Consider the following 86992-nt stretch of genomic DNA (forward strand, 5'->3'; position numbering starts at 1 on the left):
TCAAGAACTTTTTTCTGCCCCGCTCCTGAAGAAGTTTTCAACTCCCTCAGCAGCGTTTATTATCTTACTAAACCTTCCTGCTCTTGTCAAGCTCTTTTGCTTAGTTTCTTTCGCCGCCTTGCTCTCAAGCCTTTCGCTCTCTTGCCCGACGACAGTTATTAATATTACCAACTTGTCTCCTCTTTTGCAAGCTTTTTTTTAAAATTATTAAAATGACTTACTTTTAGTTTCATGTTAAAGTTGTTATATCAACGTTTAGAGGGGAGTTTTTAAAATAAAAAAATTTGACATAGCAATCGTGGGGGCAGGTCCAATTGGTCTCTTTAGCGCGAATTTTGCTCATTTGCATGGACTAAAAACGATAATTTTTGATTCACTAAAGGAGGCTGGCGGGCAACCTAAACTGCTTTATCCGTTTAAAAAAATTTTTGACATTCCTGTTTTTAATGCAATTACAGGTAAAGAATTAGTTGAACGCTTAGCAGAAGAAACCCAAGAAAAAGCAACTTTTATGTTGAACCACCGCGTTAGCGAAATTACTAAAGATGATGATTACTTCATTATTGACAACGAATTTGCCGTTAAAAGTATCATTGTTGCCAGCGGTACCGGTTCGTTTACGCCTAAAAAGTTTCCGCTTAAAGTTGACAACGAAAGTGAAAAACATATTCACTACTATATAAGAGAACCAGAAAAATTTGCTAACAAAGTTGTCGGCGTCTTTGGTGGTGGCGATTCCGCGCTTGATTGGGCACTTGAATTAGCCCAGCAGCCTAACACGCAAGTCAAGCTTGTTCACCGGCGAAATGAATTCCGCGGTTTAGAATCTAGTATTCAGCAGCTTAAAAATTTGAAAAATGTTGAGATTCTGACCCCTTACCTTCCTAAAACCAGTTCTTTAGTTGATAATCAGCTTACAATTGGTCTAAAAGAAATAGGGCAAACAGACATTATTGAGCGAACGTTTGATGAAATCGTCGTTGCCTATGGTTTTCGTGCCAACAATAATTTTGTTAAACAATGGGGCGTTGCTACTAGCGGCGGTCAAATCAAGGTCGGTCAAGAAATGAAAACTAACGTGCCCGGTATCTATGCTGTCGGCGACGCTGCAACATATTCTGGGCGTGTTCCCGTTATCGGACTTGGCTTTGGTGAAGCGCAAATTGCAATTACCTCAATTATGCGGTCACTTTTCCCTGAGAAAACTTTAACCATCCATTCAACCAGTATTTAGGAGGCTTTATGGCGTTAATCAACTTTATTTTACACATTGATCACCACCTAATCGCAATCGTCAACCAGTTTGGCGGTTGGACCTACCTTATCCTATTTGCCATTATTTTTATTGAAACCGGGCTGGTCATCTTTCCGTTTCTACCTGGTGACTCGCTTATTTTTGCTGCCAGCTCAATGGCTGTCAATCCTAAGTATCAACTTAACATTTGGCTAGTTTATTTAACAGTCTTACTAGCGGCGATCCTCGGTGATGCCTGTAATTATGAACTTGGTGCTCGCTCTGTTAATGCCGGTAGCAAGTACGCTTGGTTCAATAAGTTAATTAATCAGAAAAATCGCTTGGCAGCCGAAAAGTTTTTTGAACGACATGGTCCAATCACAATCGTAATTGGTCGCTTCATTCCATTTATTAGAACCTTTGTTCCTTTCATTTCCGGCGGCAGCAAAATGCATTATGGTAAATTTGCAGCATACAACATCTTCGGGGGCATTCTCTGGTGCGGCTTGTTTACCATCATTGGCTTTTTCTTTGGCAATATTCCGTTTGTTAAAGGCCACTTTTCAATTTTAATATTGGCAATTATCTTGATTTCTGTTATTCCAATTTTAATTGTCGCGTTAAAAAAGCGCATCACACGTAAAAAGGAGTTCCATTAAAGGAACTCCTTTTTTAGCGCTGTAATAATTTTGCAGCAAAATATAGCTCATAAATAATTCCGCCGACAGCAAAACATGCGGCAAAAAATCCTTCAGTCAGGACATTAATAACCGGATCAGTGGCCGGATCAAACAGCCAAGTATTGCTCCCAGCAAACAGCAAATGATGAAAGACCACAAAGAAACTATCGAAATTGGTTACCGCGAACGGCAAAATTGCAATTGGCAATAGTAAAAACAGCAACGCCCAAACTTTATTTAGCTTTAGCACGTTACCCTTTTGTCTTCTACTCCAAAGATAAATTACCAAGCAGCACAAAAAGGCCACAATTGCTAAAATGAAGAGTTTTTTTACCGCCGCAAAATGCTGAGCGGCCATTGGCGAGGTTGGCAAATCGCGCATGTGCAACACATGCTTAAAGGGCCAAATCAAATACCACATCAGCTGATTATAATTGTGCATTACCTGCCCAAGCGTCAAATTCACTGTCTTATTTGTCTTTTGGACAACAACAAAAACCAGCAGTAGCGGCCAACTGGCAACAATTGCACCAACCACGCTGCTCGTAATCGCAAAGATAAAATGATAAATAATCGTAAAAATATTATTTTGCTTTTTCATAATTCAAATTGATCCAAACTGGCAACCACGTATGTTGGCTGCCGCTTATCTTTAATATCGTCTAGATGCGTAATCCCAGTGGTCACTAACAACTGGTCAACTTGACTATTAAAGCCAGCCTTAATATCAGTATCGTAATTATCACCAACTAAAATTGCTTGCTCCTTAATGCAGTGCATTTTTGCTAGCGCCATATTCACAATAATTGGTGACGGTTTACCGATATACAATGGCTTTTGACCGCTAGAAACGGCAATCATGGCACACTGCGAGCCATTGCCTGGCAGTAATCCTTCATTGCTGGGCAAGTTAACATCCCCATTAGTCCCGATAAAAGTCGCGCCACTTCTGATCGCATCAGCAGCAACCTGAACTTTACGGTAAGTTAAATCACGGTCCATCCCCACAACTACATAGTCCGGGTGATACGGATCCAATTCAAAATCTGTTTGCTGCAAAAATTCATGCCACAGACCCATTTCACCAATCAAATAGAATTTAAGCGGTGAGAGTTGCGGGCTCTCCTTTTTAAGGTAGCTGACAGTCGCCATACAGGGCGTATAAACGTGATTAATGTCTGTCTTGATCCCGTGACCTGCCAATTTATCTACGACCATCTGCGGCGTTCTTGTCGTGTTATTGGTCAAGAACAAAAAGTCCTTGCCAGCTTTTTCTAGCCGGTGAACAAAATTTACGCCAGCAGCAATTGTTTCTTTACCGCGATAAATCGTACCGTCAAGATCAATCAAAAATAATCGATAATCCTTCACTTAATTGCTGCCCTTTCTTTTTTTAATGACAAAAGAATGATGATTGCTACGTTCTTTTTTAACCGCCACTGCTTCTTTTTTCTTAAAAGTAGTCTTATGCACGCGCCGGCGTTTAAACGCCATATTCTTTTTCGAATGAGCACTAACTCGGCGGTGACCCGACTGGCGATGATTGCCATTCCAAGTTTTTTGATTACTGGAATGATAATGATGAACGGGACTGATCAGCTGCAAAATAAAATAACCTGTCCCCGGATTGCAGTATTCGATTAAATAATCCGCAATCGTCTGCTCCTTACGGTCAATCGCCGTACGCATATTATCCTTATAAAAACCCTTTAGCCGCAAATGTTCACTGGAAACATCCCCGACCAAAAAGTCATATTGGTCAAGGTATGGATCATACTTCTGCCGCAAAACTTCTATATCCAAAGCCTCACGCTTATTAACGATTACCTGATACAGCTGCTGGTTAATCTTAACTTGATCGCCATCCTGACCAACAACAGCTAATGGGTGCCGTAACGGCTGGTCCTTAGTAAACTTATTATCACGCTGCGTCTTTTTTGGATTATCTGCTACAATCTTATCCGTCATTTATTTCACTTCCCGTCAATCGGATATTTTTCAGCTAAATAATTGCCCACCACTTCTCGCAAAAATTGCGGAAATAGGAACTTGTTATCCCCAACAATGGCTAATGTTGGGAAAAATGGTACTAAAACATAATGGTCGAGCACCGCGATTTCATATTCTTTAAGCGGATCAATTTGCTGACCATTAACATAAACAACACGGCTAATTGGGTCAAACTTAATTCCCTTATAGTACATTTGCCCAAAAATCTTCCCCCGAAAGCTCATCCCCTGCAACGGGAAGTGGTCAAGAAAGTGCCGGTTTTTTTCAATTTCCATGACTAGCCGCCACAAATCACTACCCTTTAGAGTTGAACGCACAACATGCATTGAATGGGGCAAGCTCTTTTGCAAGTCATATTTGGTTAAAATACCCTTTTTGAAGGGATCTAAAAACAAACCCGAACTAAGCATTGCTAGATCTGTCCCGGCAAAATCCGCAATGGCATCAAGCGATATTTGAATTGCGGCTTCACGGCTATTAGCAAATTTTTCTGGTAAATCTGCTACTTGTTCCTGCATCAAAATATCTTGCCCACGCTTGTGATAACCTTCAATTACTTCCTCGTCGTTTGGCTTTGCCTTCATTAAGCTTGTTGCTTCAACATGAGGCACGATTTTTTGAACATGATGCTGATCGTCAAGTTCCATGTGAATATTGCCAACATAATTGCCCCATTTACCTGTCTGCGTCAGCCAAACACCGTTGACTTTTTCACCATGCTTTAATAAATCATGACTATGACCACCAATAATTAGGTCAATCTGCGGATAATTCTCCGCTAAAAAACGATCCATGTTTAGACCAACATGAGTTAACAAGATTAAGACATCATACTTGCCCGCAATTGTTGGCAAAACCTCGTCCATTGTTTCTTTCAGCATCTTGACGTGCCAATGATTGGGTTCATAAGATAACGGATAAGCCGCCGTCAAGCCAATCAGAGCAATTCTTGTCCCCTTCTTGGTGGTCAAGATCTGACTTTGCTCGCACCAGTGCGGCATGGACTCATCTTCTTCACGTAAATTAGCCAAAATCACCGGGAATTTTGCCCGGTCAAACAGCCGCTCAACAACCGCGTGAGAATTAGAAATTCCCTCATTATTGCCGATCGTAATGGCATCGTAATTAAACAAGTTCATCAAATCAATATTAGCCTGCCCATACGTCGCATCCGTTAACGGCTGCGAGCGATCCATAAAATCACCGGCATCAAAGGTCAAGACTTGATCGACCGATTGATCCTGCTGGGCGTTTTTTAAATAACGACCAATTTTAGGAAAATGTTCAAAATGTGAGTGTAAATCATTGGTATGTAAAATGCGAAGTGTTTCCATTATGCTGCTCTTCTATCCAATCTGGTTGGATTTCAAAATCATCTGATAGGCATCCAAAACCTTGCCCTTTGGTTTTTCCCATTCAACCCAACTTGGATTTTTCCAATCGTCTTCGTTAGTCAGAGTTTCTAGATGATAATTTTTATTAATATAGTCTTCGTAAGTAATTAGTGCTTTAGTTCTGGGAATGTTTAATTGCAAAATCCGGACATTTTTAATCATGCCATGATCGACAGCTAATTCGGCAATGCCATTTTGATCAATATTTGAAATCTCAAAATACTTACTGCCATCATTTCTAGTAATTTCTTCAATTAAATCTAATTCTTCGTTTTGTTGCTCCATTAACCCTACCTACATGAAATAAAAACTTTTGCTATATAGCAAAAAATGTGCAACCATGCTATTGTATTAAGCGATAGAGGTGTACACATGAAACGTTCTAGCCAGCTACTTTTGGCTCTTTTTTTTAGCTTAATCTTTGTCACGACCAGCGGTTTTACCGTTGTCGGTCACCGAGGCGACCCGAGCAAATACCCTGAAGAAACTATTCAGAGTGACGACTCGGCCTTCAACTCTGGTGCCGATTACGTTGAACTCGACCTGCACCTGTCTTCCGACGGCGTTCTGGTTGTCTCACATGATGATGATTTATTTCGAGTTACTCATACACATGCAATTGTATCACAAAATACTTGGCAAACACTTAGTCAATTAACATATGATAATGGCGAACATGTGCTCAGTTTGGACCAGCTCTTTAGTCATTATCAAAAACGTCCAAGCGCAAAATTCATTTTGGAAACCAAGGTTGATCACTCAATTGACCCGTCTTACCAGTTAGAAGACGAAATTGCGCAGACAATTAAAAAATATCACATGGAAAGTCGGGTCATGATCCATTCATTTTCGGCAGCCAGCCTGTTTCACTTGCGGGCGTTAATGCCTAATGCCTACTTAATCTTGCTTGTCGGCAGCTTGAAGCGCATTAACTTTAGTAATCTGCCGCAAGTTAACGCGGTCAATGTTTCATCTGACGTTATTCAAGACCATCCATGGCTCATTCACTGGCTGCATATCCTTGATAAGCAGGTCTATGTTTGGGCGGAAATGGACGAATCACCAGAATTATGGCACTGGCTGATTAACAAAAATGTTGACGGTGTCGTCACCAATTACCCCGCCACTGGTTTTAAATATAAGTTAGCCAAAGAAGGCACCAGCAAGTACGATATTCATCGCAGCGGCATTTATTTTGGCAAAAGCAAAACGCCAATTATGATGAACCCCTATGTTCGCATCAAGCAGCATAAATATATTTATCCTGGGCAACGGCTCAACGTCATGTATGGCGTGCGCGCTCACAATCAACTTTACTATCAAGTTGCCAATCAGACGTTTATCTCAGCTGAATTTGTCAATCTTGACCTAACTGAACGTGATATTGCACCATACCAAGACAAGCAAATTATTGCTAAACCACAAAAACAGGTGCCAATCTATCGTTTTCCTGATAACCAATCCAAGACTAAACAAAACCTGCCAGCTAATACGCTTTTTAAAATTGCTAACTTTAATGGCAGTCCCAAGAGTATGTGGCTTTACACCAAGTTAGGCTGGGTTAAGGCACAAGATATTCTCTTTTATGGCTTTTTTGATAAAGAAAGCTGGCAGAGCTACCGGCAATTACCGCGGATTAGCCGCTACAATAATCTGGCCCTGACGGCTTATCTGCCGCACACGGCACCGGCAACTAAAACCACGCCAGAATTAATTAAGGCTACAATACAAATAATTAAATAGCATACAAAAAAACGATTCACTACCACGTGAATCGTTTTTTCTTTAAACTTATTGGTTGCTCGTACTTTGCTTCTTAAGTAATTCGTATGGTAACTCAATTTGCGTATCTACTACTTCTTCATTGTTCATCAACTTAGTTAACATTCTCATGGCAACAGCCCCCATATCATACAATGGCTGGCGAATTGCGGTTAAGGCTGGGCGAACAACTGAAGCGATTTGGGTTGCACTTGCAGTAATAATTTCTAAGTCATCAGGCACTTTTTGACCAGCATCAATTGCTGAATTCAAAATGCCAACGGCTGTAATGTCGCGGGTAACAACTACACCATCAACACCATCCTGACGCAAGCGTGAATACAAGTTGTAACCATCAGAATGGTCCTTAATATTCGTGTAGATTTTACCCTCGCCCAAGTTATGCTCTGCCATAAATTCCTTGTAAGCTGGAATACGGCAATCAGCGTTTACGACGGCATCAGCATCCCCAACAACTAAGGCTAAGTTACGCCGACCATCATTGTAGAGTAAATTCAAAGCTTCAATATCAGCCTTGTGATAATCAATTGTAACTGATGGAAATTCCTTGTGATTATCCTTAGTTCCAGCCAAAACTACTGGCGTATCAGTCCGCTTAAAGGCTTCAACTGCTTCTTTTGGCAGGCAGTTTGACATATAAATCACACCATCAACCTGCTTATTTAACAAGCCTTGAATTGCTTGGTCTTCACGCATTAAACGATTTTCAATACTGGTAATAATAATATTGTATTTATATAGCAGAGCAATATCATCAATACCCTTTGATAATTCCGCAAAATAAAGGTTGGTCAAATCTGGCACAATCAAACCAACAGTGGTTGTCCTTTTAGAAGCCAAACCTTGAGCAACGGCATTTGGTTGGTAGTGCAGGCGATTAATTACCTCCATTACCCGTTCGCGTGTGTCCTTACGCACATTTGTATTGCCATTAACCACTCGTGAAACTGTGGCCATTGAAACCTTAGCCTCCCGAGCAACATCATAAATCGTAATATCCTGTTTACGCATCCTTCAATTCCTCCATTTAAAAATCCTTAAGATAGAATTTACCACGAATCGCAATATATTGCAAACGTTTACAACTATTCTTTCATTTTTTCATACTTAGAACATGATATACTTTTCATGATTAAGATTTAATTTGAAAGGAACATAAAGATGAATTTAACCAAATTACAAGAATGGCTGCAAAGTTCTGGTAATGATGTAGCTTACATTTCTAATCCAATTACTATTGCTTACTTTACCGGCTATGAGATGGAACCACACGAGCGAATTTTTGCTCTATTAGCCTTTAAAGACAAGGATCCGTTCGTTTTTGTCCCTGCACTAAATGTTGAAGAAGCTAAAAATTCTGCTTGGAATGGTGATGTTTATGGTTACCTCGATTCAGAAAATCCGTGGGCAATTATTGCTGACAAAATTAAAAGTAGAACTAACGAATATCACAAGTGGGCTTTGGAAAAAAATAATTTATCCGTTGCCCATTATCAATTAATTCATGAACAATTTTCAGATGCCGATTTTAGCGGGGACGTTTCTAACTTCATCGCTAAAATCCGTCTGTACAAGACACCTGACGAAATCAAACAACTGCAAGCAGCTGGTCGTGAAGCTGATTTTGCCTTTGAAATTGGTTTTGATGCTATCAGAACTGGCGTGACTGAACGTTATATTGCTGGTCAAATTGACTATCAATTAAAATTGCAAAAGGGCGTCATGCATGAAAGTTTTGAAACCATCGTGCAGGCTGGTGTTAATGCTGCTAATCCTCACCTTGGTCCATCAATGACTAAAATTAAGCCAAACGAATTAGTCTTATTCGACCTAGGAACCATGCACAACGGCTATGCTTCTGATTCAAGTCGAACTGTTGCCTACGGTGAACCTAGCGCTAAAGAAAGAGAAATTTACGAAATTGATCGTGAAGCTCAACAAGCTGCAATTGACGCCGTTCGTCCCGGAATGACTGCTTCAGAGCTCGATAGTGTTGCCCGTGATATTATTACTAAGGCTGGTTATGGCGAATACTTTATCCATCGACTTGGCCACGGAATTGGTAAGGACGTACACGAATATCCATCAATCGTTCAAGGCAACGATTTAATCATTGAAGAAGGCATGTGCTTCTCAATTGAGCCAGGAATCTACATTCCTGGGGTTGCTGGTGTCCGGATTGAAGACTGCGGTGTGGTTACTAAAAACGGCTTTGAGCCATTTACCCATACTGGTAAAGAATTGAAAGTTTTGCCACTTAAAGATTAATTATTAAACAAAAATGCACCAAACAGAAAAAATTCTGTTTGGTGCATTTTTTATTGCTCTTATTTATTCTTGTGGATAAGTTGGGGTGGCAACATCAGTGTCGTTTTCAGCATGATGCAAATCATCAACTGTCTTTTCCGCGTTATCATTTTCAGCAACATCATCATTAGAATCATCAATGACAATATCATCGAAATCTTTTAATTCAGAATCATCTTCAACATCCTTAGGGAATGATGCCAATTGGTTCTTGACAACTTCGGTACCATTGTCATACTTCTTCTTCAAATCTTGAACAGTATCGTTATTCTTAACCTTAGTCTTGATATCATCAATTTGATCATCGCTAACAAATAGTGAGCCAGCAACAAATCCTACTGCACACCCAACAGCTGTACCAAATAAAAAACTTGCAAATTTTTTCATAAAAGTAACTCCTTTATCCTTTACTTTAATCTTCACCTTTACGACGCTTACGCCGTGCAAACATCGATGTCAACACAGAAGAAACAGCTCCATTACGCTTAAAATGTGTATTACTGAACCGTTTAGCCATTTTTCGCGAAGAAGCGTTAACGTCCGAGACACTTTCACCTAAATCTGCAGCTGCTTGCACAACTGGATCCAAGGTCTTCATCTTGACATTAACATCAGCCAACAGTACGTTGGTCTTATCAAGCAAATCATTTGTTTGGTCAAGTAGACCATTAACATCTTTAGCAACCTGCTCGATTGACTCATTCGCAATCTGAATTGTCTTATCTGCTTCTTTAGTAGCCTTTGCAGCACGAACTAGCACCGGAATAGCGAAAAGTACTAAAATTAGTAATGCAACAGCAGCAATTAATCCTGCTAGTGCACCATAGGAAATTTCCATCTTCTACCTCCAATTTTACTTCTATAAAAAGTCTAGCATGTAAACACTTTAATCTCAACCTATATGTGATATTTTGTTATAGTTAATGTATATATATGAAAGGCAAGCACCATGAATAACTTACTTAAAATATATCCAAAATTTTTAAAATTAAATTGGGATAACATTGGCGAACATTTACTCACGATTATCTGGCAACTAGTCTTATCAACAGCTGTTTTTTATATAATTGATTACTGCGGAAAAAGAATCATTAATCATTACTTAACACACAGAAAAAGACCACAAAACAAGCGAACAAGGACTGTAACCGCCTTAATCAATAGTATTTTTAGCTACACCGTAATTTTCTTTTACTTATTTGGGGTTTTATCCATTTTAGGAATTCCAATTGGTACACTTCTAGCAAGTGCCGGAATTTTCTCTCTAGCTTTAGGGATGGGGGCACAAGGCTTTGTCAGTGATCTAGTCAACGGCTTTTTTATTTTGAGTGAAGATCAATTTGACGTTGGCGATATTGTACAGATTAATAATCAAACTGGTACCGTTGTCCAATTAGGTCTACGAACGACTCGCCTCAAAGGCAGCGATGGCTCAATCATTTATATTCCTAACCGCAACATTTCAATTGTGCAAAATCTCGCTCATGGCGGCATTGGCTTAGATATTAAATTGCAATTAAACGCGCAAAATGATTTCACCAAGGTGCGCGAATTAATTAAGCAGGCTAACAGTCAGATAGTCTTGGCCAAAAAAACTTTGGTGCAAGGACCCAAGATTATCGGCATAACTAATCAAACCGCTAAAACTGTTGACTATATTATTCACTTTCAAGTAAAGCCAGGCAAAGAAAAAGATGTGCAAGACATTTACTTAACAGCTTACCTCAAGATTTTACAAGACAACAATATCACTTTAGCAGGATAGAAAAAGGTTAACTCAAATACGAGTTAACCTTTTTTATTAGTTAATTTGTGCTAGCCATTCTGACCAAGCTGCAAGTAATTTTTCAATTGCCCGCCCGCGATGAGACAGGCTATTCTTTTCATCCAAAGTCATTTGGGCAAAAGTTTTACCCTTTTCTGGCACGTAAAATAACGGATCATAACCAAAGCCATCTTCCCCGCGGGGTACTGCTAAAATCTGCCCAGCACATTGACCACTAACAACTAAATCCTGATCAAATTTCCCGGGTATTGAAGCAACAATGGTTGTATTAAATTTCGCCGTTCGTTTTTCTGGCGGTACACCACCAAGTTCTGCCAACAACTTAGCATTATTGTGGGCATCATCATGAGCAATACCAGCATAACGCGCTGAATGCACGCCAGGAGCGCCATTAAGAGCATCAACCATCAAGCCGGAATCATCCGCAATCGTCATCATCCCACTAAATTCAGCCAGCTCGTGCGCCTTGAGTTTGGCATTTTGTTCAAAGGTTGTTCCGTATTCATTCACAATCGGCGGATTTTTTAAGTCAGCGTTAGTTTTAATCTCTGCTTCAATTCCCGCCTGGGCAAAAGCTTCCTTTAATTCCTTAACTTTGCCCTGGTTAGTTGTCGCAAACAAAATTTCTTTTACCATTATTCTTCCTCACTAATGTGGCGCGCATTAAATTCTGGATCGCCTAAAAAATTGCGTCCTAGTTCATTAACCATCGCCGCATCACCAGTAGTGTAATATTCATGTCTAATTGGTGCACCTGGAGCACTAAACAGATTATCACGTTGCATTACATTATAAGTATATTGTGCAACCTGATCGGCAGGATCGATAATCTGAACCCGTTTATCTAGTACCTGTCTAAATTCATCACGAATAATTGGATAATGGGTACAACCCAGAATTAACGTGTCAAACTCCTGCTCTTGAATCGGCGCTAGAGTTTCTTTCACTGCTTGAAGACAGGTATCATAATCTGCATCTCGTTCAATTAGCGGCACCAATTTAGGAGCCGCTAATTCTGTCACCTTAACTTTAGAATCACGAAACTTAATTTCTTGTTGGTAAGCATGTGAAGCAGCCGTCACTTGCGTGCCGACAACAGCCACATGCTTATTCTTAGTAGTTTTCGCTGCTGCCAAACTTCCAGATTGAATAACCCCAATAATTGGCTGGTCAACTTCTTGTTGAATAGTAGCCATTGCAGCCGCTGTTGCCGTATTGCATGCAAAAATAATCAGCTTAACATTTTTGCTTAATAAAAACTTAACACTTTGCCGAGTCAGTTTGATGATTTCTTCACGTGACTTATCGCCATAAGGAATATGCGCATTATCACCAATAAAAACCGTCGATTCGCGCGGCATCTTTTGCATTACCTTTTTAACAACAGTCAGCCCGCCAACACCGGAATCTAACAAACCAATTGGTCGATTATCCATAATTAAAATTCTCCCTAAAAGTTTTCTACTTCTATCAATTTTACGGTAAAATAGAAAAGAATAAAAGGGATGAATACTGTATGCAAATGAACAATCAACAAAACGAACATGTCTATTTTGTCAACCAGCTGTACCGTGATTTTTTATTACCACAAATTTTAGGTGACGATAACGAAGCCATTCTTTATTGGGTCGGTAAGCGAATTGCGCGCAAGTATGACTTAACTTCATACGATGATGTTAATGACTTTTTTGCAGTTACCGAATTTGGTACGTTAACTAAACTCAAAGAAAAACGCGCGACGATTTTATTTGAATTAACAGGTCAAAACGTGGTCGATAGATTAAACAGCGGCAGTCATGAATTTTCGCTTGAAGCAGGCATTATTGCGGAAGCAATTCAAAAAGAAACTGGTCGGACAACTGAATGCGAATTAACAATTGATGACAAAAAGAAAAAAGTTACATTAACTGCTTGCCTTGACTAATTTTTAAAGCAATTAATTTGTTTTTTCCTATACTTGAACTATGATTAAAGTAAAATAGGAGGGAACAAAATGCTTCAAGAATTCAAAGAATTTATTAAACGCGGGAATGTAATGGATTTGGCCGTCGGTGTAATTATCGGTGGTGCCTTTACCAATATCGTTAATTCACTGGTTAAAAACCTAATTAACCCCCTAATCGGTCTGTTTATTGGGCGAATTGATTTATCTAACCTAGTAGTCAAAGTTGGTGGCGCCACTTTTAAATATGGTGCATTTATTAACACAATTATCAACTTTCTAATTATTGCTTTTGTTGTCTTTTTATTAGTTAAAGCAATCAATAAAATAGTTAAAAAGCCTGACAACAAACCGAAACAACCAACAGCAGAAGATTATCTCAAGCAAATTCGTGATTTACTAAAAGAAAACAGCAATAACGATTAATTTAAAAAATGCCAGTTTGCATCAAGATACCGGCATTTTTTTGCCTAAAATTAATCCACACAAAAAGGACTAGTTATAGCTAAAAAGCGCAACTAGTCCTTTTGAGTTTAACCTGATTAGTCAGTATATTGACTTAAGATTTGGTCAAGCTTTGGCTTGGGTGTATAACCAGTTAGACGGTCGACAATTTTGCCGTCTTTTTTAATAATCATTGTTGGAATCGCCATAATTCCTAAGGCACTTGGCGTTTCTTTATTTTGATCAACGTCCATCTTAGTGAACTTAACGTCTTGACGTTCTTCAGCCAATTGGTCAACAACTGGCGATTGCATCTTACATGGACCACACCAAGTTGCCCAAAAGTCTACCAACACAACACCATCTTTAGTTTCTTCTTCAAAATTTTCATCTGTTAATTCATCAACCATGAAAATACCTCCTGCATAACTGCATAAACCTACGTTATCTCTTAATGAGTTTAGTATAGCAAGCTAACTTACTTTTTACAAGTAGTTTACTTCAAATGAACAATTGTTGCCCCATTTCCGCCTTCATTTGCCGGAGCATAATTATAACTAGCGACATGACTGCTGGAAGCCAGATATTGCCAAACACCTTTGCGAATTGCACCAGTACCAATACCATGAATGATTGTCACAACATCTAGACCTGCTAATAAAACAGAATCAATATAACGATCCAAATTGGTCATAGCTTCATCATAACGTTGCCCGCGCAAGTCCAGTTCACTGCGGGCATTACTGCGGCGATTAGCACTAGTTGCCCGCACCATTTTTTGTGGTTTAGCTTTCACTTCACCAGCAATTTTTTCAACATCACGATCGCTAACTTTGACTTTAATAATTCCCATCTGGACTTCATATTGATGATCACTTAAGCGCTTAGTAACATTACCAACTTGCCCATAAGACAAGACTTTAACACGATCGCCAACAGCAACGTGATGCCGTTTTTTTTCACGCTGCAAGACCTTATTATGCGCCAAGTTTTCTTCCTGTTTAGCCAATTGATTGAATTCGCCTTTGGCGGCAATTACTTCATTTTGTTTAACGTTGCCGTGTTGCTTTTCTAATTTAGCAATGATTTGATCTGCTTTTTTGCGCTTTTTGGCAACAACTTCATTTGCGCGTTCTTGGGCAAATTCAAGTTGCTTTTGCACACGTTGATTGTACCAATCTAATGCCTGCTGCAGTTTTTCCGCTAACTTTTCACTGCGATCAAGACTGCTCTCTAAATGATTACGTGCATCAGTTGCCGCCTTAGTTTGTTTATCTAAACGAATAATCATCGTGTTAATGTCTGAATTTTCATCCGACATTAATTCTTGTGCATTCTTAACAACATCTTCACGCATTCCCAAACGCCGCGCAATTGCAAAGGCATTACTATGACCTGGAATGCCAATTTGCAGCCGATATGTTGGCGACAATGTCTTAATATCAAATTCCATTGACGCATTGGTTGTCCGCTTTCGATTATAGCCATAGAGCTTCAGCTCTGGATAGTGCGTTGTTACCATGATTTTAGCTTTTTTCTTACGCAAAAAGTCCAAAATACTGATTGCCAGACTGGCACCTTCTTCTGGATCAGTTCCCGCGCCAATTTCATCAATTAGCACAAGAGTCTGGTCGTCAACCTTCTTCATAATTTGAATAATATCGTTAATGTGCGATGAAAAAGTACTCAGCGATTGCTCAATTGACTGTTCATCACCAATGTCAGCACAAATATCTTTGAAGACGCTGACTTGACTACCCTCAGCTGCTGGAATAAATAGTCCAGCTTGAGCCATTAATTGTAATAAACCGGCTGTCTTTAACGTAATTGTCTTACCACCAGTGTTGGGACCGGTGATTAATACCGTATCAAATTCGCCGCCCAAACGAATATCATTAGGCACAACCTTTTCTGGAGCAATCAACGGATGCCGCGCTTGCAGTAAATTTAATTCTTGATGTTGATTTAATTTTGGTTCAGTTGCTTTCATCAGCCGTGCTAAATGTGCCTTAGCCTGCAAAAAGTCCAGTTCAGTTAAAGCTGAGGCAATTGCATCAAGCCGTGTCACTTCTTCACGTGCCAAATCTGATAATTGCCGTAAAATTCGGTGAATTTCTTGCCGCTCTTGGGCGAGCAAATTTTGTTGGCGATTATTCAAATTAAGAACCGCGCCTGGTTCCACGAACAAGGTCTGCCCACTTGCACTTTGATCGTGAACTACACCACCAAATTTTGCCCGATATTCTTGCTTAACCGGAATAACGTACCGGTCGTCACGAATGGTCACAATTTGTTCTGACAAATATTTACTGCTGCCACCCTTGGTGTAAGCATCCATTCGCAATTTGATTTCTTCATCGTTACTTTTTAGATCATGACGTAACCGCGCCAAATTACTTGAGGCTGTATCCAGAATTTCACCATCAAAATCAAGTGCACGCTTCAACTCATTCAGTAACATTTCGGGAACTTCCAACTTAGAGGCCAATTCTCCAATTGCCTCTAAGTTTAATTGCTCGCTATCAACATCTGCTAAAAAACTATTAACCTCATTAGCCAACACTAAGACAAGCAATAAGTTACCCAGCTCCTTAGCATTTAAGTTTGCCTTGATTCGCAAACGCTTAGTGCTGGGGCGTACATCTTCAAAGTCCGTCAACGGCAGTTGACCCTTAACACGTAGCAAATTAACTAGCGCCAACGTCTGCTCCAAAGATAATTTAACTTGAGCAAAATTACCACTTGGCTTTAAAGTTGCCGCCCGCTTTTTAGCTGGTGCCGTAATCGCTTGGTCTGCCAAATTTTGTGTAATTTTGGCAAATTCTAACGTTTTTAATATTTTGTTATTCATTGATTATTTTTTCTCTATTAATAAAAAAAGACTGGCTAAGCCAGTCTTTCTTTTTTATTCACCACTTAAACGGTCATCATCCAAGAAAGTGTTGAGCACCCCTTGAACCATGTTCCATTCATCGTCTGATTCAATTTCGTGCAAATCGCTGCTGGTTACATCGCCTGCATCATCAGCATCATAACTAAATGCCTGAACTTCAACTTCTTCATCGTCACCTACTGCAGCTGGATAAAGCAAGATATAGGACTTATCATAGTCATCTGAATGAAATGTAAATAAAACTTCGTATAATTCTTCATTACCCTTGTCGTCAACCAGGGTAATTTGCCGGTCATCACCGTGAACTTCTTGTGTCATATTAATCCTTTCGGTGTAAGTCTAAATAATTTTGTAAAATCAAGACAGCAGCCATTTGGTCAATTACTTCTTTACGTTGGTGGCGATCATGCATGCCAGCTTCTTCCACTAAGACCCGACGTGATTCAATCGTTGTCAGGCGCTCATCGGAATAATAAACAGGCAGCCCGAACTTATCAGCTAATCTTTTTCCATAAGACTTGCTGCGGGCAACTGAATTACCTGATGAGCCATCCATATTTTTGGGCAAGCCTAAAACAAAACCATCCGCGTCATATTGCCGGACAATCTTTTTAAGCGGCCGCATCCCAAAACTAAACTTAGCTTCATCAATTGGAATTGTTTCTACCTTTTGCGCAGTAATTCCTAATTCGTCACTAACCGCAACACCAACTGTCTTGGACCCGACATCTAAACCAATTAATCGCATTACTTGTCTTTTCCAAGATAACTTTTGACAAGTTCTTCAATTATTTCATCACGCTCATGCTTCAAAATCAGATTACGAGCATCATTGTGCCGTGGAATGTATGCTGGATCGCCAGACAATAAGTAACCGACAATCTGATTGATTGGATTATAGCCTTTTTCCTCAAGAGCATCATAAACATCTTGGAGAGTATCATAAACATTCTTGCCTTTATTTTGATTAAAATCAAAATGCATTGTTTTATCTAGCGAACTCATTTTCATTCCTCCTGACATAATTTTACTTGAAAAACCGTTCAAACTCAATCAATTAATTTTTAGCAATTATTTCAACAACAGTCTTAATCGCTTCATCAAGACCTTCTGGCTTCTTACCACCAGCTTGAGCCATATTTGGACGACCACCGCCGCCACCGCCAAAGATTGGCGCAGCCTGCTTGATTAAATCACCAGCCTTCAGACCCTTAGCCAAGGCTTTTTCACCTAAGCTAATAATCATGTTGGCCTTGCCATCATTAGCTGCTGCTAAGACCAAAACGTCAGACTTGTTGCCGTTCTTCCATGTATCAGCAAGTTCACGCAAGTCGTTCATCCCGTTAACGTCAGTCTTCTTAGCAATAACAGTCAAATCACCAGCTTGTTCAACGGCGTTAAAGATTTCACCGGCCTTAGCTTGATTAATCTTCAAGTTCAGATCTTCAACTTGCTTTTGGCTATCGTGCAGTTCTTTTTCAAGACTATCAACTTTATCAATAATATCTTCTGGCTTAGTTGACTTAACTTCTGCTTGAATTTCATCAAGTAATTCTGACCGATCAGCAAGGTAAGCATAAGCCTTCTTAGACATAACAGCTTCAATTCTTCTAACGCCGGCACCGACAGCTGATTCAGAAGTAATCTTGAAAATTCCGATTTGGTTAGTGTTATCACAGTGGGTACCACCACAGAATTCACTAGAGAAGTCACCCATTTGCACAACGCGGACCTTGTCGCCGTATTTACCGTCAAATAAGGCTAAACCACCCATCTTCTTACCAGTTTCTTCATCAGTAACTGTTGTCTTAACGTCTAAGGCTTCCCAAATCTTTTGGTTAACCAATTCTTCAACTGACTTAAGTTCCTTATCAGTTAACGGTTCAATGGCTGTAAAGTCAAAACGCAAATAATCAGGTTCAACTAAACTACCAGCTTGATGAGTATGGTCGCCCAAAATACTGCGCAATGCCGCATGAAGCAAGTGAGTTGCTGAGTGTGAGTGACGTAAGCCTTCACGACGGTCGCGGTCAATCTTCAAGACATATTCTTGACCCTTTACAAGTGGCAAGATTACTTGAACAAAGTGCATGTTTTGGTCATTCGGCGCATGTTGGACATCGGTTACTTCGGCAACCAATTCGCCTTCTTGATCGTAAATTCTACCGTGATCGGCAACTTGACCACCACGTTCTGCGTAAAATGGTGTCTTATCAAAAATCAAAGTAGCAGTTTCGTTATCAGTTTGATCAACTAATTCGTCATTCACAATAATGTCGATTAATTTAGCGTGCTTTTCTTCATAAACACCGTATTCAAACTCAGACTTGTCCTTAATATTCATTAAAGTAACATCTTGAGCACCCATTGATTGCAAGTCGCCACGAGCATTGCGGGCCCGGTCTTTTTGAGCTTGCATTTCAGTGTCAAAGCCTTCTTTATCAACATTCAAGCCCGCATCTTGAGCAGATTCAAACGTTAATTCATAAGGGAAACCGTAAGTATCAAATAATTTGAAAGCATCCTTACCAGAAATTGTCTTATCATCTGAATTTTTAGCCTTAGCAATTAAGTCATCAAGCAAGGTCAAGCCAGATTCAAGTGTTACTTGGAATCTTTCTTCTTCATTCTTAATTACCTTAGCAATGAAGTCCTTTTGGTCAGTCACTTCTGGATAGTGGCTTTGCATGATTTCACCAACAACAGGCACTAACTTGTAAAGAAAAGCTCCCTTAATCCCCAAGCGTTGACCATTCAGGTCGGCACGCCGGATTAGGCGTCGTAAAACATAGCCGCGGCCGGTGTTTGATGGCAAAGCGCCATCAGCAATGGCAAAACTAACCGTCCGAACGTGATCAGCAATAATCTTGAATGCTGGCGTATTTTCGTCATCAATCTCGTACTTCTTACCTGGTGTCATCGTTTCGGTTTCATGGATAATTGGCAAGAATAAGTCTGTTTCAAAGTTAGTTGGTGCATCCTGCAAGATTGACAGAACCCGTTCTAGTCCCATCCCCGTATCAATATTCTTATGCGGTTGGTCAACGTACTTACCATTAGCCAAGTGGTTATATTGTGAGAACACAATGTTCCAGATTTCAAGGTAACGTGCATTTTCACCACCCGGGAAGTTCTCGGGGTCATCTTCTGCGACATCATTATTCTCTTGACCACGGTCATAAAAGATTTCGGAGTCAGGACCACATGGACCTTCACCAATATCCCAGAAGTTTTCTTCTAACTTCACAATATGGTCTTTAGGCATACCAGTCTTTTCCCAAATTTCTTGAGCCTCAGTATCCTTTGGGTAAACCGTGCAGTACAATTTATCCTTATCTAAGTCGAGCCATTCAGAACTAGTTAAAAATTCCCAAGCCCACGGAATTGCTTCCTTCTTAAAGTAATCCCCAACTGAGAAGTTACCCAGCATTTCAAAGAAAGTCTGGTGACGAGCGGTTTTACCCACGTTTTCAATATCGTTAGTTCTAATTGACTTCTGTGAACTAGTGATCCGGTGGTTCTTGGGCACAACTGAACCATCAAAGTACTTCTTCATTGTGGCAACTCCAGAGTTAATCCACAATAATGTTGGATCATCTTGCGGAATCAGTGATTGACTCTGCAAAACCATGTGACCATGCTCTTTAAAGAAGTCTAAGAACATTTGTCTAAATTCAGAACTTGTTAGTTTCTTCATTAATATTCTCCTTTTTAATAAAATAAAAAACACTGTTAACAAATCTGAGGACGCTACTAAACGCGGTACCACCTCAATTGCAACAGTGTTTGTTACCTCTTAATTATTATTATTTAACGCTCAAGGAGCATTTTTTAAGCAGTCATGAACCCTTCTCAGCACTCGGTTTTCTCTTTGAATGACTAACTTAAAAAACATATCTTCAGTTAAAAATAATTGTACTACTTGAACAATCTTTGTCAATCTTTAATGCAACCAAAACTATTATCAACAACTAATCTGAAATTATTTGACATCTCATCTTTTGCCATTTTTGTATTGTTCGCTCAAATTTTTTTGCTTTTTTGGCACCTATACAATTCAACTTGACTGAAACAGAGTAGCCATTTTTTATACTTGCTATTATTGATGCATTTACACAATAATTACCATCAACGCCCACAAATTCTAAGTTATAGGCATTCTTATCTTCCAAAAAAGTTTGCAAATTCTTATTTGTCAAGCAAGAGCTATGCCTCTTCTCAAAAATTAAAGATGAAACTACGTCTAAATTTTCGGCTAATTTTTTAACATGATAGCTACTTTCCCACAAAAAGCGATTAACAATATAAATTACATGATCAGCAGGATATAGGGCAATTCTTTTATTAATTTCAGAAATCAATTTAGGATCAGCAAATTTCTTTTCTTTACCTATATAATCGGTTTGCATATCTATTACAATAAGATAATTTTGCATTCTATTACCATAACTTAGTTATATAAATTCAAAATAATGATTCTACTTACTTTGTTCAATATAATCAATTTAATCCAGATTAAACTGATTATAAGAAAAAAGGACCTCTGCAATTTTACAGAATCCCTTACCTTTCAAACAACAAGCAAAATTTCAAAAGCGATCACGGCTATCTTGTACAACACCAGCAAATGGCGCTACCTTAACCATCTAGTATGGTCCTGCATTCAAAAGCAGTCACTATTCTCAAAACTTCCTGATTTTTGTTTGATTGCTTAAATTATAGCAAAACATCTTTAAGTGAAAAAGCCTTTTCACAAAGTTTGCAATAATTTTGGACAAAATATTTAGTTTTAAAAAATGAAACTATATTTTATGTGGATCAATCATTTTTACAAAAGTAAACTTGTTAGCATCTATATCGTAAGTAAAATGCAATACGCAACAATTTGGTAAGTCTTTAATTTTAGTTAATTCTGTAAACGGCAGCCACTTAGCCATGAACATTAAGATTGCTGCACCATGACTAACAACCAATACTTGTTGATTATCCGGCTGCGCCATAATTTTGCCGATTGTCTGATTCACCCGGTCCATAACCTGTTTGGTTGACTCGCCGCCATAAGGAACAAAGAAATCGGCTTCTGCCGGATCTGTAAAAGTAAACTTCGGTAATAAATACTCTGCTTGTGCTTCAAACAAGCCAAAATCCCATTCCTTTAATCCCTTTAATCTTTTATACGGCAATTTGGTTACTAGTTCCAAAGTGTCACTGGCGCGCTCTTGAGTGGAAGTATAGGCATGGTCAAAGCTTAATCCTTGTTTTTCAAAATACTCTCCCATTTTAATCGCGTCCTGAATACCAGACTTAGTTAATGGCGAATCGACTGCACCCTGAACTAATTTTCGCTGATTAAAAATCGTTTCGCCATGCCGCATTAAATACAAATCTTTCATTTTAATTCTTCCTTATTAAAATCAATAGCTGTTTTAGTTATATATTTTAACAATCCCAAAATAGCCATACAAGACTTATCTTGCATGGCTATCATTTTAATTAAATTTATAAACACCAGAGTTAAGCAAATCCTTAACCATTGGTACTACCTTTTGTCCATATAAATGTAAAATATTTTCCCGCATTGCGGCAGTCTGACCACCCGCACCATAGATGAAATCAAAACGCTTAACGCCAACTTGGGTCATTTCATCCGCAATCTTGTGGGCAACATGTTCCGGCGTGCCAATATAATAAGAACCATTTTTCACCTCATAATCAAAGTGCTCCTTGGTCATTGGCGGCCAGCCCCGATCCTTACCAATACGATCCATTGAACGACGCAGATATTTCCAGCCAATCTCGTATGCTTCTTCATCAGTTTCTGCAATTACCCCATGTGAATGCATCCCCAGTGGGTATTGCGGATTGTGATATTGTTCAGCTGCCGCATTATATAGCTCAACATATGGGCGAAATCTTGCCGGATCACCACCAATAATTGCCATAATAACTGGAAAACCATAACGGGCTGCACGAATAACAGAACTTGGCGTACCGCCAACACCGATATAGGTATCTAGCTTATGCCCGGTAATCTGCGGGTAAACTTCCACATTATCAAGATTTTGCGTGTATGCACTTTCCCAAGTTACTGGTTTGCCTTCGCGTAATTCATTGAACAGAGCAACTTTTTCTTCAAATAATTCGTTATAATCATTCAAATCATAGCCAAACAGCGGGAACGATTCCGTAAAAGAGCCACGACCAAGCATTATTTGTGCACGACCATTAGAAATATTATCCAAGGTTGCAAAGCGCTCATACACTCGTACCGGATCATCCGAACTTAAAACTGTTACTCCAGTACTCAACTTAATTCTCTTAGTGACACTAGCAATCGCTGCCAGCATCACTTCCGGACTAGAAATCGCATATTCTGGTCGGTGATGCTCACCTAAAGCAATTACGTCAATGCCTAAGTCATCTGCTAGTTTAGCTTCTTTAATAATTTGCTTAAGAGCCTTGTCATAAGTCACCGGCTGATTAGTTGCTGGATCATCTGGCACATCGCCAAACGAATCCAAGCCAAAAATTAATTCGTCATTTATTCGTACCATCTTCTACCTATTCTTTCCTTTTACTTACTTTTAGTAAGTATTGATATGATTTAAACAATACACGAATTTTTCTGGTCAAGCAAGAATTTGTACTTCTCACTAAAAAAGCATTGCTAGCAACTGCAGGCAATATATATTTCATTTTCATGATAAAAAATAATATTTTTTGGTAACAAAAAAAGTCGCCTTTCAGCAACTTTTAATTACTTTTGATAAAAATCATCAAACACCGTTACAGGCAGATGACGCTTATGTTCACTCTTTAACCACAAAGTTTCAATCTGCTTGGCAGCAGCTTCTGAAACTTCACGACCTTCTAAGTAATCATCAACTTCATCATAAGTGACACCAAGTGCCTTTTCATCAGGCAAGGATGGTCGGTCTTCTTCCAAGTCAGCAGTTGGTGTTTTTAGATAAAGATGTTCTGGACAGCCAAGTTCTTTAAGCATTTGCTTACCTTGGCGCTTATCTAACCGGAACAACGGCGTCACATCAGCCGCACCATCACCATACTTGGTATAAAAGCCGCTAAAGTTTTCGGCAGCGTGATCGGTACCGACTACTGCACCATTGTGAGCACCAGCAATCGCGTATTGAACAATCATTCTCTGACGCGCCTTAATATTGCCTTTGTTAAAGTCAGTAATTGTTTGCCCAGCTGCTTCTAAACTAGCAACCGTTGCATCAACTCCCGGCTTAATATTAACAATTAAGTCTTGATCGGGTTGTTGAAAAGCTACGGCATCAGCTGCATCTTGGGCATCCTTTTGCACGCCATAAGGCAATCGTACTGCAATAAATTGGTAAGAATTATCACCGGTTTCACCGCGCAATTCACTAATTGCCATCTGCGTTAATTTTCCCGTCAGAGTGGAGTCTTGCCCACCAGAAATACCTAACACATAGGATTTCAAAAAGGGATTAGCCTGCAAATAATCTTTTAGAAAGTCAACCGACCATCTAATTTCTTTTTTGGGATCAATCTCCGGCAACACATGCTCATAAGCAATTATTTCTTTTTGCAGTGGTCTCATTTAGCTGCATTCCTTTCGGTAATTTTTTGACGGATATCTTTAATCAAATTCATCTTGCTGTCATACAAGTCTTGAGACAAGTCAACGGGATATTCCTGTGGATTAAGCATCCGCTTGTATTCATCCCACAAGCCATCAATATTTTGGGCACAGAATTTTTTAATATCAATTAATTTAGGCTGGTCATAAACAAGCCTACCATCCTTAAAGATTTCCTGCAATAATGGTTCAGCAGTGTAATCAGTCACAACCTTATTGATATAAGTGTACTGTGGGTGGAACATGTACAAGGAATCAAACTTACGCGGATCGACACCGCTGCGAGCAATCCAGTCACCCGCATTCTTCTTTTTTTGATTAGCTGAAATCCGCCAAACTTGCTTTTTGCCCGGATTAGAAACTTTAATCGCGTTTGAAGAAATCTTGAGCGTGTCGTGCATTTGACCGTGTTCATCTGCCATTGATACTAACTTATAGACCGCGCCAAGAGCAGGTTGGTCAAAAGCCGTGATGTACTTAGTGCCTATGCCCCAAACATCAATTTTAGCACCTTGCATCTTGAGGCTGGTGATAGTTGTTTCATCAAGGTCATTAGAAGCATAAATCTTAGCATTCGGATAACCAGCATCATCCAGTTCCTTACGCACTTGCTTAGAAATATAAGCCATATCGCCAGAATCAATCCGCACACCCTGGAAGTTAATCTTGTCGCCCATTTCATTGGCAACACGAATCGCATTCGGAACCCCACTGCGCACCGTATCATAGGTATCAACTAAGAAGACACAGTCTTTATGCGTTTCGGCATAAGCCTTGAAGCCTTCATACTCACTGCCAAAAGCTTCAACTAATGAATGGGCATGGGTACCAGAAACAGGAATACCGAATAACTTACCAGCACGAACATTACTGGTGGAGTCAAAACCGCCAATATAAGCAGCACGCGTGCCCCAAACAGCCGCATCAGCTTCTTGCGCACGCCGACTGCCAAATTCCATCACACCGTCACCCTGAACCGCTAACTTAACTCGAGCAGCCTTAGTTGCCAGCAGCGTTTGAAAGTTAATAATATTTAAAATCGCAGTTTCAACCAATTGACATTGCGCTAGCGGACCTTCAACCTGCACTAGCGGCTCATTAGCAAAAACAATCTCGCCTTCACGCATTGAGCGTACACTCAATTTAAATTCAAAGTGACGCAAATAATCAATAAAATCGTCATCATAGCCGACTTCTTCTTTTAAGTATTGCAGATCGCTTTCCTTAAATTTTAAATTTTTCAAGTACATGATAATGTGCTCTAGCCCAGCAAAGACTGAGTAGCCGTTACCAAATGGTTCTCTGCGATAAAAAGCTTCAAAAACAGCATTACGGTCAGCAATGCCCTTCTTGAAGTAGGTATACATCATATTCAATTCATACAAGTCTGTATGCAAAACCAAAGAATCGTCTTGATCTAATTCTTGATAAAACATTTTATCCTCTTAATATCTTTTTCACTAATATTTTTGTTCTTAATTATAGACATTTGTATGATTATAAGCAACAGTTTTTAGCGCTTAATTATTGCTTGATATTCTTGAATAATAGTTTCTAATTGGTTTGCAACAGAAAAATGTTCGGTAATATAAGTTTTTTCGCGGACTGCCATTTCTTCTAATTCGTTTTTTGGTGTAGCAACTGCCTTACGCAACGCATTCGTAATTGAAGTAACATCTCCGACCTTAGCCACAAAGCCGCTATCTTGATCTGGGATCATCATTTTAATATCGCCAACATCTGTAGACAAAAGCGGCACTAGGTTATCACAGGCCTCAAGCAGAACCAACGGAAAACTTTCCGAATACGAAGTCAAAACCGCCAAATCCATACGTCGATATAAATTCTGCAGCTGCTTTTGCGTCATGAAGCCCTGAAAGGTCACCTGCGGTCCCAAATCCAGCTTTTGCACCAAATCTTTGAGTGCCGCCATTTGCGAACCATCCCCAGCAATATACAGGTGAACATTGGCATTATCCAGATTCTTTAAAGCGTGCAATAGCAGAGCTTGCCCCTTAACTTTTTCCACACGGGCAACATTAATAAGATTAAAAGTTGGCTCGGGGTATTTTGCCGGGATTTGACTATTTTGATGAAAGAAAATGCCATTATAGATAACATGTACCTTATTTTGATCGACATGTGCCTTCTGGATAAGCAAATTAGCGAAATTCTTCGTCACGGCAAAAACGCAGTCGCTTTTTCTAAGGGCATGAAGATTAGCAGCAGTGAAAATCTTCCCTAAGATGCCACGATCTGCAAAGTCAAGATAAGGATCAGAATGAACCGTCACGCACCAATTAGCACTAAGCTTATACCGAATTAAGGACACAAATAAGTTGGCTCGAGCACCATGAGTATGGACAATATCGTAATTGCCATTATTAATAAAAGCCGCTAATTTGCCTAAACTAGCTAAATTATAACGACTATTAATTCCCAGTACTGCTACTCGCAAATGTGCTTCGCGCGCAGCTTTGGCAACTGGACCTTCAGCAAGACAAAGCAAAGAAAAATCTTCGCCCTCTTTCTTGGCTTCCTTTAGTAAGTTAACAATATGTGTCAGTCCTCCGCCGGCTTCTAAACCAGCATTGACATGCAAAACTTTCATGTTACTTTATTTCCTTTTTTCTTCGTGAACTTGGTGGACAAATTTGGGCAAAACCAGCATTCGTTTAAAGCGAGTCGGGTTTTTGACTAAACGATAAAACCATTCAAGATGTACTTGCTGCCAAAATTGCGGTGCCCGCTTAACAGCGCCTGAAAAGACATCAAAACTGCCGCCAACGCCCATCATCAAAGCCGGAAGCAAATTTTTTCTTAATATTGCCAATAATTGCTCCTGACGCGGCGACCCTAAAGCAGCAAATACTAAGTCAGGCTCCGTGCGTTCAATTTGGTAAGCCATCACTTCCAAATCCTCACTAAAATAGCCATCTTCGGCACCAACTAACTGAATCCCGGAATAATCACGGGCGATTTTTTCTTGGACAGCATGAATGACGTGGGGTTTAGCGCCAATTAGGTAAACGCGCAAATTGCGCTCATTAGCCAATTTCATCAGCCATATGAATAAATCATAGCCTGTTACCCGTTCCTTGAGCGGTGTATGTAACATCTTAGCTGCCTTAACAATCCCAATCCCATCAGGAGTAATGTAATCAGCATCAAAATTCAAAATTTTCATAAATTCAGGATTTTCGTTCGCTGCCATCACAATTTCGGGATTAGCAGTAACAACAAACGTTGATTGGTGGGCATTAATCCGACCAACAAATTCATTTTTAAATTGGGTAAAACTTTTATTATCAAAGTCGACCCCTAAAACGTTTACTTTACTCAATTGTCAGCCTCCTAGAGCATTTTCTAATCCTATTTTAGCAAACAATTAGACCTTGCGGGATAAGTTTTAACTTTTATACTATAATATTGTTACAATTAGGGTAGCTGGATAATAGGAGCACTGACAAAATGAAAAAAATTATAACTTACGGCACATTCGATCTATTGCATTACGGCCATATTCGGCTGCTCAAACGGGCAAAAGAAATGGGCGACTACTTAATAGTTGGTCTTTCAACCGATGAATTTAACCAGCTGCAAAAGCACAAGGAATCTTACAACAATTATGCCGAGCGCAAATATATTTTGGAAGCAATCCGTTATGTGGACGAGGTCATCCCTGAAGACGGTTGGGAGCAAAAAGTCAGTGACATTCAAAAATATGACATTGATACCTTTGTCATGGGCAGCGACTGGCAAGGCAAATTCGATTTTCTAAAACCATATTGCCAAGTGGTTTACTTACCACGGACTCCTGGGATTTCAACCAGCAAAATTAAGGCGGATCTAAAATAACCAACAAAAAACACTGAATCAAAAAATTAATTCAGTGTTTTTATTTTGAAAAAGTAAATTCGAAACGATCGGCAATATAATTAGCCCGAGTATATTCAAACGGCTCACCCGTAGTCAATTCGGTTACCTGCAGCCTAGTAATTAGTGCTTCGCCCTTACGCGCATCCAGCAATCTTGCCGCATTTTCGTTAGCAACAGCAGCAGAAATATGTTCCGTTACCCGACCAACTTCATAGCCACTTTTTGCCAAAGTTTGGTATAAATGAGAAGAAATATCTGATTTAGACATTTTTTGAATTAAGCGATACGGAATCGTAACCACTTCATAACAAATCGGCACTTCATCGGCATAACGAATTCGTTCCATCCGCAAGATTTCTTCACTATCGCCCAACTTCAACCGTTCTTTTTCTGACAAAGACGGCTTGCCAACATGATAAGAAATCAGTTTGCTTGATGGTGTCTGACCGTTTGCATGCGTAATCTCGGTAAATGACATAATTCCCGACATTTTTTCCTGTACCTTTTGACTGGCAACATAAGTACCACTGCCAAGACGCCGCTCTAAAATGCCTTCATCTTCTAGCGTTTTAATTGCTTGCCGCAGCGTCATGCGGGACACGCCGAATTTCAGTGCCAGTTGGCGCTCTGCAGGAATTCTACTGCCAACTCGATAAACGTGGTTTTCAATGTCACGCTTAATCTGATTATGAATTTTGATGTACATTGGTTCTTCCATGGCGCACTCCTCCAAATGTGTCCTTCCATTATAATCTAAATTGGTCTAATTTGCACAAACAAAAATAGCTAGACCTGATCACCGCTTTTTCTTAACGGTCCACTTAATTCCCAAAATATTGACATTAGCTTTCGTGCTGCATTCAACTGGTAATAATTCTTCACTTGAAGCCACCACGCTAACCCGCATTTGGGCGTTATCTTGAACAGCTAGACTTGCTCCATTAGGATTAAAGACTAGGTCATGACCTTCAATCTGGGCATGATCGCCCAGTGCTAAAAAGTATTGGTACTCAATACCGCCATTAAAGGTTACACGCCGCGCGATACAGCTTGCCTCATCTTGAAAGTCGGCATGATTTAAAATCACGGAGTTAATCAGCGTAATTTGGGCATCATTAACCGCGATAATTCGGTTCAGCCGACTGTTTTGAATAATTACGTGCGGCTTTTTATCTAAATATATCCCACCGGTAAAATAACTATCAACTATATTGACCCACGAATCATCTGTAATATACATGCAGGCATCATCATCAGACAGGACCTTGCTGTTTAACATATTCAGCCACGTTTTACCCTGCAATAAAATCGTGTCAGCAACTGAATTATTCATATTTACTTCGGCGTTTGTTTTAACAAAGGTATCAATACTGCCGTGAATCCGCGAATTATTAATTATTGCCGTCCCGTGACCTTCAAGCGCCAAAACGCCAAATTCCTCAGCTACATTCTCAATTGAGGAGTCATTCATTTCCAAGCGGAAATCAGCATCCGCAAATAAAGACACAGAACCGTTCATGACCTTGGTTGAGTAAAGTTCCAAGGTAATCTTACCATTAGCCGCAATGGCTGCTGTATCATTGCCAAACCCCTTAATCACACAATTGCGCAAGCTAAGATAAGTATTAGCCTCTCCCGGCACGAACAAAGTATTATTGTCGTTATTCGTATTCAGACATAAATTTTCCAAATTAACGAACCGGCTGTCGGCAGCAACATTCACATAACCCAAAATCGTCGTATCTTCCGGCAAACTGCCAGTGCCCTTAATGGTAATGTCTGCTAAAGTAATTCCCTGCGGCAGCTCATAAAATCCCGGTTCTAAAAACATTACATCATCAGCGCGTAAGTCCTTCAGCGCTTCATGCCAGCTGATTTCACCGCCACCAGCTCCCACTTTAATTAGTCTCGGCATAAAAATCCCTTTCTAAGCGAACAGTAAACTAGCTATTATTGTACTATTTTTTCAAGGTTTGTAGTTATCATCGACTTATAAAAGTAAATTTTACTAATCACTTCGGCTTTATTTTAAGAGGCTTGCTCTCTATTAAGCAAATTATTTTTGCCAAAAAAGTTCGAGAAAATTTCCATTTTAGGGTAGAATGGAAGTGTATTTTAGAAAAATAACACAAAATTATTAAATATATTTTAGAAAGGTTGGATTCTACATGAAATATAATCACACAAAATTAACTAGCTGTGATAATTTCTCAAATAAAAATATTATCAAATTTGGCTTAATGGGCTTAGCACTTACCTCTGGCTTAATAGGTCTTAATCAAGAAACTGCGCATGCGGCTACTACTGAAGCTGCTGCACCAGCAAAAACAGAAACTAAAACGCCAGAAACAGCTACACCTAAGGCTGAAGTGACAAGTGCACCTAAGAATGATGACACTGACGCAAAACCTGTTGTTAGACAAAAATTAACAGAATCCTTTGATCCCGAAGAAAAGACGTTGGTCCATAATGCCTTTTTATACGATCAAAACGGCAAAAGAGCCAATGACGTAACAATGAATGCTGGTTCAACGGTTGAAACTTACGGTACAACCTTAATCAATAACCGGAAGTTTTATAACTTGAAGAACCAATTGTATATTGCTGCGGGAAATATTGACCGCCAAACTCGTGAACTTGGTCGTAATTCTTATATTTACGATCAAAATGGTGATCAAGGTCTACCGATTGTTTTAGCCAAAGACCAATACATCCCTACTTTTGGTGATCCTGTTACTATTAATGGTACTGAATACTACTTAATTGACCAGAATCAATACGTTAAGAAGGATAACTTTGTCGAAGGTAAACCAACGCCTGAGCGTCCCGGCGATGTTAACGGCTTAGTTATTAACGGTGTTCTCAAGCACAAAGCCTACATTTACGACCAAAATGGTCAACGGACTAACAAATTAATTTTAAAGATTGGTACTAAGTGCTATGCCGCAATTAGTGAAACTATCAACGGCAAAAAGTATTACGAATTTGACCACGGTCATAAGCGTGTCCTAGCAGCTAACATTGACGGCACAAAACGGACGCTAGTTCGCAATTCCTACCTATATAATAAACACGGCAAGCGTGTCGGTCATCAAGTACTACCTGCTGATACCAGTGTCCGCACTTACGGCAGTTCCGTCTTAATCAAGGGTCAGCGTTATTTTATCGTTGATAACAACCACTACATTAAGCGCGCCAACTTTTAATAATTAAAATAAGGTATCCAGTCCAATGGCTGGATATTTTTATTACAAAAAAAGAAGCAACTTCTCAATTGAAGTTGCTTCTTTTCGGGTTGGGTGTTCTTAAAGAACTATTGGGTTAGCTGGATTCGAACCAGCGCATACTAGTACCAAAAACTAGTGCCTTACCGCTTGGCTATAACCCAATAAATGGAGGAAGGTGGATTCGAACCGCCGAACTCAGAGAGAGCGGTTTTACAGACCGCCGCGTTTAGCCACTTCGCTATTCCTCCATAACGCACGTTAATTATATTACCGAAAAACGTGCGTAATTGCAAGTAAAAATTGTTGAAATTTTATTTCTTATTTTCTTTAACAAACTTCTCCAGCCGCTTCAGACCTTCGTTAATTGTTTCCATTGAAACTGCATAAGAAAATCTAATCCAGCCCTTGCCACCTTTAGCAAAACAAGAACCAGCCGTTACAGCGACACGAGCCTTATCAACCAATTCGTAGATGAATTTTTCATCATCTTGTTCAAGACCAGCTGGAATTTTGGCAAAAATGTAGAACGCACCATCAGGCTTAACACATTCAAAGCCAATCTTAGTTAAGCCATTATATAGCACATCGCGCCGCTTCAAGAATTCTGCCTTCATTGGCAGTGCATCATCCATCCCATTCTTAAAGGCTTCTTCGGCAGCATCCTGCATTGGTGTTGGTTCAGTTGTGTTAGCTGCTTGATGGACTTTAGCAATTTGTTCCAGAATATCCTTCGGCGCACAAACAATCCCAATCCGATAACCAGTCATTGCCCAAGACTTAGAAACTCCATTCATTAAGATTACTTGGTCATGCAGGCTCTTTTCCATTGAAGCGTGTGGTTGGTCATAATTTAATTCACTATAAATTTCATCACAAATAACAAAAATTGGCTTATCACGAACAACATCAGCTAAGGCATCAAGCTCTTCTTGGCTGTACATTGCGCCTGTCGGGTTGCTCGGATAATTCATAATGAGCATCCGAACTTTGTCACCATATTTATCAAGGGCTTTTTGCAATTTAACAGGCGTTAACTTAAAGTCATCAGCAGAAGTATCAATTTCAACGATTGTAACACCTGTCCCAAGGACAGTTTCATCAGTCATATACAGCGAGAAAACCGGTGTTGGCACAATTATTACATCTCCGGGATTTAAGCAAGCCAGCTCTGTATCAAAAATTGACTCTGTTACCCCATTAGTTACTAAGACTTCAGTAGCTGGATCATACTTTTGCCCGTACTTTTTAGCTAAAAATTGACTTGCCGCTGTTCTAAGTCCCATTGTACCGTTAGAAGGTGCATAGTGAGAATGATTATCATCAATGCTCTTTTTGGCAGCTTCTTTAATATGATTCGGCGTGTTAAAGTCCGGCTCACCCAACGTAAACTTAACAACATTTGGAATCTTGCTGGCATAATCGGAGAATTTCAAAATTGGATTCGAAGGCGCATCAGCCAAGCCTTTTTTCATGTAATTAATTAATTCAACCATATAATCCACCTAACTTTCTTTTATATTGAATATTTAATAAATTATACAATTAATATCATCATTTTTCTACAATTATTTTTTAATTTTCAGCTAATTTATCAGCACCTTGTACCTGGTCGCGTAATTTAACCATCAATGGAAAATTATTAGTAAAAATTCCCGCAACATGCTCCTGAAAGTATCTTTTGGCAACAACTGGATCATCAACTGTCCAAATCCGCTGTGTTATCGTCTCCTGTGAAGCGAGCAATTCGCTTGGATGAATTCCAGCAAAATGATTTTCCTTAATTAATTTAGCTGCATTGGTAACGCCCTGATCCAGCAAATAACAATAAGCCTGATTCGGATCAATTTCTTGGCAATTCTTCAAGGTAACATAATCAAAGGATGAATAAATAAGTGGATGGGCAAATTGATACTGCTTGGCTAGAGACAATACCGTCTTTTCAATCTCTGGATAATGGATAATTCCCGTCTTAAATTCTAAATTAATCAAAATATCCTTGCCGTTAAGTAGGTCAAATAATTCACGTAATTCAGGCACCGGTTCGCCATTAGCCAAATGCACCTGCCGTAACTGCTTTAACGTAAAATCTTTAAGATAGCCTTTGCCATCAGTTGTGCGGTCAACCCGCTCATCATGCATTACAACTGGAACCCCATCTTTAGTTAATTGAACGTCAAATTCAACTCCTTCAACGCCATGTTCAATCGCATTACGAAACCCTGCAAGCGAGTTTTCCGCGAATTTTGCAGGATAACCACGATGACCAAACACAATTGTCTTATTTTTAATAGCACTCATAATCTTTGTCACTCCCTTTACTAATCAGTTTATAAATTACAAAAACTATCTTAAACCTATTGCGATTACTTTTAAATAAAAATAAAGTTTGATTAATTCTAATTAACTTTTAATAACTATGCACTTAAAATATTGGTAATTAAGAATTAATCTAGGAGACTGACATGATAAAAAAACATTTTTCAAAAAGCAAGAAGAAATTATTATTATTCAACGCAATCGTTATTAGTGCAGCTATCTTAACCGGTATACAGAATACCGTTAATGCAGCTGCAGCTTCTGATAACCAAGTTTCTACTGCACAAACTGCCAATCAAATTACTACTGGGAGCGATGGAGACTGCATTTGGACATACAATAAAAACTCACAAACTTTAACCATTAGCGCTGGCAAGAATGGCAACCAGTTGGGAACTGAGCAATTAGCAGCAATTGTCACTAACCACGGTAAATTCGGAGATGAAGATACTGAAGAACAAGTTTACAGCAACAGTGCGCTTAAGCACATTGTCTTTACTGACCAACTTAAATTACCAGCAAATTCGCGTTACCTTTTCTGCGGACTCGAAGGTCTAGAAGATATTACTGGCTTAAACAAAGTTGATACTAGCGGTGTCACTGATATGCACTTTTTATTTAAAGAAGATAATAATTTACGCAGTCTTGATTTAAGTAATTTTGATACCAGTAACGTGACTGACATGGGTTGGATGTTTGCCGGCGACAATAATTTAACTAGTCTTGATCTCAGCAAATTTAATACAGCTAAAGTTACTAATATGGAAGGAATGTTTGATTTCACACCCAAAGTTACTAGTTTAAATGTTGCCAGCTTCAATACTAGCAACGTGACTAACATGAACAACATGTTTTCAGGAACTGGGGCAACTACACTTGATCTCAATAATTTCAATACTAGTAAAGTTACGCAAATGCGCGATATGATTGCCAATAATAAGGAACTAACTAAACTGGAATTAGGTAATTTAGATACGCGTAACGTAACTGACTTTAACGGAATGCTCAGTAATAACCCTAAACTAACGGCAATTGACGCCAGTAAACTAAATACTGCTAAAGCAACTGATATTAGCGCCATGTTTGAACGTGATACAGCTTTAACTAAATTAGACTTGTGCAACTTTAATACTAAGAATGTTAACCGCATGTTACTAGTCTTTGAAAGTGATCCAAATTTGACCGAACTTGACCTTTCAAGCTTTGATACAAGTAAAGTTACCAATATGGAAGGGTTATTTGCTAACGATACTAACTTAACTAAACTAAATCTTTCAAGTTTCAATACCAAAAATGTGACTGATATGGACCAAATGTTTCTCGGTGTTGGACTACGCCAAATTGATTTACACAATTTTGATACCAGCAAAGTTACTAACATGACTAAAATGTTTCAAAATGCCCAAAACTTAACTAGCGTTGATTTGAGTAACTTTAATACTAAGAATGTAACTGATATGACCGACATGTTTAATGGTGCAACTAGTTTAACCGACCTTGATTTATCAAGTTTTAATACGAAAAAATTACGACGCATGAGCGGCATGTTCAAGGGCGCTAAGAACTTACGAACCATTAATTTGTCTAGTTTCAACACGAAAAAAGTCACGCATAATCGCTTTACCTTCCAAGACGATATTAGTCTAGTTAAATTAGACCTCACTAACCTTGATACTAACCACATCATTCATAATAATTTTAATCGAACTGATTTAATTCAAGATATGCTCAAAAATACTGGTGATCCTAACGGCTTTATTTTAAAGTTAGGTCAACACCGAATTTATCCTGATGCCAGCCTTGGCAGTGGCAAAGACCATATTCAAGCAGTCGGTACAGGAACCGTCAATCAGCCAAAGGGTAAAACTTATACTACTAGTGACTTGCAAAATTTATATAACAAGCCAAATGCCCAGTGTCCAGTTAACACTTATGTAATGTATCAAGCTAATAAGCAACCCCAATTTGCAGTTAAAAAATTACGTCATAATGCTTACGTCTACAATCAATTTGGTAAGAAAGTGCAAAAGAAGTCATTAAAGAAAAATCGTTCATTCGTTATCTTAGGACCAACGGTTACAATCAACGGCAACAGTTACTATTGCGTTGATAGTGGCAAATATCTTAAAGAAAGCAATTTTAAATAATAATTCTGCTATAATAAAAAGAGAGCAGTGGTATTATCCACATGCTCTCCTTTAAACAGTTATCGCTTATTACGATCTTTGATGTAATCTAAAATCAGATCAGCGATAACGTTGGCGAGTATACCAGACACAACGCCAATTATAAAATTTCGCAAGGCTTCTCGCCTCCTAGAATTATCATTATTGAAATTAGTCGGATTTCAGGTAATTCCATTTGTCATTTTACCAGAATTTTATACATTGACAATACTAATAATTCCACGTAAAATGAAACCATAAAATGTAGCAAGGCTTTAAGCCTCATAAGTCCTAAAACCAGTCATTTTAGGCAGTCATTAAAATTATCCTCTGTTAACGCAGAGGATTTTTTAATACCGTTGTTAAACTCATCTATATAAATTACTTTGCTAATTCAAAACAAAGATTAGTACCTCACCTAATTAAACCTGCTATAATAAAAAGGGAGCAGTGGTATTACCCAAACGCTCCCCTTTAAAGATTATTTCTTACTATGATTTTTGAGGTAATCTAAAATTAGTTCAGAAATAACATTGACGAGTATCCCAGATACCACGCCAATAATAAAACTTATCATCGGAGTTCCACCTCCTAGAATTACCATAATTGAGAGTGATTAAATCTCAGATAATTCCATTAGTCATTTTACCAGAATTTTATACGTTGACAATGCTAATGTTCTTTCGTACAATATTCACGATAAAACTTATCACGGGGTAAAACCTCGAAAGTCCTAAAGCCGATTACTTTAGGCAATCATTAAAATGATCCTCTGTTAACGCAGAGGATTTTTTGATGCCCTGTAAAATAATACAGTAACGTTTCGTTATCCAGTATGGTTTACGGCAATTTAACTTAAACAAATAGGACGTAAACAATTTAACACCCTAAAGAAATGCACCGAATTTTGCACCGATTCTTAAAATTACAGCTAATTTTATCTAATTCTATTTAACAAAAAAGCCTTAACACCAACGCTTGAAGCTAGTTGACATTAAGACTAATTACTTTAATTGGGTTAGCTGGATTCGAACCAGCGCATACTAGTACCAAAAACTAGTGCCTTACCGCTTGGCTATAACCCAAACATTTGAGCTTTTACTTGTCACTCAACACTAATTAGTATAGAGAAATATGATACCTAAGTCAAGTATAAATTTTATTTTCTTGCTATAAGTTTAACTCATACGCGTATCTGGCTCCATCTGGTGTTGGATCAACGTGAATTACACCGCGATAATGAAAATCTGACTTCTTAATTAAGCCCTGCATTCTCTTATTCAGCGCGTGTGTATCAATGCGAAAATTATGAAACCCTAAAAACAGACCTCGAGATAATAAATTAGAAATAAAAATTACGCCCAAATGCTGTCCACGATATTTATCAGAAATTGCAATTCGATGAATTGTCGCATATGCAGCTGTTGAATTTTGCCAAGCACCTGCAATATCAACATAATTAGGATCAGGTGTAGTTTGTAAGACTGCAACGCCGGCAACTTCTTGGTCAACAATTAAAACGTATGCGCGCTGTTGAATAAGATCATCTTGAAACATTTGCTCATTGGGATGACCGTCTTGCCATTGCGGGCTGCCATCCTGTTTTAACAACTTTTTTGCTTGATTAATAATTAGCATAATTGCTGGCAAATCAGCTTTTTGCGCTAAGCGAATATAAATTGGCATGCTTTTCCTCCACTATGATTAATAATTTAATTTTAGTATAATGATAGTAATTATCGCAATAGCTAGGAGGAAATATTATGGCAATTAAACTAGTCGCAATTGACACTGACGGTACTTTGTTAAATTCAGATGGGCAGATTTTAGCCAGCACTAAAGAGGTAATTACTAAAGCTCTCAAGCAAAATGTCAAAATTGTCCTTTGCTCTGGGCGGCCAATTGCTGGCCTTCAGCCCTACATGACAGAATTGGGCGTTAATGGGTCCGAGCAATATGCCGTCACCTTAAACGGAGCAATTACGCGTAACGCTGACGGTAAAATTATCACTAAGGATATGGTTAATAACGAACTTTATCGCAAAATGACCGCATTTGCGTTAGCGCATAAATTACCGTTCAACGTTGTTGATGAGGATTCACATATTATTACTGCCGATCACAACATCGACTATGTCGTTTATCTTCAGGCTTACGAAAATACGGCTCCACTATATGTCCGAACACCGGATGAACTGCCTGACGATTTTTCGGTTGCCAAAGGCTGCTTTGTTGGTGATCCTAAATTACTCGACCATTATCAAGAAAGTATCACAGCAGCGTTCAATAAGGATCTCTATGTTATTCGGTCTGATCCACACTTTATCGAACTTCTTAATCCCAAGGTTAACAAGGGTAACGGTCTAAAGGAACTTTGTGCAGCTTTAAAAATTGATGCTAGCGAAGTCATGGCACTGGGCGATGAGCGCAATGATATTTCCATGTTTAATTTTGCCGGTACTGGTGTCTGCATGGGCAACGGCAGCGAGCAAGCAAAAGAACAAGCTGATTATGTTACCAGTTCAAATGACGATGATGGTATTAGTAAGGCATTTGCCAAATTTGTATTTTAAACATTATAAGAAATAAAAAAGGCAGCTTACAATCATAGTAAGCTGCCTTTTTTTGAATTTGAAATTATGGCTTGAAACTTAAATTATACTTCTGATCTTTAACAACATAAGTTGGTACACTGATAAAGTGTAACGAACAAATATCATCTGTTCGCGACACGCTAAAGCCAAAATAATTATAATCACCATCATGAAGCGTCCCTTGAGTATTAAACAAATCGCCAGCATGTTCCCATTCTTGGTAGTAACTACGTTTATTGCGCTCGCTCTCGCCACTACCGACATAGCCAAACATCATCTGCTTAATGCCAAAGTAAATGCTCTTTTTTAGCTCAGTCATTGACAATGTCTGCCTCTGGTTATAAAAACCAGCCATATCTTCAACGTAATTATCATCCAGATTTAGGCCGTTGGCTTGGCACGCCTGGACAATTCCCGGCACATAATGACCATCCTTAATTGTCTTACCGTTTTGTTCATATTCGGTGGCAATTGCTTGAGCCAACTTTTGCGTACCTACACTATTAACCCAAGGCTTTAAGCCCAAATTATCACGTGCTTCATTAATTAATCTTAATGAAAAGTCCGATAAGGTTGTCAATTGATCTGGCGTAATATTAGCCAGATCAACCTGTGTTTCATTATCTTCCTTACTTTCAGCAAGATTGTTGCGACTAAAAGTATTAGCCTTCATCCCCTGCATGCAAGCAGTAACAAAATTACTGCTGGGCTTACCTTCATATGCCTTGAGCAGTTCCGTTTTGTTATAGCCATGAGGCAGAACCATTTTCGCCTTAGTATAGGTAGCAGCTTGGGCTTTCTTGACTGTATTCACATTTTTAGCTAAAATCCAGTGCGCATTATTACCAATTTTATAAGCAGATAAATGTTTTTTGCCAATTCGGCTTTTGGCACTATACGAATAACGATGATTAGGCAAAGCATAATAATTAGAATGCTTACCTGATGTCCAATAAAGCCGGACTTTTTTCTTTGTCTTAACTTTAACATAGCCTTGCGTTGCCGCTATTACAGGTTGTACACTTGCCTTCATATCTGCCATACAAATCACTAATAAAGTAACACTAATTAAAGTGCGCACGAATTTGTTTTTCTTCATTTATTTTCCTCGATAGTCGATAGTTCCATATCTCTTTATGAGTTTAACTGTAATTTTAAAACTTATTAGTAGTTAATGCCAATTAATTTAATTCTGCTTCTTTAAGCAAAACGGGCAATTTGCCAAATAATTATTTTTCCATTAAAGTTATTAATTGGTACTTTTTAAAACAAAAAAATTGAAAGAATGTGTTAATGTGAAAAAGAAAAATTTTTTAATTGGTACAGGGATTTTGCTCATTGCGGCTAATTTACGACTGCCCATCACAATGATTCCACCAATTTTGCCTTGGCTGCACAGTGAAATTGGACTAGCGTCAAGTATGAGTGGCTGGCTGACAACTATTCCGTTAATTATGTTTGCCTTACTGTCACCAATCATTGCTCACCTTGGTATTAAAAAAGGCAATGCCAAGGTGCTATTTTTTACACTTTTAATCCTTGCAATTGGTGGCTACTTGCGTGTTATTCCCAGCAGCTTCTTCTTATTACTGGGGACAATATTAATCGGGATCGGTATTTCCGGTGGTAATGTTCTCTTACCGGCAGTCATTCAGGAATATTTCCCAACTAAGGCAACGTTATTCACCAGCCTTTATACTTTTACCATGGGATCGGTGGCGTCCTTGGGAACTGGACTTGCGGCTCCATTAGTTAAAAAAGTCAACTTACCTGCCACATTAGCAATATTTAGTTTAGTTGGACTGGGTGGCTTCTTAGTATGGGCAATTGTAGTTCGAATTGTCCCTAAGCCTCATCATGCCCAAGTTACCACCCAAAACCAAGCTACTTCAATTAGTCACCATCAATTAACTTGGCTAATTACCTTCTTCTTTGGCACTCAATCATTACTCTACTATTCAATGATGACCTGGCTGCCCAGCTTTTGGACAAGCACTGGTTTTAGTGTTACAACTGCCGGACTTCTAGCAACCATATTCCAATTATGTGGTATGCCAATGTCCTTGTTGACACCAACTATTGCCCGCAAAAAAGTGGGTATGATAATCGCTTCAAGCATTGTTGGTGGTGGATTCGCTGTTGGAGCAGGACTTTTACTACTATTCCCTGGCAATTTTACTGTTAACGCAATCTTAGCCGTTATTTTAGGAATCGGATCTGGTTCAGCCTTTAGTCTTTGTGTTGTCTTTTTCCAAAAGAAATCAGCTAACTTCCATCAAACAGCCCAATTATCAGGAACAGCCCAATCATTTGGCTATCTCTTAGCAGCAATCGGTCCTGCCCTATCAGGCTATTTGCAAGGATTATTTCATTCCTGGACACCAATCTTTATTGCTTACACAATTTTAGGTGTTCTACTGTTAATTTCAGGAATTATTATTACTAATAAAAAACCATTAAGTTAAAAAACTTTAGTAAATAGGCGCTAGTCAAAAATGATTAGCGCCTATTTTTAATTATTTAGTTTTTTTGATATTGGTAGTTTAGAAATTAGTACCAGCCATTTGCTTGCCAGAAAGCTTTAGCAGCAGTCCATGAGCCGTAACGACTAGCAACATAATTATCTGCAACTCGTTCTTGATTAGCGGCAGAATAATCGCCGTTAAGGTATGAAGAAGAAAGTTGGTATTTACCGATGTATTGACCATTTTGTGCACTGTATGAGCCACCAGATTCACGACCAGCAATCCATGCCTTAGCACTAGATTCTGAGTCTGAAGTAGTTGCAGCAACAGTTTGAGTAGTAGTAGCTGCGGTATTAGTATTAGCTACTTCATTATTTGTACTAGTTGCTTGAACTTGTTCTTGTGTATTTTGAGCTGGGTAGTAGCCCTTATTAACATATTCAGCTCTAACCCATTGATTCTTACCAAGGTCGTACCACTTATTGCCTTGAGTGTCATAAGCAGTTCTGATAACCTTCCAAGAAGAATTACTTGGTAAAACTTGACCGGTAGCTACTGGATTCTCGTAATCATTCCAAACGTGAATTGAGTTACCGTCAACGTAGTTTACTGTAACAACTGCTGCATCATTAGCAACTGTTGCTGCATGAACTGTACTTGTTTTCGCACTATTCATAATCACTGCACCTGAAACTGATAATGCCGCTACTGCTGCCGATTTAACTAAGATAGATTTTACCTTCAAAAATTTTCTCTCCTTAATAAAAAAATTTCATATCCTTTTCTTTCCCAAATTAAGCAAGTCAAAAAACGACTTACTCAATTTGATTGTCTCTATATTACAGTGTAAAAATGTCAGAACCATAACAGAACTATCTCTCGGGCTTTAAAAATTTATTACCTGATGAAACGTTTATGTAATAATTGTAATATTTTGCAAAAGCGCTTTCTCGAATGAAATATTGTTATACCAAGCGTTTCCTTTATTGTTTAATCAAGCTTGTACCTGGCAAACGGTCTAGACAGCAATTAAACTTGCAATACAATTGCAAAAATTATTGCGAACGCTATTCTTCTATTATTGTAAAAAGTGATATAGTTAAATTGTACTTTTAATGAAAGGAAAATTATTATGAGCAAATACGTTGTTGAATTGGACGAAAAAGACTTGCAAATGATTAAAGACTGTCACTCAAAGAACCCTTCATTGATGAAAGCGATGAATGAGGCTAAAAAAGTCGAAGATTAGTCTTAATAATTAAGCTTCCTTATTTAAGGAAGCTTTTTTTCTTGGGCAAAATTTATTTGTACTTTTTGGATAACGATGTTATCATATTTCTAAGAACTTAGATAACAATGTTATCTAGAATAGGAAATACAAAATATGAAAAACACAGAAAAGCAATTAGTAGAAAAAGCAATCAAAGTTATTGACCAAGAAGGTTTTCAAAACCTCTCATTGCGTAAATTAACAGCTGCCATTGGCTTAACTACTGGTGCTTTCTACAAACACTTTAACAGTAAGGATGACCTGTTTAAACGGGCAACTATTAGGCTTTCACAAGAATTTATTACCCAAATTGACTTTCACAGTGATGTACCAGAAAAACAACTCTTACAAATTGCCGACTATTTTATTAAGCAGGTGCAAGAACATCCCAATACAATGGACTTTCTCTTTTTCAATAATAATGCAACTCTAGCCTTTAAAAATAACGATCATGAATTTCCTTTTTTAACCAAAATGCTTCAGCTAATTGACCAAATTACTCAAAGCAGCAATCTTACTAGTTATGATTTCTTTATTCAAATCTGGTCCTTCATCCAAGGTTACTCGCTCCTAATTAAAAATGGCATCACTAATTACAATAAACAGCTAGTGCAATCAACATTAACCCAATTAGTTAAAGGAGCTAAGTAAAATGAAAACATTAATTATCTATTGTCATCCATATGACAAAAGCTTTAACCATGCTGTCTTAACGACCGTCAAAGAAAACCTCATTCAAAATAAACGTGACTTTAACATAATTGATCTTTACCAAGATAGTTTTAACCCAATTTACGATCAAGAAGAACTACGTTTATTCCACGAAGGTGGTACACATGATCCACTTGTCAAAAAATATTTAACAATGTTAAAAAGAGCATCAACTATTATTTTTATTACTCCTCTTTGGTGGAACAGTATTCCCGGCATGCTTAAAGGTTTCATTGATAAAGTGATGAAAGAAGGAACGGGACTGTCACACACTGTTTCTAAAACTGGCATTCATGGTGAATTAACTAATATCAAGCATACCTACGTCCTAACAACCTCAACTTCACCGAAGTTTTATCTTCGCTTATTTTGCGGTAACGCGATTAAAAAGATTTTTATTAATCAAACCTTGCGCCAGCTGGGCATGCAAGACCGGCATTGGTTACACTTTGGTGGTATTACTAATTCTTCTTTAGCTAGACGCCAAAAGTATTTAAGTAAAATCGAAAAATACAATTTCAAATAACTAAAAAGACTAGCTTCATTTAAGTAGCTAGTCCTTAATTAACTTTTTGTCATCAACAAAATGTATATTTTTTATAATATTATCTATACTTCTTGCTCTTTTGAAAATAAAGCCTTGATTGTTTGCGGCGTATTAGCAGCCTTCAATTCGGTAATAAAATCTTGATGTGTAAGTAGTTTAGCTGTATTTGATAAATATTTCAAATGGTCATTACTATCAACCTGTGGAATCAAAAATGAAATTACGGTATCAATTTTTTGACCATCAAGTGAATGCCAATCAATTGGATGTTTTAGTTTCAACACTAACATTGAAGATTTTTTAATAGTCGCCGATTGAGCATGTGGTATTGCAAAGCCATCTGTCATCCCTGTAGATCCTTCTTTTTCTCTAGTTTTATAACTGGCTAAAACCTTGCTACTATCACTAGCTAAATGATTACTTACAGATAGATCAGCTAAATATTTAAGTGCTTCATCACGATTATTGACATCAACATCAAGCTTAATATTATTAATATCAAGGATATCATTTGGATTATGTGTTTCTTGAACTTCTGCTTTAACATCAACACTTGATGAACCTGTATTGCCTGCTAATATAGCCTCCTTTTTTGCAAATCTGCCAGCAATTAACGCAAGTAAAGCTCCTGAAATAACAGCACCAAGTAAAATCCAGAGTACCCATAAGAATGGCTTATTAACTAATGGCAAGATAATGAAACCACCATGGGGTGCAGGTACACTAATATGGGTCATATAAGTTAATGCTGATGAGATAGCAGAACCGAGCATAAGTGCTGGAATATTCCACAATGGATGCTTGGCTGCAAACGGAATTGCACCTTCAGTAATATGGGTAGAACCAAGTAAGAAGTTAACATACCCAGCAGTTCTTTCACTCTTAGAATATGCTTTTGGATTAAACAAAACAGCAAAGCCAGTAGCTAGGGGAGATTGAATACATGCTGCTGAAACACCAGCCATAAAGAAATAATTTCCTTGTGCCAGTAAAATAGTTCCTGTAACATAAGCCGCCTTATTAACTGGACCACCAAAGTCAGTTGAACACATAATTCCAACAATAATTCCCAATAAAATTGGACTAGTATTCTCAAAACCCTTTAACCAGGACATTAATCCAAGATTAATTGCTTTAATTGGAGTGTTCAGCCAATACATAATTGCGCCGGTGATAAATACACCTAAAACCGGGAACAGAAAAATTGATTTTAGACCTCTAAATTTATCATCAGGTAACGGCGCAAAGACTTTTTGTAAAGCCTTAACAACAAAAACAGCAAGATAGCCACCAATAATGGCACCCAAAAAGCCACCACCGCCGTTAAAAGTAATAAAACCAGCAGCAAGTCCAACAACAAATCCCGTCCTTTGTGCTAAAGCTTCAGCAATGTAAGCTCCTAAAACTGGAGCCATTAAGTTCATTGTTGTACTACCAACCGTATTTAACATTGCTGCAAATTGATTGTACTCACTACTCTTAGGATCAGCCGAATTAATTCCCCAAAAGAAAGAAATTGCAATCAATACACCACCTGCAACGACGAATGGCAACATGTGTGATACACCATTCATTAATGACGTATAAATCTTATTCCCGAATTTTTGATTACTAATATTATCACTATTGGAACTTAAAACTGCTTGGCTATCTTTATAAATTGGGGCTGTTAAAGCTTTTTTAATTAATTCTTCTGGTTCCTTAACACCACGTGCTACTGGAACAACAATTAATCGCTTACCAGCAAATCGATCTGTACCAACATCAATATCAGATGCCACAATTACTGCCTTAGCTTCTTTAATTTCGTCATTGGTTAAATTATTTTCGATCCCTGTTTGACCATGAGTTTCGATTTTAATTGTATATCCTAAGTTTTTGGCAGCTTTTTCCAATGCTTCCTCTGCCATAAAAGTGTGTGCAACCCCAGTTGCACAACCAGTTGCTCCCACCAAATCATATTTAGCCATTTTATTTCATCCCTTCTTTAACTACAATTTGTGGTAATAATTTTTCTAATGCAAAATTAGTTAAACCCGTTTTACTTGCCGTATCACTTCCTGCTGCAACCGCCATTTTAAGTGCGTTATCCAATGGTTGCTTTTTCTCTAATAAAGCAATAAAAGTACCAAGCATAGTATCTCCCGCACAAGCTGAATTGACCACTTGAATTTTAGGCGCATTAGCTGACAATACTTTTGTTCTGGTAACTAAAACTGCTCCATTAGCACCTAAAGAAACCAGTACATTTTGACAACCTCGATTAATTAATTTTCTTGCCAGCTTAATTATTATTTCAGAATCCATTTTTCCTTGATAATCAAAGAAACTTGCTAACTCATCCTCATTTGGCTTTAGTAAAAATGGCTGATAATCTAATGTATCTAGGACTGCCAAATAACTACTATCAATTACTAATCTGACTTGCTTTTCTTGCACAATTTGTGCAATTTCAACTAAAAATCCAGGTCTAATTCCCTTAGAAAAGCTTCCCGAAACAACAACCATATCATTTGGTTTTAATACTTTTCGTAAGTATGTTAAAAATGCTGCTTGTGTTTCCTGATTAATTACAGGTCCAGGATTCACTTCTTTATACTCCGTATTTTCTTCGATTACATCAGTAAAAACATTAACTCTAGTTGGTTCTTTAACTTTCAAGAACTTTGTTGCTATACCTTTTTCCTCAAGACCTGAAGTTATATAATCTAGAGTAAAGCCACCGCCAATTCCAGTTGCAACATTTTTTATTCCTAACTTTTTCAGAATAAATGAAACATTGACTCCCTTGCCATTAGGTTGTAATTCAAACTTTTCAGTACGATTTACAACCTTGGGCTGTAATTTTTTAGTTACAATGACCAAATCAATTGCTGGATTTAAAGTTATTGTATATATCATATAAATTCTCCTTTTTCCTACCTTTAATCTATTATAAAGATATTTTTGTGTAACGCTTTTCTTAAATGATAGCGTTTGCTTGAATAATCAAAAAAACTTTACAAAAGAGGTACTTCAATGCCAACAAAAGAACTAAGTGCAACCGAATTACATTTATGGAATATAGTCGAAAGCAATCCTAATAAAATTGTTAATATGTCAATTATTAAATTAAGTCAATATGCTCATGTATCAACCGCAACAATTGTCCGTACAATGCAAAAAATGGGTTATAGTGGCTACACTTCATATCGTGAAGCTCTTAAATTAAAAAACAATTCCAATTCTACTTTTAGTGTCCTTAATGAAGCCGACGATAAAATCAGTAGTGTAATCACCAAAAATGAAATCGAAATGAATAATACATTGCACAATTTAAGTTATAGTACAATTGAAGATAGCATCTCTTTGACCAAGCAAGCAAAAATGGTATATATTTTTGCTCGTGGTTTATCTGAATCAATAGCTAGTGAAATCATGGTTAAATTGCAGTTAACTGGTAAATATTGTGAATTCCATTCTGACCCTAATATCATTAAAACTATTGCCAATAAAATTCAAACTAACACATTAGTTATCTTCATTACATTAAATGGTGAAACAGAGGAACTATTAACAGCTGCCAAAAAGCTTTATAAACACGACATCCCCATAATTACTTTTACTACTAACCAATATGGTAAAATTCTTAAATATTCTACATTATCATTTATTGGCTATAAATCTAAAACTAATTACTTTCCCGAATATGAGGTACGTTCTCGTTTACCACTACAGATAATGACTCGTATTTTTTGTGATGCATACTCGGTCAGAACCGATTTCTATAAAAACAACTAGTTCCTAATACGATTAGCAAATACAATTTCAAATAATTAAAAAGCACAAGCTTCCTATTTAGAAACCTGTGCTTTTTAATTATTAATCTAATTTAACATCATTATCTGTTTTGCCAGTTAATAAAGCCTGATGAAAGTTCTCATAACTAACAGCAATCATATCAGTTAAGGCTGGACTAGTATAAGAACCAATATGCGGCGTGAGCAATACTTTTGGATATAATTCTTCCAAAGCCTTAACTTGGATATCAGTAATTTCTCCCTCAAAGTTGTGTCCCATTACTTTAGTTTCATTAGGTAAAACATCTGAAGCAAAACTGGCAATTGTACCATTTTTGATAGCAGCAATAATGGCATCATAATCTGCTAATTGGGTCCGTGCTGTATTAACTAACACTGCTGACGACTTCATTTTACTTAAAAAGTCCGCATCAATTAGCTGATCGTTTTGTCCAGGAAAATATGGTACGTGGATTGAAACAATATCAGACTTAGCAAGCAGCTCATCCTGACTGACGAATGTCGCAAATTGTTTAGCATAATCACTTGGATATGGATCAAATGCCAAAACTTTAGCGCCAAAACCATGATAAAGTTTTGCTTCAGTGGCACCAATCCGACCTGTACCAATTATGCCAACAGTACCAGAATGAATTTCTCCGGAAAACATCCCTAGACCCACTCGAAAATCACCATTATTTGTACTAGTTGTCGCTAATGAAAGATGCCGGAACAGCATCATTCCCATAGTTAACGCTAGTTCGGCAACCGCATATGGCGAATATGCCGGAACCCGCGCCACTTTCATCTGATATTTTGCACAAGTCTTTAAATCAATGTGATTAAAGCCAACAGTCCTTGTGAAAACATACTTGATTCCCCAATTATTAAACTTAGCCAAATTTTCAGCATCAGCAATACAATTAGCTCTTAGTAATACGGCATCTGCGTTTTTAGCACTAGTCACATTGTCGTGTGTCAACAGTGCCTTTTCTAGTTGTAAGTCATAATTATACTTGTTTAGTTTTTCAAAATAAGGCACTTCATTTTCACGAACGCCATAAGCCACAATTTTAAACATTCTATCTCTCCTTATAATTATATTAAATATTTTTAACTTATTAAAAATATTTTAATACTAATTTACACTAAAATAAAAAAACATTCTATGATTTATCCATAGAATGTTTTAATTTAAGTCAATTATTTTATTTTTCAACTGTTAGCTTGTCACGCCAAGACTTTGCTCCTGTTAATGCTTTGTCCAAGTTTTCAATATTTTCTTTACCTTGAGTAGCTAACCATTCCTTACCAACTTCTTCGCCTTCAGCAGCAAACGGCTTAATTGACGGCTTCCATGTAGCACGACCACAAAGAACACCATTAAAATCAGCACCAGCTTCTTCAGCCATCTTGATTTCGGCAATAAATTCTTCAGACGTAACTCCAGCAGACAAGAAGATGTATGGCAAATCAGTTATATCCGATTGTTTCTTCAATAATTCCTTAGCTTGAGCCTGCGTGTAGACAACTTCGTTATTACCATTAAAGCCCTCAACAAACTTGATATTAAACGGAATTTCCACTTTTAAAACTGTTACTCCATATTTTGGCTTTGAAAATTCCTTCATAGTTTTCAAGACCTTGTCAGCCTTCACCTTAGCAAAATCTGCACCTTTAGCGTCAGCGATATTAGCATCATAAGTAAGTAGTTCCAAGAACAATGGTAATTCGTTAGCCTTAGCCTCAGCACCAACTCTTTCAACGAAGGCCTGCTTCTTGTCATTAATTTCTTTATCTTCATCTGGATCGTAATAGAGCAAGAACTTAATTGCATCGCCGCCTTCATCCTTAATCCGTAAACCTGATTGGTTAGCAATTAAATCCGGCATTCTTCCCGGCTCAGTAGTATCATAACCGGTCTTTTCGTAAGAAAGCAATAGTCCACAATTTTTATCTCTAACCTTAGTTGCAGGCAAGCCATATTCTGGATCAGTTAGAATTGACGAAGCATATGGTGTTAATTCACTTGAAATTGCTTTTTTAAAATCAACAATTGTTGTTTCATCAGCTGGTTTATTAGCAGCTTCTGCTAACATTTTTTTCAACGAACCACGTTGGTCAATTGCCAAGGCACTAATTACGCCTTCATTAGTTGACAAGTTTGCCATGTGTTTTGCAACTTCTGAAGAAATTGTTCTCATTATTTTTCTCCTTTAATTCAAATTAATCGCACATTTTTATTATATACTCATGTAAATTGCTTTTAAAGCTTATCTATCGTTTATGTAAAGCTTTTCACGGTTATTTTTAAACTAGTAATTTTTTACTTTGCTAATAATGCAAATTAAACAAGATAATTCTGTATTCAAGAGCTTTAATCTTTTCTGCAAGCGTTTTATAATTTTATTTATAAAGATTTCAACAAAGTAAGCCGGTGTAATAACTTGGCTTAGGAGGACATCATGACTTTTATTTATACACTCAGATACATGCTTGATCCACGCACCAACACACCCGAAAAAGACCAACAACTACTTGAATTTGTTCAAAAGGGACAAGTTGATGATGTTGCCTTTTTTATTAACGGTGAAGAATTAAACCACAGTCATTTGACTGCCCCAGAAACTCAACTTTGGCTTGACGCAATTAAGCCACTACAAAAAAAGCTTAAACAACTAGGAGTTACAACCAGTCTTAATCCATGGACAACGATTATGCATTCCGATCGTGGTTATCAGGTCAATCCTGCAATTGGATTTAATACCTTTGTCGATTTATCAGGACGACAAGCCCAAGACATGGCTTGTCCAGCTGATCCAACTTGGCGTAAATATCTTGCGCAGACTTATGCTCAATATGCTAGTATTCACCCTCACCGTTTATGGCTTGAAGACGACTTTCGCCATTACAACCACACGCCGTTAAAATTAATGTGCTTCTGTGACTATCATATGCACCTTTACCAGCAAAAATTAGGCAAACCAGAATCTCGCGAGGATTTTGTTAAAAATATGCTCAAGCCAGGAAAGCCATTACCAGAACGACAGATCTATCTTAACCAAGCTCGGCAAGAAATGATTGAAAATGAACACCTAATCGAACAAGCAGTGCATCAAGTTAGTCCAGAAACTAACCTTGCCCAGATGACTTCATTTCCTGATTGGCACGCGATCGAAGGTCGTGATTGGCAGCAATTATTTACTGCTCAAGCAGGCCCAGGATATCCTAAAATAGCCAGACCACATTTACCAGCTTATAACGAAGTCGCGCCATTAAAATACGGTCGTGATTTTGAAGAATATACCCGGATTACAGCTGCCTACTTAGGAGAAAACGCAGAACTATATCCTGAACTTGAAAATTACATGTATTCCCCACTGGTCAAATCACTTACCTTCACCAAGTTCCAAATTATTACAACTGCACTCATTGGTAGTAAAGGAATTTTACTTAACTTATTCGACATGATGGGTAATGGCATTGATGAAAATTGGCATTATGCCGAGATGTTGGCCGAGATTAAACCGTTTGTTAAAAAGCTATCTGAAAAACGCTTAAAACTTAACCACTTGGATGGTATCAAAATTTTAGTTGATCAAGATTCAAGTTACTGCTTACATACTAAAACTGGTCAAACAGTAGACGAACTACTGCCACACGAAAAGAATTGGGCTAGTCTTTTATCTGCCTTTAGTTTTGCAACCACCATTTTACCAGTTACTGATCCTTCCCAACTCCAACAGCAAACTATTGCCATTGCTGGACAATTGCTGCGTAATTTTACCAATGACCAAATTACTGCTTTACTTACCAACAACACAGTCTTACTAGACGGTGAAAGTGTTGATGTTTTACTTGATCGTGGTTTAGGCAACTTATTGCACATTAAAAAGGCCGTCTGGCATCCATGTCGCACTGCCTACCAATCATTTGAGCAAGCCGATAATATTACCGTTGATCATGTTAAAAATCCAAGAATTACAATGCTGCAGCATACTGGAAACTACTTAAAACTTACTTACGAAAAAGACAGTGATGTCGTTATCTGGTCTAAGGCTTACAATTCACTTGACGATGAACTGGGCAATTTTATGGCCATCATCGATCAACATTTAATTGTGCTGCCAATGGATCAAGATCCCAAATACGGTTGGGAATCACAATTTACTACTTACAAGCAAGGACTTTTACAGCAAATGATCGATAGCATTAAGTCTACTGACTATCTAATTGCTATGCCCAATGTTAAGCTAAATATTCAAAGTGACCGACAGGTTGCTTGGCTAGCTAATTTCACATTAGATGCCTACCCGCAAATCTGCTGGCATCTTAGTCAACCATTGCCCAAGACTTCCGTAACTATTGTTCGCCAAGAAGGCAAAACTATCACCACAGAACTTGCACATATAAATATCAAAAATGGTATTGCAACAATTGCTACAGAACTTAGACCGTTAGAAACTATTCAGCTATTGTTTAGCTAAAACTTACTATTAGAACAAAAACACCGCGAGTTGATTTAACTCACGGTGTTTTTATATCTTAAATAATTTTACTTATTCATGTTTGTCAGCATTTGGGTTACATTAACCATTCCGGCCTTACCAGCAGTGATATAATCAGATTCATTACCATTCATCTGACTATTAAGCCATTCAATTACTAGCGGCAGGTTCATTCCCGCAATCAGCTGAATTGGTTTGCCACCCATAATCATTTGACCAACAACATTAGCTGGCGTGCCACCCATCAGATCAGCAAAAACCGTAACATCTTCAAGATTCATGTCAGCAATCTCTGCGATAAACTTATTTTTAAAGTCTTCTGGACTCTCATCAGGCAACAAGCACACTGTATGCAAATGTTCCTGTTCACCCATGATCAATTCAGCACTAGCTTTTAAGCCTTCAGCCATCGTCCCATGACTGATCAAAACTAATTCTTTTTCTGCCATAATATACTTTCTAATTATTTAAATTAAATCTTAGCGATAATTCCTGTACCACCTAAGATTACACAAAGGATCAAGACAATGAAGATTACCTTAGTAGAGGACATACCCTTCTTACCAAGCAGCCAGTAGACAAAGGCAACAACTGCTGCAGGTAATAGTTTAGGAATAATCATATCCAAATTGTTCTGAATATTCATTGATACTTTACCAATCTGTGGCACCCAGGCAAACTTGATGTTAACCATTGTGGCAACTAAAGCACCAACCATAAAAACACCTAGAACAGTCGCTGAATCAGTCAATGCATTTAATTGGTCCCGCATATCAGTAACTAGAGAAACACCTTGCTTATAAGCAATCCGTAATTGTTTCCAACGAAAGACGCAGATTAGTAAGCAGACTGCAACCCAGATAATAACTCCTGTTGGGTTACCTTCATGAGCCATTGAAGCTGCTAAAGCCCCAAAGATAGCTGGGATTAAGGAAGCGAAAATTGAGTCACCAATTGCCGCAAATGAACCCATTAAACCAACTTTCATACCAGTAACCGTATCTTTACCAGCGATTCCTTCATTTTCCTCAACGGCAAGATCAAGTCCCGTGATAATCGTGTTAAAGAAGTTAGAAGTATTGAAGAACTGCATGTGCGTCTTCATCATTTCTCTCAACTCTGGAGTATCGTCACCATAAATCTTGCGAAGTTGCGGCAAAATCGTATACAGATAGCCGCTGTTCTGCATTCTTTCGTAGTTCCAGCCTAACTGGTAGCCGAATAATGATCTTCTGTTGATTTGATTAAAGTCTTTATCAGTTAATTTATACTTTGGTTTAGAGTTCGTCATCAGTAATTTCCCCCTCGTCATCGTTTGCGTTACTCTGACTTACAGTCTTTTGTGCAGCACTCTTAAGCGGAATATTCTTGTAGTGTAAAATTGCAAGAGCTAAACCTAGCAATGCAACTGCCAGCATTGGCAAGCCGTTAAAGGTAGCAGTAAAGCTCTTGTTAGCTGCGGCAACACCAGTAGCTAACGTCTGGATACTACTGAACAAAACTGAGAACAATGTCGTAACCGTGAAGCCCAAAATTAAGTATGCAGCATGCTTTTTAATCGGTAAGTACCGTAATAAGATTGCGAAACCTACAGCTGGCAATGTAGCACCGGCTACTGTCAGCCCATTACCTAACCAAAGCAAGTCACCATTCAAAGCATTAGCGATTGTTTGAACTAAGCCTTGACCAAAAGCTAAAGCAATAAATACAGGAACAGCACGAGATAATGACCATGGTAGAGCACCATACAAAACGTTACGTTCAACTGCCTTATAGTTAATGTGTTCTTCATCAATTAAGTGATCAATTCTGTGTGAAAAGTACGTGTTCGCAAATCTAGCCAAAACGTCCAACTCAACCATGATTGTCGCAACTGGAACGGCAATTGAAGAAATTGCCACTTGTGGACTCATGCCCTTAATGCTGACTGAGAAGGCAGTTGCTAAAACTGTACCAGTAGTCGCATCAATTCTTGAAGCCCCACCGAAGGTACCAACACCTAAAACCGTCAACTGCATTGAGGCACCAATAAATAGTCCTGCAGGTAAATTGCCCATGATTAATCCAGCAATTAACCCTGCACCAACAGGCGTATTCAATGATGAATAAATTTGTAATTCATCTAGAATTTCCAGGCCTGCGTATAAAGTAAGTAGTAATATTTGCCACCAAGCCATTTTTCTACCTCCTAATTCATCTTTTCATCAATTAACTTCAAGAAGTCATGTGCATCAACACTTGGATTTACCTGAGCAATTAACTTAACACCCTGATCGGCTATTTGCTTAAACAGTTTGGCATCTTCCTTATTGATGTTAACTTGCTTAGTTAATTCAGTTGTATCATCACGCTTAGACATATTACCAACATTAATCGTATCAAGCTTAATACCCAGATTAAGCAAATCCAAAAACTTTTCCGGTCTTTTAGCAACAAGAAACAGTCTTTGCTTACCATAACGATTCTTTTGTAAATGATCTGCAGCAACTTCTACTGGCAAAACACTTAGCCTAGTTGTCATTGGTGTAGCCATTCTTAAGCCACTCTTTTGGATATCATCCTTTGCGGCAGCCTCATCAAGCACAATAATGCGCTCTACCTGCAGCTTAGGCGTCCACAGATTGGCAACTTGACCATGAACTAATCGTTCATCAATTCTTGCACCCACAATATTCATATATCTTCCTCCTATGTATGGTTAAGTTTCATAAACTGGAACCGATATCATAAATACACACAAAAATATCTATAAAGCGCTTTCAGTGATTATAATAAGGTACCTACCACTCTTTGTCAATAAGATGTTTTCAAAATAAAAAATGATAGCTAACTAAGTAAGAAAGCCATCATTTTAGTAAAAAGATTAATTATTATTCTATAAATTTATGAATAGTGACACCCTTGACAACTCGATTAACTGTCCCGGTGGGAGACGGCGTATCTGGCTTATTATTAACTTTAATTGAGGTTAATAAAGCGATAGTTTGACCAAACATAACATCAGGTAAAGCTAAATAAGCATCCGGTAATAATTTTTCAGCTTTAAAGGTAAAGGACTTACCCCCAAAGTTCTGTCCGTCTTTTTCTTGGCCAACTGCCATAACCAACGGAACAATATCATCACCCTTAATCTCGTTTAAGATATCAAGATCATATTGTCTGGTATATGAATCATTCGAAACATAGTCAAAAACAACTGTTTTACTGTCTAAAAAGGATTTAGGACCATGCCGCAATCCCATTGATGTATCAAATAAAGCTGCTACTTCACCAGCGGTTAATTCCAAGATCTTTAGCCGTGTTTCTTCAGCCAAGCCACCTAGACTGCCACTACCGATATATACAATTCGATTAAAATCAGTGTCGACCAATGCCTGAATTTCTGGCTCACGCTCAATCACGCTCTTACCCATTTGAACAATTTTACCAATAATTTTTTCTTTACATTGGTCATCTAGAGTATCAAAAATCAATAGTGCCGTTAAACTCATACATGAAAATGAACCAGTCATTGCAAAACCGCGGTCCAAGGACTTTGCTGGTGTTAATACAACTAATCCTGATGGATCATCTTTTAAATCCTTAGCTAACTTACCTTCTGGAGCACAAGTGATGGCAATTTGGTATAAGTGCTTAACTATTTTTTTAGCTAATTCAACCGTTGCAACCGACTCTGGTGAATCACCGCTACGTGCAAAAGAAACTAAAATAGTTGGCGTTTCTGTTTCAAGATAATCTCTAGGTGTCGAAACAATTTTAGTTGTATCGATGGCCTCAAAATTATACTTAGTACGATCACCATGTTGTTGTAAATACGGCATGATAGTGTTGCCAACATAAGCACTCGTACCTGCTCCAGTGAAAATCACTCGTATTTTGCCCCATTTTTGATTGATTTTATCTAAAAAAGCTTGAATTTCTGCTTTTTTTTCTTGATAAATTGACCACGTTTCCTGCCATAATTGCGGTTGCTGCTGTATTTCACGTGTCGTAATTTGGGCACCAAGTTGCTCTAATTCCTCATTTGTTTTTGAAAACATCTCACTAATTCCTACCCTTCATTAAACTTAAATTAAATGATTATACTGTCTTGAACGATAAATAAACTTATCACCACGAGCCAAAGAAATTGTAAACTCAATAGGAACATTCTTATCATTAATAGTTTTTCGATAAATTTTCAAACTAGGAGCACCAGCCTTTTCTGCTAAGAGCTTACTCTCAGCAGCAGTTAGGCTTACAGCCTGAACATCTTCAAAAGCCATAACACTAAGTTGATGATACTTGTTCTTTAATACACTATAAAGAGGCTCAACTTGTAAATCACTAAGCTTAATATCCGGAAAAAGGGGCTTCGGTAAATAAGTTGTACTTAAAATTCGCGGTTCATTATTAGCCAAACGAATACGCACTAATTTATATGTTTGCTCAATACTACTTAAATTTAACTGTTCCGCAATCTGCTTACTAGGTGTTACTAATTCCAAACTATAATTTTTAGTAGTTGCTTTTTGCCCCACACGTTTAGCTTCTTCTGAAAAAGAATACATCCCACCTATATTAGTCTGATTAAGATACATGCTTGACACAAAAGTACCTTTACCATGTAGACGATAGATTATTCCACGCTGCTCTAGGTCTTGCAAAGCTAACCTAATTGTATTTCGACTAACACTATACTCCATTAATAATTGTCGTTCACTAGGCAACTTGTCATTTGGTTTTAATTGGCTAATCCTTTTTTCTAAATCTGAAATTACCTGCCGATATAATGGTTTTTGCATTGGCAGCATCTCCTTTATAACTGGTTGATACCACTTAAAATTCTATCAAAGAAAGCGCTTGTTTGCAATAATATTTTAATAGCTTTATTATTGGTTTCATAAATAAAAAAGAAGGCGAGTACTACCTTCTTTTAATTAATATTCAATTTTATTTCATAGTATCTGCCAGCGCTTTAAACCATAAAGCACTCTTTTTGATATATCGTTTTTGAGTATCGAAGTCAACATAAAATAAACCATAACGCTTATTATATCCGTTAGCCCATGAAAATTGATCTTGTAACGACCAAACAAAATATCCCTGAACATTTACACCCTCGTTTTTAGCTTTAAGGAGAGCATCAACATGCTGATCGATAAAATCAATTCTTGGTTGATCATCAATAATCTGATTAGAACTGACAAACTGATCTTTATAACCTAATCCATTTTCAGTAACATAAATAGTTTTGCAATTTGGATAATCTTTACTTACTCGTTTTAACATATCATAGAGACCTTTAGGAAAAATATTCCAATCCCAATCTGTAGTAGGTACCCCTGGCTTTTTTACTGTTTCACCAACACCTTTAAACTTAAACGAAGATGTACCTTTATCTCCAGTTCCATTAAAATGATTTTCACTTTCTCCATGATAGGCTTTAATAAACTGATTTTGATAATAATTTAAACCAAAAATATCATTCTGTGAAGCTGCTTTTTTTAAAATAGCTAAATCTCCGTCATGAATATCTAACTTGGCATTATTTAAACGCAAAATCTCATTGATTAAAGCCATCGTATCGTCAGAATAATAACCTAAAAATGTACCATCTAATAAAAATTTATTTAAAAATGCATCTTCTAACTTGGCAGCATGTTTATCATCGTCAGAATCAGAAATAGGATAAACTGGTTGTAAAACATGAATTAAACCGATTCTTCCAGGTAATCCCATTTGCTTGTACAAATTAACTACACGCGCATGTGCAAGTAATTCATTATGCTCAGCCTGAATTGCACTAGTAACATCGAAGTGATGATTAGGTGGAAAAGTCCCTGCAATGTATTGTGAGTAAGCAAGAGAAATTAATTCATTGATTGTGAACCAATTTTTAACTTCTTGAAACTCTTGAAAACAGAACTTCGCATAATCTACAAAATAATCAATATTTTTTCGATTAAGCCAATCACCATCATCAAATAATGTCTTAGGACTATCAAAATGATGAAGACTCACATATGGTTCTATCCCATTATCCAAACATTCTTTAAATAATCGATGGTAATAATCTACACCCTTTTGATTAACCTGACCATAACCTTTAGGAAAAATTCTTGTCCAAGCAATCGAAACACGAATAGCATTTAAACCATACTTTTTAGCCAGTGCAATATCTTCGGGATAACGATTATAAAAATCACTGGCTGGATCAGGTGAAAATCTTCCTTGCTTTTTTAGATAATCATCCCACATCGTCTTTCCCTTACCGTCAATCTGTGTACTACCTTCAACTTGATATGCAGCAGTATCTCCTCCCCAAACAAAGTCTTTAGGTAATTTCTGTACTTTATTTAATATTTCCATGAGTAAAATTCTCCTCTAATATTCTAATCTGAAATACTGGCAATAATTAAATCTAAACATTTGTCTGCATGTTGCGTCATATTAATGTATTGTTTTCCAGTAGTAGTAATCATTTTGACATTATTCTGATCGCATTCCTTTTTAAGCTCGTCTTTCATTGCATTCATTTGGGGAGCTAGAATAACAATATCCATGCCACTTAACAAATCATGATGAGAACCAAATGAAGTAGCAGCAACAGATAATGGTAATGTATTCTCAGTAGCTAATTTATTTAGTGCCTTAGCTAAGATTCCACTAGTACCACCACCTGCACATAAAACTAATACATTTAACTCTTTGCCATCCTTAGTTACTGATAAAGGTATTTTCCCTAAGGAAGACTCTGCATCTGTTACATCTGATCTATTTTCAACTTCAGCTTTAGTCGAGGTTTGAATATGTTCTTTATTTGAAACACTTTGAGCTTCTTCATTACATTTTTGTATATCGTAAGCCTTAAAAAATGGATAATACATTATTGTATCAACTACAAGCAGTAAAGCAGCTAAAATAATTGAACCAACTGAAAATCCGGTTCCCATAATTAAGCCTAATGTACCAGGCGTTGTCCATGGTAAATTATAAATAAAGCCAGGCATATGAAAAACATCAACAAAGATTTTAAAAAGCCAAACGTTTGCAATTGGCGTCAATAGAAACGGAATAAAGAAAACAGGATTCAAAATTAATGGTGCGCCAAAAAGAATTGGTTCATTAACACCAAATAATACAGGTATTGAAGCTGCTCGGCCAACGGCTTTCAGTTCTTTAGACTTGGCCCAAAAGGCAAACATCAATGTAATAACTAGTGTTGCACCAGTACCTCCAAGAGTGGCAACAAAGTATTGTGTACCTTGTGCTAAAATCTTATTAGCTCCAGCAATATTTCCACTCTTCCAAGCAGACAAATTTAATTCTACATTACTTAAATAAATAGCAGTTACAGCAGGTTCAACAATTGACGGTCCTTGAATACCAATAAACCAAAAGAATGCCATTGCACCATACACAATTGCTAAACCAAAATAACCATCAGCCGCTGTAAATAATGGTGAGAGAATTTGAATAATCCATGCAGCTAAATTGGTACCAGTTAATGCTCTGAAAACAAGTGAAAATACCCAGAAAAATCCTGTACTAATTGCAAATGGAATAATATTCTCAAATGCACTAGAAATATTTTGCGGCACTGCGTCAGGCAGCTTAATAGTAATATGATGTTTAAAGCAAATGTAATAGACATTCGGTACAATAAAAGCTACAAGAAATGCACAAATTAATCCCTTGGTACCAATCATTGAAATAGCAAAGTAAATATTATTTAACTTATCTGTTAATGTATCGACTGCTACCAAAATAAACGAAACCTGAGCAGTAAATTGAACACCAACTGTTGGAATTTGGGAAGTTTTTGGTAAATCCAAATTTAATGAGTCAGTCAAAGCCTTCGAAACCGATGAAGAAGCCATTAATGCTAATACTCCCATAGACATGTTATAAAACATATTAAGAGCGTTAGCTACTTTAACTGGCCAAGCAAAATGCCAAATAAGTGGTACATTTGCTACCAACAAGAATAAACTAGAAAAGATAATAATTGGCATTAAAGCAATAAAGCCATCCCTTATTGCTCGTAAATATTTATTAGCCGCTACTTTTTGAAAAAAAGGTTGTGCTTTTTCAATTTGCTTTATTAAAGCATTCATTTTAAATCTCCCTTTTATTATTTACTACTCTTTAATTGATTCAATTCAATAAGAGTAGAATTATATTTTTCATACAAATCTATAAAGTATTTTGCTTCATCTCTTAACAACATCGTTGTCATTAAAGTATCTTGTCCATGTGACATGATAAAAGTCGTCTCCATTTCTTCACCACTTGCCTCTTTACTCATCAATTTGGTTTGCGAATTATGAGCATCATTGAGCGAAGTATCTGCACTTTTAACAAGTTCACGTGCTTTTTCAAAATTACCATTTCTTGCTTCATCTAACGCACTTATTAATGCTGTCTTAGCATCTCCTGCATATGCGACAATTTCAAATCCTGCCATTGAGATTTCTTCTTTTGTAATCATTTTTTCTCCTTATTTGCTATTAATAATAATTTGATGAATATGAATAATAAAATACGTTTCTTCCGCATCAGAAGGTTCGTAGTTGAATTCCTTTTTTAATGCCCTGAAAATTCTTTGAGTAATCGCATAGGATCGAGGATATGCTTTTATCATGTCAGCCTGTATTTTTTTATCAATTGAATCCTTGCTTTTAGGTGGATTTCTCATTCGATTAGCTAAATACTGTAAATGAACTAAAAATCTGCGAAAATTACTCCTATTTTCAGCTGCTTGAAACACACCATTATCATCCAAAATATTTATAATCATATTTATCATCTTTGAAGTATCAAATATTTCTTCTTCATTAATTAAATGATTAATGTTATTTGGTACCTTACTATTAATAAAATGCAATGCTATACTTCTTACTTCTGATTGTGGAAATTTCACTTTAAGTTTTTCATTAATTAGTGAAACAGCATTTGCCGAAATTCTATATTCTAACGGATATTTTTGCTTAAAATCTGGAATTTCATTTTCCTGATAATTTTTATTGACAATTGCTTTATATGATCCTGCAATGTGCTCACTTAATGTTAAATAAATTGAATCATAAACTTTAAAATCATATTTTTGTTTGGCGTGTTTCACAATGTCAAATACTATTGAGATAATATCAACTGGAATATTTCTAAAAAGATATAGATATGAATCTTTGTCATTTTTACCAGCAACATAAAAAATTTTTTGGATTTTATCAGAATCAATTTTCTTATTTTCACTCTTATTAAAGCCAATTCCCTTACCAAAAACCACGGCTTCTTTGCCACTTCTAGTATTGACTAAAACACTATTATTATTAAAAATTTTTTTAATCTTCATTTTGCTCACCCCTTTTTTAGAAAAAAAGAGACTACTAGTTAACTGATAACCTGTTTCAACATAATTAATCAGTTAATTCTAGTAGTCTCGCCTAATTCAGTAGTAACAATCCACTTTAATATTAAATTTTATTTATAGCCGCAATAGGTGCACAAGCTCTGTATGCTACTTATCACCTATATAACATTATATGAAAGCGCAATCAAAAATGCAATGATTTTTTATTTTTAATATCTTTGGGTACCTTCCTAGTTTCGGCTAATTTTTTATACCAATATGCACTTGCCTTAGGGTATCTTACCTGCGTTTTAAAATCAACATAAAACAAGCCATAACGCTTTGAATAACCGTTTGTCCAAGAAAACATATCTTGTAACGACCAAACAAAGTAACCACAAACTGGTATACCCATTTCAATTGCTTCAGCTATTTTCTGCAAATGATCATGTAAATACTTTATTCGTGGGGTATCATCAATCAATTTATTTGGACTAATAAATTGATCTTTGTAGCCCATTCCATTTTCTGTGATATAAATTTCATGGACTAACGGATAATTATTATTAATTCGTTTAAGCTGATCTAATATTCCTTGTGGATAAATTATCCAATCCCAATCTGTAGCCGGTAAATCTTGTGGATGAACTTCTTCACCTACTCCTTTCATTCGATTAATATCTGTTCCCTTTTGTCCGGTACCATTATGACTAATCTTAGTTTCTCCATGGTATTCCTTCATAAACTTAGAGAAATAATAATTGACACCCACAAAATCTAATTGTTGTGCAGCTTTTTGCAAAATTACCTCATCTTCAGATTTTATGGCAATCATTTTTTGATCATTTGAAATAATTATTTCTTTTACTAAGGCTAAAGTTTTTTCAGAATACTTTCCAGCTAAAGTACCATCCAAATAAAACCTATTTTCCAGAACATCCTTTAAATCAGCAGCATGTTGATCTCCCAAACTATCGGAGGCTGGATAAACTGTCTGTAAAGCATGGACAATACCTATTTTCCCATCATAACCAGCTTTTTTATAGGCATTAACAATTTTAGCATGAACTAAATTTTGATTATATTCTGCTTGAAAGCATTTAGAAAACTGATCACGGTAAGCTGGTGGAAAAGTACCGCTAACGTATTGCTGACAAGCCATTGAAGTTGGTTCATTAATTGTTATCCAATAATGAACTTCATCTTGATATTCCTTAAAGCAGAACTTAGCATATTCAAGAAAGGCATCAAGCATTTCTTGAGATAACCATCCTCCTTTATCCTGCAAACTTTGTGGTGTGTCAAAATGATGTAAAGTCACAAATGGCTCAACACCATTTCGATGGCATTCTTGAAAAACATGATGATAATACTCTACACCTCGTGGCTCTATCTCACCCTTACCTTTAGGAAAAATTCGAGCCCAGTCTATTGAAATACGAATTGAGTTAATTTTAAATTTTTTGCATAAAGCTAAATCTTCAGAATACAGATGATAAAAGTCACATGATGGATTAGGATTGATTGTATTTTGTTCACGTAAATATTTATCCCAAATTACTTCTCCTTTACCATCCTCATTAGTAGCTCCTTCGCATTGATAGGCTGCTGTTGCACCACCAAAATAAAAATTAGCAGGAAATTTAAATTCAGCCATTATTTATCTCCATCGTTGTTTTTTAGACTATTCATTACAAATTGAAAAGCCTGATCCGGATTTTGGGTTAATTCAATATATTGCCTACCAGTGGTTGTAACTAGTTTACTACCATCATTATCGGCAATCTGTGTTAAATTAGCTTTCATACTATCCATTTGTGGCGCTAAAATAATTAAGTCCATATCGTGAATAATATCCATATGTTGCCCATAAGCACGAGCTGCAGCATGCAAAGGTAGGTTACGCTCTTTGGCCATCTTATTTAATGCTTTAGCTAAAATACCAGAAGTACCTCCACCTGCACAAATCACCATAATATTAGTGTCCTGTGTTAAAGTTTTATCTGAAGCAGTCTGAGTTTCAGTAGTAGTTCCATTATCAAGATTTACATTTTCTGCTACAGGTTGAGCGGAAGAATTAGCGGCACTAGCTAATTTAGCTGCATCTTCTTGTTCTTTCTTGTATAAATCATTGTCATAAAAGCGAAAGAATGGTAACCAAATCAAGACATCAACTATTAATGCTAAAATTACATAAACAAATGAAAGTGGTGCAAATCCTGTACCGACAACAATCCCAATTGGTGCTGGAACTGTCCATGGCAATGTAGCAATAATACTATTCATATGTAAAGTAGAAACAAAGAACTTAAATAAACAAACATTAAACATTGGTGTTACTAAAAATGGAACGAAAAAGATTGGGTTCATAATAATTGGCGCACCAAACAAAATTGGTTCATTAACTGAAAAACAACCAGGAATAACGGCAGCTTTACCAACTGCTTTATTTTGTGCTGACTTTGCAAGTAATAGGAATAAGAATGGAACAACCAAAGTAGATCCAGTACCACCCATATTCATAACATAATCTTGCGTATTAAGAACTAGAACATGCGTTGCTTGAACACCAGCATGCATCAACTGTTGATTCAAACCAACATTAGACATTTCAATGGCAGCAACAGCTGGCGTAACAATTGATGGCCCTTGAACACCAATAAACCAGAAGAAAGCCATTGCACCAGCAATTAACGCTAAACCGCCATAAGTATCACCAGCTCTAAATAATGGTGAAAGCAAGTTAATAATACATTCAGATAAGTTTGCTCCAAATGCTTTAGCCAACGCCATTTGAATAATCCAAAACAATCCAACTGAAAATGCCATGGGAAAAATATCTTTAAAAGTTTGTGAAATATTTTGCGGTACTTGATCCGGCATATTGATTGTAATATTGTTCTTTACACAAGCAGAATAAATGTTAGGTATAATTAGTCCAACAATATAAGATGCAATCAATCCTTGTGTACCCAAGAATGTTAAATCAATTCCTGTTTTACCAACTTTAATTGCAATGATAATAAATGATATTTCTGCTGCTAAAATAACATTCATTGCATTAATTTGATTAGTTTTTGGCAGCTTTGTATTTTTGTAATCTGTTAAATTTTTAGCACAAGTAGCAGTCACAAATAATCCTAACAATCCCATTGAATAGTTGTATGGCAGCATAATTGCATTTTCTACTTCTTTGGGCCAATAAAAGCCCCAAGAATTAGGAACGTATGCAAATAAAGTAAACAAACTTGAAAACAAAATTATCGGCATCGCCGCTATAAAACCATCTCTAATAGCAGAAACATATGGATTAGCTGCTATTTTTTCAAAAGAAGGTTTCATTTTATCCATTACCTTTGTAAAGCCATTCATCTTTTTCTCCTCCTAAAAAATTTAAGCTTTAAAATTGGTTTAATTATTCAATTGGTTTTCCTTCCAAATTATTGACTCTTTGATACAAATCAATAATAGTTTTCATTTCATCCTTTAGCAGCATTGTAGTCATCAAAGTATCCTGACCATGAACCATAATAAAAGTAACGTCTAGCTCATTGCCATCTGCCTCTTTGCTAAGCAGTTTAGTTTGCTCGTTATGAGCTAAATTAATCGATTCCTCTGCCTTTTTAACTAAACTTTTGGCTTCATTAATTTTTCCTATACTTGCTTTATCCATTGCCTGCATTAGAAAAGTTCTGGCATCTCCTGCATAAGCAACAATAGCAAAACCTGTCATTGAAATTTCTTCTTTAGTAATTTTAGATTCGGATGTCATCTTTTTCCTCCTGTAACAAACGTTCAATATGAATTGTTAAATACATTTTTTCTGTCATTGAAAGACTGACACTTAACTGTTGTCTTATCTGTTCTGTTATCACCTCAACAATTGCCCAAGCATGTACATATTCAGCCTTAATTTCAGCAATCATTTTTTGCGAAACAATTAATTCTTTATTTTGTGGATCATGTAAGCGAGCAACAAAATATTTTAGATGAATCAATAAACGATCAAAATCGCCATTATTTTTAGAATTTCGTACTAAATGATTTTGTTCTAATGCCTTTTCAACAATCGCAACTACCTGACTGCTCGGATTAGGATAGTAGGATTTATGCTCAGGTTGATCAATATGCGCATTTATAAAGTGAAGAGCAATACTCTTTTTTTCGTAACTAGGGAAATTGATACTCAGATCTTTTTGAAAATACGTCATAAAGTCTTTCGCAATTTGGTAAGCCAGAGGATAGTTCGGACTTAGATCCGGCAAATAGTTAATAATTTCTTCATGTCGCTGTATCCGTTCATATGTCGCAAATAAGTGAGTTGTTAGAGTAACATTAATATACGTTTCCACTTGAAAGTCATATTTTTCTTGGGCTCGCCTAATCAGATCATAACTTTCAGTAATAAAGTCCAATGGAATATTAGCTAAAAGTGTTGTTAAGTCCGAAACAGTATGTGAATCTTGTAATGCAAAAATTTTGGCTACATTAGTATCAAAAATTATGTCGCCCTTCTTTTTTTGAAAGGCCAATCCTCTACCCATCACAATTTCCTGCTTATCATAATTATCATGAACAACAGCCACATTATTATTCAATACTTGAACTATTTTAAACATTGCTCAGCCTTCTTTTGAAAAAAGAAAAACCGCAATTACTAACTTGAGTTTATTTACTCAAATCACAATTGCGGTTTTGCCTAATTTAATAGTAACAATCCATCTATTTAGCTTATGCTTATTGTAATACAGTCTATCATTGATTGCAAGCGATTACATATATGGATAAAAATTTAAAATATCTAATATTATACATGACTTAAGTACTACTCTTTTTTGAAACTTTATTGAAATTCCTTAACGTTACAAGCTTTCCACCTGAAAACTTTTGCAATTCATTATTATTCATTACTAATGTACTCTTCTTAATAGTAATAACAGAAGATGTTAGCTTCATTTTTTTACTATTAAACCAATTATTTCTAATAAGCTGATTAACATTATGAAAATAATACTTAACTGCATTATCAGGAACAAGTTTGATTGCATGATTTTTCACTAAATATTTTCCTTCTTCAATTTGAAAAACTGCTTGTTTACTAACTTTGTTGCCAAAAATAGTTTTATTGATAATATAACGTCCCGTTTCAGATAGTTTAATTACTAAACCATCAGTATCATTGACAAAATTACCAATATAAAAATATTTTTTGCGTTGTAACACAAATAACAACAGCATTATTACCAAACTAAGTAAAATAAAACAAATACCAATCACCATACTAATACTTGCTCCTTTATAAAAAGAGGCACGAATAGTCATGTCTCTTTTTATAATTTAACTTAAATACCATCACTCTCAATATCTTGATTTTTATTAATAGACTTTATATTATCAAGTGAAAAAACCTGTGTTCCTTTTTTAGAAATTTTTATAATATCTTGTGCATACTCAGCTGCATTATCATAATCCGTGAACAAAGTTTCTAATAATGAACTGAGATTCCCACCGGAAACAACTGAAATTCCAGTGCTTTTAGTCGATAAAGTTGCAGAAACTTTATAAGGAGTGCCACCAGCTAGATCTGTAAAAAATAGCACTTGATCTTGATCAAAATTGATAATTTTTGTATATTGCTTTTCTAAATCTGTATCACTCATACCTTCAGAAAAATCAATAAAAAACCAATTATCTGGGATTTTAGCCAATAATTCTAAAGCACCTTTAATACCAGAAGCAAACAGACCATGGCCTGTTACTATAACTTTAACTTTACTCACTATGTGTCTCCTATAGAAGCTTATTACATCCAACCAATTGCTGCCATTACAATTGCCAAAGCAAATGTAATAACTATCAACCAAATTGGATTAATATTTTTCTTCAATAGCCAATATAGCAAAAATACGAATGCAAATGGCAAAATATTAGGGAAAATCTTGTCTAATAGCGCTTTCTGTAAGCTAATTGCTGAATTACCAGCACTAATCTTTACAGTTAAAGACATTTTTACATAACTAGCAATTAATGCTCCAATTACAGTCAAACCCAAAATAGAAGCAACATGAGAAATAATTGTGGAATTATCCTGAATAACATCTATTGATTTAGTTCCCAAATTATATCCCAAGTGGGCTAAAGGGATTCTGCTCCAAAACAGGAACAAATATACAAGAAAGAATAGGATTGGTCCTAATACATTACCGTCTTTACCAATAGAAGCACTAATACCACCTACAATTGGCATAATTGTAAACCAGAAAATAGCATCACCAATTCCTGCCATTGGACCAAAGATTGCATTCTTTAAGCCTTTGATAGTAGCGCGATCTACGTGCTTTTCTTCCATCGTTAATAGTAAGCCCATCAGAATAGGATACAAAGGCGGTGAACTGTTGATAAATTCCATATTATCGGTCATTACGGCTTTTAGCCCCTCAGGATCATCTTTATATATTTTCTCCCAAAATGGTAATTGTGCCCATGTCCAACCTGGCGCATGCATTCTTTCGTATGAGAAGGAAGCCTGAACTAAGTTAGAACGAATTCCCAACATCGATATCTCATGTTTAGTAAAGATACTATCTTTATTTTCTTTACTGTTAGATGCCATCGTCCATACCTCCTGCAGAATTACGTTGATCATTTAAAATCTTAGTTTCTAATTTTGCCTGGTCACGATTATGATAAAATTCAATCATTGCAAATACGACACCAACTAAAGCAACTGGCAAAACATTTGAGAATGGAATCATAGATGCCATTACAAAACCTAAGATTAGATATGATAAATATCGACTCTTTAACATAACCTTTAGTAACATTGCAAAACCAACTGCTGGAAGCATGCCTCCGGCTAATTCAAAACCATGTGTTAACCAATGTGGCATTGAATTTACCAATACTTTCATTGGTCCTTGAGCTGCATAGGCACTCAAGAATGCAACAATACCAAATGAAACAGTAACAATAATTAATGGAATATAATTCAAGCGTTTAAAAGCTTTTGCATTGCCTTCTTCAGCATACTTATCAAATTTAGATAAAAATAATGAGAATGTTGAATAGAAGAACAACAATATATACTGCATAAGCATTGCGAATGGTAATGATAAACCAATTGCAGTAGTTGGAGAAATATTGTTCATCGCTGCAATAACAACAGTCATAATACCGCAAAGTACGGTGTTAGGCGGCTGTGTCCCACCCGCAGGAGTTAATCCTGCAAATGCTAGTTCAGTCAAACTACCAGCAATAACACCTAACCGCAAATTACCTAAAATTAAACCAGTAATAGTGCATACAATTATAGGCCTAAAAATATAAAATGCTTGCAGCCAACAATCTAGTCCTGCTATCATTGCCCAAATTGCAATTAAAACACCTTGTGTGAATGTGATAGCCATATTACTTCACTCCTTTCATACTATAAATTTTTAAGCCTTAGCAAGAAGTTCGGGTGTAATAGGATATTTCCTATCCCCAGGATAATCTTCAATGAAAATATCAACGCCAGAATTTGCAATCGCTAATAAATCATCCTTATCCTGCTGATCTATATAAACTTTCTTGGAAATTTCAACCTTGCCTTTTTGAGGATGCATATTTCCAACATTAACTTGCTTAATAGGAACAGAATTCTCAATTAATTTCCGTGCATCAGTAGGAGTTTTGACAACAATAAAAATATGTTGTCTCGCAGCTGCTTTATTGATGATGTCAATAGTATGCTGAATAGTAAAAAATCTAATTCCAGCACCTGAGCTATCTGCTGTAACAGACATTAACTTTTGTTGTAATGGATCTTGAGCTGCTTGATCATTTGCAACAACAATCAAATTTGCTCCAACAGCTTTTGTCCAGCTAACCCCCACCTGTCCGTGAACCAATCGATTATCAATTCTAGTAAATACAATATCTGCAGACATATTAGTTTCTCCTTTCACTTACCATTTAAAGTAGTACAAAATTTATGTTCAAAGTAGATTGAAATTGTTCGTTTTTGTTTGCTTCATATAATAATTCTACTTCATTTTCTGTTTATTGCAAGCGCTTTTTTAAAATAAATATAAAAAAGGTAACTCATTGAGTATGAGTCACCTTTATGTGTGCGATTAAATTTTATTACTTTATTTATTATAATTAACTAGTCGTGATATACGCCTTCTGACCATTTTTTGTTTTCTTCATCAAAAAAGTGGACATTATCTTTTTGGTCTGGATTAGGTATAGCAATATGATCGATTTTATCAATGAGTTTTCTATTGACATCAGATGGTTCATACTTAGCATTCAGATATGAGTCCACAATATCAAAAATGAAATCACGACCTAAGACAATACCACCAAATCCCAAAACATTGGCATTTAATTCACGTCTAGCATATTCAGCCTGAGCAACATCCCCAACCATGGCAGCACGTACGCCTTCATTTTTATCGGCTGCAGTTGAAATGCCAATTCCTGTTCCACAAAGAACAATACCAAGATCCGCCCGACCATCAGCCACATCTTCAGCAACTCTTTTACCATACATTGGATAATGCGTTCTAGTATTATCGTGAGTACCCTCGTCAATAACTTGGTAACCCTCTTCTTTTAAATGATCAGAAATAGCCATTTTTACTGGAGTGACAATATGGTCATTACCCAAGGCAATTACCATGTGCTTATTAATTTTAGGATCAATAAATTCTGGTTGTGGTCTATCATTGTCAAACATTTACAAAACCTCCTTAAATCATTTCCTCAAGCATATTCAATCTAATTTGATGACGACCACCAGCATATTCAGTATCAAGATAGTGTTGCACTATTGAATACGCAAGTTTATCACCAACAATGCCACTACCTAGTGCAATTGCTTTGGCACCATTATGCATCGCCGTCATATGAGCTGTTCTTTCCTCATTAACATTAGCTGTAACCATGCCTTTAACTTTATTTGAAGCCATAGCAGAACCAACACCATATTCATCAAACATGATTGCTTTTTTAATTCCGTTATCCATTACCTCATGCGTAACTTTCAAACTTGACTCAACAAAGTCTTCTGCTGGTTCTGGCGTTACATCTAAAACGTCGTAGTCATGGTCGTTAAGATAATTTTTTACCTTTTCTTTTAATTCAAAACCATCTTTATCGCTACCAATAACAACTTTCATAGTTAATCTCCTCTCAGTAAAACTACTTGTAAACAGTTGTAAATTGACTGTAATGCTTTTCTACATCTGATCCTACTTCGTGATTAGTAATTAACCCATCCACATTTCGTAAATCATAAAACTGATGAAAGTCGCTATGATTTAGTTTTGAATAATCTACGACGACAAATTTACTTTGTGAACGGTCCAATCCTATACTCTCAGTCTGACCTTCTTCCAAATTAGCTGTTGTTATAGAAGTATTTTTAATCCCATTTGCACCAACAAACCCAACTGAAAATGACATAGTTTTTAGTTCATTATTGGCAAGAGTACCTAAAAAAGCACCACTAATTCTTCTATATGAACCACCAACCATAATTAACTCATAATCATTAAGATTGTTACGTGCTGCTTCAAAAACAGGCAGCGAATTAGTTACAATTCGCAGATGTTTAGTCTTAAGATTAGCAACCATTAATTCTAAAGTAGTACCTGGGCCAACATAAATAGAATCATTTTCATGAATCAAATTGCAAGCCCGTTTAGCAATTTCAAGCTTTTCCTTACTATGTATTTCTCGCTTTTGCTGATAGCTCTTTTCATTTCTAATTTGATCTGAAATTAATTGTGCACCACCATGAATTCTAGAAATCTTACCCAACTTATCCAATTCATTTAGGTCACGTCTAATTGTCATATCTGAAACTTTCAGCGCCTGAGCTAATTCATCCACAGTAACAAATTTTTGGGTATTAATTACTTGTAAAATTGTTTTTAGTCTTTCACTTTTTAACATTGGTTACCTACTTTTTAAACTAGATTAAGCAACTAACTTAGTTCATCTTTAGTATAATTGTTCTTTTTTGTTTGTCAATGTTTGAATATGTTTAAATTATATAAAATGAACAAAAAATAATTGCAATTTATCGTTTTTTCTATGCTTTGTCTTACTAACTAAACATTTTAAAACAATTTTTCTACTTTATCAGCTATTCACACCAAACTAAACAGGAAGACTTTAACTAAAGCCTTCCTGTTTAGTTATAATATTTAAAATAATTGTTCATTGCTCCAAGCAGTTGTTCCCTTGTCAGTCACAATTTGAACTGTAAAAGCATGTTGTTTATTTGGCAGCAGACCGTGAACAACCAACTTCGGTTCCTTGATGCCAGTGTAAAGCACACCGTCAACTTTAACATTATAAGTAACACGACCCAAACTCTCATCAGCATATTGCCACGATAAAGTTGTCGTTTGCATGCTACTACTACTTAAATCTATTGGCGCTTTAGTTGCAACCTGTTCATTCGGTAAATAATTTTCAGGTATAACTGTTATATCTACGCCAGTTAACCGCAATTCAATTTCTGTTTGACTAACGTCAACTGTTTCTAGCTTAATCCGCAAAAAGCTCTGCCCTAAATTAGTACCCATTCCAGCCAAATACGGATTAGGCAAATACTGTTTATCAAAGTAATAGACATTATCATCTTGAACAAATTCAGTTAAGTCCTTTGCCTGTCTTAATTTACATTTTTGACCAGCCAATTTAATCCCAATCGTATTTGGCAGTTGATTCATCTTAATTGCCAATTCTGTTGTTCGGTGAACAGCCATCCCCTCATAATGACCAATTGTTGGCGCAATTTTAACTAATAATTCATCAGCTGCCTGCTCTGTCTCAATCATTGTTTGAGCAAATTCACCATCCTGATACTTCGCAGAGATACCATCATCTTCGTAAATCGTAACTTGATTACTTTTCGCTGGATAAATTTCAAATTGGCGGGTTAATTTTATCTGCTTATATTCTTTAGGTGTATTTGTCGCAGGCGCTTTAGCAATAATTGCACCTGCTTTAACAAAGACTGGTAATTTCCAAATAGGCGCTGCAAAATTATTTAAGACTTGTCCACCTTGATAAGCGTCGCCAGTATAATAATCAAGCCAAACCTGCTGTTCATCGGGTAAGTATATGCCATTACGAATATCATTGCCCTCATCATCAGCAGCAGTGTTTTGATAAATCGGTGCAATCAAAAATGACTCACCCCATAAATATTCATACTTCACTAAGTCTGAATAGCATTCTGGTAAATCTGGATATTCCAAAAATAATGCCCGCACTAGTGGTTTACCTGTATCAATTGCTTCACGAGCGGCAGTATAAATATATGGTAATAACATTGTCTTTTGTTTTAAGTATGCTCGATTAATAGCCGTGATTCTTGATGAAAAAGCAAATGGATTCTTCGGGTTAGTTCCCCAGCCATCCATATTCAACTGAATCGGGGTAAAAGCTTTCCACTGATAATCACGTGTATTTACCACAGAATTATTCCCCAGATAAATCCCATCCATATCAGACCCCACATTTGGCTGTCCAGACAGTCCTTCGCCAATATATGTAGGTATTTGAAAACGAATGTACTCCCACTGACCGCCATTTTGATCACCAGTCCAGACAGCAGCTGTATTATGGGTGCCAGCCCAACCGTCCATTGTAATAATAAATGGGCGTAAATCTTGACCTTTAACCTTTTTAATCATTGCTGCAGCAGTTTGTGTACCATTAAGACCAAAAGAATAACCTGCATCTACCCACGCCATATCAGTTTTAAGCGCGGTTACCCCAACTGCTAATTCCTTCTCAAAATCGCGATCACTGACTTGGGGATGTTCTGGATCGACAGGTGCCAAATTTTGCTGGGTCCACAAACCGACTTCCACACCACGATTATTCGCGTACTTAATAAAGTCAGCTAAATTTTGTAAGTTTCCTTGCAGAGAATCTGTCTGACCATAACCTGCACCATAACCGTCATTAGGTAAGAACCATCCTAACGGCATATCATTAGCTAAATATTGGTCAATCATCCCCCGCGCACTTAACAAATAAGCTGTACCACCTTGTTCACCATTTAAAGTTTCACGAATTGTCTGTTCTTTTAATTCTTCCGGCAACTCCTGAGGATGATACTCTCGATAGTAATTACCATCCGGATATTTAATCGCACCCTTTTCTTGTGGGGAGGCCTTTACCCAATAATCACGATTATAGGCATTTAAATGTGCTTCATAAAAACCGAATATTGGTAATAGCAGCGGTAACCCGGTTAATTGTTGATAAGTATGAATTAATTGATAAGGAGTTGGTGCAAAAAAGTAAATGGCATCAAAACGATTTTCTTCATGCTTAGTAGTTACCAGGCTCGCATTTTTACTAGCAAAGTCATACTCTCCTCGAGTAAAAGTGTAACGCAGAACTCCGTAACCCGCTGTTGACCAGTAAACTGGCGCTGGCGAAGCTACACCTTGATCAAGCCAATTATTGGTATTGGCAACTACAATCCGCTGCCGAGTCAAATTAAACCGACCATTCTGTGTACCACCACCAAAATAATTAGCCTCAGTATCTGACTGCAAAAATTGCGTGCTACCATCAATCCCGACGCTAATTGGACGCGTTTCTTGTAATACAAGTTTGTCACTCACCCAAACACTCATTGCACCAGTATCTTTAGCAAAGCAAATCTTCATATTATCAGTCACAATTGTCCATGCAGAAGCGGACTTTTCAATTCTACTTTTAACTGAAGTAGAGCCGTATTCGGCTACTGTTGGTGCCAAAATTCTTGCATGTAACCCCGCTTGTGACTGTTTAGGCGGCGCATATTGACCAGTTGGATCAACATAATAGCGAAAAATATTAGCTGCAAGCAAATAAACCCGCGCAACCATTCCACCCGTATAAGCGACTTCATAATAGCAATCTTTCTTCATTATATTAATAACCATTTTGTTTGATATCCTTTCTTTAATTTGTTTTTTATTTAAAATTTTAAATATTATCTCATTTTAAATCTCAATATTTTCTAGCATACATAATTATTTTCTTGATAAATCTGCTAATAACAATTATACATATTAGCATAATAAATAAAATTAAATTAAAAAATATATTGTATTTTAATTTTAATGCTGGTATGATTTATACCAACATAAATATGCTTGCAATAAAATAATATCAAAATCGAAGGTAATAATTATGAAGAAAGGTAAATTTGTTAAATATTTGGGCATAGTTTCACTAGCAGCTCTGGCTTTAACTGCTTGTGGCAAAAGCAATAACAACGCAAATAACAGTGCAACACAAGATGTTAATAAGCTAAAAACAACGGTACCGGCAAAGCCGGTCAAGCAAGGTGGTACACTTAAAGTCGCTCTAGAAACAGACACACCATTTCAAGGAATTTTCTTAGATGAAATTTCAGAAAATACGGTCGACTATTTAGCCTCCCAATTTGGCGATGAAACCTTATTCTACTACGACAATCATTACAAAATTAATGACAAGGGTCCAGCCACTCTTAAAGTTAACCGCAATGCCAAAACAATCACGGTAACTGCCAAAAAAGGCGTTAAATGGTCTGATGGTAAACAAGTTACCGCTAAAGACCTAGAATATTCTTACGAAATTATCGCTAATAAAAAGACCAATTGTGATCGTTATACCGATCAGATGGCAAATATCGTCGGCTTAAAGGCCTACCACGACGGTAAAGCTAAAACAATTTCTGGAATCACTTATCCAGATGGCGAAAATGGACGCAGTATTGTAATTCACTTTCAACGAATGTATCCCGGAATGTATAATGCTGGCAGCAATTGCTACAGCGAAACAGCCGCCCCTTATCACTATTTGAAAAACATTCCTTTTGATAAATTGCAGTCTAGCGACCAAGTTAGAAAAGAGCCACTATTCTTTGGTCCTTATAAAGTTCAAAAAATTGTTCGTGGTCAATCCGTTACCTGGGTGCCAAACAAATACTACTGGCGTGGTAAGCCAAAATTAGATAAAATTTTGACTTCGGTGGTTTCAACCAACTCAGCTTCTGAAGCAATCAAGAGTCATAAATTTGACGTTATCAACGTTGTCAATACTCAGTGGAACCAAGTCAAAAATACTAAGGGTTACAACTTTGTTGCTCAAGTGCCACTTGTTTACTACTATCTTGGCTTTAAAGTCGGAAAATGGGATAGCAAACAAGAAAAGAATGTTGTCGACAAAAATAATATTATGAATAGTAAACCTCTCAGACAAGCAATGGCCTATGCAATGAACGTTGATGAGGTAGACAAACGCTATACCCAAGGACTAAAATTCCGAATTCCAACACTAATTCCAGCTGGCTTTGGCGATTACTTTGACAAAAATGCTAAAGGCTATACCTTCAATCTAAAGAAAGCTAATGAAATTTTGGATAAAGCCGGATACCAAAAGAAAGGCAAGTGGCGCACACAGCCTAATGGCAAACCACTTAAGATTAACTTTATGGCAATGAGCGGCAACGCCACCCAAGAGCCAATTATCCAAAATTACCTGCAGCAATGGCATAAAATCGGCTTGGACGTTAGACTTCTAGGCGGTCGGCTGACTGAACAAAACTCCTTCTATGATAAGTTAAACAAGGATAATCCTGACGTTAACGCCTACATTGGTGGCTTTGGTTTATCAACCGAACCTTCACAAGCTAACTTGTATAGCGAAAAGTCGCTAAGCAACTACTCAAGATTTGCTACTCCAGAAAACACCCGGCTTATTAATGAAATGGATGCTCCCGCCTCTTTTAATCATCAGCATCGGGTTAAAGTCTTCCATAAATGGCAAAATTATATGAACGATGAAGCATACATTGTGCCGCTGGACAGCCAATATACAATTACTGCCGTTAATAACAAACTGACCAACTATTCCGTTGACCCATCAATGTGTGCCAACAAACACCCGATTTGGTACAACATTGGTTTTGCCAAATAAAATTAATTTTTAAGGAACAACACTATGAACAATACCAAAAATAAAGTTACCGCAAAGGAATTTTTTAATAAAATTTTATCAGGGACAGCGACAGGAATTATTGTCGGTCTAATCCCTAATGCTGTTTTGAGTGCCCTTCTAAAATTGTGTGGGAACAATACTTTTACCCTTGGATTAACTCACGTTTTGCTGGTTTTTCAAGTAGCAACCCCACTTTTAATCGGTGCCTTAATTGCTTATCAATTTGATTTTGCACCAATCGATATCGCAATCGTTGCTGGGGCTTCCTATGTTGGCTCAGGGGTTACCCAATTTAACGCCCAAGCAATTAACCCTGCAACTAAGCAAGCCGGAATTTTTATTTCATCTGGTACTGGTGACTTGATTAACACAATGATTACTGCTGCTATCGCCGTTTTCCTAACAATGCTAGTTGGTAACCTCTTTGGTTCGGTTAAGATTGTCCTGAGTCCAATTGTAGTCGGCGGCGGTTCCGCCTATCTTGGCTTTCTACTCTTGCCATTTGTCAGTAAAATCACAACCGGTTTAGGTACTATCATTGATTCCTTTACCAAACTGCAACCAATTTTAATGTGTATCTTGATTTCATGGATGTTCTCGCTCTTAATTGTTACTCCAGTTTCAACAGTTGCCATTGGGATGGCAATCCAACTTAACGGAATTGCTGCTGGTGCTGCCGCTATGGGCGTTGCCGCAACTACAATCGTGCTAGTTGTCCACTCATGGAAGGTTAACAAGGCTGGCGTTACCATCGCCGTTGCCCTAGGAGCCATGAAAATGATGATTCCTAACTTATTCCGGCATCCAATTATTATGCTGCCAATCATCATCACTTCAACAATTTCCGCATTGCCAGTAGCCCTATGGCACATTTGTGGCACTCCTGCTTCAGCTGGCTTTGGTCTTGTAGGAATTGTTGGTCCGCTGGCTTCTCTTAATGCTGGCGCCAACAGTATTAGTTGGCTGTTGGCGCTAATCGCTTGGCTTATCATCCCAGCTGCCGTTGCCCTTGCTTGCCGTTTCGTCCTTGATAAAATGCTACATGTTTATGATGAAAAAGTGGCCTTTGCTTACTTAGGCGAATAATTTTTTAAAAAACTAGAAACACGTTTTCGGATAATAATTGATCTGAAAACGTGTTTTTTAATCAGTTTTAACCAAGCATAACTTTACGTAAATTCAAATTTTGTACCAAAAAACACTTTAAGCAAATGAGCTTAAAGTGTTTAACAATTTGTCACCGCTTATTTAATAAATCCACGTTTGGCAGAATAAAAGCGATTAATTTTATGGTTGAAATAATATAATGCAGGATTATTTCCCTTTTTGACAGCCAACATCTTGTACTTTTTACCATTATAAGTGATATGCTTCAAAGTCAATGTTGTCTTATAATTCTTTTCAGATGCTGACCATACTTTACATTTATTTGAGCTAATCTTTTTAACTGATACAGGTTCAAAATAAACATCTTGCTTCCTAGTATTTGTATCATAGTACGCTTCAGAATTTGCACGATAGTTTTCAATGTAATACATTCCATCATACCCCTTTTGGTACCAAATACCACGGAATTTTCGAGGAATAGTATGCGTGATTGTCGCTGCATATACCGAATTATTTGCTGTACTTATAATCATTCCACTGCCTGCTATCAAGCCAAGACTTGCGATCAGGCTAGCCAATATTTTTTTGAATTTCAAATTATTTCTCCTTAAAAAAACATAATAAATTTTATTTTATTTTAACACTAAATAAAATAAAAATCAGTATTAATTTATCACTAAAAATTACTTATTATCTTAGAAGGCAAGCTTATCACATTTACCAAAAAAGCAGGCATAAAGCCTGCTAAATCAATATCTATTTTACTTCTCTAAAAATTACTGGCACCAAATTTTATTTTCTGGTGTCATTTTATGTGCCAAATATCTATTATTAACAAAAATCAACCTTAACTTATCTGCGAAAAACGTTGATAAATCAAGGTTGATTACTTTGAATTACTCTTAAAAATGCTGATTGCCAGAATCGAACTGGCGACCTTTTCTTTACGAGGGAAACGCTCTACCGACTGAGCTAAATCAGCAACTCGTAACGTTTAAATTATACCAAAAGAAAAAACGTCACGCAATAAAAATTATCAAATCAAACTCATCTTACTGCCAATCAAGACATAATCCCTGCTGATGCAGCAATTCCGGCAATTGGTCGCGGTCAATCTTATGACTGTCGAGCTTAGCACCACTAATCTGCTTGGTAAAGGAATCAATTCGGCGGTTAGAATCGCGCAAATCATAGTAAGTCGTTACCAGCTTATCATAATCTGCCAAATCACTAACTTGAAAATCACGTGGATAGTCATTTTCAAACGTGGTAAATTGCAGCGGTAGACGTGGCTTCAATTGCGGTTCTTGGTCGGGCACCCCAACCTGCATCCCAAGTGCTGGGAATGTCAACTGCGGCAAGTCCAAGACGTCAAGCATGGCCAGTGGATGGTCATTAATTGTTCCTAGCGGCACATAACCTAAACCCATGCTCTCTACCGCATTAGCAACATTTTGCCATGCAAGTAGAGTATCATCCATTCCCTGCATAAATAGGTCGCTCATGTGTACCCGGCCATCATCTTTGCCCAATTGCTGGCGAATTTGCTGGTTGCGATACAGGTCCACTACAAAAATGAACAGGTCACCTTCTGCACCCACATATTTTTGGTTGCACAATTCCCGAATTTTAGCCCTTTTGGCTTCATCGGTGATATGCAGCAGTGTTGCATTTTGCATGAACATACTAGTCGCAGTATGTTGAAAAACCGTGTACAAGGTTTCTAACTGTTCTGCAGTTAACTTTTGGTCCTTAAACTTCCGAATTGAACGGTGGTTAATTTGATTATCAATTGTTGAATTATGAATCATTGTCTGACTCCTTTTCTAATTCTCTTACTAAAAGTAAGTATATTGTAAAACATTCTCTCTGTCAATTATTGCTTGAAAGATATTCAATACTGTCTTAATTGTGCTAGAATTTATTTGATTAAATTAAATATCTAATGGAGGAAACTATGCGTGTTTTAGTTGTTGGCGGCGCGGGCTACATTGGCTCAATTGCTGTTAGAAAATTACTTGCAAACGGTAATGATGTTGTTGTACTCGATGCATTATACACCGGTCACCGAAAGGCTGTCGATCCACGGGCCAAATTTTATCAAGGCGATATCGAAAATAAATTTTTGGTCAGCCAAATTCTACGAAATGAAAAAATTGCTGCTGTAATGCACTTTGCGGCTTACTCATTGGTGCCAGAGTCCGTTAAAAAGCCATTGAAATACTACGACAACAATGTTTCAGGCATGATTTCTCTACTTGAAGCAATGAACGAAGTTGGTGTTAAATACTTAGTCTTCTCATCCAGCGCCGCAACTTATGGCATCCCTAAGAAATTGCCAATTACCGAAGATTCCCCGCTTGACCCAATTAATCCTTACGGCGAAACCAAGATGATGATGGAAAAAATCATGCACTGGGCTGACAAGGCTGATGGGATTAAGTCAATTGCCTTACGCTACTTTAACGTTGCCGGGGCTGCCAGCGACGGCTCCATTGGTGAAGACCATGCGCCTGAAACCCACTTAATTCCTAATATTTTAAAGAGTGCAATTTCTGGTGATGGCAAGTTTACCATTTTTGGTAATGACTATGACACTAAGGATGGCACCAACGTTCGCGACTATGTGCAAATCGAAGATTTAATCGACGCGCACCTACTAGCTTTAGATTATTTATTGAAAACCAATCAATCTAATGTCTTCAACTTAGGTACTGCTCACGGCTATTCTAACCTGGAAATTTTGGCGGCAGCACGCAAAGTTACCGGCATTGATATTCCTTATACGATGGGACCAAGGCGTGGCGGTGACCCCGACTCACTAGTAGCCGATTCTACTAAAGCACGAACAATTTTGCACTGGCAGCCAAAGCACGAAAGCGCGGAAGAAGTCATGTCCAGTGCCTGGAAATGGCACCAATCACATCCAAATGGCTACAATGATAAATAAACCATAAAAAGCATACTGCTTGTTAACAGTATGCTTTTTAATTTGCTTCATTAATGATTGTATAAAGATCCATATCGCGAAATTCACCATGATATTTAACTTTAGCACGGAGCAAGGCAACATGTTCCAAGCCTGCACGCTTTGCTACTGCCCGACTAGACTTGTTTTCATGATCGGCCAATAAGTCAAGCCGGTGTAAATTCAGCTTGGCAAAAGCTAATCTAATTAGCCGTTTAACTGCCATAGTCATAATACCTTGTCCTTGAAATTCGCTACCTAACCAGTAACCAATTTCACCACACTGATTCTGACGATTAAGATTGTGCAAGTCAAGCATCCCTGCAACTTGATCATTTACCATGATTACTAATTCCAGCATCTGGTAATTAGCCGTTTTTTCTCGTGTCATTTTGATAAAGTTGACTTCATCCCTAACAGTTTCAGTAGTTTCTGCCCATGGCAGCCAGCGCCCAATCTGTTCACGGTCTTTAGTAACTAACGCCAATAATGCTGGTGCCTGATCTAATTCCGGTAAGACTAATGCAATCTTCAAGCCATTAATTGTAAACTGATCAAAAGTAAACATCTGCCGTCTTCTCCTAATTATTTTTTAATAATATTAATGATAACATTTAATCTAAAATGGCGCCAGTTCGTAATCAACTACTAATTTCATTATAAAAGTTACAATTTATCAAAGTTTTCATCTACTAATGCAAAACTCATTTATAAATGCTAAAATAGAATAATGTAACATTAATGTAACATAATACTTATTGATTTGGAGTGGTTAAATGTCAAAAGAAGACCCAAAGACCAATTCTGGATATGAACGCACACTAACTAACGCGCATATCCAGTTAATCGCGCTTGGTGGCACGATTGGCACCGGTCTTTTCTTGGGAGTTGGCAACAGTATTCACAAAGCTGGCCCAAGCGTAATTTTAATTTATATCATTGTTGGTATTTTTCTTTACTTTTTAATGCGAGCTTTAGGTGAGTTGGTTCTTTCCGACTTGCACAAGCACACTTATATCGAATTTATCGAAAAATATTTAGGCAAGAACATCGGTTTTATTACCGGCTACCTGTATTGGATCAGCTGGATAAGTTTAGGCATGGCGGAGATGACCGCCTTGGGAATTTACTTTCAGTATTGGTTCCCGCATTTGCCAACCTGGGTGCCAGGATTAATTACCATTGTTATCTTGCTCTTTATCAACCTATTATCAGCACGGTTATTTGGTAATTTGGAATTTAGTTTTGCCATTATCAAAATTGTAACGATTATTGCCTTTGTCTTGCTAATTGCCTACCTCTTAGTTACTGGTGGAAAGACAAGCTTTGGTCCCGTTGGTTTTGGTAACTTAACTAAAAATGGTGGCTTCTTTGCCACTGGTGCCAATGGCTTTCTTGGCGGTTTTCAAATGGTAATTTTTAGCTTCGTCGGCGTTGAACTAATTGGCTTAACGGCAGCTGAAGCACAAAATCCCAAAGTTACCATTAGAAAAGCGATTAATGAGTTACCATTGCGAATCATTTTATTTTATGTCATGGCTATTTTGGCAATCTTGCTGGTTATTCCATGGAATAAAATTGCAACTAGCTCTAGTCCCTTTGTCCAAGCTTTAGGAGCTACGGGGATTCGTGATGCCGGCTCAATTATTAACTTCGTTGTAATTTCTGCGGCCGTTTCCTCAACCAACAGTTTCCTATATAGTGCTGGACGATTAATTTTTTCCGTCACCTATGATGGTAAGGGCAAATGGAATGAAACCTTTGGTCGTTTACACCGTCAATTACCACAAAACGGTTTGATCTTATCAGCCTGCCTAATGGGATTGGCACCATTAGTAATTATCTTAATTGGTAATCAGGCATTCAATTTTATTTCTTCAACCTCAACCAGTATGTTTTTAATTATTTGGTGCTTGATGATCTTAACTCACTTGTCTTATCGCAAGCAAACGCCGGCTGACAAGTTAACTGACTTTAGAATGCCACAGTATCCGTGGTTAGATTATCTAACACTAGTCTTTTTTGGTCTGATGATTATTTTATTACTATCATTACCAGCCAATCGCATGGCAATGATTAGTGCGATTCTGATTTTTATTATTTTATGGGCTGTCAGCAAGATCTGGCACCAAGAACGGGCGATCTAGCCTCTTGCGGCGCATTCACCAACCGAAAAATATTTTTAAAGATTAAATTGGAGTAATTTTATGGACAAAAAAGATTCTACTGAATATGAGCGATCGCTAACCAATACTCACATTCAATTAATTGCATTAGGCGGAACTATCGGAACGGGACTTTTCCTTGGAGTTGGCAACAGTATTCAAAAGGCTGGTCCAAGTGTTATCCTCATCTACCTAATTGTCGGTATTTTTCTCTTTTTCTTGATGCGGGCATTGGGAGAACTGATTATTTCTGACCTCAGCAAGCATTCATACATCGAATTTATTGAAAAATACTTAGGTAAGGACACTGGCTTTATCACCGGTTACCTATACTGGATTTGTTTAATCACCCTAGCAATGGCGGAAATGACCGCCCTGGGAATTTATTTCCAATATTGGTTCCCTCATTTACCGACCTGGGTGCCGGGGCTAGTTACAATAGCCGTCTTATTAGGCATTAATATGCTATCAGCACGACTATTTGGTAACCTAGAGTTCAGTTTTGCTATTATCAAAATTGTAACGGTTGTGGCCTTTGTTATCCTAGTTGCTTACCTGATGATTACCGGTAAAAATACCACTTATGGCGCTGTCAGTTTTAACAACCTATTTAATAATGGCGGCTTCTTTGCTAAAGGTGGCATTGGCTTTTTATCAGGCTTTCAAATGGTTATCTTCAGTTTTGTTGGTATCGAGCTCTTGGGCTTTACCGCCTCTGAAGCACAAAATCCCAAAAAAACTATCAGCAAGGCAATCAACGAAGTACCTACTAGAATTATCCTCTTTTACGTTTTAGCAATTGTGGCAATCTTAGTAGTCATCCCTTGGAACAAAGTTTCGACTAGTTCCAGTCCATTCGTACAAACTCTTGCTGCAACAGGAATCCACAATGCTGGCTCACTGATTAACTTTGTGGTTATATCTGCCGCTATTTCTTCAACCAACAGCGTGCTTTACAGTGCTGGGCGACTACTATTTTCGATTACCTTTAACGGTAAGGGCAAATGGAATGAAACTTTTGGTCACTTACACCGTCAATTACCACAAAATGGTTTAATCCTGTCTGCCTGCTTAATTGAGCTTGCACCATTATTAATCATTATGATCGGTAATGATGCCTTCACCTTTATTTCATCGACAACTACTAGTATGTTCCTCATCATCTGGTGCATTATGTTGCTCTCGCATGTGGCTTACAGAAAGGTAACTCCGGAAGATCAACTAACCAGCTTTAAGATGCCAGGCTTCCCGTACTTTGATTACGCGACATTAGTATTCTTTATCTTAATGATTATTCTCTTGCTGGTTCTACCAGAAAACAGAGTTGCCATGATTTCGGCATTAGCAATCTTCATTATTCTTTATGCAATTGCTAAACTATGGCGCAAAGAAAAAGCTGAATAAACAAAAAAAATACTTAGATCAGAATTGATCTAAGTATTTTATTTTGCCTAAATTATGACTTAAGCCGGCGTTTTAACTTTTGCCACAAGCCTAATGCCTGGCGCAAATTATTACTTGGCACGTAATTACGGATTGCGCGCAATGTCTTTTTATTATCACGAGTCGAAAAGATAAATGTACCATTCTTGCGTGTACGGATTTCAAACCGCGGAATATAGCGACCATGAAAATGAACATCAGCAACTACGCAAGTAATTTCCGCCCACGGAATCTGGACGTAATCATTTAAGTTTCGCTCATTATAAAATTCGAATGCTTGATCGCCCACCATCACTTTGCCATAGGTCGCAATCCCGCGAAACCAAGTGGCACTTAGTGTTAAGGTGACCTTAGTATTGCTTGATTTAACCATTGTTAATTAAAGAACGTGCAACACGTGAAGCACAACACCCACGATGAAGATACCAATAATAATTACAATTGGTGATACCTTCTTCTTGAGCAGCCACATACAAAGAAAAGTCAATAGTAACCCAGCTAATCCAGGAATTAAACTATCAAGATTATTCTGCAATGTCGTCGTCTTGAATTTTGTCAGCGATAAGCCATTACTCTGACCAATTAATGCTTGTTGGATGCCCTTAGCACCAGCTGGTAACGAGTTCCAATCAATGTAGCCGCCTTTTTGAACCGGCGTCTTAGAAACAATTGGCGTAAATTTAATGTTAACCCAGCGTTCAATTAATGAACCAAGGACAAACATCCCCATCATTGAAGCACCACGGGTAACCTTTTGCAATAATCCGCCAGATACATCATTAGTAATTGCAGACCCAGCCTTGTAACCAAATTCTTGTGTATACCACATAAATGCTAATCTGATTACATTCCAGATAACAAAGAACAAAATTGGTCCTAAGATATTGCCTTGAATTGCCATTGAAGCACCCAAAGCACCAACAATCGGTCGTACAGTGTACCAAAAAACCGGGTCACCAACGCCGGCTAAAGGTCCCATCATCCCGACCTTAACCCCTTGGATAGCTTCATCTTCAACCTCAGCACCATTAGCTTTATCTTCTTCTAAAGCCAAAGTAACACCTAAAATCGGTGAAACTAGGTACGGGTGAACATTGAAGAACACCAAATGGCGTTGCAAAGCTTCTGCCATATCATCTTTGTCCGGATATAATTTTCTCAATGCTGGAATTAATGAGTATGCAAAACCACCATTCTGCATTCTTTCATAGTTCCATGATGCTTGCAAAAATTGTGAGTGCCACATAACCTTGAAGCGGTCGGCTTTTGTTAATTTTATTTTTGAATCAGCCATTATAAAATCCTCCTCTTAGTATCACTTTAATAATCATCAATGATATCGCCGAGTGGATCGCCGGTACCTTCATTAGCTGAACCTGAATTGCTGCCGCCCTTTGATTCAAGAGCCAAGTACATAATCGCTAAAGCCAAACCGATTGCACCTAGAGCAATTAATGTTAAATCTTTAATTGCAGCTAAAGCAAAACCAATAGCAAAGAATGGCCACACTTCACGGCTAGCCATCATGTTGATAACCATTGCGTAACCAACAGCTACAACCATTGCACCACCGATTGACATGCCATCGCTTAACCAGGTTGGCATCAATCCTAGCCAGTACTGAACTGTCGATGCTGGAATCGCCAGTAGTAAAGCAGCTGGAATCGCAATTCTTAATCCTTGCAAACAAACATCAATCCATTGCCACATATTAATTTTGCGCCAATTTGCTTTTTTAGCATCGGCATCCATAATGTGAACAATCCCAGTTGAAATTGTCCGGACAATCATCGTTAAAAATAGACCGGCAACTGCCAAAGGCATCGCAATCCCTGTGGCCATCCCAATTCCTTTTGTACCTTGACCACTCTGAACCAAGATAATTGCCGAAGCAACAGATGCTAAAGCTGCATCAGGCGCAACTGCGGCACCGATATTAGCCCAACCTAGCGCAATCATTTGCAATTGGCCGCCTAAAATAACTCCTAAGTCAAGGTGTCCAGTAACCAAACCAATTAATGTACAAGCAACCAGCGGTTGGTGAAATTCCCATTGATCTAAGATACCTTCCATACCTGCAAGGAAAGCAACTAGAACAACTAAAACCATTTGTATAGCGTTCATTTTTTCACTCCTTATTCATTATTTATTTTGCTCATCAAGCAAATTTTGGGCTTTATTCAAAATTGCAGCCATATTGCCTGACTTATCAGTTGGAACTTTACGAACATCAAACTTAACGCCCATTTTTTCAAGTTCGTGAAAAGTATCAACATCCTGCTGGTTCATTGATAAAACATTGTTGGCATTAACATCGCCAACTGAATATGACATTGACCCAACGTTGACAGTTTTAATATTCACGCCTGCCTTAATTACTGTCAGAACGTCCTCCGGATTTTCAAACAGTAATAAAGCATGAGTATCACCAAAACGTGGATCCTTAGCAATTTCGACCATTTTTTTCAATGGAACCGTATGAGCCTTCACACCAGCTGGCGCTGCTTCACGAATCATGCTTTTACGCATTTCATCTTTGGCAACTCGATCCGAAACAACAATTACCCGGTCAGGATGCATTGTTGGGATCCAACCAGTAGCAACTTGTCCATGAAGCAACCGTGAATCAATCCGGGCTAACACGATTTTAAGATGACCATCACCAATTACCGTTCCAGCTGGAATCGATTTTTGCGTTTTAGCAGGTACTGCTGCCTCATCTGTTGCAGTCTGTTGCGGCATTAAATCAACCGGTTTTGTTTTAATACCATCACGAGCCGAATTAATAATTGCAGTGGCAACCTGTTGCGCTGTCGCATCAGGATTAGTCAATCTTTGCGTTAACGCCTCAACAACCATTGGTAAATTCATACCAGTTACAATTGCCCAATTTGGATGATCCTCAAGCAAAGTATTAGCTTGGTTAAATGGCGTTCCTCCCCAAAGATCTACTAATAGCAACACTTCATTTTGATTAGAAAATGATGCTATTGATTGTTTCATTTTGTCATGAATATCCTCTGGTCCTTCATCAGGCGATAGCGTTACATGAGCAAAATTATCCTGTTCACCAAATAGCATTTGTGCTGATTGAGCAATACCATCTGCAAACCCACCATGGCTAGCAAGTAAAATTCCTACCATGTGATTTCCTCCTTTAAATAATATGTATCTGCTTTTATTATACCCTTTATATCAATATAAACACAGGTTTTCCCGATTTAAAGACCACAAAAAAGAGGACCAATGGTCCTCTTCCTTTTACCTTGCTCCGGCTGTCAGACTCGAACTGACGACATCTTGATTAACAGTCAAGCGCTCTACCAACTGAGCTAAGCCGGAATATTAAAAAAGCACGGCAGCGTCCTACCCTCGCAGGCAGTCTCCCACCAACTACTCTCGGCGTGAAGAAGCTTAACTACTGTGT

At 37.4% G+C, this 86992-nt stretch carries 86 protein-coding genes and 5 tRNA genes; 22 read left to right on the forward strand and 69 right to left on the reverse strand.

What is annotated here, in order from left to right; all coding sequences use genetic code 11:
• The 3 genes from PT281_RS06710 to PT281_RS06720 form a co-directional block, all read left to right on the forward strand.
• On the forward strand, positions 1-202 hold a 202-nt coding region (locus PT281_RS06710; RefSeq protein WP_277153155.1), incomplete at its 5' end, for a hypothetical protein.
• 96 nt (positions 203-298) lie between these two features.
• Positions 299-1234, forward strand: coding sequence for an NAD(P)/FAD-dependent oxidoreductase (locus PT281_RS06715; protein ID WP_277153156.1), 936 nt, complete (start codon positions 299-301; stop codon positions 1232-1234).
• Between the two features lie 8 nt (positions 1235-1242).
• Positions 1243-1893 carry a VTT domain-containing protein gene (locus tag PT281_RS06720; protein WP_277153158.1) on the forward strand — a complete coding sequence of 217 codons (651 nt, stop codon included), beginning with the start codon at positions 1243-1245 and terminating at the stop codon, positions 1891-1893.
• A 13-nt stretch (positions 1894-1906) separates the two neighbouring features.
• On the opposite strand, the gene PT281_RS06725 is transcribed toward PT281_RS06720, so the two are convergent.
• From PT281_RS06725 to PT281_RS06745, 5 genes are read right to left on the reverse strand one after another with little or no spacing between them, the layout of a single operon-like run.
• Positions 1907-2515 (reverse strand): TIGR01906 family membrane protein, encoded by a 609-nt coding sequence (locus tag PT281_RS06725; RefSeq protein ID WP_277153160.1) that lies wholly within the window; start codon positions 2513-2515, stop codon positions 1907-1909.
• Positions 2512-3285, reverse strand: coding sequence for a TIGR01457 family HAD-type hydrolase (locus tag PT281_RS06730; protein ID WP_277153161.1), 774 nt, complete (start codon positions 3283-3285; stop codon positions 2512-2514). Before PT281_RS06730 ends, PT281_RS06725 begins: the two co-directional genes overlap by 4 nt.
• On the reverse strand, positions 3286-3882 hold the full coding sequence (locus tag PT281_RS06735; protein ID WP_277153163.1) for a YutD family protein: 597 nt from the start codon (positions 3880-3882) through the stop codon (positions 3286-3288). It lies immediately after the preceding gene.
• A 5-nt stretch (positions 3883-3887) separates the two neighbouring features.
• Positions 3888-5258, reverse strand: coding sequence for a bifunctional UDP-sugar hydrolase/5'-nucleotidase (locus tag PT281_RS06740; protein ID WP_277153165.1), 1371 nt, complete (start codon positions 5256-5258; stop codon positions 3888-3890).
• A gap of 12 nt (positions 5259-5270) precedes the next feature.
• Positions 5271-5603, reverse strand: a complete 333-nt coding sequence (locus PT281_RS06745; RefSeq protein WP_277153167.1) for a hypothetical protein — start codon at positions 5601-5603, stop codon at positions 5271-5273.
• 87 nt (positions 5604-5690) lie between these two features.
• On the opposite strand from PT281_RS06745, the gene PT281_RS06750 reads away from it, so the two are divergent.
• A complete protein-coding gene (locus tag PT281_RS06750) occupies positions 5691-7061 on the forward strand; it encodes a glycerophosphodiester phosphodiesterase (RefSeq protein WP_277153169.1) in 1371 nt (456 codons plus the stop codon).
• A gap of 48 nt (positions 7062-7109) precedes the next feature.
• Here PT281_RS06750 and PT281_RS06755 read toward each other — a convergent pair whose 3' ends face one another.
• Positions 7110-8111 (reverse strand): substrate-binding domain-containing protein, encoded by a 1002-nt coding sequence (locus PT281_RS06755; protein ID WP_277153171.1) that lies wholly within the window; start codon positions 8109-8111, stop codon positions 7110-7112.
• Between the two features lie 150 nt (positions 8112-8261).
• On the opposite strand from PT281_RS06755, the gene PT281_RS06760 reads away from it, so the two are divergent.
• The gene (locus PT281_RS06760; protein WP_277153173.1) at positions 8262-9368 is read left to right on the forward strand and encodes a Xaa-Pro peptidase family protein; all 1107 of its coding nucleotides are present in this window, start codon (positions 8262-8264) and stop codon (positions 9366-9368) included.
• A gap of 63 nt (positions 9369-9431) precedes the next feature.
• On the opposite strand, the gene PT281_RS06765 is transcribed toward PT281_RS06760, so the two are convergent.
• Both PT281_RS06765 and PT281_RS06770 read right to left on the reverse strand, forming a co-directional pair.
• On the reverse strand, positions 9432-9794 hold the full coding sequence (locus tag PT281_RS06765) for a DUF1269 domain-containing family protein (protein ID WP_277153175.1): 363 nt from the start codon (positions 9792-9794) through the stop codon (positions 9432-9434).
• A gap of 25 nt (positions 9795-9819) precedes the next feature.
• Positions 9820-10245 carry a DUF948 domain-containing protein gene (locus PT281_RS06770; RefSeq protein WP_277153176.1) on the reverse strand — a complete coding sequence of 142 codons (426 nt, stop codon included), beginning with the start codon at positions 10243-10245 and terminating at the stop codon, positions 9820-9822.
• Between the two features lie 111 nt (positions 10246-10356).
• On the opposite strand from PT281_RS06770, the gene PT281_RS06775 reads away from it, so the two are divergent.
• Positions 10357-11172 (forward strand): mechanosensitive ion channel family protein, encoded by an 816-nt coding sequence (locus PT281_RS06775; RefSeq protein ID WP_277153178.1) that lies wholly within the window; start codon positions 10357-10359, stop codon positions 11170-11172.
• Between the two features lie 36 nt (positions 11173-11208).
• Here PT281_RS06775 and PT281_RS06780 read toward each other — a convergent pair whose 3' ends face one another.
• Together PT281_RS06780 and murI are read right to left on the reverse strand one after the other, a co-directional pair.
• The gene (locus PT281_RS06780) at positions 11209-11829 is read right to left on the reverse strand and encodes an XTP/dITP diphosphatase (protein ID WP_277153180.1); all 621 of its coding nucleotides are present in this window, start codon (positions 11827-11829) and stop codon (positions 11209-11211) included.
• Entirely contained in the window at positions 11829-12629 is an 801-nt protein-coding gene (murI, locus tag PT281_RS06785; RefSeq protein WP_277153182.1) for a glutamate racemase, read from the reverse strand. The genes PT281_RS06780 and murI overlap by 1 nt, the downstream gene beginning before the upstream one ends.
• Before the next feature lie 80 nt (positions 12630-12709).
• On the opposite strand from murI, the gene PT281_RS06790 reads away from it, so the two are divergent.
• Both PT281_RS06790 and mscL read left to right on the forward strand, forming a co-directional pair.
• The gene (locus PT281_RS06790) at positions 12710-13117 is read left to right on the forward strand and encodes a YslB family protein (RefSeq protein WP_277153184.1); all 408 of its coding nucleotides are present in this window, start codon (positions 12710-12712) and stop codon (positions 13115-13117) included.
• A gap of 69 nt (positions 13118-13186) precedes the next feature.
• A complete protein-coding gene (gene mscL / locus PT281_RS06795; RefSeq protein WP_277153186.1) occupies positions 13187-13561 on the forward strand; it encodes a large-conductance mechanosensitive channel protein MscL in 375 nt (124 codons plus the stop codon).
• 116 nt (positions 13562-13677) lie between these two features.
• On the opposite strand, the gene trxA is transcribed toward mscL, so the two are convergent.
• The 13 genes from trxA to PT281_RS06860 all read right to left on the reverse strand — a co-directional run bounded on the left by trxA (position 13678) and on the right by PT281_RS06860 (position 27442).
• On the reverse strand, positions 13678-13989 hold the full coding sequence (trxA, locus tag PT281_RS06800) for a thioredoxin (RefSeq protein WP_277153188.1): 312 nt from the start codon (positions 13987-13989) through the stop codon (positions 13678-13680).
• A gap of 86 nt (positions 13990-14075) precedes the next feature.
• Positions 14076-16430, reverse strand: coding sequence for an endonuclease MutS2 (locus tag PT281_RS06805; protein WP_277153190.1), 2355 nt, complete (start codon positions 16428-16430; stop codon positions 14076-14078).
• Between the two features lie 54 nt (positions 16431-16484).
• Positions 16485-16790: a DUF1292 domain-containing protein gene (locus PT281_RS06810; RefSeq protein WP_277134296.1), complete on the reverse strand. Its 306-nt coding sequence runs from the start codon at positions 16788-16790 to the stop codon at positions 16485-16487.
• Position 16791: 1 nt separating this feature from the next.
• The gene (gene ruvX / locus PT281_RS06815) at positions 16792-17220 is read right to left on the reverse strand and encodes a Holliday junction resolvase RuvX (protein WP_277153192.1); all 429 of its coding nucleotides are present in this window, start codon (positions 17218-17220) and stop codon (positions 16792-16794) included.
• Complete coding sequence (locus tag PT281_RS06820) at positions 17220-17477, reverse strand: IreB family regulatory phosphoprotein (protein WP_212781015.1); 258 nt, start codon at positions 17475-17477, stop codon at positions 17220-17222. Before PT281_RS06820 ends, ruvX begins: the two co-directional genes overlap by 1 nt.
• A 52-nt stretch (positions 17478-17529) precedes the next feature.
• Positions 17530-20169, reverse strand: a complete 2640-nt coding sequence (alaS, locus tag PT281_RS06825; protein WP_277153194.1) for an alanine--tRNA ligase — start codon at positions 20167-20169, stop codon at positions 17530-17532.
• Between the two features lie 274 nt (positions 20170-20443).
• Positions 20444-20908, reverse strand: coding sequence for an isochorismatase family protein (locus tag PT281_RS06830; RefSeq protein ID WP_277153196.1), 465 nt, complete (start codon positions 20906-20908; stop codon positions 20444-20446).
• Between the two features lie 366 nt (positions 20909-21274).
• Positions 21275-21865 carry a histidine phosphatase family protein gene (locus PT281_RS06835; RefSeq protein ID WP_277153198.1) on the reverse strand — a complete coding sequence of 197 codons (591 nt, stop codon included), beginning with the start codon at positions 21863-21865 and terminating at the stop codon, positions 21275-21277.
• A gap of 96 nt (positions 21866-21961) precedes the next feature.
• Positions 21962-23026 carry an LLM class flavin-dependent oxidoreductase gene (locus tag PT281_RS06840; protein ID WP_277153200.1) on the reverse strand — a complete coding sequence of 355 codons (1065 nt, stop codon included), beginning with the start codon at positions 23024-23026 and terminating at the stop codon, positions 21962-21964.
• A gap of 203 nt (positions 23027-23229) precedes the next feature.
• On the reverse strand, positions 23230-24060 hold the full coding sequence (nadE, locus tag PT281_RS06845) for an ammonia-dependent NAD(+) synthetase (protein WP_277153202.1): 831 nt from the start codon (positions 24058-24060) through the stop codon (positions 23230-23232).
• The gene (locus PT281_RS06850) at positions 24057-25535 is read right to left on the reverse strand and encodes a nicotinate phosphoribosyltransferase (RefSeq protein WP_277153204.1); all 1479 of its coding nucleotides are present in this window, start codon (positions 25533-25535) and stop codon (positions 24057-24059) included. The genes nadE and PT281_RS06850 overlap by 4 nt, the downstream gene beginning before the upstream one ends.
• A gap of 77 nt (positions 25536-25612) precedes the next feature.
• On the reverse strand, positions 25613-26710 hold the full coding sequence (locus tag PT281_RS06855; protein ID WP_277153206.1) for a glycosyltransferase: 1098 nt from the start codon (positions 26708-26710) through the stop codon (positions 25613-25615).
• Positions 26711-26716: 6 nt separating this feature from the next.
• A complete protein-coding gene (locus tag PT281_RS06860) occupies positions 26717-27442 on the reverse strand; it encodes a WecB/TagA/CpsF family glycosyltransferase (protein WP_277153208.1) in 726 nt (241 codons plus the stop codon).
• A 128-nt stretch (positions 27443-27570) separates the two neighbouring features.
• Here PT281_RS06860 and tagD point away from each other — a divergent pair, with 128 nt between their 5' ends.
• Positions 27571-27957 (forward strand): glycerol-3-phosphate cytidylyltransferase, encoded by a 387-nt coding sequence (gene tagD, locus PT281_RS06865; protein WP_277153210.1) that lies wholly within the window; start codon positions 27571-27573, stop codon positions 27955-27957.
• Positions 27958-27997: 40 nt separating this feature from the next.
• Here the strand turns inward: tagD and PT281_RS06870 are convergent, their stop codons facing one another.
• On the reverse strand, positions 27998-28696 hold the full coding sequence (locus PT281_RS06870; protein WP_277153212.1) for a GntR family transcriptional regulator: 699 nt from the start codon (positions 28694-28696) through the stop codon (positions 27998-28000).
• Positions 28697-28774: 78 nt separating this feature from the next.
• Complete coding sequence (locus tag PT281_RS06875) at positions 28775-29893, reverse strand: hypothetical protein (protein ID WP_277153213.1); 1119 nt, start codon at positions 29891-29893, stop codon at positions 28775-28777.
• Positions 29894-30146: 253 nt separating this feature from the next.
• On the opposite strand from PT281_RS06875, the gene PT281_RS06880 reads away from it, so the two are divergent.
• Positions 30147-31184, forward strand: a complete 1038-nt coding sequence (locus tag PT281_RS06880; protein WP_277153215.1) for an SLAP domain-containing protein — start codon at positions 30147-30149, stop codon at positions 31182-31184.
• A 110-nt stretch (positions 31185-31294) separates the two neighbouring features.
• Here the strand turns inward: PT281_RS06880 and PT281_RS06885 are convergent.
• The 4 genes from PT281_RS06885 to PT281_RS06900 form a co-directional block, all read right to left on the reverse strand.
• Positions 31295-31366 (reverse strand) — tRNA-Gln (locus PT281_RS06885).
• Positions 31367-31371: 5 nt separating this feature from the next.
• A tRNA-Tyr gene (locus PT281_RS06890) sits at positions 31372-31453 on the reverse strand.
• A gap of 63 nt (positions 31454-31516) precedes the next feature.
• A complete protein-coding gene (locus tag PT281_RS06895; protein ID WP_277153217.1) occupies positions 31517-32698 on the reverse strand; it encodes an aminotransferase class I/II-fold pyridoxal phosphate-dependent enzyme in 1182 nt (393 codons plus the stop codon).
• A 79-nt stretch (positions 32699-32777) separates the two neighbouring features.
• On the reverse strand, positions 32778-33503 hold the full coding sequence (locus PT281_RS06900; RefSeq protein WP_277153219.1) for a glycerophosphodiester phosphodiesterase family protein: 726 nt from the start codon (positions 33501-33503) through the stop codon (positions 32778-32780).
• Between the two features lie 164 nt (positions 33504-33667).
• On the opposite strand from PT281_RS06900, the gene PT281_RS06905 reads away from it, so the two are divergent.
• Complete coding sequence (locus tag PT281_RS06905; protein ID WP_277153220.1) at positions 33668-35668, forward strand: BspA family leucine-rich repeat surface protein; 2001 nt, start codon at positions 33668-33670, stop codon at positions 35666-35668.
• Positions 35669-36699: 1031 nt separating this feature from the next.
• On the opposite strand, the gene PT281_RS06910 is transcribed toward PT281_RS06905, so the two are convergent.
• Positions 36700-36771: transfer RNA gene (locus tag PT281_RS06910), tRNA-Gln, on the reverse strand.
• Positions 36772-36856: 85 nt separating this feature from the next.
• A complete protein-coding gene (locus PT281_RS06915; RefSeq protein ID WP_277153222.1) occupies positions 36857-37372 on the reverse strand; it encodes a GNAT family N-acetyltransferase in 516 nt (171 codons plus the stop codon).
• 77 nt (positions 37373-37449) lie between these two features.
• Between PT281_RS06915 and PT281_RS06920 the strand changes: the two genes are divergently transcribed.
• Entirely contained in the window at positions 37450-38259 is an 810-nt protein-coding gene (locus PT281_RS06920) for a Cof-type HAD-IIB family hydrolase (protein ID WP_277153224.1), read from the forward strand.
• A 64-nt stretch (positions 38260-38323) separates the two neighbouring features.
• Here PT281_RS06920 and PT281_RS06925 read toward each other — a convergent pair whose 3' ends face one another.
• Positions 38324-39379 carry an SEC10/PgrA surface exclusion domain-containing protein gene (locus tag PT281_RS06925; RefSeq protein ID WP_277153226.1) on the reverse strand — a complete coding sequence of 352 codons (1056 nt, stop codon included), beginning with the start codon at positions 39377-39379 and terminating at the stop codon, positions 38324-38326.
• Between the two features lie 196 nt (positions 39380-39575).
• Between PT281_RS06925 and PT281_RS06930 the strand changes: the two genes are divergently transcribed.
• Complete coding sequence (locus PT281_RS06930; protein WP_277153228.1) at positions 39576-40745, forward strand: MFS transporter; 1170 nt, start codon at positions 39576-39578, stop codon at positions 40743-40745.
• Positions 40746-40830: 85 nt separating this feature from the next.
• On the opposite strand, the gene PT281_RS06935 is transcribed toward PT281_RS06930, so the two are convergent.
• On the reverse strand, positions 40831-41490 hold the full coding sequence (locus PT281_RS06935) for a hypothetical protein (RefSeq protein WP_277153230.1): 660 nt from the start codon (positions 41488-41490) through the stop codon (positions 40831-40833).
• A gap of 639 nt (positions 41491-42129) precedes the next feature.
• Here PT281_RS06935 and PT281_RS06940 point away from each other — a divergent pair.
• Entirely contained in the window at positions 42130-42666 is a 537-nt protein-coding gene (locus tag PT281_RS06940; protein WP_277153231.1) for a TetR/AcrR family transcriptional regulator, read from the forward strand.
• Between the two features lies 1 nt (position 42667).
• Entirely contained in the window at positions 42668-43252 is a 585-nt protein-coding gene (locus PT281_RS06945; protein ID WP_277153233.1) for an NAD(P)H-dependent oxidoreductase, read from the forward strand.
• A gap of 83 nt (positions 43253-43335) precedes the next feature.
• Here PT281_RS06945 and PT281_RS06950 read toward each other — a convergent pair whose 3' ends face one another.
• Positions 43336-45243, reverse strand: coding sequence for a fructose-specific PTS transporter subunit EIIC (locus PT281_RS06950; RefSeq protein WP_277153235.1), 1908 nt, complete (start codon positions 45241-45243; stop codon positions 43336-43338).
• 1 nt (position 45244) lies between these two features.
• On the reverse strand, positions 45245-46174 hold the full coding sequence (gene pfkB / locus PT281_RS06955; RefSeq protein ID WP_277153237.1) for a 1-phosphofructokinase: 930 nt from the start codon (positions 46172-46174) through the stop codon (positions 45245-45247).
• Positions 46175-46291: 117 nt separating this feature from the next.
• Between pfkB and PT281_RS06960 the strand changes: the two genes are divergently transcribed.
• Positions 46292-47053, forward strand: coding sequence for a MurR/RpiR family transcriptional regulator (locus PT281_RS06960; RefSeq protein WP_277153239.1), 762 nt, complete (start codon positions 46292-46294; stop codon positions 47051-47053).
• 81 nt (positions 47054-47134) lie between these two features.
• Here the strand turns inward: PT281_RS06960 and PT281_RS06965 are convergent, their stop codons facing one another.
• The gene (locus PT281_RS06965) at positions 47135-48133 is read right to left on the reverse strand and encodes an NAD(P)-dependent oxidoreductase (protein ID WP_277153241.1); all 999 of its coding nucleotides are present in this window, start codon (positions 48131-48133) and stop codon (positions 47135-47137) included.
• A gap of 127 nt (positions 48134-48260) precedes the next feature.
• Positions 48261-49256 carry a tagatose 1,6-diphosphate aldolase gene (locus PT281_RS06970; RefSeq protein ID WP_277153243.1) on the reverse strand — a complete coding sequence of 332 codons (996 nt, stop codon included), beginning with the start codon at positions 49254-49256 and terminating at the stop codon, positions 48261-48263.
• Positions 49257-49517: 261 nt separating this feature from the next.
• Between PT281_RS06970 and PT281_RS06975 the strand changes: the two genes are divergently transcribed.
• Positions 49518-51539, forward strand: a complete 2022-nt coding sequence (locus PT281_RS06975; RefSeq protein ID WP_277153245.1) for a hypothetical protein — start codon at positions 49518-49520, stop codon at positions 51537-51539.
• Between the two features lie 68 nt (positions 51540-51607).
• On the opposite strand, the gene PT281_RS06980 is transcribed toward PT281_RS06975, so the two are convergent.
• The 23 genes from PT281_RS06980 to PT281_RS07090 form a co-directional block, all read right to left on the reverse strand.
• Positions 51608-52009, reverse strand: coding sequence for a PTS sugar transporter subunit IIA (locus PT281_RS06980; protein ID WP_277153246.1), 402 nt, complete (start codon positions 52007-52009; stop codon positions 51608-51610).
• A gap of 23 nt (positions 52010-52032) precedes the next feature.
• Positions 52033-52851, reverse strand: coding sequence for a PTS system mannose/fructose/sorbose family transporter subunit IID (locus tag PT281_RS06985; RefSeq protein ID WP_277134248.1), 819 nt, complete (start codon positions 52849-52851; stop codon positions 52033-52035).
• Positions 52838-53737 (reverse strand): PTS sugar transporter subunit IIC, encoded by a 900-nt coding sequence (locus PT281_RS06990; RefSeq protein WP_277153248.1) that lies wholly within the window; start codon positions 53735-53737, stop codon positions 52838-52840. The genes PT281_RS06985 and PT281_RS06990 overlap by 14 nt, the downstream gene beginning before the upstream one ends.
• Before the next feature lie 11 nt (positions 53738-53748).
• The gene (locus tag PT281_RS06995) at positions 53749-54237 is read right to left on the reverse strand and encodes a PTS sugar transporter subunit IIB (RefSeq protein ID WP_277153250.1); all 489 of its coding nucleotides are present in this window, start codon (positions 54235-54237) and stop codon (positions 53749-53751) included.
• A gap of 193 nt (positions 54238-54430) precedes the next feature.
• Positions 54431-55600 carry an SIS domain-containing protein gene (locus tag PT281_RS07000; RefSeq protein WP_277153252.1) on the reverse strand — a complete coding sequence of 390 codons (1170 nt, stop codon included), beginning with the start codon at positions 55598-55600 and terminating at the stop codon, positions 54431-54433.
• Between the two features lie 27 nt (positions 55601-55627).
• On the reverse strand, positions 55628-56344 hold the full coding sequence (locus PT281_RS07005; RefSeq protein ID WP_277153254.1) for a GntR family transcriptional regulator: 717 nt from the start codon (positions 56342-56344) through the stop codon (positions 55628-55630).
• 148 nt (positions 56345-56492) lie between these two features.
• Positions 56493-57911 (reverse strand): 6-phospho-beta-galactosidase, encoded by a 1419-nt coding sequence (lacG, locus tag PT281_RS07010; RefSeq protein WP_277153255.1) that lies wholly within the window; start codon positions 57909-57911, stop codon positions 56493-56495.
• A 23-nt stretch (positions 57912-57934) separates the two neighbouring features.
• Positions 57935-59659, reverse strand: a complete 1725-nt coding sequence (locus PT281_RS07015; RefSeq protein WP_277153257.1) for a PTS lactose transporter subunit IIBC — start codon at positions 59657-59659, stop codon at positions 57935-57937.
• A 17-nt stretch (positions 59660-59676) separates the two neighbouring features.
• Positions 59677-60033 carry a PTS lactose/cellobiose transporter subunit IIA gene (locus tag PT281_RS07020; protein WP_277153259.1) on the reverse strand — a complete coding sequence of 119 codons (357 nt, stop codon included), beginning with the start codon at positions 60031-60033 and terminating at the stop codon, positions 59677-59679.
• Positions 60034-60042: 9 nt separating this feature from the next.
• Complete coding sequence (locus PT281_RS07025) at positions 60043-60897, reverse strand: PRD domain-containing protein (protein ID WP_277153261.1); 855 nt, start codon at positions 60895-60897, stop codon at positions 60043-60045.
• 202 nt (positions 60898-61099) lie between these two features.
• Complete coding sequence (lacG, locus tag PT281_RS07030) at positions 61100-62551, reverse strand: 6-phospho-beta-galactosidase (RefSeq protein WP_277153263.1); 1452 nt, start codon at positions 62549-62551, stop codon at positions 61100-61102.
• Positions 62551-64266, reverse strand: coding sequence for a PTS lactose transporter subunit IIBC (locus PT281_RS07035; protein WP_277153264.1), 1716 nt, complete (start codon positions 64264-64266; stop codon positions 62551-62553). The genes lacG (PT281_RS07030) and PT281_RS07035 overlap by 1 nt, the downstream gene beginning before the upstream one ends.
• 43 nt (positions 64267-64309) lie before the next feature.
• On the reverse strand, positions 64310-64666 hold the full coding sequence (locus PT281_RS07040; RefSeq protein WP_277153266.1) for a PTS lactose/cellobiose transporter subunit IIA: 357 nt from the start codon (positions 64664-64666) through the stop codon (positions 64310-64312).
• Positions 64650-65513 (reverse strand): PRD domain-containing protein, encoded by an 864-nt coding sequence (locus PT281_RS07045; RefSeq protein WP_277153268.1) that lies wholly within the window; start codon positions 65511-65513, stop codon positions 64650-64652. The genes PT281_RS07040 and PT281_RS07045 overlap by 17 nt, the downstream gene beginning before the upstream one ends.
• 199 nt (positions 65514-65712) lie before the next feature.
• A complete protein-coding gene (locus PT281_RS07050; RefSeq protein ID WP_277153271.1) occupies positions 65713-66174 on the reverse strand; it encodes a hypothetical protein in 462 nt (153 codons plus the stop codon).
• A gap of 62 nt (positions 66175-66236) precedes the next feature.
• Positions 66237-66674, reverse strand: a complete 438-nt coding sequence (locus PT281_RS07055; protein ID WP_277153273.1) for a PTS sugar transporter subunit IIA — start codon at positions 66672-66674, stop codon at positions 66237-66239.
• 23 nt (positions 66675-66697) lie between these two features.
• On the reverse strand, positions 66698-67507 hold the full coding sequence (agaD, locus tag PT281_RS07060) for a PTS galactosamine transporter subunit IID (protein WP_277153275.1): 810 nt from the start codon (positions 67505-67507) through the stop codon (positions 66698-66700).
• Entirely contained in the window at positions 67497-68300 is an 804-nt protein-coding gene (gene agaC / locus PT281_RS07065) for a PTS galactosamine transporter subunit IIC (protein ID WP_277153277.1), read from the reverse strand. The genes agaD and agaC overlap by 11 nt, the downstream gene beginning before the upstream one ends.
• 30 nt (positions 68301-68330) lie before the next feature.
• Positions 68331-68822 (reverse strand): PTS galactosamine transporter subunit IIB, encoded by a 492-nt coding sequence (gene agaB, locus PT281_RS07070; RefSeq protein ID WP_277153279.1) that lies wholly within the window; start codon positions 68820-68822, stop codon positions 68331-68333.
• 218 nt (positions 68823-69040) lie between these two features.
• Positions 69041-69559 (reverse strand): galactose-6-phosphate isomerase subunit LacB, encoded by a 519-nt coding sequence (gene lacB / locus PT281_RS07075; protein ID WP_277153310.1) that lies wholly within the window; start codon positions 69557-69559, stop codon positions 69041-69043.
• Between the two features lie 70 nt (positions 69560-69629).
• Positions 69630-70058 (reverse strand): galactose-6-phosphate isomerase subunit LacA, encoded by a 429-nt coding sequence (gene lacA / locus PT281_RS07080; protein WP_277153281.1) that lies wholly within the window; start codon positions 70056-70058, stop codon positions 69630-69632.
• A 22-nt stretch (positions 70059-70080) separates the two neighbouring features.
• Entirely contained in the window at positions 70081-70836 is a 756-nt protein-coding gene (locus PT281_RS07085) for a DeoR/GlpR family DNA-binding transcription regulator (protein ID WP_277153283.1), read from the reverse strand.
• Between the two features lie 254 nt (positions 70837-71090).
• On the reverse strand, positions 71091-73823 hold the full coding sequence (locus tag PT281_RS07090; protein WP_277153285.1) for a TIM-barrel domain-containing protein: 2733 nt from the start codon (positions 73821-73823) through the stop codon (positions 71091-71093).
• A 265-nt stretch (positions 73824-74088) separates the two neighbouring features.
• On the opposite strand from PT281_RS07090, the gene PT281_RS07095 reads away from it, so the two are divergent.
• Entirely contained in the window at positions 74089-75861 is a 1773-nt protein-coding gene (locus PT281_RS07095; protein ID WP_277153287.1) for an oligopeptide ABC transporter substrate-binding protein, read from the forward strand.
• 24 nt (positions 75862-75885) lie between these two features.
• On the forward strand, positions 75886-76968 hold the full coding sequence (locus tag PT281_RS07100) for a PTS sugar transporter subunit IIC (protein ID WP_277153289.1): 1083 nt from the start codon (positions 75886-75888) through the stop codon (positions 76966-76968).
• A 158-nt stretch (positions 76969-77126) separates the two neighbouring features.
• Here PT281_RS07100 and PT281_RS07105 read toward each other — a convergent pair whose 3' ends face one another.
• The 3 genes from PT281_RS07105 to PT281_RS07115 form a co-directional block, all read right to left on the reverse strand.
• Positions 77127-77522 carry a hypothetical protein gene (locus tag PT281_RS07105; RefSeq protein WP_277153292.1) on the reverse strand — a complete coding sequence of 132 codons (396 nt, stop codon included), beginning with the start codon at positions 77520-77522 and terminating at the stop codon, positions 77127-77129.
• A 376-nt stretch (positions 77523-77898) separates the two neighbouring features.
• Positions 77899-77971: transfer RNA gene (locus PT281_RS07110), tRNA-Thr, on the reverse strand.
• A gap of 70 nt (positions 77972-78041) precedes the next feature.
• Complete coding sequence (locus PT281_RS07115) at positions 78042-78800, reverse strand: NADPH-dependent oxidoreductase (RefSeq protein WP_277153294.1); 759 nt, start codon at positions 78798-78800, stop codon at positions 78042-78044.
• 146 nt (positions 78801-78946) lie between these two features.
• Between PT281_RS07115 and galE the strand changes: the two genes are divergently transcribed.
• Entirely contained in the window at positions 78947-79939 is a 993-nt protein-coding gene (gene galE / locus PT281_RS07120) for a UDP-glucose 4-epimerase GalE (RefSeq protein ID WP_277153296.1), read from the forward strand.
• A 37-nt stretch (positions 79940-79976) separates the two neighbouring features.
• On the opposite strand, the gene PT281_RS07125 is transcribed toward galE, so the two are convergent.
• Positions 79977-80525, reverse strand: coding sequence for a GNAT family protein (locus PT281_RS07125; RefSeq protein WP_277153298.1), 549 nt, complete (start codon positions 80523-80525; stop codon positions 79977-79979).
• 208 nt (positions 80526-80733) lie between these two features.
• Between PT281_RS07125 and PT281_RS07130 the strand changes: the two genes are divergently transcribed.
• Together PT281_RS07130 and PT281_RS07135 are read left to right on the forward strand one after the other, a co-directional pair.
• Positions 80734-82104, forward strand: a complete 1371-nt coding sequence (locus PT281_RS07130) for an amino acid permease (RefSeq protein ID WP_277153300.1) — start codon at positions 80734-80736, stop codon at positions 82102-82104.
• Between the two features lie 60 nt (positions 82105-82164).
• Positions 82165-83526, forward strand: a complete 1362-nt coding sequence (locus PT281_RS07135; protein ID WP_277153302.1) for an amino acid permease — start codon at positions 82165-82167, stop codon at positions 83524-83526.
• Between the two features lie 52 nt (positions 83527-83578).
• Here the strand turns inward: PT281_RS07135 and PT281_RS07140 are convergent, their stop codons facing one another.
• The 5 genes from PT281_RS07140 to PT281_RS07160 form a co-directional block, all read right to left on the reverse strand.
• Positions 83579-83938, reverse strand: a complete 360-nt coding sequence (locus PT281_RS07140) for a DUF956 family protein (RefSeq protein ID WP_277153304.1) — start codon at positions 83936-83938, stop codon at positions 83579-83581.
• Positions 83939-83944: 6 nt separating this feature from the next.
• Entirely contained in the window at positions 83945-84859 is a 915-nt protein-coding gene (locus tag PT281_RS07145; RefSeq protein ID WP_277131311.1) for a PTS system mannose/fructose/sorbose family transporter subunit IID, read from the reverse strand.
• A 26-nt stretch (positions 84860-84885) separates the two neighbouring features.
• Positions 84886-85689: a PTS mannose/fructose/sorbose transporter subunit IIC gene (locus PT281_RS07150; RefSeq protein ID WP_277153306.1), complete on the reverse strand. Its 804-nt coding sequence runs from the start codon at positions 85687-85689 to the stop codon at positions 84886-84888.
• A gap of 18 nt (positions 85690-85707) precedes the next feature.
• Positions 85708-86709 carry a mannose/fructose/sorbose PTS transporter subunit IIA gene (locus PT281_RS07155; protein WP_277153308.1) on the reverse strand — a complete coding sequence of 334 codons (1002 nt, stop codon included), beginning with the start codon at positions 86707-86709 and terminating at the stop codon, positions 85708-85710.
• Positions 86710-86834: 125 nt separating this feature from the next.
• A tRNA-Asn gene (locus tag PT281_RS07160) sits at positions 86835-86907 on the reverse strand.
• Between the last annotated feature and the right edge of the window lie 85 nt (positions 86908-86992).

Origin of the sequence: Lactobacillus sp. ESL0701, from assembly GCF_029433445.1 — a bacterium.
Taxonomy (GTDB): Bacteria; Bacillota; Bacilli; order Lactobacillales; family Lactobacillaceae; genus Lactobacillus.

Bases quoted from the DNA above. Each gene is read 5' to 3' on its own strand.
- PT281_RS06720 (WP_277153158.1), top strand. From the start codon at position 1,243: ATGGCGTTAATCAACTTTATTTTACACATTGATCACCACCTAATCGCA.
- PT281_RS06725 (WP_277153160.1), bottom strand. From the start codon at position 2,515: ATGAAAAAGCAAAATAATATTTTTACGATTATTTATCATTTTATCTTT.
- PT281_RS06735 (WP_277153163.1), bottom strand. From the start codon at position 3,882: ATGACGGATAAGATTGTAGCAGATAATCCAAAAAAGACGCAGCGTGAT.
- PT281_RS06740 (WP_277153165.1), bottom strand. From the start codon at position 5,258: ATGGAAACACTTCGCATTTTACATACCAATGATTTACACTCACATTTT.
- PT281_RS06745 (WP_277153167.1), bottom strand. From the start codon at position 5,603: ATGGAGCAACAAAACGAAGAATTAGATTTAATTGAAGAAATTACTAGA.
- PT281_RS06750 (WP_277153169.1), top strand. From the start codon at position 5,691: ATGAAACGTTCTAGCCAGCTACTTTTGGCTCTTTTTTTTAGCTTAATC.
- PT281_RS06755 (WP_277153171.1), bottom strand. From the start codon at position 8,111: ATGCGTAAACAGGATATTACGATTTATGATGTTGCTCGGGAGGCTAAG.
- PT281_RS06760 (WP_277153173.1), top strand. From the start codon at position 8,262: ATGAATTTAACCAAATTACAAGAATGGCTGCAAAGTTCTGGTAATGAT.
- PT281_RS06765 (WP_277153175.1), bottom strand. From the start codon at position 9,794: ATGAAAAAATTTGCAAGTTTTTTATTTGGTACAGCTGTTGGGTGTGCA.
- PT281_RS06770 (WP_277153176.1), bottom strand. From the start codon at position 10,245: ATGGAAATTTCCTATGGTGCACTAGCAGGATTAATTGCTGCTGTTGCA.
- PT281_RS06775 (WP_277153178.1), top strand. From the start codon at position 10,357: ATGAATAACTTACTTAAAATATATCCAAAATTTTTAAAATTAAATTGG.
- PT281_RS06780 (WP_277153180.1), bottom strand. From the start codon at position 11,829: ATGGTAAAAGAAATTTTGTTTGCGACAACTAACCAGGGCAAAGTTAAG.
- murI (WP_277153182.1), bottom strand. From the start codon at position 12,629: ATGGATAATCGACCAATTGGTTTGTTAGATTCCGGTGTTGGCGGGCTG.
- PT281_RS06790 (WP_277153184.1), top strand. From the start codon at position 12,710: ATGCAAATGAACAATCAACAAAACGAACATGTCTATTTTGTCAACCAG.
- mscL (WP_277153186.1), top strand. From the start codon at position 13,187: ATGCTTCAAGAATTCAAAGAATTTATTAAACGCGGGAATGTAATGGAT.
- trxA (WP_277153188.1), bottom strand. From the start codon at position 13,989: ATGGTTGATGAATTAACAGATGAAAATTTTGAAGAAGAAACTAAAGAT.
- PT281_RS06805 (WP_277153190.1), bottom strand. From the start codon at position 16,430: ATGAATAACAAAATATTAAAAACGTTAGAATTTGCCAAAATTACACAA.
- PT281_RS06810 (WP_277134296.1), bottom strand. From the start codon at position 16,790: ATGACACAAGAAGTTCACGGTGATGACCGGCAAATTACCCTGGTTGAC.
- ruvX (WP_277153192.1), bottom strand. From the start codon at position 17,220: ATGCGATTAATTGGTTTAGATGTCGGGTCCAAGACAGTTGGTGTTGCG.
- PT281_RS06820 (WP_212781015.1), bottom strand. From the start codon at position 17,477: ATGAGTTCGCTAGATAAAACAATGCATTTTGATTTTAATCAAAATAAA.
- alaS (WP_277153194.1), bottom strand. From the start codon at position 20,169: ATGAAGAAACTAACAAGTTCTGAATTTAGACAAATGTTCTTAGACTTC.
- PT281_RS06830 (WP_277153196.1), bottom strand. From the start codon at position 20,908: ATGCAAAATTATCTTATTGTAATAGATATGCAAACCGATTATATAGGT.
- PT281_RS06835 (WP_277153198.1), bottom strand. From the start codon at position 21,865: ATGAAAGATTTGTATTTAATGCGGCATGGCGAAACGATTTTTAATCAG.
- PT281_RS06840 (WP_277153200.1), bottom strand. From the start codon at position 23,026: ATGGTACGAATAAATGACGAATTAATTTTTGGCTTGGATTCGTTTGGC.
- nadE (WP_277153202.1), bottom strand. From the start codon at position 24,060: ATGAGACCACTGCAAAAAGAAATAATTGCTTATGAGCATGTGTTGCCG.
- PT281_RS06850 (WP_277153204.1), bottom strand. From the start codon at position 25,535: ATGTTTTATCAAGAATTAGATCAAGACGATTCTTTGGTTTTGCATACA.
- PT281_RS06855 (WP_277153206.1), bottom strand. From the start codon at position 26,710: ATGAAAGTTTTGCATGTCAATGCTGGTTTAGAAGCCGGCGGAGGACTG.
- tagD (WP_277153210.1), top strand. From the start codon at position 27,571: ATGAAAAAAATTATAACTTACGGCACATTCGATCTATTGCATTACGGC.
- PT281_RS06870 (WP_277153212.1), bottom strand. From the start codon at position 28,696: ATGGAAGAACCAATGTACATCAAAATTCATAATCAGATTAAGCGTGAC.
- PT281_RS06875 (WP_277153213.1), bottom strand. From the start codon at position 29,893: ATGCCGAGACTAATTAAAGTGGGAGCTGGTGGCGGTGAAATCAGCTGG.
- PT281_RS06880 (WP_277153215.1), top strand. From the start codon at position 30,147: ATGAAATATAATCACACAAAATTAACTAGCTGTGATAATTTCTCAAAT.
- PT281_RS06895 (WP_277153217.1), bottom strand. From the start codon at position 32,698: ATGGTTGAATTAATTAATTACATGAAAAAAGGCTTGGCTGATGCGCCT.
- PT281_RS06900 (WP_277153219.1), bottom strand. From the start codon at position 33,503: ATGAGTGCTATTAAAAATAAGACAATTGTGTTTGGTCATCGTGGTTAT.
- PT281_RS06905 (WP_277153220.1), top strand. From the start codon at position 33,668: ATGATAAAAAAACATTTTTCAAAAAGCAAGAAGAAATTATTATTATTC.
- PT281_RS06915 (WP_277153222.1), bottom strand. From the start codon at position 37,372: ATGCCAATTTATATTCGCTTAGCGCAAAAAGCTGATTTGCCAGCAATT.
- PT281_RS06920 (WP_277153224.1), top strand. From the start codon at position 37,450: ATGGCAATTAAACTAGTCGCAATTGACACTGACGGTACTTTGTTAAAT.
- PT281_RS06925 (WP_277153226.1), bottom strand. From the start codon at position 39,379: ATGAAGAAAAACAAATTCGTGCGCACTTTAATTAGTGTTACTTTATTA.
- PT281_RS06940 (WP_277153231.1), top strand. From the start codon at position 42,130: ATGAAAAACACAGAAAAGCAATTAGTAGAAAAAGCAATCAAAGTTATT.
- PT281_RS06945 (WP_277153233.1), top strand. From the start codon at position 42,668: ATGAAAACATTAATTATCTATTGTCATCCATATGACAAAAGCTTTAAC.
- PT281_RS06950 (WP_277153235.1), bottom strand. From the start codon at position 45,243: ATGGCTAAATATGATTTGGTGGGAGCAACTGGTTGTGCAACTGGGGTT.
- pfkB (WP_277153237.1), bottom strand. From the start codon at position 46,174: ATGATATATACAATAACTTTAAATCCAGCAATTGATTTGGTCATTGTA.
- PT281_RS06960 (WP_277153239.1), top strand. From the start codon at position 46,292: ATGCCAACAAAAGAACTAAGTGCAACCGAATTACATTTATGGAATATA.
- PT281_RS06965 (WP_277153241.1), bottom strand. From the start codon at position 48,133: ATGTTTAAAATTGTGGCTTATGGCGTTCGTGAAAATGAAGTGCCTTAT.
- PT281_RS06970 (WP_277153243.1), bottom strand. From the start codon at position 49,256: ATGAGAACAATTTCTTCAGAAGTTGCAAAACACATGGCAAACTTGTCA.
- PT281_RS06975 (WP_277153245.1), top strand. From the start codon at position 49,518: ATGACTTTTATTTATACACTCAGATACATGCTTGATCCACGCACCAAC.
- PT281_RS06980 (WP_277153246.1), bottom strand. From the start codon at position 52,009: ATGGCAGAAAAAGAATTAGTTTTGATCAGTCATGGGACGATGGCTGAA.
- PT281_RS06985 (WP_277134248.1), bottom strand. From the start codon at position 52,851: ATGACGAACTCTAAACCAAAGTATAAATTAACTGATAAAGACTTTAAT.
- PT281_RS06990 (WP_277153248.1), bottom strand. From the start codon at position 53,737: ATGGCTTGGTGGCAAATATTACTACTTACTTTATACGCAGGCCTGGAA.
- PT281_RS06995 (WP_277153250.1), bottom strand. From the start codon at position 54,237: ATGAATATTGTGGGTGCAAGAATTGATGAACGATTAGTTCATGGTCAA.
- PT281_RS07000 (WP_277153252.1), bottom strand. From the start codon at position 55,600: ATGTTTTCAAAAACAAATGAGGAATTAGAGCAACTTGGTGCCCAAATT.
- PT281_RS07005 (WP_277153254.1), bottom strand. From the start codon at position 56,344: ATGCAAAAACCATTATATCGGCAGGTAATTTCAGATTTAGAAAAAAGG.
- lacG (WP_277153255.1), bottom strand. From the start codon at position 57,911: ATGGAAATATTAAATAAAGTACAGAAATTACCTAAAGACTTTGTTTGG.
- PT281_RS07015 (WP_277153257.1), bottom strand. From the start codon at position 59,659: ATGAATGCTTTAATAAAGCAAATTGAAAAAGCACAACCTTTTTTTCAA.
- PT281_RS07020 (WP_277153259.1), bottom strand. From the start codon at position 60,033: ATGATTACAAAAGAAGAAATCTCAATGGCAGGATTTGAAATTGTCGCA.
- PT281_RS07025 (WP_277153261.1), bottom strand. From the start codon at position 60,897: ATGAAGATTAAAAAAATTTTTAATAATAATAGTGTTTTAGTCAATACT.
- lacG (WP_277153263.1), bottom strand. From the start codon at position 62,551: ATGGCTGAATTTAAATTTCCTGCTAATTTTTATTTTGGTGGTGCAACA.
- PT281_RS07035 (WP_277153264.1), bottom strand. From the start codon at position 64,266: ATGAATGGCTTTACAAAGGTAATGGATAAAATGAAACCTTCTTTTGAA.
- PT281_RS07040 (WP_277153266.1), bottom strand. From the start codon at position 64,666: ATGACATCCGAATCTAAAATTACTAAAGAAGAAATTTCAATGACAGGT.
- PT281_RS07045 (WP_277153268.1), bottom strand. From the start codon at position 65,513: ATGTTTAAAATAGTTCAAGTATTGAATAATAATGTGGCTGTTGTTCAT.
- PT281_RS07050 (WP_277153271.1), bottom strand. From the start codon at position 66,174: ATGGTGATTGGTATTTGTTTTATTTTACTTAGTTTGGTAATAATGCTG.
- agaD (WP_277153275.1), bottom strand. From the start codon at position 67,507: ATGGCATCTAACAGTAAAGAAAATAAAGATAGTATCTTTACTAAACAT.
- agaC (WP_277153277.1), bottom strand. From the start codon at position 68,300: ATGGCTATCACATTCACACAAGGTGTTTTAATTGCAATTTGGGCAATG.
- agaB (WP_277153279.1), bottom strand. From the start codon at position 68,822: ATGTCTGCAGATATTGTATTTACTAGAATTGATAATCGATTGGTTCAC.
- lacB (WP_277153310.1), bottom strand. From the start codon at position 69,559: ATGGTAATTGCCTTGGGTAATGACCATATTGTCACTCCAGTAAAAATG.
- lacA (WP_277153281.1), bottom strand. From the start codon at position 70,058: ATGAAAGTTGTTATTGGTAGCGATAAAGATGGTTTTGAATTAAAAGAA.
- PT281_RS07085 (WP_277153283.1), bottom strand. From the start codon at position 70,836: ATGTTAAAAAGTGAAAGACTAAAAACAATTTTACAAGTAATTAATACC.
- PT281_RS07090 (WP_277153285.1), bottom strand. From the start codon at position 73,823: ATGAAGAAAGATTGCTATTATGAAGTCGCTTATACGGGTGGAATGGTT.
- PT281_RS07095 (WP_277153287.1), top strand. From the start codon at position 74,089: ATGAAGAAAGGTAAATTTGTTAAATATTTGGGCATAGTTTCACTAGCA.
- PT281_RS07100 (WP_277153289.1), top strand. From the start codon at position 75,886: ATGAACAATACCAAAAATAAAGTTACCGCAAAGGAATTTTTTAATAAA.
- PT281_RS07105 (WP_277153292.1), bottom strand. From the start codon at position 77,522: ATGATTATAAGTACAGCAAATAATTCGGTATATGCAGCGACAATCACG.
- PT281_RS07115 (WP_277153294.1), bottom strand. From the start codon at position 78,800: ATGATTCATAATTCAACAATTGATAATCAAATTAACCACCGTTCAATT.
- galE (WP_277153296.1), top strand. From the start codon at position 78,947: ATGCGTGTTTTAGTTGTTGGCGGCGCGGGCTACATTGGCTCAATTGCT.
- PT281_RS07125 (WP_277153298.1), bottom strand. From the start codon at position 80,525: ATGTTTACTTTTGATCAGTTTACAATTAATGGCTTGAAGATTGCATTA.
- PT281_RS07130 (WP_277153300.1), top strand. From the start codon at position 80,734: ATGTCAAAAGAAGACCCAAAGACCAATTCTGGATATGAACGCACACTA.
- PT281_RS07135 (WP_277153302.1), top strand. From the start codon at position 82,165: ATGGACAAAAAAGATTCTACTGAATATGAGCGATCGCTAACCAATACT.
- PT281_RS07140 (WP_277153304.1), bottom strand. From the start codon at position 83,938: ATGGTTAAATCAAGCAATACTAAGGTCACCTTAACACTAAGTGCCACT.
- PT281_RS07145 (WP_277131311.1), bottom strand. From the start codon at position 84,859: ATGGCTGATTCAAAAATAAAATTAACAAAAGCCGACCGCTTCAAGGTT.
- PT281_RS07150 (WP_277153306.1), bottom strand. From the start codon at position 85,689: ATGAACGCTATACAAATGGTTTTAGTTGTTCTAGTTGCTTTCCTTGCA.
- PT281_RS07155 (WP_277153308.1), bottom strand. From the start codon at position 86,709: ATGGTAGGAATTTTACTTGCTAGCCATGGTGGGTTTGCAGATGGTATT.